Source organism: Sphingopyxis sp. MWB1 (genome assembly GCF_000763945.1).
In the GTDB taxonomy this organism is placed as follows: domain Bacteria; phylum Pseudomonadota; class Alphaproteobacteria; order Sphingomonadales; family Sphingomonadaceae; genus Sphingopyxis.
The window spans coordinates 735848-847958 of record NZ_JQFJ01000002.1; the positions used below are offsets into that span (position 1 = coordinate 735848).

Consider the following 112111-nt stretch of genomic DNA (forward strand, 5'->3'; position numbering starts at 1 on the left):
CCCTTCAACAAAAAGGCCACGGTCGGCTTCGATGCCGAAACCACGATCCGCCGCAGCGATTTTGGCATTTCCTATGGCATTCCCATGGTCAGCGACGAAGTAGAGCTGACCATTCACGCCGCCTTTGAGAAGGAATAGCTTCGGGCCGGAATAGCTGCTGGCCGAAGCACGGCCTCGACGAAAGGATTGCCATGCGCCGGACACCCCTCCTTCTCGCCTGCGCGCTCATTGCGCTTCCCGCCGCCGCACAACCCGGCGGGGAAACGGATGCCGTCAGCACCCCGCCGCAGATTGACTATGCCGGTTTTGCCGCGCTGACCCAGGCGGTGGCGCCCTATCGGGCCGAACGCCGCCTCCCCTTTGCGCGGTTCAGGCAAGAGGTCGCACGGCCCGGCGCGCTGCTGCTCGATGCACGGTCGCGCGATGCCTTTGCGGCAGGCCATATTGCGGGCGCGGTCAACTTGCCGCTCACCGATTTCACCGCCGCGCGCCTCGCCGCCTTGATCGGGCCGGACGTGAACCGCCCCATCTATATTTACTGCAACAATAATTTTGCCAACGATGCCGAGCCCGTGCCGATGAAACGCGCGCAATTGTCGCTCAACATTCAAACCTTCATCAATCTGGTTGGCTATGGCTATCCCAATGTCTGGGAATTGGGCGAGGAAATAGACTTTACCGACCCCGCGGTCGCCTGGGTCGCGCCGTAGATCCCCAGGGACCGCCCGCCAGCGCGCGGCGCTGCACCCAATTTGTCACATCTGTCTTGTAGAGGATTCGCGAGGGCGAGGCCCCGCCCTCTGCAGGAGCGCGCGAGATGAGCGAATTGCTGCGTGACATAATCGAAGTCAGTGCCTTTATCAGCGGCGACGAGGAAGAACCCTTGCTGATCGTCGAAGTGGAAGCGCTTTCCGCCAGCGCCGGCTGGGTCAATATCCGGCTCGACCCGCATATCTATATCACCCCGCCCGAAGATGGCGTGCAGGATTTCGATCTGGTCGGCGACCGGCCTGCCGGTAACGAGACAGCGACCACGCTGGGCGATACCGATCCCGCAGCCATCGAAGCCGAGTGGGAAGGCCCGCTCGACGATTGGGTCGTTGGCGTGCGCATTCATGCGGTCAACAATATGATCGAAGACGAGATTTTTGATAGCTGGATCGAGGATGAAGAGGATGTCGAAGCCGCCTGAACGGCCTTTCCCCCTTCAGTCTTCCAGTCGATTTGCCCACCCCTGAACTACGCCGGATCGTTTCCTCTGGAACCGGTCCGGCGACATTTTCCTCCCCTCCCCCTTGCCAAGCCCGGCATAATTGGTCATGGACGCGGGCAATGACTATGCGCGGCCTTCTTCTTCTGCGACTTACACGCCCTTGGGCGTGACTTTCGGCCTGCGCGCTCTGTCGCGGGCCACGCGCTCAAGGGCCTGATCGACACGATATCCCGCAAATTATTTTCCAGAAGAAGAATATCCATGCCCATGCTCCGCGACCCCTCGACCAAATATCGAGCTTTTCCGCAGGTGCCGCTCGACCGCCGCGAATGGCCCGCGCGTACCATCACCAAAGCCCCTATCTGGCTCTCGACCGATTTGCGTGATGGCAATCAGGCGCTGATCGACCCGATGGATGCGGAGAAGAAAACCCGCTTCTTCGACCTGCTCGTCAAATGCGGGCTGAAAGAGATTGAGGTCGGCTTCCCCGCATCGGGCGCGACCGATTTCGACTATATCCAGAATCTCGTGCGCTCGGGCCGCATCCCCGACGATGTCACCCCGCAAGTGCTCACCCAGGCGCGCGCCGACCTCATCCGCACCAGCTTCGACAGTCTCGAAGGCGCAAGGACCGCTATCGTCCACCTCTATAATGCGGTCAGCCCGGCGTGGCGGCGCATCGTCTTCAATATGGAGATGCCCGAGATCAAGCAGATTGCGATCGAAGGCGCAAAACAGCTGCGCGACAATGCCGCGCGCCTGCCCGGCACCGACTGGCGTTTTGAATATAGCCCCGAAACCTTCTCCACCGCCGAACTGGATTTCAGCATCGAATGCTGCGCGGCGGTGATGGATATTCTTCAGCCGACCGCCGACAAGCCGATCATCCTCAACCTGCCCGCAACGGTCGAGGCGGCGACGCCCAACATCTATGCCGACCAGATTGAATATTTCATCAAACATCTGCCGAACCGCGAAGCCGCCCTGATCAGCCTGCACACGCATAATGATCGCGGAACGGGCGTTGCCGCGGCGGAGCTTGGCCTGCTCGCGGGTGCCGACCGGGTTGAAGGCTGTTTGTTCGGCAATGGGGAGCGCACGGGCAACACCTGTCTCGTGACCATCGCGCTCAACATGTATACGCAGGGCGTCGATCCCGAACTGGATTTCTCCGATATCGACGAGGTGATCCGGACGGTCGAATATTGCAACAATATCCCCGTTCATCCGCGCCATCCCTATGGCGGCGAGCTGGTATACACCGCCTTTTCCGGCAGCCATCAGGACGCGATCAAAAAGGGCTTTGCTGCCCGCGAGCGCCAGAATGACGAAAAATGGGAAGTGCCCTATCTTCCCATCGACCCCGCCGATCTGGGGCGCAGCTATGAAGCGGTGATCCGCGTCAACAGCCAGTCGGGCAAGGGCGGCGTCGCCTGGGTCCTCGAACAGGACAAGGGGCTGAAGCTGCCCAAGAAGATGCAGGCGAGTTTCAGCCATGTCGTGCAGGCGGTTGCCGACAGTAGCAGCCGCGAGTTGGGCGCCGAGGATATCTGGCAAGCCTTTGAACGCAGCTATCTGGCCAGCGATGGCAAGCGTTTCCAGCTTGTCGAATGGTCCGAAACCCATGCGGGTAGCGACCGGATCTTTGCCGGCAAGCTGACCGTCGATGGCAGCGAACGCAGCGTCAGCGGGCGCGGAAACGGGCTGATGTCGAGCGTGATCGCCGCATTGGCCGAAAGCGGCGGGCCCGACATGGACATCGTCGATTATAGCGAACATGCCATCGGTCATGGCAGCGATGCGCAGGCCGCCGCCTATGTCGAATGCCGCACAGCAGACGGCAAAAGCCTCTTTGGCTGCGGGCTCGATACCGATGTAGCGACGGCCAGCGTGCGCGCCATTTTGTCGGCAGCGAACGGCGCCTGATTTTTTCGGACAAGCACCGGGCCGGTCCCTTGTTATCGATCATGGCCATCCTATTTGCAAATCATTCGCAAAAGGGAGCCAAGCCATGACCGAGACCGCCGCCACGCAAACCCATGACTGGAAAGGCGATGCGGGCGACCGCTGGGCCGCCAATCTCGCGCGGCTCGACCTGATGCTGGCGGATTTCGGAACGGCGGCGCTTGCGGCTGCGCGGCCTGTGCCCGGCGAAAAGGCGCTCGACATTGGCTGTGGATCGGGAACATCCACCTTTGCGCTCGCCGACGCCATCGGTCCGCAGGGACGGGTCGTGGGGGTCGATATTTCGCAGCAGTTGATCGACCTCGCCGCAGCCGAAGCCGCAAACGAGGCGGCGCCCGATCGCGCGCCCATCGACTTTCTCTGCGCCGATGCAGCGACGGCGGACATGAAAGGCGGGCCCTATGACCTGCTCTTTTCCCGCTTTGGCGTGATGTTCTTTGAAGAACCCGTCACCGCCTTTGCCCATATGCGCCGCGCGCTGGCGCAGGACGGGCGCATCGCCTTCGTCTGTTGGCGCAGTGCGGCAGAGAATGACTGGGTCCGCCTGCCGCTGGGCGCGATCAGCCATATTCTGCCCCAGCCCCCGGCCAACCCGACCGCGCCCGGCCCCTTTGCCTTTGGCGATGCCGAGTATCTGCGCGACATATTGACCCATGCGGGCTTTGAGCAGATTGGTATCGAACCGTTCGACACCCCCATCTCCTACGGGCAGGGCGCCACGCGCGAGGCCGCCGTCGATGACGCGCTCGATATGGCGATGGCGGTTGGCCCGCTGTCGCGCGCGCTTGCCGATCAGCCACCGGAGATTTGCAACAAGGCCGCCAAGGCCGTGCGGGCGGCCTTTGCCGAGCGTCCCGGCGATACATCGGTGCTGATCGATGGCGCGGCCTGGATCGTGACGGCGCAGCGCGGCGCATAGCCCATGCTTATAATGCGCGCATCAAATCGACTTGGGCGCGCGCTGTGCGGCGGACTATGATCGCCTTCTTCACACGCTGAAAAAGGATATCCGATGTCGACCCCGCCGCTTTCTCCCGCCCGCACTGCCGGATCGCTGGTTTTCACCTCGGGCCAGCTTGCGCGCGGCCCCGATGGCGCGCTGGTCGAGGGCGGGATCGAGGCCCAGGTCGAACAGACGCTCGCCAATCTGATCAAAATATTGGCGAGCGAGGGCTGCACGCCCGCCGACGTCGTCAAAGTGACCGCCTGGCTGACCGACGCGGCTTATGGCGCAGCTTTCAATGACGTCTATCGCCGTGTTTTCGATGCGCCCTTCCCCGCACGATCGACCGTCGTGTCCGATCTGCTGGCACCGGGTGCACTGGTCGAAGTTGAAGCGATTGCCCTTCGCCCCTGACGGCCTGGAGGCGCTGCTACCGGCGCCTCCACCGTCAGGAAAATAGTCATCAGCGATTGTTGCAATAGCAATAAATCCAGAAAGGTGACTTGAAAATAGGGATGTTATTACTCGCCTCGCCCGGATGGTGGCATAATTATATCCAAAATGGATTGATCATTCCATTTTCGACTTAAATATTGCCCGCATTGCCCGTTAAATGGCGCATGACCATGACTGCGACATCACGCCAAAAGCCGGTGGGGCGGCTCTTGGACTGGCTGGGGGGCCGTCGCTCTCGCTCCACTCCATCGGCGATGGAGGGGGGCATGCGGCGTCTGTCGCGGGAGGCGCGGCACGAACTGGCGCAGGCCATCACCTCCTTTCTGGTTGAGCAGGACCTCGACATTTCCGCCGCCAACCTCGCGCTGGCGCACGCGGTTTTCTCTGGCGCAAATCCGCGCTTGGCCCAGATGATCAGCAGCCGGCTTCACGCAGGCGAGCCCATCACCCAGCGCTGGCTCGACGAGCTCATCCACGAAGAGGCCCGACGCCAAGATCAACCTGATATTGAAAAGCTGATGGCGCGGCTCGAACGAAATCTCGATACGTTTCAGACACACACGCATGCTGCCCGACGCGTAACCACCGACTATGGCAGCGAATTGGAGCAGCATGTCTCTGACCTTGAGGAGGTTCAGCAGACGGGACGCATCGTGTCCAACCTCGCCGGACTTGCCCGCGCGATGCTTGAGCGGACGCGCAAAGCCGAAGAAGAAATGCGGAAGGCCGAGGAGGAAGCCAAGGCGCTCCGCCGCAGTCTGGCGCGCGCCAAGCGCGATGCGGAAATTGACCATCTGACAGGCCTGCCCAACCGGCGCGCCTTCGAAACCCTCCTCGAACGCCATTATGGCGAGGCTCGGGAAAGCAAGGAGCCGCTGACCGTCGCCTTTTGCGACATTGACGAGTTCAAGCGGGTCAATGACGTTCACGGCCATGCGGCGGGGGACCGGGTCATCAAGCTGATTGCCGATACGCTCGCCAAAATCTCGAACGACCATTGTCATGTCGCGCGCCATGGCGGCGAAGAATTTGTCATGCTGTTTCGCGGTCTGACGCCCGCCGATGCCGCAAAGCGGCTTGATGAAGCGCGTGAAGAATTGGCCAGCCGCCGCCTGATCAATCGCAAGACCGACGAACCTTTTGGCCAGATTACCTTTTCGGGCGGGGTCGCCGACGTGTTTGGCCATGAAGATGCACGCGCCGCGCTGAAAGCCGCCGACGGCGCGCTGTATCGCGCCAAGCAACAGGGGCGCAACCGCATCGAACTTGCCTAAGAGCTACCGTGGGGGGACGCTGTGGACGGTCGCTTGCTGGCCGTCCACAGTTGTTTCAGCCCTTGATCAATCGGCCTTACCGGCTCCAGCGCGCAAAAATCGCCGTAGGCAGGAGGAGGCCGCGCGCTTCCTCGCGCACCGCAAGCTCGCCGCATTCCACCTTGCCGGGAAGATCGGCAAAAAGCTGTGCAACCAGCTCGCCAATCGCCAGCGCCGACAAACGCACGGCATAAACGGTCAGGAACAGCGCCCGGCTGTCGGCGTCGAGCAATTGGCGGCAGTCGGCGAGCAGCGGCGCAAGCCCCTGCTCCAACTGCCAGCGTTCGTTATTGGGGCCGCGCCCGAATTTAGGCGGGTCGAGCAAAATCGCGTCATAACGGCGCCCGCGCCGCACTTCGCGCGCGGTGAACTTGCCCGCATCATCGACGATCCAGCGGATCGGCTTGTCGGCCATATCGGCCAGAGCCGCATTCTCGCGAGCCTGCGCCACCGACTTTTTCGAGGCATCGACATGGGTGACCGCCGCGCCCTGTGCGGCAAGCGCCTGGCTCCCCACCCCGGTATAGCCAAACAGGTTGAGGAACGCCGGGTCCGCCTTGTCCGCCACCTGTGCGCGCAGCCAGTCCCACACCGGCGCCATGTCGGGGAAAAAGCCCAGATGCCGAAAGGGGGTGCAACTGGCGGTAAAGGCAGTTTCGCGCCAGCCCAGCGGCCAGCCCTCAGACGGAACGGGACTTTCAAAATACCAGCGCCCGCCGCCATCCTCGTCCGAGGCGGGTAAAAATTCCCCATCGGCGGCGTCCCACTCGCTGGCCGGAAGGGCGGGTTCCCACATCGCCTGCGGTTCGGGGCGGATGAAACGATAGGGGCCATAGCGTTCGAGCTTGCGCCCGCCGCCACTGTCGATCAGGCCATAATCGTCCCAGCCCTCCCCCACCAGGGTGACGAGAGGCAGCAGATCAGCCATCGCGCGCCACCGCCAATATATGCGCCTTCACCGTTTCATAATCGCCGGGCAGTCGATCATAACGCTCCTCGCGCTCGAACAAATTGCCGAGCCGCGCGGGTAAGGATGGCCGCACGCCTGTTGCGCGCTCGACCGCCTCGCGAAACTTTGCCGGATGGGCGGTCGCCAAGGTGACAATGGGAATATGCGCATCCACATCAGCGGCCCGCGCCGCCGCCAGCCCGACCGCGCTATGCGGATCGATAATCTGGCCGCCATGTTCCTGCGCCCAGCGGAGCGCGAGCGCCATATCGTCGCCGTCGATGCTCGCGCTCGAAAAGAGCGCCCGCGCTCCGGTGAGCATATCTTCGGGGATGGTCATCGCGCGATTGGCGTCGAAATCCGCCATCATTGCACGGATAGCCGCGCCGTCGCGCCCCGACAGGTCGAAGAGCAAGCGCTCGAAATTGCTGCTGACCTGAATATCCATGCTCGGCGTCGCAGTGGGCGTGACCATCCCCGCGCTATAGTCGCCGTTCGACAGCGCACGATGAAGAATATCGTTGACGTTGGTGGCGACGATCAGCCGCGCGACCGGAAGCCCCATTTGCGCGGCGACATAGCCCGCGAACACATCGCCGAAATTGCCGGTGGGAACGCTGAAGGCCACTTCGCGGTCCGGCGCACCCAGCCGCACAGCGGCGTAGAAATAATAGACGATCTGCGCCATCAGCCGCGCCCAGTTGATACTGTTCACCGCCGACAGCGTGACCTGTCCGCGCGCTTCTTCATCGCCGAACAGCCGCTTCACCATCGCCTGCGCATCGTCGAAACTGCCGTCGATGGCGATATTGTGAACATTGGGGGCAAGCACCGTCGTCATCTGCCGCCGCTGGACATCGCTGACGCGCCCTTCGGGATGGAGCATGAAGATACGGATATGCTCGCGCCCCGCCACTGCCTCGATCGCCGCCGATCCGGTATCGCCCGAAGTGGCGCCGACGATAGTAATATCCTGATCGCCGCCGCTCAGGAACTTTTCGAACAATTGGCCGAGCAGTTGCAGCGCAACGTCCTTGAACGCCAGCGTGGGGCCGTGGAAGAGTTCGAGCAGCCAATGGCGATGGTCGAGCTGGACCATCGGCGTGATCGCATCATGGCTGAACCGGCCATAGGCGGCCTTGCACAGATCGCGCAGCTCGTCTTCGGACAGCACGCCCGCAACGAAAGGCGTCATGATCCGCACGGCGGTTTCGACATAATCGAGGCCTGCCAGCGCCCGGATTTCGTCCGCCGACAGCTTCGGCCATTGCGCGGGGACATAAAGGCCGCCGTCGCTGGCAAGCCCGGTAAGGGTGGCGGCACGAAAGTCGAGGGTCGGCGCAGAGCCGCGAGTGCTGATATAGTCCATGACCAAAAGCGCCTAGCGGCGGCAGGTCATGGCCGCAAGCGGCGGCGCACCGCCAGTGCATAGATTATCAGCGCCGCGGCGGCGAAAAGAAACCATTGCACGGCATAGGCCAGATGATTGTTGGGCACATCGGCCGCCGACGGCACCGCGCTGGGACGCAAGTTCGCGGTCGGCACATCGGCGACCAGCATCGCTCGCGCAGGCGTGGCCCGCCCGGTCAGCCGCTCGATCAAGCTCGCCTGTTCGGGACCGGGAACGATCGTTCCTTCGACAATCCCGCCAGTCCAGTCGGGCGGGGTGAAATCATCGGAACTGCCGACATCGACCAGCACCCCCGGTCCTTCGGCTCCCGTGCGGCAATCGGCGATCATGCGAATGCCCGCCCGCCCCTTGCGGTCGCTGCCGCTGCGCGGTTCCCACTCCACCGGCTCCAGACAGGAAACACTGCTCTTGCGATAGAACATGTCATCGGGCACCGGCGGCAACACCGGAAAGGTCACTTTCTCGGTCAGCGCGCTGTTGCGCTCATAAAGCGTGACCAGCGCCTCTTTTTCAGCCTTGCGCTGTAATTGCCACATGCCCAGCGCGACCATGATCGCCGCCGCCGTCACCACCAGCAACGTGGGAATCAACGGCCAGCGGATTTTGCGGTCAGCTGTCTTGGTCATTCTCGCTATCCTTCGGGTGGGTGCCTACCATGCTGGCAGCCCGCGCATAAACGCCTGCAGCGCGGGCCAAGCGCACGGCATAGATTATCGAGGCCATCGTCAAGGGAACCCACAGCAGAAGCTGGAACCAAAGCGGCGGTTGCCACAGGAGATCGAGCAGCAGCGCGATGACGATCAAAACGGCCGCGGCGAGGAGCGGCCCGAAAGCGGCCCGGCGATTTCCTGCTGACCCCCCTCCGAAATCAAGCCCGCATGTCGCACAATTTTGCGGCATTTGCGCCAAATCTTCAAACAGGCTGCGCGCCCCGCATCCCGGGCAAAGACCGAAAAGGGCAGCGCGCCATAATGGCGGCTGCCCCTTTTCGACAGGATCGGCCTTGGCCAAATCAGTGTGCGGCGACCGGTGCGCCCCAACCGCCCCATACATAGATGATGATGAAGAGGAACAGCCACACCACGTCGACAAAATGCCAATACCAGGCAGCGGCTTCGAAACCGAAATGCTGCTTGGGTGTGAAATGGCCCTTATAGGCGCGCACCAGACAGACGATCAGGAAGATGGTGCCGACCAGCACGTGGAAACCGTGAAAACCAGTCGCCATGTAAAAGGCCGAACTGTAATTGCTGCCACCAAAGCCCCAGGGTGCATGCATATATTCATAGGCCTGGATCATCGAGAAGATGACGCCGAGGATGATCGTCGCCCACAGACCTTTTTTCAGCCCGTCGCGGTCGCCATGGATCAGCGAATGATGCGCCCAAGTGATGGTGGTGCCCGAACAGAGCAGGATCAACGTGTTGAGCAGCGGCAGCGACCAGGCGTCGATAACTTCAATGCCCTTGGGCGGCCATTGGGCAATGGTTTCCGCGCCGTCCTGACCGAAAAGCGAGGTAATCGCACCATCGGCATATTCGATGGGAACGGGGAAGAGCGAAAAGTCGAACCACGCCCAGAACCAACCGACGAAGAACATGACTTCCGATGCGATGAACAGGATCATCCCGTAGCGCAGATGAAGCTGGACCACCGGCGTATGGTCGCCCGCATGCGCTTCGCGAATGACGTCGCCCCACCAGCTGAAGAAGGTGAGAATCACGCCCATGATGCCCAGGCCGAGCACCCAGACGCCCGCGCCGCCAAAATAATCGGCGTGCATCGCCATGACGGCGCCGAAAAACATCACCATCGCAGCGACCGAGCCGAACAGCGGCCAGACGCTGGGGTTTACGAGGTGATAATCGTGATTTTTGGCACCGGCCATATCGCTTTTCCCGTTTGTTGCCCCAGCGTTGCGATTCCCCATCACCCGCCGGTCTTTGATTAAGACTCTTTGTGTGCGGCCTTAGCTTGCCTTTTTGCCCTCGTCCACAGGGTAGAAGGTATAGCTGAGCGTGATTTCCTGGACATCGCGCGCATCGGGATCGTCCATGATCTTCGGATCGACGAAGAAGAGCACCGGCATGCGCATTTGCTGTCCCGGCTCCAGCCGCTGCTCGGTAAAGCAGAAGCATTGGATCTTGGTGAAATATTTACCCGCCTGCGTCGGCGTGACGTTGAAGGCCGCGGTGCCCGTGATCGGCTGCGACGAATTATTTTCGGCAATATAAATGGCCATGTCACGCGCGCCAATGCTCACCGTGTCGCGCGGATGCTCCGGGCGAAAGCTCCATGGCAGATCGGGTGAAACATTGGCGTCGAACCGCACCGAAATAGTGCGGCTGAGCACCGGCTCGCTTCCCTCTGCGGCTGCGGCGGCGTCATAGCGCTGGGTTGTGCCGCCAAATCCGGTGACGCGGCAGAAAAGATCATAAAGCGGCACCGCGGCAAAGCCGAGCCCAACCATCGCCGCTGCCAGCAGCGCCGCAAGGCTCGCCGTTTTCGCATTGGACGACAGGGCAATCTTCACTGGAAAATTTCCATCTTGGCTATCGTGATGAAGAAAAAGAGAATGGCAAGTCCGCCCAGCATCCACGCCATCATATTGGCGCGGCTGCGCTGGCGGCGGCGATATTCGGCCTCGTCAAAAGGCTCCTTGGGGGGCTGCTCTTGGGTCATAGGGTCCACATTTGATCGACGACGACGGCGCCGAAAAGGATGAAAAGATAGGCGATGGAAAAGGCGAACAGCCGCTTTTCCGGTTTCAGGGCATCGCCCTCACCTGCGCGGCGCAGTCCCACCTGCGCCGAAAAGATCACGAACAGCGCCGACAGGATGGTGGCGGTCCAGCCGTAAATGGCGCCCGTCACGCCGAGCGCCCAGGGGGCGACCGCCGCTGCCGCCATGATGATGGCATAGAGCAATATCTGTCGCCGCGTCGAACGCTCGCCCGCAACAACCGGCATCATCGGGATGCCAGCGGCGGCATAATCGGAGCGCACGAACAGCGCGAGCGCCCAGAAATGCGGCGGCGTCCACAGGAATATCAGGAGGAAGAGCAATACCGGCAGCAGCGCCAGCGATCCCGTCACCGCTACCCAGCCGATCAGCGGCGGGAAGGCTCCCGCTGCCCCCCCGATAACGATATTCTGCGGCGTCCGCGGCTTCAGCCACATGGTATAGATGAAGACGTAAAATAGGATGGAGACGGCCAGCAGCAGCGCGGCCTGCCAATTGGATGCGAAAAGCATCAAAAAAACCGAGAAAGCCGCCAGCCCTACGCCAAACTGCAATGCTGTCTGCGGGTCGAGCCTTCCTGCAGGAAGCGGGCGCCCGGCGGTGCGCTTCATTTTCGCGTCCAGCCCGGCCTCATACCATTGGTTGAGCGCCCCCGAGGCCCCCGCGCCCAGCGCAATCGCCAGAATCGAAGCGAAAGCGAGCACCGGATGCTTGGCGCCCGGGGCCGCGAGCAAGCCGCACAGCGCGGTGAAAACCACCAGCGACATGACACGCGGCTTGGTCAGCGCAAACAAATCGCGCCAATCCGCCGGCAGCCCCAATTCGGCAGCGGCGGCTGCCTGTGATCGAGCATGGCCGTTCGGCGTCATAATATTTGCAAACCTATCAAAACGAATGCGGTCAGGCCAGCGGTGAGAATCCCCGCTGCCTGACCCCCATCGCCGATCGGGCGGCTCACCCCGGCCCGGAACCCGCGAGCGAAAAGCGCCCACTTGTCCCGGAACCGGAGGTTATCCGTCCGCATGCTCACATCAGGCGATGCGCGGCAGTTCGTTGAACTGGTGGAAGGGCGGCGGGCTCGACAGCGTCCATTCGAGCGTTGTCGCACCTTCACCCCACGGATTGTCGGCGGCCTTCTTGCCCGCGAACAGCGACCAGCCGATGTTCAGGAAGAAGAAGAGCATCCCGACGCCCATGATGACATAGCCATAGGAGGAGATGAGATGCCAATAGGCATAGGCCTCCGTATAGTCGGGATAGCGACGCGGCATACCCTGCTGCCCCAGGAAATGCTGGGGGAAGAAGAGGATATTCACGCCGATGAAGAAGATCCAGAAGTGGAGCTGCCCCAGAAACTCGCTGTACATGCGGCCCGACATCTTCGGGAACCAGTAATAGAAACCGGCAAAAAGCGAGAAGACCGCGCCCAGCGACAACACATAGTGGAAGTGGGCGACCACATAATAAGTGTCGTGCAGATTGGTGTCGACGCCGCCGTTGGCCAGCACGACGCCGGTCACGCCGCCGACGGTAAACATGAAGATGAAGCCCAGCGACCAGACCATCGGGGTCTTGAAGCTCATCGAACCGCCCCACATCGTCGCGATCCAGCTGAAGATCTTGATGCCCGTCGGGACCGCAATAACCATCGTCGCGGCGGTGAAGTACATCTTCAGATTGACGCTCATGCCGACGGTGAACATGTGGTGCGCCCACACGATGAAGCCGACGACGCCGATCGCGACCATGGCATAGGCCATGCCGAGATAACCGAACACCGGCTTGCGGCTGAAGGTCGAGATGATCTGGCTGACGATGCCAAAGCCCGGCAGGATCATGATGTAGACTTCGGGGTGACCGAAGAACCAGAAGAGATGCTGATAAAGCACCGGATCGCCGCCGCCCGTCGCATCATAGAAAGTGGTGCCGAAGTTGCGGTCGGTGAGCAGCATGGTGATCGCCGCCGCCAGAACCGGCAGCGCAAGCAACAGCAGGAATGCGGTGACCAGCACCGACCAGACAAACAGCGGCATTTTGTGCAGGGTCATGCCCGGCGCGCGCATGTTGAAAATGGTGGTGATGAAGTTGATCGCACCGAGGATCGACGCCGCGCCCGCAAGATGGAGCGAGAAAATCGCGAGATCGACCGCCGGCCCCGCCGATCCGCTGGTCGACAAGGGGGCATAGACCGTCCAGCCGGTGCCCGCGCCCAATCCGCTGCCGCCCGGCACGAACATCGACGCAACCAGCAGCATGAATGCCACAGCCGTCAGCCAGAAGCTGACATTGTTCATGCGCGGGAAGGCCATGTCCGGCGCACCAATCATCAGCGGCACGAACCAGTTGCCGAAGCCGCCGATCATGGCGGGCATGACCATGAAGAAGACCATGATAAGCCCGTGGGCGGTAATCATGACGTTCCAGAAATGCTTGCCCTGCACATCGCCTGCAGCAGGGTCGAACCACTGCGCCCAGCCCGTCAGATACTGGATGCCCGGCTCGGCGAGTTCGAGGCGCATCATGCCCGAAATCACGCCGCCCACGATCCCCGCGATAATCGCGAAGATCAGATAGAGGGTGCCAATATCCTTATGGTTGGTCGACATGAACCAACGGACGAAAAAGCCCGGCGTATCATGGTCGTCATGCGCATGATCATGCCCGTGGGCGGTGGGTGCAGTCGCTGCAATATCGGTCATCTGTCGGACCCCTTATTAGCTTTTGACAGCCGGAGCAGCGGCAGGTGCCGCAGCGGGGGCTGTATCAATCGTCGTGGTGGCTGCCGGAGTCGCGGTGGCAGGCGCGGCAGATGCCGCCTCTTCGCCGCTGGGATTTCCACCCTTGGAACGGACCCAGGCCTCCCACTTGTCCTGCGGCAGAACTTCGACGGCAATCGGCATAAAGCCATGATCCACGCCGCAAAGCTCCGAACATTGGCCGTAATAAACACCGACTTTATTGGCCGTGAAGGTCGTTTCATTCGCCCGGCCAGGCACGGCGTCCATCTTGGTCCAGAAGGCAGGAACGGCAAAGCTGTGGATCACATCGGCGCCGGTGATGATCAGCTTCACCTGACGACCGACGGGCACGACCATGCGGTTATCGACGGCAAGCTGATAGGGCTCTCCTGCCGCCTTTGCCTCGGCTTCGGGCAGCATTTTCGACACATATTCGCCAATGCCCTGATCGGGATAGGCATAGCCCCAATACCATTGGTAGCCAGTGACCTTGATCGTCAGCGCGTCCGCTTTGGGCGGCTCATATTGCGCCGCGAGCAAACGGATCGACGGCACGGCGACCAGCGCCAGGATCAGCACGGGAATGCCCGTCCAGATGATTTCGATGAAAGTATTGTGCGCCGTTTTCGACGGCACCGGGTTCGCCTTGGCGCGATAGCGCACGATAACCCAAAGCAGCAAGCCGAGCACCAACAGCGAAGTCAGCGTAATGATCGGGAGCAAAATCGCATGATTAAACCAATAGGCCTGCTCACCGACCGGGGTCACCTGCGGCTGAAAATCCAGACCGGCGCTGACCGGCTGCCCCACGCCTTCAGCCGGCTTCAACGGCACATAGGCCGCATCACCCGCCGCAGCGGCACTTTCTTCCGCGACCGGCGCAACCTCTGCGTCCGGATTCGCCATTGTCGTCGCAACCGGTGTTTCCACCGGTGCCTGCGCTTGCGCCGCGCCCATGGCGCCGAGCGACAAAGCCGCTGCGATTACAAGGGTTTTCAAGCTCTTCATAAGAATCGTGCCGCCCGTTGCCTGTTGTTCTTTATGCGGTTCAGCCCACCCTTCCCCCAGACCCGGATCAAAGTCCGGACAGCCGGCGACAGGCTGAATCTCGCCGGGGCTATAGACCCGCTTGCCGCTTGCCTCAAGCATCTCTAACACTATTTTGTGGCGGGCAATCTCCGTCACCCCTTCCGGCTGCCTTGGCGCCGCAATTATATGGACAAGAAGAATTTTCCCCGATGACTGATGAAGAAATATTGGCCGAGTTTCGTGCCGCCGAAGCCTTGCTTCAGGGGCATTTCCTCCTCTCCTCCGGCCGTCACAGCGAATATTATCTACAATGTGCCCGCGTCCTGATGGACACGGAGCGGGCGGGACGGCTCGCGGTCGCGCTGGCCGCAAAACTGCCCCGTGACTTGCGCCAGGCGATTGATGTGGTGATTTCGCCAGCGATGGGCGGGGTGATCATCGGCCATGAAATGGGCCGCGCGCTGGGCAAACCCGCGATGTTCGTGGAGCGCCCCACGGGCACGTTCGAATTTCGCCGCGGCTTTGCGCTGGCAAAGGGCGCAAAGGTTCTGATGGTCGAAGATGTGGTCACCACCGGTCTTTCCTCGCGCGAAGCGATGGAAACGGTGCGCGCGGCGGGCGGGGAGATATTGGCCGAAGCGGCGCTGGTCGATCGTTCGGCGGGAACGGTCGATCTTGGCGTTCCCTTTTATCCGCTCGTCGCGATCAATTTCCCGACCTATGCGCCCGACGCCCTGCCCCCTGAACTTGCGGGAACCCCTGCAGTCAAGCCTGGCAGCCGGAGCATCGCAGCTTGACGGATCGCCTGCGCCTTGGGGTCAATATCGACCATGTCGCGACGATCCGCAACGCGCGCGGCGGCGATCACCCTGATCCCGTGCGCGCGGCAGAAATCGTCGCGGCGGTTGGCGGCGATGGCATTACCGCACATCTGCGCGAAGACCGCCGCCATATTCGTGACGACGATCTGGCCCGCATTCAGGCCGCAACCGACCTGCCGCTGAATCTGGAGATGGCGGCGACCGACGAAATGCTGGAAATCGCGCTGCGCCACAGCCCCCATGCCGCGTGTATCGTTCCCGAAAAGCGGGAGGAACGCACGACCGAGGGCGGGCTCGACGCCGCGGGGCAACATAACCATCTGGCGCCAATCGTATCGCGTCTGTCCGACGCGGGCATCCGCGTCAGCCTGTTTATCGAACCCGACGCACGCCAGATTGAGGCGGCGATGCAACTGAAGGCGCCGGTGGTCGAATTTCATACCGGCCGCTATGCCCATGCCACCGGCGAAGAACGCGCCGCCGAACTGCGGCGCATTGCCGATGCGGCAGCGCTGGCGTGGAAAAATGGCATAGAGCCGCATGCAGGACACGGCCTGACCTATGAAAATGTCGTGCCTGTGGCCGCCATTCCGCAACTCGCCGAGCTCAACATCGGCCATTATCTGATCGGCGAGGCGATCTTCACGGGGCTGGAAGATGCCGTGCGCCGGATGCGCATGCTGATGGACGAGGCGCGAGGGTGAATGTGATGCATCTTCGTCGCCCCCGCCCAGGCGGGGGCCGCTGGCAGCATTGCCCTGCATCCAAGGAGCAGGCCTCCCACGCCCCCCGCCTTCGCGGAGGTGACGGCCTGTTGGGGCTGTCATGATCATCGGTCTCGGCTCTGATCTCTGCAATATCGAGCGTATTCAGGCGTCTCTCGACCGTTTTGGCGAACGCTTCGAACAGCGCGTCTTTACCGATATCGAGCGTGCCAAGGCGGCGCGGCGGCCTTTCACCCGCGCGGGCACCTACGCCAAGCGCTTTGCCGCCAAGGAGGCTTTTTCCAAGGCCGTCGGCACGGGCTTCAAACGCGGGGTGTTCATGAAGGATATCGGCGTCGTCAACGCCCCTTCGGGCGCTCCGACGCTTGCGCTGACCGGGGGCGCGGCCGAACGGCTCGCCGCCATGATCCCGCCGGGGCATAGCGCGCATATTCACCTCACGCTGACCGACGATCATCCCTGGGCACAGGCTTTCGTCATCATCGAAGCGATCAAGGACCAATAATGAAAAGCGAAAAGCGCCGCGACGACGGCGGCTGGGGCAGGCTGATCCGCGACATCGTCGCGATCCTGCTGCTGGTGTTGTTCATCCACAGCTGTGTGGCCAAGCCCTTTTATATCCCGTCGGATTCGATGATGCCGACGCTGCGCAACGGCGACCGGCTGATCGTCAGCAAATATCCCTATGGCTGGTCCTATGCCTCGGTCAGCTTTCACCTCGCGCCGCGCATGGAAGGACGTCTGTTCGGAAAAATGCCGGAGCGCGGCGATATTGTGGTCCTCGAACATCCCGAAATGCGCGTCGATTATATCAAGCGGGTGATTGGCCTGCCCGGTGACCGCATCGAATTGCGCGGCGGAGAGCTCAGCATCAATGGCAAAGCCGTAAAGCGCGAGGTTCAGCCGATGCTGTCCATTCCTGTCGATCTCAATACGCCGGGGCCGCAAAGCAGTCTGCATCGCTTCATCACGCGCAGTGCCGATGGCAAACCGGTGCTCGAACTCCCCATCGTTCGCGAAACACTGCCCGGTGGGGCGAGTTTCGATACGATCGACATGGGGCGCGGCTTCCCCACCGATGATTATGGGCCGATCACCGTTCCAGAGGGCCATCTCTTCCTGATGGGCGATAACCGCGACGGCAGCGCCGATAGCCGCGCGCCGACAGCTGCCAAGGGATTGGGCGGCTCCGTCCCCTTTGATTCCATTGCGGGGCGGGCCGAGTTCATCAGCTTTTCGACCGATGGAACGGCAAAATGGTATAATCCGTTAAGCTGGTGGCAGGCGCTGCGTCCGAATCGCGCGGGCGTCAATTTGCGCCCCGATCAGGATGGCGCGGGCGAATAGGAGCCGGGGCATGAAAAAGGGCGAGGTACGGAGCGAAGCCCCCGGGCCCACGGAAATCCGCAGCCACCTTGTCCGCAACGAGGTGCTGAAGGCCGGCGTGTGGCTGGGTATGGCGCTTTTTATTGGCGCCTGCATCATCCTTATTCAGCCGATTTTGCTGATTTTCGCCGGGATTGTCGTGGCCTCGATGCTCGACGGGGGCGCCCGCCTGTTGGGCCGCGTCTTGCCTGTCGCCCGCGCGTGGCGGCTGCTGATCATCTGCATGTCGCTGGTCGCCTTTCTTGGCTGGGCCATCCTGTTCGCCGGGTCGCAGATCGCCGATCAGGCCGCCACCCTCCAGCAAGTGGTGATGACCCAGATCGAGCGGCTCGCCGCGTGGGCCGGGGATCATGGGCTGGGCAATGTCGAAATCGACGCCAAGACGGTTTCCGACAATATTGCCGGCACGGTGGGCCGCGTAACCGCGGCGGTGGGATCGCTCGTCGGGGCGCTGACCAGCCTCGTCATGATCGTCGTGCTCGGCATTTTCATCGCGATCGAGCCGCGCCTTTACGAACGCGGGGTCGCCTGGATGCTTCCCATGAAGATGCGCGACGATTTTTACATCACCACCGCGCGCATGGGCTTCACCCTGCGCCGGCTGATGGCGGGGCGTCTGCTGGGCATGGGGGTGGAAGGCATTGGCACCTGGCTGCTCTGCGCGCTTGCCGGGGTGCCGATGGCGGCGCTGATGGGCCTCCTGACCGGGCTTCTGGCCTTTATCCCCAATATAGGCGCCATCGTTTCGGGCATATTGCTCATTCTCGTCGGTTTTTCGGCAGGCCCCGACGTCGGCCTCTATGCCATCATGATTTATTTGTTCGTGCAGACGGTCGATGGCTATCTGATCGTGCCGATGGTCGCCAAGCAAACGGTCGATCTGGCCCCCGCGCTCGTGCTGGGGGCGCAAATATTGCTGGGGGCGCTGCTCGGCATATTGGGCCTCGCTCTCGCCGACCCCATTGTCGCGATGATCAAGGTCGCGCTGGAACGCGAGGCCGAGCGCAACGCCTGGGCCGCCCCCGGCGCCGGTGAAGCGGACAAGGAAAAGGCGACCGGATCGGCCTGACCCGGTCGCCCTCCTGTCACAAACCCCAAAGGATCAGGGCTGCGGCGCGCCTTCGCCCGAGGGAGCGCCGCCTTGTTGCATCATCTGTTGCTGCTGCATCATCTGCTGCATCGCGCGCACTTCGGCTTCACTACGGAAGTCGAGCAGTTCCACGTCGAAATGCAGGGTACTGTTGGCAGGTATCGGACCGGTCGCCTGATTGCCATAGCCAAGCTGCGGCGGAATGCTGATCTTGTATTTGCCGCCCTTTTGCATGCGGGTCAGTGCCTCCGAAAAGCCGGGAACAACCCCGGCGACGGGCATTGGCGCCTGCTCATTGGCGTCAAAAACGGTGCCATCATCAAGGCGGCCTTCATATTTGACGAGCACGACGTCGGCGACCGTGGGGCTGGGGCCACTGCCCTCCTTCACCACTTCAAAGCCGATGCGCGGGGTTACTTGATAGGCAAAGGCCGCCGCGGTTCCCAGCAGGGCCAGGATTCCGATCCACAGCAGCCACAGGCCGCCCTTGCTTACCGGACGCAATGGAACCGTCGTCACACTCATCTTGTCATCCTTCCGCTGCTCCTGGACGGAGCGAAAATCTCGGCGCCGCTATAGGCGGAGCAGCGCAACAGGGTCCAGAGGCAATTGCGCAGCGCCCCGGCCAGAAAAAACGGGCCAGCAAACCCCTCGCACCAACGAAAAAGGGCGCCGCATTGCTGCAGCGCCCCTTTACGATCAGGATCCCGAACGGGAAACGTCTTACTTGATGCCGTCGCGTTCCATCCGCTTGCGCTCCATCTTGCGGGCGCGGCGAACGGCGGCGGCGCGCTCACGCGCACGCTTTTCGCTGGGCTTCTCATAGTGACGGCGCAGCTTCATTTCGCGATACACACCCTCCCGCTGCAGCTTCTTCTTGAGCGCGCGAAGGGCCTGGTCGACATTATTGTCGCGAACGATAATCTGCATACGCCGTGTCGTCTCCTGTTCGTCAAACGGCCATTTGACCCCGGACCGTATCCGGTTCGCATGACTCGCCGATATTCGGGCAATAAAAAGAGCGCCGCGAACTCGCGACGTTCGAATGCCGTGCCAATAAAGAGATTCGCGCCAAAATGCAAGCGCCGCGCGGCAAACCCCGCCAAAAGGCGCCGCAAACGCCCCGCACAGGATTGTCGAGGCGCCCTCCCCTATGCCATAGGTAGCAGGAGAAAACCGAAAAAAGAGAGGATCAGGCGATGGCGACCCAGCTTAAGCACAACAGTAAATATAGCGAACCCGAATGGACGGCCCGCCAGGAACTCGCCGCCTGCTACCGGATTTTCGCGATGATGGGCTGGGACGAGATGATCTTCAACCACATCACGGTGAAGGTGCCCGATGAAGAGGGCAGCTATCTGATCAACCCCTATGGCATGCATTTCAGCGAAGTCTCGGCTTCCAGCCTGATCAAGATCGACATTGACGGCAACAAGGTCGACGCCGACAACCCCTGGCATGTGAACAAGGCCGGCTTTGTCCAGCACAGCCTGTTTCACCGCGCGCTCGACGATGCCCATGCGATCATCCACACCCATACAACAGCGACCATGGCGGTCTGTTCGGTCGAGGGCGGATTGCAGCCAACCAATTTTTATGCCTGCAACTATATTGGCCAGATCGCCTATCATGATTTTGAAGGCATTACCGTACGCGAGGAAGAGGGCGAGCGGCTGCTGCGGAATCTGGGCAACAAACGCATCCTAATGCTGAAAAATCACGGCCCCGTCGTGATGGGCCGCACGCTGCCCGAAGCCTTCATCAAATATTGGGCGCTGCAGCGCGCCTGCGAGATCCAGCTTGCGACCGCCAGCATGGGCAAAGCGGTGATGATCGGTGAGGATGTGGTGAAGGTCCATCAGCGCGACCTTCATATGGCGCAAATCCCCGGCGGTGCCGGCAAGGCTGAATTTGATGCCATGGTGCGCAAGATCGACAAGATCGATACGAGCTGGCGCGAATAGGCTGGCCGTTTCAGCCTTTGCCGCAGAGGCTCAGGCGCGAAGCCAAGCCAGCGCTAGCGCCGCACCATAGAGGCCAAGGCCAAAGATCATGTGCGAAATCAGGCTCGTCATCCGCGCCCGCGCGGGGTTGGGCGTTTTGGCAGCGGCTACCCCCGCCCCCATGGCAGGCTGAAGGATAAAAAAGGGCGCCAAGACCGTCGCAACCCCCACGGCCAGCGCGGGCAAGAGCGTGGGCTGCATCGCCCAGTCGCGCCCGGCCAAAATCAGCAGCAGGGCGGCGAAACCAATGCCAATGGCATAATGCGCCGCCCAGCCGAGAGCGCGCTCACCCCGACGCGGGGCAGCCGCGGCGATATTCTCATGACGCCATCGCCCCTCCGCCATATGCGCGATCCAGCGCCCCACCATGGCCCAATTGGGGCGCGTCAGGCCCAGCAGCCTCTCGGCGGCTATCGCCCACAGGTCGAGCAGCAGCGTTGCGCCCACCCCTATTCCCGCCGCATAGCCCAAAAATTCCATGTTCGCTCCCCTTTCTTACCGCGATATAACATATCATTTAGGCATTGCTTTCCGGCTATCAACCCCTTGGGCGCTTTGCCCATTTGTCATTGACAGCGAGGGGTTGAAGAGGCTTCACCCGCTGCATGACACGCTTTTCGGTCAATGATCGCCCTATCGAATATCGCATGGCCCCCGACACACCGCTGTTATGGGCGCTGCGCGATGCTTCGAACCTGACCGGAACCAAATATGGGTGCGGCACGGGCGAATGCGGCGCCTGTACCGTCGATATCGACGGTGAGCCTATCCGCAGTTGCCTTGTCACCATTGCCGAATGCGAAGGGCGTTTTGTCACCACGATCGAGGGGCTGTCGCGCGACCGCAGCCATCCGGTGCAGCAGGCATGGGTTGCCGAACAAGTGCCGCAGTGCGGCTTTTGCCAATCGGGCATGATCATGGCGGCGGCGGCACTGCTGCGCTCCAACCCCGACCCCAGCGATGCCGACATTGACGCCGCAATCACCAATATCTGCCGCTGCGGCACTTACCCCCGCATCCGTGATGCCATTCGCCTCGCCGCGCGGGTACTTCGCGGGGAAGAGCGCATCGCCGCGGCACCTCCGCCGGGCATTCGGCCCGCCGACGCCGCGCGCGAAGTTCCGGCATTGGCTCCCGCAGACCCGCCGGAAAGCTGAACGCCAGACAACCGACAGGTTCAGGCGCGACTCATCCCGCCCCATCTACAACCCGGCTCATCTGACCCGCAGTAGCTGTGGCGCGGCGGGGGCCAGTCGGAGATGACGAGCATGAAAAGATTATTCGGAGGGTTGCTGATCGCAGCCACAATGTGGACGCCCGTTGCGCCCGCCGCGGCGCAGGCCAATGGAGAGCGTTTCCAGATCGCCCAGCGCGGCGAGCGAAGCGAAAGGGGCCAGCGCGGCCGCGAAATGCGACGTCCGGAAATACGCCGCGATACCCGCACCCCGCGCTCCGACACGCCCCGCGCCGAACGACGGGACCGCAGTGAACGACGGGAACGGCAGCGCAGCGCCGAGCGTGATCGCGCACGCAACCAGCGCCCCGATCGCGCCCATGACCGCAATCGCGATGGCCGCGTTGATCGGCGCTGGGACCGCAATCGCGACAATCGGGTCGATCGACGCTGGGACCATAACCAGAATGGCCGCGTCGACCGCCGCTGGGACCGTAACCGTGACGGACAGCTCGACCGCCGCTGGGATCGCAATGGCGACAACCGGGTCGATCGTCGCCACTATGGCGAGGATCGGCGGGAATGGAATCGCGAATGGCGCAAGGACCGTCGCTATAACTGGCGCGATTACCGCTACCGGCATCGCAACTATTACCGGATGCCGCGCTATCATGCGCCCTATCGCCATCACCGCTATACCCGTTTCAGCATCGGGTTCAGCCTGGGCTCGCTTTTCTATGGCCAGCGTTACTGGGTCAACGATCCCTGGCGCTATCGCCTGCCGCCCGCTTACGGCAATTTCCGCTGGGTGCGCTATTATGACGATGCCTTGCTCGTCAATATTCGCTCCGGACGGGTGGTTGATGTGATCCATGATTTCTTCTGGTAATATTCCTTTCGGTTACCGGAATTGACACTGGGTCGGCGGCGACGCCGGCCCTTTTTTGTGGGCCATTTGCGCGGCGCCCCTAATCCGCTTGCGCTTCTCCCGCTCCCTTGGCACGGTGAGCCAATAACAGGGGAGAAATCATGCAAAAATCGGGTTTTCTGGCATTGGCTGCAGCGATGGTGGCGCTGGGCAGCGGCGCGGCCGCGGAGGCGAAGACCATGGTCATCTACGCCGGGCGCGTCATCACCGATCCGGCAAAACCCGCGCAGGGCCTGTCCACCATCGTCGTCACCGATGGCCGCATCACCGCCATTTCTCCCGGCCGCGCGCCGACGCCTGCCGATACAGAGGTCGTCGACCTTTCGGACAAGACCGTCCTGCCCGGCCTCATCGACCTGCATGTCCATCTGACCGGCGATCCCGGCGGCGATTATCGCAATGAAGCGGTGGAGCCCGATGAATGGGGCGTAGTGGTCGGCGTTAAAAATGCCGCGCTGACGCTGAAAGCGGGTTTTACGACGGTGCGCGAGGCAGGGTCGGGCCAGTACAGTGCCTTCTCGCTTCGCCGCGGCACCGCGCAAGGCTTCATCGAGGGGCCACGCATCATAGCGGCAGGCCCCGCCCTCTCCATCGTCGGCGGACATGGCGACATCACCGGATTTCGCGAGGATGTCCATGATGTGCTCGACGCGGGCTATACCTGCACCGGCGCGGTCGAATGCGCTGAAAAGGTCCGCAAGGCCTCGCGCGCGGGGGCCGATATCATCAAGATCACCGCAACCGGGGGCGTCTTGTCGCAGCAGGGGCGCGGGCTGGAGGGGCATTTCACCAGCCCCGAATTGCAGAGCATCGCCGACACGGCGCATTCGCTGGGGCTGAAGGTCATGGCCCATGCCCATGGCGCACGCGGGATCGAAGCGGCGGCGGCGGCAGGGATCGACACGATCGACCATGGCACCTTTGCCGACGACAACGCGCTCAAGGGGATGAAGGCCAAGGGCAGCTATCTTGTGCCCACGCTGATGGCCTTTGAGGGCATTCGCGAGCGGCTGGGCAAGGGCATTTATACGCCGACGGTCGAAAACAAGATCCGCATGACGCTGGGCGAGGTCGGCAAGGCAGTGACCCGTGCCAGGGAAATGGGCGTGCCTGTCGCGTTCGGCACCGATGCCGGGGTGTTCGAGCATGGGCGCAACGCCAGCGAATTTGCGCTTTTGGTCAAGGCGGGGCTTAGCCCGCGCGAGGCGCTGGCGAGCGCTACCACGGTGGCGGCCAAGGCCTTGTCGATGGAGGATGAGCTGGGCCGCATCGCGCCGGGGATGTCGGCCGACATGATCGCCGTTTCGGGTGATCCGCTATCCGATATAAGCGTTTTGGAGGCGGTGGACTGGGTGATGGTGCGGGGCCGGGTCGCGAAATAGCGCCTCTTCCCTCTTCCTTTTTGAGGTGCGGATGTTTGCGAAAGTACCGCGCAGCGTAAGGTGGGAAGGTACCGGAATTTAGATTTTTTGTTTTTTAGCAGCTAGTTACGGAAATTCTGGAGGTTTCCGCTTAGGGCTGATGTGCCCGAAGCCGGGGGGAGCGACCGAAAGGCGGGTCCCGGGTCAGGCCCGCGACGACGAGACCGGGTCAAGCCCGGGATGACGAGGCCACGGGGGACAGGATTGCCCCTAGGCAGCCCGGCCTACCCGGGAACGGGCGCCGCCGGCGCGGGTTCCGTGGCCCGATAGGCCGATTACGGCGTCGATATCAATCGCCTCGGCAAATTGAATGCCGACGCGATTATCGCTTGCCCAGCGCGCCTCGGCGTCGATCAGCATCCCCGGCGCAAATTCCAGCCGCAGCGGGGTGCCGACCGGTACGTTCCACAGTCCTTCGATCTGGGCGCCGCGCGAGGATATGTTGCGGACGATCGCTTCCTGCGCTCCGCCGCCCGGCTGATGAACCTTGATCGTGCGGAAGGTGGTGCGGCGCGGCTCCCGCGCGCTTTGATAGCCGCTCGCGCTGACCTGACCGTGGCGTTCGGCCAGCAAGGCCTCGATGGCGTCGAGCGTCATCGGCTTGCCGTAGATATAGCCCTGAACATGGCTGCATCCCAATTCGCGGATCAAGGCCAGATCATCGTGGGTTTCTACCCCCTCGGCCGTTGTTTCCATGTTGAGCGCGGTGGCGAGGCCGACGATGGAGGAAATGATCGCGGCGTTCATGCTGTCGCGGTCAGCGGCGCCGAGCACAAAGCTCTGGTCGATCTTGATCTTGTCGAAAGGCGCCTTTTTCAAATAGCCCAGCGCCGAATAGCCCGTGCCGAAATCGTCGAGCGCCAGCCGGACACCGGTGCGCTTCAGCTTTTGGAACATTTCCAGATTTTCGAGGCTTTCGTCGAGGAAAATCCCCTCGGTGATTTCCAGTTCCAGCTGTTCGGGACGAATGCCCGCCGAGGATACGGCGTTCATGATGATCGACGGCAGCTTTTCATTGGCAAATTGACGCGGCGAAACATTGACCGCGACACGATAATCGGGACCCAGCCGCGCGATGGTCGCGCAGGCGGTGCGGATGATCCATTCGCCGATGGGAACGATCAGATTGGATTCTTCGGCGATGGGGATGAATTTTGCCGGGCTGATCACCTCGCCATCGCCGCGATGCCAGCGGATCAAGGCTTCAAAGCCTGAAACCCGCTCGGTCCGCACATCGACAATGGGTTGATAGAGAAGCTGAAGTTCATCGCGCATCAGCGCCTCGCGCAGCGCATCTTCAATGGCTTTGCGCTCGCTCGCCTGATTATGCATCGCATCGGCATAGAAGCGATAGACGCCGCGCCCGGCATCCTTGGCGGCATAAAGCGCCAAATCGGCGTTGCGGATCAGCGCCGACGAAGAAACCCCTTCCCCTTCGGACACGGCGATACCGATGGATGAGCCGATCCGTATCTGTTCGCCCTCAATGGCGAACGGCTTGGCCAACGTGAGAATGATGGCGTTGGCCACCCCCGCCAGCTTTTCCGGCTGGATAATCTGGGGGAGGACAATCTGGAATTCGTCACCGCCGAGGCGCCCGACCTGCCCCTTGTCCCCGACAATCTGCGTCAGCCGCGCCGCGACCTGCTGCAACAGCTGGTCGCCCACGGGGTGCCCCATGGTGTCATTGACCGCCTTGAAACGATCAAGATCCATCAGCAGCAACGCGCAAGGTTGGGGCTGTCCCATATGATTTTTAAGCGACCGTTCGAGCAGGTCGTTGATATGCAGCCGGTTCGCTAGACCGGTCAGCGTGTCATAACGGGCAAGCTGGTTAATCTCCCGCTCTGACTTTTTCTGATCGGTGAGGTCGGTGCCGCTGCCGCGAAACCCCTGGAAATTTCCCAGCTCGTTGCTGATCGGCTGGCCGGAGATCGACCACCAGCGTTCCTCGCCCGGCGCCGCCGCCTGCACGGTCAATTCCTTGAACGGGGTGCGCGAGGACAGGCTGAAGCCCAGCGTGCGCTCCTCATTATCGTCCTTGCCGACGCGCTTGCGGATGATGTTGGTGAAGGGACGGCCCAATATTTCGTCGAGGGGCTTGCCCAGCCGCGCCGAAATGATCGGCGAAATATAGACGAGCTGGCCATAGCGGTCGGTTTCCCAGAACCAGCCGCGTCCCGCTTTTTCAAAGTCGCGCACGAGATTGAGCGCGCGTTCCTGTTGCGTGATCGCCAGGCGACTGGCGCGGGTCGCGCGCCGCTGGTGCCGCATATCCTCGCGCATCATCACGATCAGCAGGCCAAGGAAAACAAGACCGGCGAGCGCAAAGGGCCAAGAGGCGACCCCGACCGCCCCGCCGAGCGCGGTGGCGCCCGCAAAGCCGAAAAAGGCCGGACGGGCAATTGCCACCGCCGAGGCGGCAACAAGCAGGGTTCCCAGCTGAATCGCCGCAAAAGCGTCGAAAAACGGCCCCCCATCGGGCACGGCAATGGCAGCGCAGGTCGCCGCTGAATTCAGGAAGGTGCCGGCAATCACCAGCCCCATTGTCAGCATCGCCCCCTGGCGCAAGCGTTTGGGCGGCGCGGTCTTATGCTTTCGTCCAATCTGCCCGGCGACGGCGAGAATCAGGTCACAGCCGAGCCCGACCGCCATCACCAGCCATTCGGCCCAATGATCGAGAAACCCCGCGACCCCCGGCACAAAGGCAAAAATGCAGAAGGCCAGCGTGCGGGCGAGCAGCACATAATGCCAAAGCTGCGCGACGCGTAGCAAGCCCATCACCAGCGCGGGCGAATCGAACACGCCGTCGCCTTCCCGCACTTCGTCTATCGCAGGCCGTTTTATTTTACGCCGGGCACCCACTTGTTCACTCGTTCCTGACTTAAGCTTCCCTTTCACCTCTGTGGGAACAGGGTTTCGAAATCCTTACTTTTGTTCGTCCAAAGACCCGGAAAAGCCATCGGATTTGTCCCAAAATGGAAATGCTTTCGTTTCGCTTTGCAACTTGATATATTCTCTACCATGGCTGCTGTACGTTTACTCCCCCCGAACAAGTTTTTCAGCCGCGAAGAATGGGCCGAAATCACCCGCCTTTCGCGCTGGAGAGGGCCGTGGATGGTCGCCCATGCCTGGCTGGTGAGCATCGCGCTCGCGGGGCTGGCCGCCTGGACACAAAATCCCGTCGCATGGATCGTCGCCATCGCCTTTATCGGCGGGCGACAATTGGGGCTGGCAATCCTGATGCACGAGGCGGCGCATGGCGCGCTGCACCCCAATCGCAAGATCAATAATTCCCTCGGCCAATGGCTCGCGGGGGCCGCGGTGGGGTCCGACCTGATCGCCTATCGCACCTATCATCTGCAGCATCACAAATATACGCAGCAGGCCGAAGACCCCGACTTGTCGCTGTCCAAGCCCTTTCCGACGACCCGCGCCAGCCTGGGGCGCAAGATTGTCCGCGACCTGACGGGGCAGACATTTTTCAAGCAGCGGACGGCGCAATTCGCCTATGCTTGGACCGGGCTGCGCGCGCTGCTGCGCGGCGATGGCCCAGGGAAAGGCGAAGGCAAGCGGGGGGGCAGCACCCGCGCGGGGACGGTTTTCAACAAGCAATCGGACGATGGGGTGACTTCGCCGACGCAGGATGTGCCGGGCACCATCGCCGTGGCCAGGGCAACAGGGCGCTTCCTGCTGGTGCAGATGCTTCTGCTCGCTTTATCGCTTGCTTTTTATGGCTGGACGCCGTGGCTGTTGTGGATCGTAAGCCTGGCGACGACCTTCCAGCTCTACCTGCGGATCCGCAATATCGCCGAACATGCCTGCACGACCACCGGCAGCGAAGACCCCTTCACCCATGCGCGCACCACCTATGCCGGCTGGCTGGAACGGGCGACGGTCGCGCCCTATTGGGTCAATTATCATGCCGAGCATCATCTGTTCATGGGCGTGCCCTGTTACCGCCTGCCCCGGCTGCACGCCGCACTGAGGGATGCGGGCAAGCATGACGCCATGACGATCGCGCCGGGCTATCTGGCAGTGGTGCGACAGGTGACGGCGCAGGGGTGACGGGACTGACGGGGCCGGGATTATCTCCGGCCGTTCCATCTTGCGCCTATAGCAGAGGGGCTCCCGTTTTCGCGGGAACACAAGGGCTTATTACCTCTGCGATCGCTTATTGCGCGACGAAACGGGCAGCGGCCCGGTCCTTTTCGGTGGTGGCAGGATCGAAAATCATGCCGTTCATCGCAACATAGACGCCGGGCGGCAGGGTCTGCACCGCTGCGAGCGCGAAACCGACGTTGAATTCGGCATCGCTCGCGCGCACCGATGCAGGCTGCATCGCGCCGGTGAGCACGATGGTCTTGCCCGCAACCGCCTGAAGCACGCGGCCCGTCTGCACCATCGTGTCGGTGCCATGAGTGACGAGAATCTGCGCCGCATCGCTTGCCGCCACGGCGGCGCAGATCGCCTCGCGGTCGGTGTCGGTCAGCTCCAGACTGTCCTTGCGCATCAACTGGGTGACGCGGTGGGGGGCGTGGACATTATTTTCGCGCAGCATGTCGGGGATCGCCGCGGGGCCGATCTGAAATTCGGACAAGGCATCGAAATAGACTTTGTCGATGGTTCCGCCGGTGGTGAAAATCTCGATCATGTTATTCCCCAAGTCATTGCGAGGAGCGCAGCGACGAAGCAATCCCTCGATATCGCCCCGGTGCAGGGCCGATGGCTGGGGATTGCTTCACCCGGCTTTCGCCGGGTTCGCAATGACGTCTCCTATGCCAAGGCCTCTGCGATCAGGCGGCGCACATTGTCGATGCCGAACAGGGCGATGAAGCTGCCCATGCGCGGGCCCGCGCTCGATCCCAGCAGCGTTTCGTAAAGCGCACGGAACCAATCGCGCAGATTTTCAAAGCCATAGGCTTCATTCTTGCCAATTTCATAGACGATATTCTGCAGATCGTCGGCCGAGGCATCGGCGGGCATGTCGGCAAGCCGCGCATCAAGTTCGCGCAGCGCATCGGCCTCGCTGCCTTCGGGCTTGCGGCGCTTCAGCGTCGGCGCGACATAGTCGCGGTTATAGGCCATGGCATTGTCGATCAGCCCGTCGAGTTCGGGATAGCGCGCGGCATCGGCGCCCGCGACATATTGGCCGAGATAGCGCCAGATCTGCTCCTTTGACGCATCGGCGCCCATCACCCCGACAAGGTTGAGGAGCAGGCCGAAGGTGACCGGCAGAACGGTGTCTGGCACCGCCTGCCCGCGGGCGACATGGACATGATGCACGGGATTGCCGAGCTTCTTGTCAGGTGCCTGCGCCGGATATTGCCCACGCATCTGCAGATATTCGTCGACCGCCTTCGGGATCACGCCGATGTGCAGCTGCTTCGCCGCCTTGGGCTCGCGATAGGCATAAAAGGCAAGGCTTTCCTCGCTGCCATAGCTCAGCCATTGCTCGATCGACAGGCCATTGCCCTTTGACTTGGAGATTTTCTCTCCCTTTTCGTCGAGGAACATTTCATAGATCAGCCCCTCGGGCTTGCGGCCCCCGAGTGCCTTGGCGATCTTGCCCGACTGGACGCCGCTGTCGGTCAGATCCTTGCCATACATTTCATAATCGACGCCGAGCGCGACCCAGCGCATCGCCCAGTCGACCTTCCATTGCAGCTTGGCACCGCCGCCGAAGATGCAATGGGTGATCGTCTCGCCCTCATCCTCGAACGAGACAAGGCCCGCATCGGGGTCGACGACGGCAACTGGCACCTGCAGCACAACGCCCGATTTGGGGCTGACCGGCAGGATGGGCGAATAGGTCGCCGCGCGTTCGGCGCGCAGCGTCGGCAACATAATGTCGAGGATGTCCTGATTGTGACGCAGCACATTGGCAAGCGCCGCGTCAAAGGCGCCCGACTGATATTGCTCGGTCGAGCTCACAAATTCATAATCGAAGCCGAAGCGGTCGAGAAATTCGCGCAGCATCGCATTATTGTGATGCGCGAAGCTTTCATATTTGCCGAAGGGATCAGGAATGGCGGTCAGCGGCCGCCCCAGATGTTCGCGCAGCATGTCGCCATTGGGGACATTGTCGGGCACCTTGCGAAGCCCGTCCATATCGTCGCTGAACGCCACCAGCCGCGTCGCCGCCGGCGTGCCATGGGCATCGGCGGTCAGCGTTTCAAAGGCGCGACGCACCATCGTCGTGCGGAGCACTTCGTTGAAGGTGCCGATATGCGGCAGGCCCGAGGGACCATAGCCGGTTTCGAATAGCACTGGTGCCCCACCCGCTTTTCCGTCGGGATAGCGTTTTAGCAGCTTGCGCGCTTCCTCGAACGGCCAGGCCTTGGAAGTTTGCGCGGCGTCGCGCAGCGATGGGTGAAGATGCACGTCAGTCATGGCTGGCCCATAGCGGCAAGACGGGCGGAACCGAAAGCCGAATTTTTAGGAAAAAACCCGCTTTGTCCTTGCGAGAAACCCGGATGCCGTCCGGGGAGCGAGGCAATCTCCAGCCGTTCGCCGTACAGGGGAGGACGAAATATATGGCTGGAAACTGCTTCTCCCGGCTTTCGCCGGGCTCGCAATGACATTGAGCGAAGGAAGGCGTCAGGCGATCAGATCGAGCTGACGCGGGCCTTGCGCGCTGGTCTGCGCGACGAGCGCATACATGGCGCGGGCGGCGATTTGCGCGCCCGAGAGCGCTGCACCCGACAGGTCGGCATCGGCGGCAGCCGCCGGATCGCGGCTTTCCATCTCGCTGCGGACGAGCCGCGACAAATTGGTGTCGGACCGGGCCGACGCCTCGGCCGCGCGATTCCGCTCGGCGAGCGAGGGGCCTTGCGGCGCGGGCTTGCTCGCGGCGCTGCCGCTGGCGGAAGCACCCGAAGCCCCCGGCGAACCGGACGCGCCCGAAGCAGCCCCACTGCCCTGGCTGCCGCCCGCAGGCGCTGTGCCCCCGCTGTCTTCGGATGCGGGCGGCGTGGAACTGGCCGGAGGCGTGTTATTCTGCGGCGGGGTCTCGCCCGTCTGGCCCGTTCCACCCGCCTGATTGGAAGGCGGAGGCGGGCTGGGCTCGCCCGGCTGGGCCGGTTCGCTTGGGCGGGGGCGCGAGCCGCCGCCGGGGGATCCCAGGATGGGACCGATCAACAAGGACATGCTGTCTCCTTCATTCGCTAGCCTGAATGGCAGATGGCGTCCGTTTGGGGACGCGCGGTTAAGCCGGATACGAAGAGACAGGGTTACAAAGGCGTTAGCCCTGTTTCGGGACAGTTTTGAAAAGGCCATGGGGGAGCGCGCTCTCAGCCTTCGCCCAGGTACGCGGCGCGCCGCTTACCGGATATTTACCATATTGCCGCTAGAAAAAGGTCATGACTCACGCCCAGCCCGCCCGTCCGCGCCTGCACAAGCGCACGCCGATCGCCATCGAGGTCACCGTCAATGGCGTGCTGAACCATGTCGATGGGCGGATTACCGATTTGTCCGAGGGCGGCGCGCGGATCGACGGCGCGAGCCTGCCGGTGCGTTCGCGCTGCGCCATCCATTATGGCGGCGAAGTCGTCTATGCCACGGTCATCTGGTCGGAGCGCGACCGCATGGGCGTGCGCTTCCCCTTTGAACTGACCCATGGCCCCCTGTATCGCGCGCTCGAAACCGCCCGCGCCGCTGTGCCCACCGGCCCCGCGCAAGTCTTCGCGCAAAGCCGCACCTCCTTCTTTGGACGGCGCGGACTGAGCTAAGCCGCCGCCCAAGCGTCTCAATCCGCCTCCCGGCGGCTTGCCGCCCTGCTGCTATGCCCCTAGCCTGGAGCCATGGCTCCCCTCGCCCTTTCCCTGCCCGCGATTCATGCGAGCCATATCGGCATCTGGATCGCCGAACCCGCCCGCGATGACGCCCCCTCGACGGTGCGCCGGGTGGGACGCGGCGAAGCCATGGCGGCGGTCGCGGCGACGCCGCATATCCTGCTGGGCGCGCCGCTGACCGGCGACCGGCTGGGCTATCCCGAATTATCGGGGCTCGACCTGCTCGAACTTTTCGCCTTTCTCTATCCCGCGCGCTTCACCGTCCCCACCCCCGGCGGGCTGGCCGAGGCGCTGGGGCTGACCGCGCCGCAAGCCGAAGCCGATATCGCCGCCTTTCTGCCGCAGGCCGCCGCCGCAATGCTCGGCAGCCTGAGCGACCCCGCATGGCCCGAACGCGAGGGGGCGTGGGATGGTCTGCAAGCGCTCATCCGTCAACGCTGGGCGTGGGCGCCGCTGCTTCAGCCGCATCTGGCCAAGCCGCAGCGTCCCGAACGCTGGCTGTTCACGCGGCTTCCCGAATGGGAGGAACAGCCCCCGCGCGCGCAGCCGCGCACCACCCGTCTTTCTCCCGAAGCCGTGGCCGCCCGGCTCGACCGGCTGACCGGCGCAAGCGCCGAACGCCGGACAGGCCAGCGCGATTATGCGCTGGCGGTCGCCGATATTTTCGCGCCGCGCGAACGCAAACAGGCGCCGCAGATGCTGGTCGCCGAAGCGGGAACGGGGATTGGCAAGACGCTGGGCTATCTCGCCCCCGCCAAGCAATGGATCGAGGAGACGGCGGGCGGGGTCGCCATTTCCACCTATACCAAGGCGCTCCAACGCCAGCTCGCGCGCGAGACCGAGCGGCTTTACCCTGATCCCGCCACCCACCGCGAAAAGGTAGTGGTGCGAAAGGGGCGCGAAAATTACCTCTGCCTGCTCAATCTGGAGGATGCGCTGCAGGGCGGCTTTTCGGGCCGCGCGGCAATATTGGCACAGCTTGTCGCGCGCTGGGCCGCCTATACGCGCGATGGCGACATGGTGGGCGGCGACCTGCCCGGCTGGCTTCCCGCGCTGTTTCGCCGCAATGGCACCACCGCGCTGACCGACCGGCGCGGCGAATGTATTTATGCGGGCTGTCCGCATTTCCGCAAATGCTTCATCGAACGATCGGCGCGCGCGGCGGCGCAGGCCGATATTGTCATCGCCAACCATGCGCTGACGATGGTGCAGGCGGCGCGGCCCCGCGACGGCGCGGGCGCCGCATCGCGCCTGATCTTCGACGAAGGCCATCATCTGTGGGATGCCGCCGACAGCATGTTCGCCGTCGCGCTGACCGGGCAGGAAGCAATTGAAATCCGCCGCTGGGTCATGGGCCCCGAAGGCAAATCGCGCGGGCGGCGGCGCGGGCTGGCGGCGCGGCTGGCCGATGTGGCGAGCTATGACGAGGCGGGCGAAAAGGCGATTGACGCCGCCGTGAACGCCGCGGGGGAACTGCCCGGCGACGGCTGGCTTGCCCGGCTGGCGGAGAATGACCCATGGGGCGCGATCGAACGCCTGCTCGCCGCCGTGCGCACGACCGTCTATGCGCGCAGCGCCGAAACCAAGGGCGGCGATGCGGGCTATGGGCTGGAGACCGAACTCGCCGAACCCGATGCGCCGCTGGTCGCCGCCGCCGCTGACGCCAGCGATGCGGTCGAGGCGCTGCTGCGTCCGCTCATGGCGCTCGGCAAAAGGCTGGAGGCGCTGATCGAGGATGCGCCCGACTGGCTCGACGGGCAGGCGCGCGCGCGCATTGAGGGCGCGCGGCACAGCCTGGCCACGCGGATCGACACGCTCGCCGCCTGGGCGGCGCTGCTGGGCCGCGTCGGCGGCCCCGCCGATCCCGATTTCGTCGACTGGCTGGCGGTCGACCGCTATGACGGGCGCGAATATGATTGCGGGCTGCACCGCCACTGGCTCGACCCCGCGCGCCCCGTGGCGGCGCTCGTCTATGGCCCTGCTCATGGCGTGCTTGTCACATCGGCGACGCTGCGCGGCGCGGGGCATGGGGCCGATGGTTGGGACGATGCCGATATCCGCACCGGCGCGCGCCATGTCGCGGGGCCGGTCGGCCATTTCGCCGTCCCCAGCCCCTTTGACTATGGCGAACAGGCCGAAGTGCTGATCGCCACCGATTTGCCGCGCGGCGACCTCGCTGCACTGGCCGGCGCATACAGCCGCCTGATCGAGGCATCGGGCGGCGGCGCGCTGGGATTGTTCAGCGCGATCCGGCGGCTGCGGGTCGTTCACGCCCGCATCGCCGACCGGCTGGCGCGCGCGGGCCTGCCGCTCTTTGCCCAGCATGTCGATCCGCTCGACACCGGCACGCTGGTCGATATTTTCCGCGCCGACCCCCATGCCTCGCTGCTCGGCACCGATGCGCTGCGCGACGGGGTCGATGTGCCGGGCGAGTCGCTGCGGCTTGTGGTGATGGAGGGCGTGCCCTGGCCGCGCCCGACGATTCTTCATGCCGCGCGCCGGGCCGCACAGGGGGGCAGCGCCTATGACGATGCCGTCATCCGCGCGCGCATCGCGCAGGCGTTTGGGCGGCTGATCCGCCGCGCCGATGATTTCGGGCAGTTCGTCATGCTGTCGGCCAGCTTTCCCTCGCGCCTGCTCAGCGCCTTTCCCGAAGGCACGCCGATCCGCCGCCTGCCGCTCGACGAAGTGGTCAACCGCGTCGCCGCCGCCAATGTCGAAAGACGAAAAAGCGCCTATGCCGCCTTTCCACCCGCCTGACTTTGGGGCAAAAGGCGGCGGATTCGGGCGGGCAGACCAGTGCGGGAGCGATTTTGAAAAATTTGACCATCCTTCGCCACGCCAAATCGGGTTGGGATGCGCCGGTGGAGCGCGATTTTGACCGTCCGATCAATGCACGCGGCCGGCGCGGCGCCGAACTGGTTGGTCAATATGCGCGGCGCGAAGGCTTTGCCATCGACCGCATCATCGCCTCGCCCGCGGTGCGCGTGACGCAGACGCTCGATATTTTCCGGCCCGCCGCCGGGCTCGACGCGGTGGAGCCGCATTGGGAAAGGCGCATCTATCTCGCCTCCGCCGTCACCCTCCTCGACGTGATCCGCGAAGCGGGACGCGATGCCGATCATCTGATGATCGCGGGACATAATCCGGGGCTGGAGGATCTGATCCTGCTGCTCGTGCCCGAGCGCGAGGATGACGAGCTGCGCGCGGCGGTCGACGAAAAACTGCCCACCGCCGCCCTCGCCCGACTGGAAATCGACATTGACGACTGGCGCCAGCTTGACTGGAAAATGGCGCGCCTGACCGCCTTCATCCGCCCGCGCGACCTCGACCCCGCCTTGTCACCCGCCATCGACTAAGGCGTGCACGCGGGGCGGGGTATCGCCGCTGCGTTCGACCGTCTGGACGATCAGCGCGCACAGCTCCGCGCACGCCGCCGCTTCATCGAGATCGCCCGCCGCCGCCCCGCGCGACAGCGCCTCGGCCGCCCCCAGCATGGCGCGCAACGCTGCGGGTCGCAGGTCGTGCGGCTCTGCAAAGGGCGCCAGCAGGCGGCGACATTTCGCCATAAAGGCCTGTTCATGCTCACGGATCAGCGCGCTCATTTCGGGTGACCCCGCCAGCGCCGCCAGAATGCCCGGAATCTCCTGTCCCTGTCGCACGATGCATTCGACATAGGCATGAGCGATCACCGCCGCGCGCGTATCCAGCCGCGCCTCTGCCTCGCGGAGCGCGCTATCCATGGTTTCGGTCTGCCGCCGGTCGAAATCGCGAAACAGCGCCGCCAGCAACCCTTCGCGCGACCCGAAATGATCATAGACGACGGGCTTCGTCACCCCTGCCTGTTCGGCCAGCCGCCCCAATGTCAGTGCATCGGCCCCTTCGGCCCCCAATATTCGCCAACCCGTATCTATCAACTGTTCGAACCGCTGATCGCGCGACAGTCGCTTGCGGGGGGCGCCCGGGGTTCCGGCAGGGGGTGACGCGGACGCAAATGTCATGACGGTTGACAGGCCTTATATACCAATAGTAACTTACTAAAAGTATATAACGTCTCTCCCCTCCCCACAACCCAAGGAATCGTCATGCACAGCCTCATCGCCCTTTCCCATCCCAATCCCGCTTCTTTGACCCATGCGGTCGCCACCGCTCTGCGCGAAGCCATCCTTGCCGCCAGCCCCGGGAACAGCGTCGAAACCGCCGATTTGCATGCCGAAGGCTTTGATCCGCGATTTTCCCCGTCAGATGCGGCGCATTTCGCGGGCACGGCTCCCCTGCCCGCCAGCATCCGGGCCGAACAGGCGCGGATCGACCGGGCTGACGCGCTGATCCTGGTCTATCCTGTTTACTGGTGGACCATGCCCGCGCTGATGAAAGGCTGGATCGACCGGGTTTTCGCCAATGGCTGGGCCTATGTTGAAACAGCGGAGGGCAAGGTGGAAAAGCGGCTGCAACGCCTGTCGGTCCATCTGGTCGCCATTGGGGCGGCGGACCTTAATACCTATGCCAAATATGGCTATGACCGGGCGATGCAGACGCAGATTGAAACAGGGATTTTCGGCTATTGCGGTGCGAATATCGGTTCCTCGACGCTTCTGCCCCTGCTCGATACGCGGGAACCGGGTCAGCTTGTCGCCGCCGCGCGAGATCTCGGCACGCGCATCGGAACCCCGCACGCGGCGGCAGAGGCAAGCGCCGCCTGAGCCCAGCCGATACGACCTCTCTATCGTTCCAGCGCAGCCGCCAGCCGGTCGCGCAGTGCGACCAGCTTTTCCACTTTAATCGCTGCGGGCGGAGCGGAGGGCGCAGCGGCCGGCAAGGCCGATGGTGCTTCCTGCTCTGCTGTCGCGGCAGCGCCCTGGGCTTCTGCCTCAGCGAGCGCCTTGCGCGCGCCCTCGACTGTAAAGCCTTTTTCGTGGAGCAAATGGTGGATGCGCGTCGCCAGGGCGACATCGGCGGGGCGATAATAGCGGCGACGGCCCGATCGTTGCAGCGGCTTTAATTGCGCAAAGCGGGTTTCCCAATAGCGCAAAACATGGGTCGCGACGCCCAGGCGCGCGGCCAGTTCGCCGATGGAGAGCATTGCGCTGGCAGCCTTGCCCTCCGGGCCTTTATCGGGGCCGGATGCTGCAGACCTGCCGTCAGCCATGGCCCTGGCGCTTATTTGCCCGCGACACGGGCGCGCATCGCCTGGCTGGCGCGAAATGTCATCACGCGGCGCGGCAGAATCGGCACTTCAACGCCGGTTTTGGGATTGCGGCCGATGCGCTGCGCCTTGTCGCGCAGAACAAAAGTGCCAAAGCCAGAAATCTTCACATTCTGCCCGTTGGTCAGCGCATCGGACATATGTTCCAAAATCGATTCGACGATATTTGCCGATTCGTTGCGCGACAGGCCGATCCGTTCGTGAATACGGGTAGCGATATCGGCGCGGGTAAGCGTACCTGCTGTCATGATGTTCCTTCCCCCCTCCTGAAAGCGGATGAACCCAATAGCATCGGACGCACCAATGTCGCGAGTCCTTGGGAACATTGTAACAAAAGCGAATTAATCCGCCAAACTGAAATGGATGGAGCGGAAAGTTAAGACGGAAAGGCCGCAAAAGCGCGCCGGGTCACACGCGCAGGATTGCTGCGCCCCAGGTAAAACCCCCGCCCATCGCCTCCAGCACCACCAGATCCCCGCGTGTAATTCGTCCGTCGCGCACCGCCTGATCGAGCGCCAGCGGCACCGATGCCGCCGAGGTATTGGCATGCTGATCGACCGTCAGCACCACGCGCTCGGCAGGCAGGTTCAGCTTCTTTGCGGTAGCGTCGATAATGCGCTTGTTCGCCTGATGCGGGACGACCCAGTCGATATCCGATGGCGAAAGGCCGACATCGCCCAACACTTCCCCCAGAACCGACGCCAGATTGACAACCGCATGACGAAAGACTTCGCGGCCCTGCATTCGCACATGGCCCACCGTGCCGGTGGTGGAAGGACCGCCGTCGACATAAAGCTTTTCGGCATGCTTGCCCTCGGCATGAAGGCGGGTCGCCAAAATGCCGCGATCATCTGCCACCTCTTCGGCCGACAGGACAATCGCGCCCGCGCCGTCGCCGAAGAGAACGCAGGTGGTGCGATCTTCCCAGTCGAGAATGCGGCTGAAGGTTTCGGATCCGATCACCAGCGCATGTTTGGCGGCGCCCGTCCGCAGCATCGCGTCGGCGACCGAAACGGCATAAAGAAAGCCCGAACAGACCGCCGCCACGTCAAAGGCAATGCAATCGGGAGCATCGAGCAGCGCCTGCACCTTGGTCGCGCTGGCAGGAAAAGTATTGTCGGGCGTCGCGGTCGCGAGGATGATCAGCCCGATGTCAGACGGCTGAAGCCCCGCGGCTTTCAGCGCCTCGCGCGCAGCCGCCGCGCCCAATGTCGCGGTCGTTTCATCGGCTTCGGCAATATAGCGAAAGCGGATGCCTGTGCGTTCGACGATCCATTCGTCGCTGGTATCAACACGCTCGGCAAGTTCGGCGTTGGAAACGCGGGTGCGCGGCAGGGCGGACCCTGTGCCGGCCAAAATGGAACGCAGTGTCATGCCGCGCTACCGCGGCGGAAATTGGCAAGATCCTCAGTCACCTGACGGGTTATATCCTTTTCGACCAGTTCGGCGCAAAGATGAACCGCATTGGCGACCCCTTTGGCATCGGCGCTTCCGTGGCTTTTCAGCACCACCCCGTTCAAGCCCAGAAAAACCGCCCCATTGTGATTATTGGGGTCCAGATGATGGCGCAGCAGTTCGGTCGCGGGGCGCGAAATGAGAAAACCGATTTTCGATCGCACCGACGAAGTGAAGGCGCGGCGCAACAGGTCGGTCACGAAACGCGCCGTCCCTTCGATCGTCTTTAGGGCGATATTGCCCGAAAAGCCATCATGGACGACGACGTCAACATCGCCGCGCGATAATTTATCGCCTTCGATAAAGCCCGCAAATTCCATCGGAAGCCCTTGAGCCCCGCGCAGCAAGGCTGCCGCGTCGCGAATCTGATCGGTGCCCTTCATCTCTTCGGTGCCGATATTGAGCAGCGCGACGCGGGGGCGCTCCAGCCCCATGGCGGTGCGCGCATAGGCGGCGCCCATCACGGCAAATTGCGTCAGATTGGTGGCGTCGCACTCGGTATTGGCGCCAAGGTCGAGCATGACAACATCATTGTCGCCCAGCGACGGCAGCAGCGCAGCGAGCGCCGGGCGGTCGATGCCCGGCATGGTGCGCAGCGCAAGCTTTGCCATCGCCATCAGCGCGCCAGTATTACCAGCGGACACAGCCCCGCCCGCATCGCCGCGTTTTACCGCGTCGATGGCAAGGCCCATCGAACTGCCCCGTCCGCTGCGCAGCGCCTGGCTTGGCTTTTCTTCACCCGACACCACTTTATCGGTGTGAATAATGTCCGAAGCAGCGCGCAGATTGGGATGGTGGTCGAGCGCGGCTTTGATCCGCTCCTCGTCCCCGACCAGTAGAAAGCGCAGCTGGTCATGCCGGTGGCGCGCCATGGCAGCGCCCGCGCACATGACGCGGACGCCCACGTCACCGCCCATCGCATCGATCGCGATTCGCGGTGGCAAGCTCATGCTGTCGCCCTCCGGCTAGCTATTATGCGCCGACCGACACCACTTCACGGCCATTATAATGGCCGCAGGCGTTGCAGAGGTTGTGCGGACGCTTCAATTCGCCGCAATTGGGGCATTCCTGAAAGGCTTCAACCTTCAGGCTGTCGTGGCTGCGACGCATGCCGCGCTTGGAGGGCGAAGTTTTTCGCTTGGGGACGGCCATGATATTTCCTGCATTCTTAACTGTTTAACCGAATCGGCGAACCCGGACATGTCGCCCCCCGCTTACTGGGGAATGACTGGCCCGCCCGCCGCGCCAAAATCTTCTTTCTGCCCCGATAAAGACAGGAAGAATCTTAGCCGGAAGGTGCCTCAACGCCAGAAGGTGTCGGGTGCCGGATCGGGCGCGGCTATAGCGTTTTTGCCCGCAAAGGCAAGCCCTGACGGTCGCATGGACGCTTTAGGTCGCCGCGCGGCTCCCCGCCGCCCGCCTTCGGGCGCGGGACTTGCCCTATGCGGGCCATGCTGTCACACCCGCCGCCGGAAACTCGCCGCACGGGCGAGAAGATAGCGGGGAAACGCCATGTTTATTTTGCCTGTCAGCCTGACAATCGCGGCGGGGGCCGCGCTACTCAACCTCTGGCTGATGATGCGCGTGGGGCGCGTCCGGACACAGGAAAAAATCTCGGTCGGCGATGGCGGCAATGAACGATTGCAACGCCGGATGCGCGCGCACAGCAATTATATCGAGAATACGGCCTTTGTCCTGATTCTGCTCGCGCTGATCGAGCTCGCGATCGGCTCCTCGCTTTGGCTCTGGGCGGTCGGCGTGCTTTATCTGGTAGCGCGCATCCTCCACGCCTTTGGCATGGACGGCATGGGCTGGGCGCGCATGGCAGGCACGCTGGGTTCGATGCTGGTGCAACTTGGCCTTGCGATTATCGCGCTCGTTTCGGTTTATACGGCGACCGGAAAGCCGGTCATCACCGAAATTGGCGAGACCGAGGTTGTCCTGCCCCAATGATTTTTCTGCGAGCGGGCGCGGGCGCCTTCAGCCGTTCGCGCCCACCACCGCATCGCCGACAAAGGGATTGGTGCGCCGTTCCTGGGCAAAGCTGCTGTGCGGACCATGGCCGGGCAGGAAAATCGTCTCTTCGCCCAGCGGCCACAATTTCTGCGTGATCGAATCGAGCAATTGCTGATGATTGCCGCGCGGAAAATCGGTCCGACCGATCGACCCTTGAAACAGCACATCGCCGACGATCGCCAGCTTTGACGGGCCATGGTGAAAGACGACATGCCCCGGCGTGTGGCCGGGGCAATGGATGACGTCGAGCGTCAGATGGCCCACCGTCACCTGATCGCCATCGACCAGCCAGCGGTCGGGCTCGAAAATTTCGCCGACCATGCCGAACCGCGCGCCATCCTCGGCAAAACGCTCGATCCAGAAACGGTCATCCTCATGCGGCCCTTCGATGGGCACACCCAATTCCTTCGCCAGCATCCCCGCCTGGCCGCAATGGTCCATATGGCCATGGGTGACGAGGATCTTCTCCACCTCCACCCCCGTCTGTTTGACGGCATCCTTCAGCTTGTCGAGATCGCCGCCGGGGTCGACAAAGGCGGCCTTGTTGGTTTCGGTGCACCAGAGCAGGGTGCAATTCTGCTGAAAGGCGGTGACAGGAACGACGGCGGCCTTGAGCGGTGGAGTGGGAGCATTCATGCCCGACATGTGGAGAAAAGCCTGGGCAATGACAAGGGGCGGCACGCTTTGCACTGCCGCCATCCGGGCCTTGACCCGCCCGCCATCCGGAGCTGGGCCCGGTCGTCATCCCGGGCTTGACCCGGGACCCGCCTTCCTTCTTGCGTCGCCCCCATAACTCGCCGCACCGAAGGGGTTTCAACATGCGTGGCCCAAGGCCTGCGTGCCATAAGCAACTTCGCGCAGAGGCGCAGAGAACGCAGAGAGGATGAATTTCGCGCGGAGGCGCGGAGACGCGGAGAGACGGCTTTTATAAGAAACGCGGGCCTCCGGTGGTCCGGGACGTCTCACCATTCAGGCCCTTTTATTGTGCGGCTATGCCGCTCCTCTTCTTCACTCCGCGTCTCCGCGCCTCCGCGTGAGCCCCTGTAACACTCCTCGGGCTTGACCCGCCCGTCATCCCGGGCTTGACCCGGGACCCGCCTTCCTTCTTGATGCGGTGATGGAACGCGGCCCCTGCGTCTATATTCTCGCGCGATCTTCCCACGGCACCTTGTACACCGGGGTTACGTCGAACCTTGTTCAACGCGTCCACCAGCATCGCGAAGGGACGTTCGGCGGCTATACCAAGGATTATGGAATCAAGCGGCTGGTCTGGTTCGAATGCCATGAGACGATGGAAGCCGCCATCCTGCGCGAAAAGCGCATCAAGCGATGGCTACGCGCATGGAAATATGATCTGATCCACACGATGAATCCCATGTGGCGCGACCTGGCCGAAGATTTCGGCTTCGATCCGCTCCCGCTGGGAAGAGAAAAGGCGGGTCCCGGGTCAAGCCCGGGATGACGACGGGGTCAAGCCCGGGATGACGACCGGGTCAAGCCCGGGATGACCTCGGGAGAGGAGCGCAGCCCCCCTCACCGCAAGGTCATGGTATCGCCTTCGATGTTCACCGCGTCGAGCCGCGACAAAAAGCTTTGGCCGAGCAGCGAGACGCCCATGTCGGCGTCGATCACCGCGGCCTGCACCCGGCGCTTTTCGATGCCGTCGACCGCGACGCTGTCGAGCATGACGGGGCGCAGCGGGACGGTGCCGCCCGCGGTATTTGCGTGCCCGCCGATGCGCAGGCTCGCAACATCAATCCCCAGCGTTTCGGCATCGCGGCGGGTGAGTGCGATGATCGACGCGCCGCTGTCGACCATCATGCGGATGCGGCGTCCGTCGATGCTGGCGTCGGCATAGAAATGCGAATCCCTTGCCCGGCCCAGCCGGACTTCGCCGCCTGCGCTGCGCTGCGCGGTGCCGGAGGACCAGCCGCCCTTCGTCCGCGGCTGGGTCGTCCAATTGTCATGATTGCCCGAAACCGTGCCGCCGCTTTCGGTCTCGGCAAGCGTGGGCGTTCGGCTGGCGCATTTCGCCATGCCGACCGACAACGCCGCGATGAAAAAGGCCAGGCCAAAAAAACGTCCGATCATGGCCGGGCCTATGGCACAAAGACGTTGGGCTTTGGTTAAGCAGGGCCGATGCCCGGCCCGTCGATAAAGGCGCGCCAGCGCGGCATATCCTCGCGCAGCGAATAGGCGATGCGCGCGCAGGCATAGCCGCGCCCCGGCGCATTATCCGCCTGTGCCGCCACAGCGGGCCGCGCGTCGCCCCCGGCGGACCAGCAGATCAACGCTTCGGCCTCTGGCCCCGCCGCCAATTCGCTGCGTTCGGCTGGTGAATAGGCCGCGGGCGGTGCCCAGCCCAAAATATGCCGCCGGATGGGTGCATCGTCCGTCATCAAGGGGGCAAAGACGCCCTCCGGATCGTCAAGCAGGGCCGCGACCCGCAGCCGATCATTTTTACTCAGCCAGATCCCGCCCAAGAGGGGGCCCCAGCGCCGTTCGTCGCGCGAACGCAGCGCGGCGAGCAGATCATCGGCAGCGCGCTCAAAATAGGGACGCCAGCGCGAATCCACCGCCAGCGGCGCCAGCCGCGAAGGCGCGGTTTTTTCCTCTGCCACGGGTGCGGGCCAGGCAGCCGATGTGCCGGACGCTTCCGCCCCGGCCAGCGGGGGGAGCAACAGGGAGAGAGCAAGGGTGAAGGACATGCGCCGCAGCCTATCAGCCGTGCGGCCTGCTGTCATGCAGTGCGCGGAGCCTTTGGGGGCAGAACCCTTATCCCCCGGTCGCCGCCAACCCTTCGCGCAGCCAGCCGGGGGCGACCGCTGCATCAATGGCCTCGACGCGGCGATGCTCGACCGACCAGCCGAGATCGGGATAGGCGATCATCTGGCGCTTTTCATCGGCCTCGGCGATGGGGACGACGACCAGCCGCCGGTTGACCTTTTGCCGCCAGTTCATCCGCGCGGTATTTTCCTGCCCGACATAGCAGCCCTTGGCAAAGCTCACGCCGTTGAGCTCGGCGGCATTGCATTCAAGCCACAGCGTCGCGCCGTCGCCCAGTTCGGCGCGCCCTTCGGTGACGCCCAGCGACAGGCGATGCGCGCGCCAGTCGGCGTCGGCGCCCTCCCCCTCCTCTGGCGGCGCCAGCCAGCGCTGACCCAGATCGGAAAGCCGCGGGTCGGGGACACCCAGATCGCCCTCGCGCGCCCAATGCACCGCCAGCGCCTCTTCACGGGCGATGCTGATTGCGCGGCGCAGGCGATAGAGGGTGAGCCGCTTCGCCAGCGCGTCGGCGACTTCTGCCTCGCAGTCGATAAGGATATCTTCCTCATCACCCCAGATCATAAAATCGAACAACACCTTGCCCTGCGGGGTCAAAAGCGCCGCCCAGACGGGCAGATTGCCCGCGACATCATTGGTCACCAGCCCCTGCAGAAATCCCCGGACATCCTCCCCCGACAGACGAAGGAGCGCGCGATTGTGAAGGCTGGTATTGGTCATGACGATAATCTAGGGACGGCGCAGCCAAAACCCAAGCCCGCAATGACCGAGGTTCGCCATGACCGACCGCCTGACTATCCGCCGCCCCGACGACTGGCATGTCCATTTGCGCGACGGCGCCATGCTGAACCATGTCGCCCGCTATACGGCGCGGCAGTTCGCGCGCGCGATCGTCATGCCGAACCTGTCGCCCCCGGTCACGACGGTCGAACAAGGCAAGGCCTATCGCGAGCGGATTAATGCGGCGGTTCCGGCGGAGATGGATTTCACCCCGCTGATCGTCGCCTATCTGACCGACACGAGCGACGCCGCGGAAATGGCGCGCGGCCACGCGGAGGGGGTGTTCACCGCCGCCAAGCTTTATCCCGCCCATGCGACCACGGGCAGCGCGCATGGCGTCACCGACATCGCCAATATCCGCCCGGTTCTGGAGCGGATGCAGGACATCGGCATGCCGCTCCTGATCCATGGCGAGGTGACCGACCATGATGTGGATATTTTCGACCGCGAGGCGGTGTTTATCGAGCGCACGCTGGCGCCGCTGGTGCGCGACATGCCCGCGCTCAAGATCGTCTTTGAACATATCACCACGGCAGAGGCGGCGCAGTTTGTCGCCGACGCCCCCGCCAATGTCGCCGCGACGATCACGCCGCAGCATATGCACATCAACCGCAATGCCATGCTGGTGGGCGGCATTCGTCCCCATGCCTATTGCCTGCCCGTTGCGAAGCGCGAGCATCACCGGCTGGCGGTGCGCGCCGCCGCAACATCGGGTTCGCCCAAATTCTTCCTGGGCACCGACAGCGCGCCGCATGAGGTGCACACGAAGGAAAGCGCCTGCGGCTGCGCGGGAATTTTCAACGCGCCCTTCGCGCTTGAATCCTATCTCACCGCCTTTGACGAAGATGATGCGCTCGACTGGTTCGAGGCTTTTGCGAGCGAAAACGGCCCGCGCTTCTATGGCTTGCCCCTCAACGAAGGCACGGTGACGCTCGAACGCGCCGAAGTGACGGTGCCCGACCGCATCGGCGAGGTCGTGCCTTTTCATGCGGGCGAAACGCTGGGGTGGCGGCTGGTCTGATCCGCCGGCGCTCAGGCGATCTCGATCATCCGGCTCGCGCGCATCTTGCGCCACAGATCAAAGCTGAACACGGCGATGCTCGCCCAGATCAGCAGGAAGCAGATAAGCTGCGCGGGTTTGAGCGGTTCGCGGAACAGGAAAATGCCCACGAAAAACTGGATAGTGGGCGCCAGATACTGGATGAAGCCCAGCGCGGCATAGCTCATCCGCCGCGCGGCGGTGGCGAAGAGCAACAGCGGCACCGCGGTCACTACTCCAGCCGCTGCCAGCAACAGGCTGATCCCGGTGCTCGACCCGAAACCCGTGCCGCTGTCTGCGACCAGATAATAGGCGGCGGCGGCAAGCGAGATGGGCAGCAGCAAGGTTGTTTCGACCGCAAGCCCGGGAAGCGACCCCACCGGGGCAATCTTGCGCAGCAAACCATAGGTTCCGAAAGACAGAGCAAGAGTAACGCTGATCCAAAGGGTATTCAGCGCCCCTGCAAGGAGCATCGCCACGCCCAAGGCGGCCATAGCAACCGCCACACCCTGAAGGCGCGACAGTCGCTCGCCAAGAAATATCATGCCAAGCAGCACATTGATCAGAGGGTTCAGATAATAGCCGAGGCTGGCGGCAAGCACATGTTCGGTGAAAATCGCATAGATATAGACAAGCCAGTTGATCCCGATCAGCACCGCGCTGGCAAGCAGCAGGCGGAGCAAGCGCCAATCGCGAAAGGCAGCCATATATTCGCCGATCTGGCGGCGAAAGATCATGATGGCGAAGCAAAAGGGCAGCGACCAGATGATCCGCTGCGTCAACACCTCAACGGGTGGGACCGTTTCCAGCAACTTGAAGAAAATCGGGACGAAACCCCATATGCCATAGGCGGCAATCGCATAGGGCAGACCGCGCTGTTCGCTCCCTTGCGGAGACGGCGTTGGGGTCGTCATCGCCGAGGCCGTTCGATCAGATGATTCCGCCGCCCAGCATCAGGCGAATCACGCCAATGACCACGACAACGATGTTCAGATTGCGTCCGCTGGTGCTGCCCGACATTGCGCCGAGCGCCAGGCCGACCGCCGCAAAGGGAATGATGAGCCAATTGGCCCAGCCAAGCAGGGGGATGAATGCGACAACCGCCAGAATCAAAGCAATCGCACCGATGAGGAGAGAAGCGATATTGAGCATGGCGAATGTGTCGCATGAGCCAGCGACCGGGGCAAGACCAATTCGGTTCATCGACGGGCGCACTCGCTTCATCTTGTTGCCGCAGGTTCATGCAACATGCGGCACAAAACCCTCGTTCTTCACATCGAGCGTTCGCCCCGCCGGAGCCCGGATAGCGGCCCGAAAGGGAAAGAATGCCGGACCAGGAAAGGATCGAGTCATGAAAAAGATTACCAAGGGTTTGAGGGCCGCCGCAATGGCTACCGGCCTCACCCTCACCAGCCCCGTTCTGGCGGGCGTTCCGGGCGGCCTCGCGACTCCGTCCGCTGATATCGCGGCGGCGCCTATCGCGCTCGCTCAGGACAGTGGCTTTCACAAAAAGAATAAAAAGCACCGCCATTATGCTCGCGACCAGCGGATCAACCGCGACACGCGCATCTGGCGCGGCGATGACGGGCGTTATTATTGCAAGCGCGACAATGGTACGACCGGCCTGCTGATCGGCGGTGCGGTCGGTGGTCTGGCCGGCCATGAAATCGCCGGTGGCGGCGACAAGCTGCTTGGCACTATCATTGGTGCGGGTGCAGGCGCGCTGCTGGGTCGGGAAATCGATCGCGACAAATATCGCTGTCGCTAAATTTGCCAGGCCCCGGCAGAACACAGCATTCCGCCGGGGTCGGCCATATCGTCCTGGCGCATCCACCACCCCTCAATAATGCGCCGCGACGATGGGGGCGCCGACTTGGTCGGCGCCCCTTCTTTTCGAACGCAATCCGGTCCCTATCTGCGGCAGGCGCCCTTGCCCCTGCTCAAAACATGGCGCAAGGACAGAAAGAGAATATCTCCCCCGCCAAAAGGACTGCGCCATGCTCAACGGCCCCCTGCTCGTCACCCAGCGCCTGATCCTCCGCCCGCCCGCCCCCGAAGATTTTGACGCCTTCGCCGCCATGTGCACCGAAGAGGAGACAATGCGCTTTATCGGCGGCGCCTGTGCGCGTGCGGCCGCTTGGCGCCAATGGTGCCTTATTGCCGGCGCATGGCATATTCGCGGTTTCTCGATGTTTTCCGTGATTGAGCGGTCCACGGGCGAATGGATTGGCCGCGTCGGCCCCTGGGAACCCGAAGGCTGGCCCGCGCCCGAGGTCGGCTATGGCCTTTCGGCGCGCTTTGCGGGCAAAGGCTATGCCCTGGAAGCTGCGATCGCAGCTTGCGATTTTGCGGTCGAGTTTCTGAAATGGCCGCAACTGATGCACAGCATCGATGTCGACAATATTCGCTCGCAAGCGTTGGCAAAGCGGCTAGGCGCGACTAACAGCGGCCCGACCCGCCTGCCCGCCCCCTTCGAGGACGCGCGCGTCGACGCCTGGGTGCAAGGCGCCGAGGATTGGCGCATCAAACGCAACGAATTTCAGCCATGACCGCAGACCGCCATATCGACCCTGAGCGCACGCAGTTCGACGCCTTCAAGGCTCTGCCGCGCGACCGGGAAATCCATATGCTGAACCTTGTCCGCTTTCGGGGCGAGGCCGCCTATCCCACCGATCACCCTCTTGCGGCCAAAAGGCTGACGGGGGTCGAGGCCTATGCGCTTTACGGTGAGCATAGCGGCCCCGTTTTCCAGCGTGTCGGCGGCACCATTATCTGGCGCGGAAGGATGGAAACCATGGTCATCGGCCCTGATGCGGAGAATTGCGATACGCTGTTCATCGCCCGCTACCCCACCGCTTCGGCTTTTCTCGAAATGGTCACCGATCCCGTTTATCGGCAGGCCGTCGTGCATCGCCAAGCAGCGGTTGAAACCTCCCGCCTAATCCGCTGCGATGGCGAAGCGTCCCCTTCCGGCACAGTTTTTGGGTGAAGAAGGCTTGCCTCTTAACCCTGTTTGCTCACATCTTCTTAACCAAAGTCGGGCAGTTGCAAGGTAAATGTTAAGGGAGTGTTAGCGATGAAGTGGCGCGGAAAATGGCTGGTTGCCGGTTTGGTAATGGCCACGACGGGCCTCGGCGGATGCCGGGACCAGCCGGATAACAAAGCCGAACTGGCCCCGCTCGACGACGGCCTCGTCGAGGCCGACCCCGCTATCAAGGGCGCACTCGAAGACAAGATCATGGTCGATCCGGGCCTTGCCGACCCAGCGAACCGCAATGCGGTCACCCCCGGCCAGCGCCCCGCCGATGGCGCGGCTCCGGCGGTCGGCAGCGCTGCGGCCGCGCGCGCCGCCGAAGCTGCCGCAGCGCTGAAAGCCGGCAAGCTGCTCGCCGCGCCCAAGGCGCTGCCCTTTGAAGAAGGGTGCGAGGATTGCAAGGCGCAGAAACAGCCCGTCACCATCGGCGCGCTCGCCCGCGAACAGTCGAAAGGCACCTGCGACGCCAAGCTGACCTATAACAATGAATGGGCCGACCGCCTTCCGGCCGCGTTCAAAGTCTATCCGCGCGCGACGCTGCGCGAGGCAGCGGGGGTTGACGGTGGCAAGTGCAATTTGCGCGTGGTCAATTTCCAGACCGCCGCGCCCATCGCGTCGGTGTTCAACTATTATCACACCATGGCGGTGCAGGCCGGCTATTCGAGCGATCACCGCGTGCGCGGCGATGAACATGTGCTCGGGGGGACCAAGGGCGATCTCGCCTATGTCATCTTCGCCCGGCGCGACGCCAATATGACCGACGTCGATCTGGTTGCTTCGGGCGGGCGTTAACCCTTTCTCTCGCCCGAAAAGAAAAAGGCCCCCGCATTGCCGGGGCCTTTTTTGTCATTGCGCGCTCGGCGCAGGCCAAGGAAGCCATCCCTGTCCCGAAGCTCAAAGCGGCGGGCTGGGATTGCTTCGTCGCCGTGCTCCTCGCAATGACGGGGATTTGGCGTCTCAGACCTTGTCGCCCAGCGCGCCCTTGATCTTTCCGGCGAGATTCTGGCCTTCGCCGCGGCGTTCCTGCGCTTCGCCTTCGGCGCGGAGGCGGTTATTATCGGTCAGTTTGCCGGCGGCTTGCTTGGCGTTGCCGGCGGTTTCATTGGCGAGGCCCTTGGCCTTGTCGGTCAGTTCACCCATGGCATATCTCCTTGGTTGAGGGCGGGGCCGCTACCGCGACCCCATGACCGACCAACCGCCCGCCCCCGCCATTGTTCCGCTCCGCGCGCGCAAAGACGGTGAAGCGTTGATGGCCCGCAATCAGGCGGCCATCAAAATGCCGTGATAGCTTTGGTCCTCAAAGGCCTTCCCCGCGCCCATGGCGACACAGATCAGCGCCTCGTCGGCGACGCGCACGGGAAGCCCCGTTGCCTCCGAAATTGCCTGATCGAGATACCGAAGCAGCGCGCCGCCGCCGGTCAGCGTAATGCCTTCGTCGATGATGTCAGCGGACAATTCGGGAGCGGTGCGTTCCAGCGCATCGCGCACCGCGCCGATGATCTGTCCCACCGGCTCGGCCAGCGCCTCGGCCATTTCGGATTCGAAAATCTCGATCTCCGACGGCCGCCCGTTCACCAGGTCGCGCCCCTTGATCAGCATCGCCTGTCCGCGTCCTTCGGGCGCCACCGCACTGCCGATGGTCAGCTTGATGCGCTCGGCGGTCATTTCGCCGATCATCATATTATGCTTGCGGCGGACATGGGCAGCGATCATTTCGTCGAGCTTGTCGCCCCCCACCCGCGCGGATGCGCTATAGGCGATGCCGCCCAGCGACAATATCGCAACCTCGGTCGTGCCGCCGCCGATATCGACGACCATCGCGCCGCGCGGTTCGGTGACGGGCAGGCACGCGCCAATGGCCGCCGCCAGCGGCTCTTCGAGCAGGCGCACGCTCACCGCCCCGGCATTGGTCGCGGCATCGCGCAGCGCGCGGCGCTCGACCGGGGTGGAGCCTGACGGCACGCAGATGACGACATGGCTGCGGCGGCGCAGGCGGCTTGGCCCGCCCAGCGCCTTGTCGATGAAATGCTTGATCATCTGTTCGGCAATGTCGATGTCGGCGATGACCCCGTCGCGCAACGGACGGATCGCTTCGATATTGGCGGGGGTCTTCCCCATCATCGGCTTGGCTTCATTGCCGACCACCTTGACATGCCGCCTTCCGTCGCGCGTTTCGAGCGCGATCACCGACGGTTCGTTGAGCACAATGCCCCTGCCACGAACATAGATGACGGTGTTGACGGTGCCGAGGTCGATGGCGATATCTTGGCCGCTCGCCGCAAGCCAATGGAACAATTTCATAAAAAGCGGTGCCCTGCTGGTCCTGAACACAAGGGTCTGTCCGCCCCATGAGGGGCCATTCAAACCCCCGCGCGGGCCATGTGGACTGGGCTGGCTGCCGTCAATCGCCGCACCCGCTCAAGCGTGGGGTAAACGCGGTTAAAGGAAAAAGGGTAGAAAAAAAAGAGAGCCCTCGCGCCGCTCACTGATCGGACATAAAAAGCCGTCGGCCATTTTCGGACAGGATCTTCGCCCGCTCCTCGGCCGTCAGGCCCAGCTTGTCCAGCGCCTCGACCGTTTGCGCCAGGCTGAACTGCGGATAATCGGACCCCAGCAGCACATGGTCGATCCCGACATTGCGGATCGTCCAGACAAATTCCTCCGCGAGCGGGGAATCGGCGACAAGCGTGACGATGGCCGAAATGTCGAAATAGATATTATTGCCGAACAATCCTTCGGCGGTGCGCGCCATTTTTAATATGTTCCAGAAGCGGAAATTCGTTCCGCCCATATGGGCAAAGACAAATTTGGTCTGGGGCGCCTGCAGCGCGAGGTTGAATAATTTCTCGCTGTCGCCGCCGGGGACGATATGGGCATTGTCCATCACCACCACCAGCTTCAGCGCCCCGGCCTTTCGTACCAGCGCGAGCACGCGCGGGTCGGCGGGGTCAAATTTCTGGGTGTGCGGATGAATTTTCAGCACGCGGACGCCCAGCCCCGCCACCCGCTCCAGCTCCGCAAGGGCGGCATCGCCATCATAGGGGTGCACCGTCGCAATCGGAACGATAGCGGGATGGGCCCTGGCGAGCGCGATCAGCCCGTCATTGCCGCGCCGGATTGCTTCCGGGTCGCCCGCCAGCGCCTGATTGGGGCCGCCGAACCACATGGCGCCGAAGCCGCTGACCTCCTGTCCGTCGCGGGCAAGCTGCGCCTCATAGTCCGCAACCGATTCAGCGCCGTTCCACAGATGGACATGGCTGTCGAAAGATTGCTGCGCGAACGAAGCAACGGGAAAAAGCAGGAGCGCCGCGGCAACACCCCCATGAAAAGCGCGGCGCATGACTCAGATCAGCCCGGCGAGCGGGCTCGACGGGTCGGCATAGCGCCGCTGTCCCATGCGGCCCGCCAGATAGGCGTCGCGCCCGGCCTCGACCGCCGCCTTCATCGCGCGCGCCATGCGAATGGGATCCTTGGCTTCGGCAATGGCGGTGTTCATCAGCACGCCATCACAGCCCAATTCCATGGCGACCGCCGCATCGCTCGCCGTGCCGACGCCCGCATCGACGAGCACCGGCACCGAGGCACCCTCGACGATCAGGCGGATGGTCACGCGGTTCTGGATACCGAGGCCCGAGCCTATCGGCGCGCCCAAAGGCATGATCGCGACCGCGCCCGCATCCTCCAGCTGTTTCGCCGCAATCGGATCATCGACGCAATAGACCATCGGCAAAAAGCCTTCCTTGGCCAGCACCTCGGTCGCCTCCAGCGTTTCGCGCATATTGGGGTAAAGCGTCTTCGCCTCCCCCAGCACTTCCAGCTTCACAAGGTCCCAGCCCCCGGCCTCGCGCGCGAGGCGCAGCGTGCGGATCGCATCATCGGCGTTAAAGCAGCCCGCCGTATTGGGCAGATAGGTGATCTTTTTTGGGTCGATATAATCGGTCAGCATCGGCGCCGTCGGGTCCGACACATTGACGCGCCGCACCGCGACGGTGACGATTTCCGCCCCCGACGCCTCGACCGCGGCGGCATTTTGTTCAAAATCCTTGTATTTCCCCGTGCCCACGATCAGGCGCGAGGAAAAGCTCCGCCCGGCAACGCTCCATTGGTCGGTCAACAACCGCCTCCTACGAAATGAACGATTTCCAGCGCATCGCCCTCGGCAAGCGCCACATCGGCCAGCGTCGAGCGCGGTACAATCTCCCGATTGCGTTCAACCGCGACCTTTTTGACGTCCAGCCCCAGCGAGGCGACCAGATCGGCAACGCTGCCTTCGCGCACCTGCCGCGCTTCGCCATTGAGAATGATCGAAATCATCGGATCGCCTGCCTGTCCTCGCTCTGCTTTGCCTTTTGATGTTCAGCCCATATAGGGGAGAGGATCATCGTCGCAACCGAAAGGCCGCCTTTGTCGCGCTCTCCGACCGTCTTCATTCTCTCCGGCCCCAATTTGAACCTGCTCGGCACCCGCGAGCCGGACATTTACGGCCATGACACGCTCGACGATATTCACGCCCGCCTCGCCGCGCGCGCGGGCGAACTGGGGGTCGAGATCGACTGCCGCCAGTCGAATCATGAAGGCGCGCTGATCGACTGGCTGCACGAGGCGCATTTTGCGGGGGCAAAGGCCGTTCTGCTCAACGCCGGGGGCTATACGCATACGTCGATTGCGCTGCATGATGCGATCAAGTCGATCCGGGTTCCCGTCATCGAGGTTCATCTGTCGGACCCGATGAAACGCGAATCCTTTCGCCATATCAGCTATATAGGCATGGCGGCGACCGATCATTTCGCGGGGCATGGCGCGGAAAGCTATATGCTGGCGCTGGACGCCGCCGCGCGACTCTGACAATAGGGCGCCATCAAAACCGGGGTCAGACCGCCCACAGGCGGCGGCATAACAACAGGATAATATTCATGGGTGACCATAAAGAGCATGGCATCAACATCGATCCGGCCTTTGTCCGCGCGCTCGCGGAACTGCTGGACGACACGCAGCTTTCGGAAATCGAGGTCGAGGATGGCGAGCGCAAGATCCGCGTCGCGCGCACGCTGACCGCCGCCGCGCCCGTCGCCTTTGCTCCGCCTGCGGCGGCAGCAGCACCCGCCGCTCCTGCCGCGGCCGCGGCTGGCGGAACCGCTCCCACCGCGCCCGCCGCCGATGCCGGACTTGCCGATGCGATCAAATCGCCGATGGTCGGCACCGTCTATCTGGCGCCCGAACCCGGCGCGCCCAATTTCGTGACGCCCGGCAATGCGGTAAAGGAAGGCGAGACCATCCTGATCATCGAGGCGATGAAGGTGATGAACCCGATCACCGCACCCAAATCTGGCACGCTCAAGGCCATTCATGTCGAAAACAGCCAGCCGGTCGAATTTGACCAGCCGCTGTTCAGCATCGACTGAGGCCGCGCCCCTATGGCTATCGAAAAACTGCTGATCGCCAATCGCGGCGAGATTGCGCTGCGAATCCACCGCGCCGCCCATGAAATGGGTATCAAGACGGTCGCGGTCCATTCGACCGCCGATACCGAGGCGATGCACGTCCGCCTGGCCGATCAGGCCGTGTGCATCGGCCCGCCCGCAGCGAAGGACAGCTATCTCAACATCCCCGCGATCATCGCGGCGGCAGAGGTGACGGGCGCCGATGCCATTCACCCGGGCTATGGCTTCCTGTCCGAAAATGCGCGCTTTGCCGAGATTATCGAAGCGCATGACATGATCTTCGTCGGGCCCAAGCCTGAACATATCCGCACCATGGGCGACAAGGTGGAGGCCAAGCGCACCGCCGTCGAACTCGGCCTGCCGGTTGTCCCCGGCTCGCCCGGCGCCGTGACCTTCAGCGAAGAGACGAAAAAGCTGGCCGAGGAAATCGGTTATCCGGTGCTGGTCAAGGCGGCATCAGGCGGCGGCGGCCGGGGCATGAAAGTGGTGCCCGACGCCGACAGCCTCGAAAGCCTGATGAGCCAGGCATCGAGCGAGGCGGCGGCGGCCTTCGGCGACCCCACCGTTTACATGGAAAAATATCTCGGCAACCCGCGCCACATCGAATTTCAGGTGTTCGGCGACGGCAAGGGCAATGCCATTCACCTCGGCGAACGCGACTGCTCGCTCCAGCGCCGCCACCAGAAAGTGCTCGAAGAAGCACCCTCGCCCGTCATCTCGGCCGAAGAACGCGCGCGCATGGGGCAGGTGTGCGCCGATGCCATGGCGAAGATGGGCTATCGCGGGGCGGGCACCATCGAATTTCTGTGGGAAAATGGCGAATTTTTCTTCATCGAAATGAACACCCGCATCCAGGTCGAACATCCGGTGACCGAAATGATCACCGGCTTTGACCTGGTGCGCGAACAGATTCGCATTGCCGACGGGCGCGATTTGTCGGTGGCGCAGGAAGATATCGAGTTTCGCGGTCACTCGATCGAGTGCCGCATCAATGCCGAAGATCCGCGCAGCTTCATGCCCTCGCCCGGCAAGATCACCGCCTATCATCCGGCGGGCGGCATGCATGTGCGCGTCGATAGCGGCCTTTACGCCGGCTATTCGATCCCGCCCTATTATGACAGCATGATCGGCAAGCTGATCGTCTATGGCCGCACGCGCGAAAGCTGCATGATGCGGATGCGCCGGGCGCTTGAAGAAATGGTGATCAGCGGGATCAAGACCAATATTCCGCTGCATCAGGCGCTGCTGACCCAGCCCGATGTGCTCGACGGCAATTATACGATCAAATGGCTCGAGCAATGGCTCGCGGAGCAGGATGATTAAGCCACGGTTCAACCAGAATCGGCTTTAAGCGTCGGACAGCTCCCGCCTTTTAACGGGCGCTCCTTTTCAGGAAGGGGCGCCCGTTCTTCCCTGTCCTTGCAAACTGGGTTATGACCCGAATATGTCGACTTTACCCTTCCGCTTCGCGCCCGCCGCGCTGGTCCTTCCGCTCGCCGCGTTCAGCTTTTCCGCCACCGCGCAAACCAGCGACGTCAAGGAAGATTCGGTCATCATCCAGCCCGACAAGGTGACCGACGACGCGCCCGAAGTCGAAAGCGCCGCCGAAGCCCAGTTGCCGAGCTGGAGCGAGGAGAATGCAACCGTCCTTCTGCGCGCGATCGAGAATATCGGCGCCGAGGGATTGTTCGCAAAGGATTATAATCCCGACGGCCTCGCCGCCGCCATTTTGTCGGGCGACCAGCTTCGGCTCGACCGCACTGCAACCGACAGTTTCCTGCTTCTCGCCACCCATTTGCGCGACGGGCGCACGCCCAATGCCGCGCGCAAACAATGGTTCATGACCGACAAGGATGCCGAGCAGCTTCCGATACTCCCCCTGCTGCGCGCCGCGCTGACCGAGGGACGGGTCGCGGAAACGCTCGCCGCCTTCAATCCCGGGCATCCCGATTTCGCGGCGCTCAGGAAAGCGTTGAAAGCTGCCAAGACCCCCGCGGACGCCAACGCCATCCGCGTCAATATGGAGCGCTGGCGCTGGATGCCGCGCGAGCTTGGCGAGCGCTATGTCGTCAGCAATGTGCCCGAATATATGACCCGCGTGGTTCATGGCGGCACGGTTATCGCCAGCCACAAGGCGGTGGTGGGCAAGGCCTCGACCCCGACGCCGCAGCTCAACCCGATGGCGACGGGCATCATCGTCAATCCCAATTGGACGCTGCCGCGCAGCATCATCAACGAAGGCATTGGCCATACCATCGCGACCAACCCCGCCCGCGCCCGCGCACAGGGCTATACCTGGACGGGCAGCGGGAAAAATCTGTCGGTCGTTCAAAAGCCGGGGCCGAACAATGCGCTCGGGGTGATGAAGATGGAAATGCTCAACGAGCATGCCATCTACCTCCACGACACGCCGTCGAAAAATGCCTTCAACGCTGAGAAACGCGCTTTCAGCCATGGCTGCATCCGCACCGAACGCGCGCTGCATTTCTCCGGCCTGATGGCGGTGATGTTTGCAGGCAAAAGCCCCGAGGAATTTGGCGAAGCAATTGCCAGCGGCAAAACGACGCGCTTCGGCTTCGACAATCCCTTTCCCGTCTATGTCGCTTATTGGACCGCGGTTCCCGACGGCAAGGGCGGGGTAAAGAAATTCGGCGACCTTTATGGCCGCGACGCCCCCGTCGTCGCCAGCTTTGACAAGCCGGGCCGCCCCGCCGCGATCGTCATCGCCGATCAGGCGCCGCCTGTCGTGCCGACGACGTCCCCGGTCACCACGGCGGAAACCAGCGGGATTTACTAACGGGGTCCAAGGGGCGTGTTCAGGGCCCTTGCAACCATTATATCCCCGCGAAAGCGGGGTATCCCCCTCCGGCAGGTTCGCTGACCGAAGATGGATCCCGCCTTCGCGGGAGCACACTCCCAATACCCCTGTTTTGATTTCGGCAGTGCCTAATCCGCCGTCGTCGGAATAACCCCCGTCTCCGCCGCCGTCCGCACCCGATGCTCGCTGCCCGAGACCCATTGCGTCGGTGGGTCGGGCGTCAGCGGCACATGCGGCATCACGCTGATCTTGTCAGCGAACAGCAGCCGCCCCGGTCCCAATTGATAGAGGATGCGCGGCAGTAGTTCCTCACCAAAGACGAAACAGCCCTCGCTGCGCCCCAGCTTGCCTTGCGTCTCGATCAGCGAGGGTTCGGCATACCAGGCACCATGGACGACGATGGCGCGAATATCCGCGTTGCTGTTGTCGGCCTCCAGCCCCGCGAGCCGCATCGACGAACCATTGGCGCCCCAATAATAATCGCTGGTGCGATAGGCGCCGCGCGAGGTCGCAAGGCTTCCCACCTTGTTTGAAAAGCTTTTGAGCCAGCCATCATGCTGCGGGTCCGATCCCCGGCCATGGGTGACCGGGAACATGTCGATTGTCCCGGCGATCATGTCGACGAGCGCAAAGCGCGGGCGCGAGGAAGGCAGGCCGAAATCAACAATCCCTACCCGGTCGGTCAGGGGGATATGCCGCGATTGCAGCGCAAGCTGCTGCCGCGCGACGGCGAGATAATCGACCGCCGGGGCCGGGGACAAGCCGGGCACCATCGCCGCCGCCCGCCGCACGCCGAGCGGCAGCGCGCCCAAGGCGCCGGCGCTGGCGAGCGCCCCTAACAGCCGTCTGCGGTTTATTTCGTTCATCCTAACCCCATATCGCGCGGACCGGCGCCTTCAAAGCGGCGCTATCCGCAACCCTCCCACCTTCCTTAGCCGCGCTTTCGCCGCCAAAGACAAGCATGTTGGCGGACCGGCTGCGGGAAGATGTGGCATATTTGCCGTGAACAGCGGCTTACCGGGGACGCTGCCGCCGCCCCCGCTTGCCCATCCGCCGCGCGTTGGATAGGGATGCGCCATGAAAGCAACCATCTGGCACAATCCCGCCTGCGGCACCTCGCGCAAGACCCTCGCCATCCTTCAGGAAACGCCGGGGGTCGATGTCACCATCGTCGAATATCTCAAAAACCCTTATGCGCGGGCCAAGCTGGTCCAGCTTTTCCGCGATGCCGGGGTCACGGCCAGGGAGGCGCTGCGCCTGCGCGGCACCGACGCCGCCGAACAGGGGCTGCCCGATGCCAGCGAAGACGCGATCCTCGATGCGATGGCGGCCAACCCCGCCTATGTGAACCGCCCCTTTGTCGAAACCGACAAGGGCGTGCGTTTCTGCCGTCCGCAGGATGTGGTGCGCGAGATTCTGTAAGCCTGCGTCGAATCGCGCGCCGATTCAGCGCCGCCGGACGCCATAATCGATGCGGATGCGGACCCAGCTTCCCACCTGCACCCGCCCGCCGATGCGCGGCGGGCGCACCCGGAATTGCCACGCCGCCGCCAGCACCGCGCGCATGATCTGCGATCCGGCGGGATGCTCATCGAGCCCGACGCAGTCCTCGACCCGGTAATCGGGCACGGTGCGGCACGCGATCAGCGCCCAGCCCGGTCCGCTGGCGGTCGCCAGATAGCCGCGCAATTCGGCATCGCTCGGCTCGCGATACCAGGCGGCGGCATAAAGCGGCTCGCCATTGGGCGCCGTCCCCACCCGCTCGCTATCGCCCGAAGCGCTGCCGCCGCCCACATTGGCCGGGCCATAAGCCGCCCCTTCCGATATCCGCACCCCGATACGCGGCCTGGCGGGCGCTTCCGGTCCGGGCGCGGGAATCGCCGGAGCGGTGACGCTTGCGGGCGCGGGCAACAAAATGGGCGGCGCAGGCGCACGCGGCGGCCGGACCACGGCCTCCGCCTGCTGCGGCGATGGCGCGGCGGGCTCGGCATTTTCTGCCGCAGCGGATGGGGCGGGAGCGGGCGCCTCCGCGCTTGTCCCGTCCGCCTCCAGACTGACGACGCTGATATAATCATCCTTCACCCGAGGCCCAATCTGCGGCCCAAAGCCCAGCATCAGCAGCAAGAGCAGCAAGGCGACAACAAAGGCGAGCAGCATCGCCAGCACCCGCCGCCCAGCGCCGATGCTCAAAAGCTGGTCGCGGGACGCCATGCCGGACAGAAGGGAAGGGAAAGGAGAGGCCAGCGCAATAATCTTTAACAGCGGCGCTCGCCGCGCGAGCCGACGGAAGCAGGAAGACAAAGCGATAGGGGGAGGCCCCGGCTTTGACAAGCGATGCCGCCCGCCCCTAGCCCGCCGCGATCCGCCCGCCCGCAATGCGAAAGCGCGTCACGGTGCCCGGCATATCGGCGAACAGCGCGGCTTCGGTTCCGGTCAGCCACGCCTGCCCGCCCTGCGCGGCTATTCGTTCATAGAGCGCCGCACGGCGGGACGGGTCGAGATGCGCGGCGACCTCGTCGAGCAGGAGCACGGGCCGGCTCCCCCGCGCGCGCGCCACGCAGTCGCTGTGCGCGAGGATCAGCGATAGCAGCATCGCCTTTTGCTCGCCGGTCGAGCAGCGCGCCGCCGCGCGCCCGCTCAGCGCATGTTCGGCGAGCAGATCATCGCGGTGCGGCCCCGCCGTCGCGCGCCCAGCCGCCGCGTCGATCCGCCTCCGCTCGGCATAAAGGGCGCGCAAGGCTTCCGCCTCCCACGGCGTCGCCCGCACCGCTCCGTCGCTATCGACCAGCGCCAGCCGGGGCCGGGCAAAGGGGGCGTCGGGCTGCTCGGCCAGTTCAGCCGATAGCGCCGCCAGCGTTTTTTGCCGCGCCGCATCCATCGCCGCGCCATGCTCGGCCATTTGCGCCTCCAGGCTCGCGAGCCATTGCGGATCGGCGGCGGGAAGGTCGGCGAGCAGCTTGCCGCGCGCGCGCATCGCGGCTTCATAGCGATTGCCATGCTGGGCGTGGCGTGGGTCGAGCGCGAGCACCAGCCGGTCAAGAAAGCGCCGCCGATTGCCCGCCGTATCGACGAACAGGCGGTCCATCGCCGGGGTTAGCCACAGCACGGCGATCCATTCGCCCAGCGCGCTCGCCGCCGCGCCCGCGCTGTTGATCCGCACCAGCCGCCGCCCCGGCTGCGCCGCCTCAACCCCCGTGCCCAGCGCCACAGGCGGCAGGTCCGCCCCCGCCTCTACCTCGGCGAAAATCGCAAAGCCGCCGCCCGCGCCGTCGCGCACCATCTCGGACAGCGGCGCCCGGCGCAGCCCGCGTCCCGGCGCAAGCAGCGAAATCGCCTCCAAAATATTGGTCTTGCCCGCGCCATTGTCGCCATAGAGCGCCACCAGCCCCGGCGCGGCGATCAGCTCCGCCACGGCGTGATTGCGAAAATCGGTCAGTGAAAGGCGAAGCAGGCTCATGCCCGCCTGCCTCTAAACCTTTTTTTCGGCGGAGGGAAAGCGGCTTGCCATTCGGCACCGACCAGACATCGAAACAAAATTCATCTTGCGGTATTTCTCACCATTTATCGGCAATAATTCCATCTCGCATTCGCCCGCGGGAGGGAAATATGGCCGTTAACTGCGGATGAATGAAATTGGCACGCCTCCTGCAATGTATTGGGCGTCCGCCGGATAGTCCGGTCGGGAGGATCGAAAGGAACAAAATCATGGCCAACATCAACTTCACCGCCGTCAAAAGCTACGCCGTTGCCAGCTTCGCCTCGCTCTATTGCGCGGTCATGCTCTTCGCGCTCTCGGGCGCCAATGGTGCAGAGGTCGGCGCGCTCATCGTCTGAGCCGCTGCCTCTCTCTCCCCCCGAAAAAGTCGGCGCAGCCGACACCAGAAAGGAAAGACATGAAACAGGGTTTTCGCAAGAATCGGCAGCAGGGAATGATTTTTGGCGTCTGTGCAGGGCTGGCGGATCATTTCGGCTTTGATGTCTTGTGGACACGCATCGCCTTCGTCGCCCTCACGCTGCTGGGCTTCGGCCTGCCGCTGCTGCTGTATCTGACGGTGGCCATATTGGCGCCCTGAGCGCGCTCCGGGCGCTCACCCGCGCCCCATTTCCCAACAAAGGCCCGTGGGCAGCGCCCCGCGGGCCTTTTGTTATGCGGGGTTTCCCCATGCCACCTTCGTCATTGCGAGGAGCCCGTCCGCGTCTCCGCGCGAACCCGAACAACTCTGCGCTCTCTGCGCCTCTGCGCGCACCTTCTTTAAAGGAATGCCGGACGGCAACGTCCCCAGGCCGCCGCGCTCATTCTTTCTCGCCCAGTTCGACAAGCCCATGGCCAACGCTTACCCGCTCGTCGAACACGAAACAGGCGCCCTTCCAGCGGCTCTCGGCCTCGGGTACCTGTTCCAGATAGGCGAGGATGCCGCCCTTCAGATGCACGACATCCGCAACGCCCTCGTTTTTCAGAAAAGCCGTCGATTTTTCGCAGCGTATTCCGCCGGTGCAGAACATGGCGATGCGTTTTCCCGTAAATTCATCGGCATGGGCGCGCCACCAGTCGGGAAAGTCGCCAAAGCTCTTGGTGTGCGGATTCACCGCGCCGTCAAAGCTGCCATAGCCGACCTCGAAATCATTGCGCGTGTCGATCACCACCGTATCGGGATCGGCGATCACATTATTCCATTCGGCGGGCGCAACATAAGCGCCGACCTCGCGCGCCGGGTCCACCCCCGGCACTTTCATCGTGACGATTTCCTTCTTCAGCCGCACCTTCATCCGGCGAAAGGGCATGGCGGCGGCGGCGGAATATTTGACGTCCAGATCGATACAGCCGGGCAGCGCGCGTATATGCTCGATCACGGCGGCGATCCCGCCCGCGTCCCCCGCGATGGTGCCGTTCACCCCTTCGCGCGCGAGCAGGATCGTCCCCTTGATCCCTTTCGCCTCGCACAAGCTGAGCAAAGGCTCACGCAGCGCAGCGGGATCGTCAAAAGGCGCAAAGCGATAGAGGGCAGCGACGGTAAAGCTCATGACGGGGCCCATAGCGGCATGCGCGAGCAATGAGAAGATTCGCGCAGAGGCGCAGAGATGGCGGAGGCCCCTTAAACTGCCATTGTGAGGAACTCGGACCCGTCCGGGTGACGAAGCAATCCCCAGCTATCGGTGCATCCAAGACGCTGGCTGGAGATTGCCTCTCCCGGCTTCGCCGGGCTCGCAATGACAGCTGGTTGGTGGTGAGATTTCACGCGGAGACGGGGAGATATGGTGGCTCCGGGCCGACCGGCCCTAGCGAAACACATCCCCTCGCCCGGTCGCATATTGCGCCATCGCCATCGTCGTCCATTGCGCGTTGACGCGAATGCAGCTTGGAAAGACGCTCGCGTCGGTCACCATCACATTGGTCGTGCCATGCACCCGGCAGTCGGGATCGACGATGCCATAGCGGGGGTTTTCGTGCATGGCATTGCCGCCATGCGGGTGGCTGCTCGACAGGGTGACATCATCGGCCTCGCGGATCGCGCGCTCGAAAAACGTGTCCACATCCATGTCGGGGGTAACCACCTGTCCGCGCGCCAGCGCAGGGTAGCATTCCAGCGCCCCGGCAGCGAAATGCACCTTGGTCAGCGTCGCCATCGCGCGGCGCAGTACCGGCAGGTCGACAGGGTCGTCGAGCCGAAAACTCAGCTTGCCATCCTCAATCCGTCCGCGCCGGTCGGCGGGAAACAGAATGCCCGCCGAATGCACCCGCCCGTAATTTTTCATCCGCGCCGCATGGTCGGCGAACCATCCGGGCATCAGCGTCGCCATCGACATGGGCGGCTGGAAATGGCTTTCGAGCAGAAAGTCGCCGCAATCGACATAGCTGGTCATCTGATCCTCGTCCCAGGCGTTGCCGCCCGCCCCTTCGGGCATCAGCGCGACGACGGGGGAAGCGACATTCAGCGACACCTGATATCCCGTCCCCGCTATGCCGCTGCGCGCCAGCAGCTTGGACGAGGCGATGGTGCCCGCGGCGACCACCACGCCGATGCGCGCCCGCACATCGAGGCGCGCGCCGCCGGGCAGGCGCAGTCGCACCCCCTCCGCCTCGCGCCGGCCATCCAGCGCCTCTTGCCACAATATGCGCTCGGCCTTGGTTTCGGGGAGAATGCGCGCGCCATGCTCGCGGCAGGCGTCGGGCAAATAGCTTTGCGCGACCCCGACCCGGCGGCCATAGGCGCAGCCCGAATTGCAATATCCGCAATAGGCGCAGGCGGCCTCGGTGCCCGGCGGGCCGAAATTCTTGCTGAACCAGGCGGTCACCGCGCGCCGGTCGCGCGGCTCATCCGATGCGGCGGCATAGGCGGCCCAGCCTTTCATCAGATGCGGTCCATTATGCCGCCCGCTGCGCGGCTCGACCGGCGCAATCCCCAGCCGCGCCTGCACCGCATCATAGGCGGCATGAAAGGCCGCGGGATCGACCGGCGCGCCGATGCGCGCCCATTTGGCGAGCACATCGGGCGCATCGGGATGGGTGCGCCCCGGATCGTTGACACGCAGGCAAATGCCATTGTTGATCGTCGACGACCCGCCGACGCAGCGCCCCTGAAACACGACGAAATCGCGGTTGGTGGAGGTTTGCAGCGCGCCATGCTTGTAAAGCTGCGCGATCATGTCGAGCTCATGATGGGTGATCGCTTGCGACGGGTAAAAGGGACCCGCCTCGACGATCAGCACCTTATAGCCTTGCGCGGCGACATTATGCGCGGCAATCGCCCCGCCCGCGCCCGACCCGATGACGATGACATCATATTCGGATTTCAGCGATGCGGCGTCCAATATATGCGCTGGATCAATCTCGCGCCCCTCGACGAGCGTGATCGGCATCTCGCCGTCCCCGCGCGCCCGGTATTTGGGCAAGGCAAAGCCGATCTGGCGGTGCACCGGATTATCGGCATTTTCCGCCTCGCCGCCCGGCTGCCAATGGCCATAATAGCCGGCATAGATGACCCCGCGCAGCCGCCCCATATCCTGAAACAGGTCGATCTGGCTGTCGCGCAGCCGGTCCTCGATCCGCTCGACGCGGGTTTCAACGCTCGCCTCGCTGAACCAAGGGCCCAGCACCAATTCGGTCGCGGTCAGCGAAAATTGCATCTCATCCAGCTTGGTGCCGCCAATCTTGGCAAACAGGCTCTCGATATTTTCGACCACCTGATCGGGGGTGATCGCCATGTCGACGCCATGAAACAGCGCCTCGGTAAAAGCCTTCAGAAATTTAAGCTGGCCATAGTTGAATGGTGCCGCCATCGCGCGCCTGCCCCCCTGTTATCCCAAGCGCAGTTGCACAGGGATGCATCGGATAGGCAAGCTCGATTGTCGCCAGAAAGATTGGCATCAAATTGTTGCTTGCCTCCCCCGATCAAAGGCGGGAGGACACTCCCCAGCTATTGGAACCCTGATATCGCGCCTGCGCGCTAGAGCCAGCCGCGCTTGCGAAAATAGGCGAGCGGCAGCACCGCAGAAACGACCATCGCCCCCACGGCGAGCGGATAACCATAAGTCCAGCTCAGTTCGGGCATCACCTCGAAATTCATGCCGTAAATGGACGCCACTAGCGTCGGGGGCATGAAGGCAACGGCGGCGACGGTGAATAATTTGATGATCTGATTCTGCTGGAGGTTGATCAGCCCCAAGGTCGCGTCGAGCAGAAAGTTGATGTTGCTCGACAGAAAACCGGCCTGATCGGTCAGCGCGCGAACGTCGCGCTGGATCGTTTTCAGCCGCCCCACCGCCTCCCGCTTGACCCCGGCATTGCGCGCGCTGTGATAGGAAAGCATCCGTTCCAGCCCGACAAGCGATTCGCGCAGACGCATCAGCAAATCGCCGTCGCGCCCGATCTCGCTCAGCACCGCTTCCAGATCGCGCGAGGCCGCCGACACATCATCCCCGGCCGGGTTTTTCCGGGCGAAAACCTGCCGCGACAATATGTCGCAATGCCCCGCTGTGCGCTCCAGCGTATCGGCTACCCGGTCGACAATGGCTTCCAGCAGGTCGAACATCAGCGTTTCGGGGCCTGGGCGATCTTCATCGCGGGTCCGGCGCGCGATCACCTGGTCAAAGGAAATCGACTGGGCGTGGCGCACGGTCAGAAGATGCTGCGGCGTCAGCAAAAAGGTGACGGGGGCCAGGCGCGGCGCATCGCTGTTCAGCCCGACCACGATCGGCACGGTCATGACCCGCGCGCCATCTTCCTCATACAGGCGCGCCGACGGTTCGATTTCCTCCATTTCCTGCAAGGTCGGAATCGACAGGCCGAACAGCGTGGCGGCGCGCTCGGCATCGTCCGAATCGGGATGGACGATGTCGGCCCATAAAATATCACTCCCCGACGCAGGCTGGTCCAGCTGGGCGGCATCCACGCGGACAAGATGGCCATTCTGGCGAGCGAAGGCGGTCAGCATATTTTCCTCCTGACGGCAGGCACAGACCGACTTCGGCGCGGGGTCGGCAGATTGTTGGGACAGGCCGGGAAGCTACGCCAATGCCGGGGGCGCCGTCCCCACCGCTATGCGTGTTTCCGCGACGGCCCGCCGCTCCATTCAGCGGGCCGTATGCGCCGGCCCGAATCCGCTGTCAATTCGTGCCGCCGCCCTTCGTCGCCGCCTTCTTCTTCAGCCGATAGGCGTGAAGCAAGGGCTCGGTATAGCCCGAAGGCTGCGCCGTCCCTTCAAAGATCAGCGCCCGCGCCGCCTGATAAGCCACACCATCGGGCGTCAGCTTTTCATAGAGGGGATCGCCCCCATTTTGCGCATCGACCTTGGCCGCCATGCGCGCGAGCGCGGCATCGACCTGCTCGGCGGTGCACACGCCGTGGAGCAGCCAGTTGGCGAGCGCCTGGCTCGAAATACGCAAGGTCGCACGGTCTTCCATCAAGCCGACATCGTCAATGTCAGGAACCTTCGAACAGCCGACCCCCTGATCGATCCAGCGCACGACATAGCCCAAAATGCCCTGGCAATTATTGTCGAGTTCGCGGGCGATTTCCGCCTCGCTCCAGTTGCGTCCCGGCGCCACCGGAATCGCGAGCAGCCGGTCCAGCCCCGGCACCGCCTCGCCCGCAATCTCCTTTTGCCGCGCGAACACATCGACCTGATGATAGTGCAACGCGTGCAGCGTCGCGGCGGTGGGCGAGGGCACCCAGGCGGTGTTCGCACCCGATTTCGGATGGCCGATCTTCGCCTCCAGCATCGCCTTCATCATGTCGGGCATCGCCCACATGCCCTTGCCGATCTGCGCCTTGCCCGACAATCCGCAGGCGAGGCCGATGCGGACGTTGCGGTCCTCATAGGCGGCGATCCAGTCGCTCGCCTTCATCTCGCCCTTGGGGATCATCGGCCCCGCGCGCATCGACGTATGGATCTCGTCGCCAGTGCGGTCGAGGAAGCCGGTGTTGATAAAGACGATGCGGTCCTTCACCGCCTCGATGCACGCGGCCAGGTTCGCGCTGGTGCGCCGTTCCTCGTCCATCACCCCGACCTTGATCGTGTGACGGGAGAGGCCCAGCATATCCTCGACCGCGTCGAACAAGCGGTCGGTAAAGGCGCATTCTTCCGGCCCATGCTGCTTGGGCTTCACAATATAGATGCTGCCGGCGCGGCTGTTCGCCAGCACCCCCAGCCGCTTGATGTCATGCAGCGAACACAGGCTGGTAAACACCGCATCGCAAAGCCCTTCGGGTGCTTCCGATCCATCGGCGAGCCGCACCATCGGCGTCGTCATCAGATGGCCGACATTGCGAACGAACATCACGCTGCGCCCGTGCAGGGTAAAGGGCGCTCCATCGGGCGCGGTCCATTCGCGGTCCGCTGCCATGCGCCGTGTGACCGTCTGGCCACTCTTGTCGAAGCTTTCGACAAGATCGCCGCGCATCAGCCCCAGCCAGTTGGAATAGCCGAGCAGCTTGTCCTCGCCATCAACCGCGGCAACGCTGTCCTCCAGATCGATGATCGTCGTCAACGCGGCTTCCAGCACGACATCGGCGATGCCCGCCGGGTCGGTCTTGCCAATGGGGTGATCGCGGTCGATTACCAGTTCGATATGCAGGCCATTGTGGCGGAACAGCAGCCCACCCTCCCGGCGCCCGAAAAGCTGCGAAGGGTCGGCCAGCGCCAACTCCCCGCCCTGCCAGTCCGCCCATTTGCCCGCCGCCAGCGGCACCGCTTCGTCCAGAAACGCCTTGGCGCGCGCAATCACCGCCGCGCCGCGCTGCGCATCATAGCCGCCGGGCTTCGCCGGCGGCGCGTCGAGCGCATCGGTGCCGTAAAAAGCATCATACAGGCTGCCCCAGCGCGCATTGGCCGCATTGAGCGCAAAGCGCGCATTCAGCGCCGGCACCACCAGCTGCGGCCCCGCCATGGTCGCAATTTCGGGATCGACATTGTCGGTCCCCACCGTGAAGGGCGCAGGTTCGGGCACCAGATAGCCGATCTCGCGCAGAAATTGCTGATAGGCCTCGGCATCAATCGCCTGCCCGGCGCGCGCCTCATGCCAGGCGTCGATTTTCGCCTGCAGATCCGCCCGCTTCGCCAGCAAGGCCGCATTTTCGGGCGCGAAACGCCCCATCAGCGCGGCGAAATCGGCCCAGAAACGATCGGTATCGACCCCGGTGCCCGGAATCGCCTTTTCCTCGATAAAGGCGACAAGGCGCGAATCGATGGACAAGCCGTGGCGGTCGAGGAAGTCAGTCATGCAAATACCCTTTGGTCGGCGCATATCGCGCTATTGGACCCGGGGAGGAAAGGGCCACCTGCCTATGCCGCGTCTCCGCCCGCTTGGCAACCGCCCGGCACGCAAAAGGGACCTACCCCTGCCCCCTCCCCGCTCCCCGCTCGTGTCGAGCGAAGTCGAGACACCCCGCGCGCATAAGCCTCTGCCGTCCGCCAGCGCTATTCCATATATTTCTCACACAAAGACACAAAGGCACAAAGAGGCTCCACGCCGCGACGCGGCATTTTTCCTGCAAGGCATCGGCCTGCCCCATCGAAAAAGGAGGAAAGGGGCCTGACGGCCCGATCTGCTTCTTTGTGCCTTTGTGTCTTTGTGTGAGTCAAAAAGAGCGCCGATGAGGTCTTCTTTGGGGCCTCGTGCGAGGCAAAACGCTTATCCCCGTCATTGCGAGGAGCCCGGCAAAGCCGGGCGACGAAGCAATCCCCAGCGCCGATCTCGCAATGACCATCACAGACAGGAAAGGGACAGGCCGAGGCTAATGGCGCCAGTCGCGCGCCCTAGCTCGCCGCTGTCTTCACCGAAGGCCCACCGGGCAATTCGCCCAGCGCTAGGCTGACGCGGTTGCGCCCACCGCTTTTGGCGCGATAGAGCGCGGCATCGGTGCGCCGCCACAGCGTGAAGAAATCTTCACCCGGCGTCATTTGCGCCACGCCAAAAGAAGCAGAGACGGGCCGGTCGATCCCCATGTCGCTCAGGTCGGCCCCCACCAGCCGGCGCCGCGCCTCATCGGCATAAATTCGCGCATCGCCCAGATGGACATCGAGCAATAGCACCGCAAATTCCTCGCCGCCCGGCCGACTGACCAGCGCCTTTTCAGGCGCGGCATCGCGCAATATCTGCGCGAAATGGGCAATCACCGCATCGCCCGCCGGGTGGCCGAAACTATCGTTGATCGTCTTGAAATGATCGAGGTCGGCGGCGACCAGCACCACCGCGCGCCGCTTGGCATGGGCTTTGGCGACCGCTTCCTCGGCCCGGTCGTTGAACCCGCGCCGGTTAAGCAGGCCCGACAGCGGATCGGTTTCGGATCGCGTCATAATCTCCGCCGTGCGGTCGCGCATCATCACCAGCAGCATGACGAGCGCCTGCGCCACCAGCATGCCTGCGCCGATGCTCTGCGAAATGGCGGCATATTGCGTGGTCATATAGGCTTGCGCGCTGTCCGCCGTCCCGACCTGCCACGCGATGAAGGGGCGCGACACATGCAGCAGGGCGGAGACGGTGACGATCCCCGCCAGCAGATAATCCAGCCGCTGCAAATGCCGCACGCGCAATATCTGTATGACCAGCATCATATGCAGAGCGAAATAGGGCAGATGATAAAGCGCGACCCGCCAGGGCGAGGAATAGGCCAGAGTGAAAATCAGCGGCGTCGTCGCCAGTGCCCAGGCCCAGATCGCGCCCATCGCACGCCAGGGCGGCGCAAACTGGAAATGGCGCGCAACGCCGATCACGCACAGGCTGATCGCCATCATATAGGTCAGGAAAATCGCGGCGCCGACCGGCACCGGATCGGCCTGCATCGGCAGGATATATTCGAGCGCAATATCAAGGATGCCCAGCGAATAGCCGGCCGCGATCCAGCGCGCGCCCGTCGCCTTGGGATTGGACGCAGCGACCACGGCAAAGGCCACCGCGAAAATCCCCGCGATAAACATGTTGATGCCCAGGATGAAGGCTGCTGTCATCGACCCCACTTTTCTTTGCGCCCTTGTGCCATCCGAAAGCGAAAGTCGGGTTAACAGGGTGAAAAATACGGCGCGGTCAGCCTTTCAACCGCCGCAAGGCCTCCTCCTGCGCCGCGCCGCGAATTTCTGCCGCCAGCGCCGATTGCGGCAAGCTGCGCGCCAGAATCATCCCGCCGACGCATAAAAGAGCGAGCGACAGCGCCTCCCGCCGCGCGCCCTCCCCCCGGTCAGCAAGGCATTGTTCGAACAGGCCCACCATCGCATCGAGCAGCATCTGATAAGCTTCGCCGACCTCTGCATGGGCGCGCGCCACATCGGACGACAGCGCGATCATCGGACATTGACCATCAAGGTCGCCCAGATGACGGTCGGACAAATAGCTTTCGATCATTTGTACGGCGATCTGCGGTGCGGGGGTTTCGCCTTCCACTCCGGCTTCGGTCCGCCAGATCGCGCCGCGCCCCATCAGGAAACTGGCCACCGCCTCGGCATAAAGCTGCTCCTTGTTACGGAAATGATTGTAAAAACCGCCGCGCGTCAGCCCCGCCTCGGCCATGATCTGGTCGATCGTTACCCGGTCGAAGCCATGGCGGTTGAACAATATGCGCGCCGCCTAGACGATCCGCGCCCGCGTCGCGGCCTTATGCTCGGCTCCATAGGGCATTTCGCTTCTCCTCGCCGCCGTGGACGCCCCTTATGCCAGCGTCCAACATATGTTCTTTAACATATAAAAATGCCGCCTAGCGTCCGCTTCCGTCATCGCAGCAACGGAGGATTTATGCCGAAATTCGTCTTCGCTTATCATGGCGGACCGCAGGGCCTTTCGCCCGAAGAAGGCCGGGCGCATATGGAAAATTGGAAGGCATGGATGGCCAGCCTTGGCGGTGCGGTCATCGACCCCGGTCTGCCGCTCGGCAAATCCTGCACCGTCTCGGCGGCCGGGGTGAGCGCGGATGGCGGTGCCAATCCGCTGGCGGGCTTCACGGTCATCGAAGCCGCCGACCTGGACGCCGCCACCGCCATGGCGCAGCGTTCGCCGCATATCGCCATCGGCGGCACCATAGAGGTCGCGCCCGCGCTCGACATGCCGATGTAAAAGCGGCCTTCGCCTGTCACTCCCCTTTTGGAAAGGATCGCGCCATGACCGGATTGTCCGGAGCCTGCCTGTGCGGGCAGATTCGCTATTCGACCCCCGCCGTGCCGCTTGTCGTCGGCCATTGCCATTGCATCGACTGCCGCAAGAGCAGCGGCACCGGCCATTCCACCCATATCCTCATCCCCGAGGAAGGGTTTGAAATGACAGGCGAACCGCGCTTCTATGACCATCCCGCCGACAGCCGCCATATCGTCAGCCGTGGCTTTTGCGCCGATTGCGGGTCGCCCATTCTGTCGCGCAATTCGGCGATGCCCGCCCTGCTAGCGCTGCGCGCTTCCAGCCTCGACGATCCCGGCGCGGTCACCCCGCAGATGATCGTCTACGCCAGCCGCGCGCCCGCCTGGGACGCGATGGACCCCGCCCTCCCCTGTTTCGCCCATATGCCGGAGGAGAGCGCGGTGGCCGAGATGATCGGCGGCGCGGCACCGGACTGACGCTACGGCGCGGTCGCAAGGCGGAGGCGACAGGACGCAAGCAGGGGGTGCAAAAGCATCGCGCGGGTCGCTATAGCCTTGTCATGTTTTCGCTCACCCCCCAGGATAGCGCCGTTCTCGACCGCGCCGCCGCCGCGCCGATGCTTGCACAGGTTGAACAATGGGCCGCGATTAACAGCGGGACGACCAATTTGGCCGGGCTGAAAATCATGGCGGCGACGCTCGCCGATGCCTTTTCGGCGCTGCCCGGCGAAGTGCGGCTAGTCGCGCCAGATCCGGTGGAAAGTGTCGATGCGGCAGGACAGGTGCAGACCAGCCAGCGCGGCGAGCATCTGCATCTGTCGGTGCGCCCCGACGCGCCGGTGCAACTGCTCTTCACCGGCCATATGGACACGGTTTTTCCTGCCGATCACCCCTTTCAGACGCTGACATGGCGCGAGGAAGGCGTGCTGAACGGCCCCGGTACCGCCGACATGAAGGGCGGGCTGTCGGTGATCCTCGCTGCCCTGTCGGCGATCGAAACATCGCCGCTCGCCCCGCGCATCGGCTATGATGTGATGATCAACAGCGACGAGGAAACGGGAAGCCACGCCTCCGCCGCGCTGATCGCCGAACTTGCCAAGGGGAAAATGGCCGCGCTCACCTATGAACCCGCGCTTCCCGATGGAACATTGGCGGGCGCACGTCCGGGAAGCGGCAACTTCAGCATCACGATTCATGGCCTGTCCGCCCATGCCGGACGCAACCCGGAAGAGGGGCGCAACGCCCTTGTCGCCGCCGCCGATCTCGCGCTGCGCCTCAATGCCATGAAATCACTGGAATTAAAGGTTAATCCTGCAAAAATTGACGGCGGCGGGCCCAATAATGTCGTGCCCGACCAAGCCATTTTGCGCGTCAACATGCGCCCCTCCACGCCCGAGGCAATGGCGAGAGCCGAAGTGATGCTGCGTGACACTATTGCCAACATCCAGCGCGACCACGACGTCCACTGCCACCTCCACGGCGGCTTCAACCGCCCGCCCAAGCCGCTCGATGAAGCGGCTTCCCGCCTCTTCACGCTGGTACGCGACTGCGGAGCCGCGCTCGGCCTCCAGATCGGCTGGAATGCAACCGGCGGGGTGTGCGACGGCAATAATATCGCCGCCTGCGGCATTCCCGTCGTCGACACCATGGGCCCGCGCGGCGGCGCCATTCATTCACCGGACGAATTTCTGATCGTCGACAGCCTCGCCGAACGCGCGAAATTGTCGGCGCTCACTATCCTGCAACTAGCAGAACGGGGGACTGTGTGAATTATGTGATCCGGGCGGCCAAGCCAGGCGATCTGCAAAGCATTTACGAAATGGCGAAGCTGACGGGCGGCGGCTTCACCAACCTCCCCCCCGACAAAAAGGCGCTGCGGACCAAGCTCGAACGCGCCGAGGCCGGATTTGCGAGCGACAAGGAATATCCCTCTGACGAGCTTTATCTGCTCGTGCTCGAAGATCTCGACAGCGGCGAAGTGCGCGGCACCTGCCAGATTTTCGGGCAGATCGGCCAGCGCTGGCCCTTTTATTCCTATCGCATCAGCACCGAAAGCCAGCATAGCGAACAGCTTGGGCGGACCTTTCATGCCCAGACACTGATCCTCAGCAATGATCTCAACGGATCGAGCGAGGTCGGCGGTCTCTTTCTTCACCCCGCGGCGCGCGCGGGCGGGCTGGGCCTGCTGCTTGCCCGGTCGCGCTATCTGTTCATCGCGCGCCACCGCGCCCGTTTCGCCGACCGTCTGCTCGCCGAGCTGCGCGGGGTCATCGACGAAGCGGGCGGCTCGCCCTTCTGGGACGGGGTCGCGGGCAAATTTTTCGGGATGAGCTTTCAGGAAGCCGACCAGTTCAATGCCGTCCATGGCAATCAATTTATCGCCGACATGATGCCCAAACATCCCGTCTATATCGCGATGCTGCCCGAAAACGCGCGCAGCGTCATCGGCGTCCCCCACCCCAGCGGTCGCGCCGCGATGCGGATGCTCGAAAATGAAGGCTTTGCCTTTGAAAATTACATCGACATTTTCGACGGCGGCCCCACGATGACGGCGCGCACCGACCAGGTTGCGAGCGTGCGCGATGCACGCCATGTCGCGCTTGCGGGCACTGCCAAGGATGGCGAGGATGCGCTGGTCGCCACTGGGCGCCTCGCCGATTTCCGTTGCTGCTTTGGCAAAGTGAAGGGCGAGGCGACGCTCGATGCCGCCAGCGCCGAGATATTGGGGCTGAAAAAGGGTGATGAATTTAGCTGGATCGGGCGCTGACATGCAGACAGAGATTAATTTCGACGGGATCATCGGCCCGACCCATAATTATGCGGGACTCAGCCGGGGTAATATCGCCTCGGCCAGCAATGCAGGCGACGCCTCCGCCCCACGCGCCGCAGCGCTGCAAGGCATAGAGAAGATGCGCCACAATCTGGCGCTTGGTCTGCCGCAGGGGTTTTTCGTGCCGCTCGACCGCCCCGATGCCCGCTGGCTCGAAAGCCTCGGCACCTCGCTCAACGATGCCGAGCCGCATTTGCGCGCGCAGGCCTGGTCGGCTTCGTCCATGTGGGCGGCCAATGCCGCAACCGTGTCCCCCGCTGCCGATACCGCCGATGGGCTTTGCCATCTGACCGTCGCCAACCTCGTTACCATGCCGCACCGCAGCCATGAATGGCAGGGAACGCTGGCGCAGCTTCGCCTCGCCTTTTCCGGCCCGCAATTCGCCGTGCACGCTCCTGTCCCCGCGCCTTTTGGCGACGAGGGCGCGGCCAATCATATGCGCCTCTGTTCGCGCCATGATGAAGCGGGGGTCGAGATTTTCGTCTATGGCGTCGGCGGCGGCCGCTTCCCGGCGCGCCAGCATCTCGACGCCTCGAAGGCGATCGCCCGCCATCACCGGCTCGATCCCGCGCGCACGTTGTTCCTGCGTCAGTCCGACACTGCGATTCAGGGCGGTGCCTTTCACAATGACGTTGTTGCGGTCGCCAATGAACATGTGCTGTTCACTCATGAAACCGCTTTTTACGAGCGGGATGCCGCGCATGACGCGATCCGGCGAGCCTTTCCCGCGGTCGAAATCGTCGAAGTCCCCGAAAGCGCGGTCAGCCTTGCCGATGCGATCAAATCCTATCTCTTCAACGCCCAGCTTGTCAGCCTGCCCGATGACGGCGGCATGGGCCTGATCCTGCCGACCGAGGCGCGCGATACACCATCTGTCTGGAAGTGGCTGGAGGCGCATGTCGCGGGCAACGGCCCGATCCGGCAGCTCTTCCCCGTTGATGTGCGCCAGTCGATGGCCAATGGCGGCGGCCCCGCCTGTCTGCGATTGCGCGTCGTGGCCGATCCCGCCACCGTCGACCCGCGCTTTGTCGCCGATGAAGCCAAGCTCGACCGCATCGCCGATGTGGTGCGGCGCCATTGGCCCGAAAGCATAGCGCCCGACATGCTCGGCGATCCCGCGCTCACCGCCGACGTCCGTCGCGCCCGGATGGCACTATTAGAGGCGCTCGATCTCGGCGAATTGGGATAAGGAAAGGGACGGCCGGAGGCGGACTTCTCTGCCCTCGACCCCCAATGTTCAGTCCGTTAGTTCTGCTGGCTCATCGGCTCCGCATTGCCGACCGTTTTGGGCGGCACGGCCTCCGCTGCCACCACCCGCTTTTCGCTGTTCGTCGCAATCGCCTTTTCCAGCGCCGCGACCTGCGGGCATTGCCCTGAACAGACACGCTCGGCCTCAGCCAGCTTTTCGCGCGCCAGTTCGAGCGCGCCCTTCTCCGCAAGTGCTTCGCCCTGCCCGGTCAGCGCAACCAGATCATTGGGATCAAGCGCCAGCGCCTCACGATAAAGGCTGATCGCCTTGCCGGGCAGCCCTTGCGCGCGCGCAACCTGCGCCAGCGCGATAATCGCCGAGCGGTTGCGCGGATCGGCGACCAGCGCCGATTCATAATAATCTATCGCGCTGTTCAATTCGCCTGCCTGCTGCACTGCCTCTCCGGCATTTTGCAGCGCGACCGAGCGCGGCAAAATATCGTTATCGGCGCGCTGCGCCTCCGAACTGGTTGGCAGGCTGGCCAAAATCAGACCCGCGCCAAGGGCCAGGAAACTGACGCGCATCACATTCTCCCATCGGTTCATTGCCCCCCTGCCTAACATGGGGCAGCAAGCCGTGCGAGGAAAAAGCCGTCGCATCCGTCATGCGCGGGGGTTAGCAGAAAGCCCGCTCCGGCGGACCGCCCTATACCCGGCGGCAAGACATTGTCATCCACCGTCCAGCCCGGATGCCGATTGAGAAAATCATCCACCTGTGCCCGCCCCTCGCGCGCTATGACCGAGCAAACAGCATAAAGAAGTTTTCCGCCCGGCGCCACCATCTCCGCGCCGATATCCATCAGCCGTGCCTGATCGGCGACATGCTTGTCGAGCCGTGAAGGAGTGAGGCGCCAGCGCAGTTCGGGACTGCGCCGCCAGGTGCCGCTGCCCGAACAGGGCGCATCGACAAAGACCCGGGCGGCATGCCCGCGCCAGTCGGCCAGCATATCAGCTTCCTGCCCCGGATTGAGCAGCCGTGTCGTAATGGATGTCACCCCGGCCCGCTCGGCACGCGGCGCCAATTGCTGCAAACGCGCGCGATTGATGTCGCACGCCAATATCTCGCTCCGGTCGCCGGTAAGGGATGCCAGCGCAAGCGCCTTGCCGCCGCCCCCCGCACACAAATCGACGATACGCATAGCAGGCGCCGCGTCCAATGCCGCCGCTGCATATTGGCTGGCGGCATCCTGCACCTCAAACTGGCCATCCGCATAAGCCGGATGCTGCACCGCCGCGCTTTCAGGCGGCAGCCGCCACCCGTCCGCCACCCCGGCAATCGCTTCCCCATCCGGGAAATGTGCAGCCAGATCGGCTTGCTGCGCCTTGATGCAATTGGCGCGCAAGTCCACCGGCGCGCGCGCCAGCATCGCCCCGGCTTCCTCATCGCCGATTAGCGGATCAAACAAGGCCACCAGCGTGGGCGCCGCCAGCCCGCTTTCACCACGCGCTTCGCCTGCCTCAATCGGCGCGGGGCCATAGGGCGATCCATCGAAAAGTGCCGCTAGATCAGGCTGTTCATCGGCCAGCGTCAGCATCGCCGCGCGGCCCGAAGGCGGCGCCGAGCGCACGGTGCGGATCGCATCATAAACCAGCGCGCGTATTGCCCGCCGATCCTTCGACCCGGCATAGCGCCGCTGACGCATCGCTTCCGACAAGATCCGATCGGCCGACGACCCACCCTCGCGCGCGGCGGCGGCAATAGCGTCCAATATCTCGATGGCGGTTTGCACACGCGCGGCGGGGGTCATGTCACGCAGCTCCCTTCATCTGGCACAGCGGCGCCGAGGCCGTCATGCGCCGCGCACAATCAGCCCGCAGGATAATTGGGCGCCTCGCGCGTGATGGCCACATCATGGACATGGCTTTCGCGCAGGCCTGCATTGGTGATGCGAACAAATTTCGCGCGCTCACGCAAATCTTTCAGCGTGCGGCTGCCGGTGTATCCCATCGCCGCCTTCACGCCGCCGACCAGCTGATGGATCACATCCTTGGCCGGTCCCTTGAACGGAACCTGGCCTTCGATGCCTTCCGGCACCAGTTTCATCTGGTCCTTGATATCCTGCTGGAAATAGCGGTCCGCCGATCCGCGCGCCATGGCTCCGACACTCCCCATGCCGCGATAGCTTTTATAGGTGCGTCCCTGATAGAGGAAGGTTTCGCCGGGCGCTTCGGCCGTTCCGGCGAGCAGCGATCCCACCATGACGCACGACGCGCCCGCCGCCAGCGCCTTCGCCAGATCGCCCGACGTGCGCAGGCCGCCGTCTGCAATAATGGGAACATTGGCCTTCGCTGCAACCGCAACGCTGTCCAGGATTGCCGTCAATTGCGGCACACCAACTCCCGCGACGACGCGCGTGGTGCAGATCGACCCCGGACCGATACCGACCTTCACCCCGTCGGCGCCCGCGTCGATCAGTGCGCGCGTGGCATCGCCCGTCGCGACATTTCCGGCGAGCACCTGCACCTTGCTCGATAGTTTCTTGATCCGTTCGACCGTCTGGCCGACCATCTTGCTATGGCCATGCGCGGTATCGACGACGATCAGATCGCATTCTGCTTCCAGCAACGCCTCGGCGCGTTCCACCCCGGAATCGCCGGTATTGGTCGCCGCGGCAACGCGCAGCCGCCCGCTTTCGTCCTTGGTCGCTTCAGGGAAATTCACCGCCTTTTCCATGTCCTTGACGGTGATCAGGCCAACGCAGCGATACGCATCATCGACGACCAGCAGCTTTTCGATCCGCCGTTGGTGAAGCAGCTTGCGCGCCTCATCCTGCCCGACGCCGGGACGAACAGTGGCGAGATTTTCCGCCGTCATCAGTTCGCGCACCGGCTGGCCGGGATTGTCGGCAAAGCGCACATCGCGGTGCGTCACGATGCCCACCAGCTTGCCCGCTTTCTCCACCACAGGAATGCCCGAAATATTATGCTGCGCCATCAGGGCTGTGGCCTCGGACAACGGTGCATCGGGCGCGATGGTGATGGGGTTGACGATCATCCCGCTTTCAAAGCGCTTGACCTGCCGGACTGCTGCCGCCTGCTCGGCAACATCCAAATTGCGGTGCAGGACGCCCAATCCGCCAATCTGAGCCATCAAAATCGCCATATCGGCTTCGGTCACCGTATCCATCGCCGACGACAGGATCGGGATATTCAGTGCGATGTCGCGCGTCACCTGCGTCGTCAGCCGGGCTTCGGACGGCAGCATGTCCGACGGTCCCGGAACGAGCAAAACGTCGTCAAAGGTCAAACCGGTGATGATTTCCATAAGGCCACTTTCTGGTGCAGACGGTGCCTGCCCCGGCGTCAGAGGCGGCACACGCGAATCGCTTGGTGGCGGCCCATGTAACCAGTCGGGGGCAAGCGCGCCAGTGGGAGGCGCACGATTATTTCGTTCACTCTGTCATCGAACGGAAACCTTCACCGGTCGGCCCCTGTCAGGTGCAACCGCAAGCCGCGAAACTTGCCGCTCTTTCTGTGGGACGCTACCTCCTCCCAGGTGACCGGGTCTGCTCCTTCTTCGCAAAGCGCCTTTGCGCCTTTTCACTATCCGGCTTTTCGGGCCATCTGGACGGCAAATCTGGCATCGAACATGGGTTCGATGATCCAGTCCGTCGGCGCGGCCTGGCTAATGACCGAACTCACCCAGTCGCATCTTCTGATCGCTCTGGTGCAGGCGGGTGCGACCATCCCGATCATGCTGCTTGGCGTCTTTGCGGGCGCCATCGCGGATAATTTCGACCGCCGCCGGGTAATGTTGGCGGCGCAGACGGGCATGTTGCTCGTCTCTGCCGCGCTTACCATCACCACATGGATGGGCGCGATTACGCCGCTGCTGCTGCTTTTCTTCACCCTAGCCGTCGGCTGCGGCACCGCGCTCAACGGCCCGGCATGGCAGGCATCGGTGCGGCTGCAGGTCGGCCCGCGCGACTTGCCGCAGGCGATCGCGCTCAATACCATCGCCTTCAACCTTGCGCGCAGTGTCGGCCCCGCGCTGGGCGGTCTCCTGATATCGCTTTCCGGTCCCGAAACAGGCTTTGCCTTCAATGCGCTCAGCTATGTGGCGCTGATTATCGTGCTGGTGCGCTGGCGCCCCGAAACGAGGCCGCCGCAGCGCCGGCCAATGCTCGCTGCTATCGGCGCGGGCCTGCGCTTTTGCGCGCAGTCAGACCCGGTGCGCCGCGTGCTGCTGCGCGGCTTTGCCTTCGGCTTGGGCGCGGCAGGCTTTCAGGCGCTTCTCCCCTCGCTCATTCGCGACCGTTTTGGCGGCACGGAAATTGATTATGGGCTGTGCCTCGCCGCATTCGGGGCGGGGTCGATCTTCACTGCCCTGTGGATCGGAAAGGCGCGCCGCCGCTGGGGCAGCGACAAGGTGGTGACCGTCGCCGCGATGCTGTTCGCTGCCGTCATGCTCCCGGTCGCGGTTACACACTCTCTTCCGCCCTTGCTTGTGGCCGCCTTTATTGCGGGGGGCGCATGGGTCTCCACCCTCACCACGCTCAATGTCGCGATGCAATTGCGCTCGCCCGAAGACATATTGGGCCGGTGCCTTTCCATCTATCAAGCCGTCACCTTCGGCGCGATGGCGCTGGGGGCCTGGGTGTTGGGAATGATCGCCGACTATGCCGGTCTGCAGAACGCTCTTTTCTGTTCGGCCATATGGCTGCTGCTGACGGCTTTTCTGCTTCGTTATATCGCCCCCATGCCGCGCCGCGACGAAGGGCGCGTTACGCCATAAGGGCTTTGGCGCCCAACTCCTCGATTTCAAACTCGCTGTTCGACAGGTCCAGATCGCCGCTGCATTCGCTGCATGTCACCTGCATCCGCAGATCATGACCGCAGGGTCGATGCGTCAATATCAGTGGCGCGCCCCTATCATCGGCGAACCATCGGTCGCCCCATTGCAGCAAGGCCAGCAGAACAGGGTAAAGGTCGCGCCCCTTTTCCGTCAGCCGATATTCCACCCGGTCGGCGTGAGCAGAATAGCGGGACGTCCGCAAAATGCCCTGCTTCACCAGCCGCTCCAGACGGCCCGTCAATATGTTGGTCGCCATCAGCGTATCGCGCTGAATATCATCGAAACGGTTGATATGGGTAAACATGGCCCGCACCACCAAAGTGGCCCATCGGTCGCCGAATAATTCAATCATCGCGTCGACCAGTGGCCGCCCCCCGGGCCTGCGGGCTGTTACCACGCCGTTGAAGCGGCGCCTTTCATATGTCGGGACGATCCGCGCCAAACCCGGACCTTCGCGCCAGTCTACGTCGCGCGGGTCTATTTCACCGCGACAATGGGCACAAACAGGAACCGGCTCGGTCGCATGACCGCATGTGGCATGACGCAAGCGCACTTGGAAATCGCGGCTATCGGCTTCCCACCGGTGCTGCCAGCGAAGCATCGTCAAAGCGTTGGGGAATTGATCCCGCCCCTTTTGCGTCAACATATAGTGAAAGCCTCGCCCTGTCTTTTTGGGGCGTTTCATCAGGCAATCTTCATCGACCAGCTTTTTCAGTCGTCCGTTGACAACCGACCGAGCAAGGCCGGTGCGCGCGACGAAATCGTCAAATGCATGCACCCCCAGGAAACATTGTTCCATGATCAGCAGCACCGGGACGTCGCCGATCACATCGAGCGCACGCCAGATGGAGCAGGCCCTTATGGTGCGTTGCTGGTCCAAAGTGGGGATATCCTCCGCGATGCTTTCCCGACCCTAAACCAGCCGAAGGGAGGACAGCAAGGCCGCCCTCCCCCTACCCATCAAAATCGGCCAGTCAATTGCAATGCAATGGTCCGTGGACGATCAATAATGCCATTATAGGCATTGCCTGCCCCGCGCGTAATCGTTGTCGCAAGCGGCATCGAACTGCTTGTCTGAAGAATCCGCTGATTGGTGAGGTTACGACCGATCAATGCCACTTCCCAGCGATTGTCGCTATGCGCAAGCGCAAGGCGTGCGCCTATCTTCGCATAGGCATCCTGCTTGGTCCGCGGGTCCAGATTGACCGCCGCGATATAGGAGGAGGAGAAGTCCGCATTGAGATTGAAAGCGGCCTTAAGGTCGCCGCTTACGGGGGTGACATAATCGAGATTAAGGTTGCCTGACCATTCCGGGGTGAGGCCATTGCGCTTTCCGGTATAGTCGCAAAAGCCGTCGGGACCCGGCGTCTGCTGATAATAGCATTGCCCATCGGTAAAGTTGGTGAACTCGAAATCGAGATAGGCAATCGCTCCGCCCAGCGTCAGCCCTGGGGCAAGGGCGGCCCGGAAATCGGCCTCGACGCCCTGGGTACGCGCCGCCGCCGCATTGCGCACATTGAAGTTCAAGGTCCCATCAAAGATATTGACCTGAAGATCCTTATATTTGGTGCGATAAACCGACAGGTTGAAAGCAATATTGCGGCTTTTGAATTTCAGCCCAGCTTCGATGTTATCGGCGCTTTCATCGTCGAACTTGAACTCGCCCGGCTTTGCAACCGTCGTCGAATCCGGCAGCGAATTGGACCGAACGTCAAAGCCACCCGCCTTTGTCCCGCGCGCATAGGAGGCATAGAGCATCAGATCGTCGGTCGCGTCATACTGGACGTTCACCATCGGGTTGAAACTATCCTCGCTGAGTTTGCCCGCAATCTCATGCTCTTCAATATTGAGGGCGCGAAACACCGCCTCGACGACAGGGCGCGGCGCGGTGCTCAACGGACCTTGCACAATCGCCAACGCGCGGCGCCCGCTTTTCTTCTCATGGTTGAACCGCGCTCCCGCCGTCAGGCGGAGCCGATCGGTGAGCGAAAGTTCGCCTTGCGCAAAGGCGGAAATCAGATCCGATGTCTGGCTATAGTCCCGGTCATTGCGCGTGTCGCCCAAAGCGTTGAAGGGGGGCCCAAGCGCCAGGAAAGTCGGATTGAACAAGGTGAAATCCTGCACATCCAGCTTTGCATGCTGATAATAAACGCCCGCTATATAATCGAACGCCTCGCCCCCCGGCGAAGTGAGCCGCAGTTCTTGCGAAAATTGCCGGTAATCTTCGCGCAAATTTGTGCCGTCGAGAAAGCTGACACCCGAAAAATCGACATCGACCGTTTCCCGCGTTTTATAATCGAGTAACGCGGTGACGGAGGTGAGCGTGCGCTCTCCGATGTCCAGTTCGCTGTTCAGCGTAGCGCCGAATACCTTATTGCGGCTTTCATAACCATTATCCTCGCGCACATAATCAGCGTCGGTGCTGACAAAAAAGGGCCCCTGGAAAACATCCTTATAATTGCCCACGGCGCCAAACACGTCGCGCGGCTGTCCCTTGGTTTCGAAGTCGGCATATTCCAATTTGAGCTCTGCAGAGAATGGCCCGCCGCGATCAAACTCCAGTTTGCCGCGCGCATAATATTCCTCGACATTGGGCTCATTGCGATCGAGTTTCTGATTATAAAAATATCCGTCCATCGACCGGTGATAGCCGACCACGCGGGCTTCCAGGCCTTCGCTTAGCGGTCCGGACAAAACCCCTGTCAAAATCAACTCTTTATGATTGAATTCATATAGCCCGCTGATCGATCCTTCGACCTCATCCGTCGGGCTGCGAGTGGTGATGTTGACCGCACCCGCAATCGCGTTTTTCCCAAAGAGCGTTGGTTGCGGCCCGCGCAAAACCTCGACCCGTTCCATATCGATCAGCGGCAAGCGCGATAGCTGATCGCGGCCATAATAAACGCCATCGACAAACATCGCGACCGATTGCTCAAACCCCTTGTTATCCCCTGACGCAATGCCCCGAATCGCGATGCGGTTGGCGATGGCCGTCTGGGTAATCTTGAGATTGGGAACCGAGGAGCTGATCTGTTCCAAATTGGTCTGGCCGTAATTTTCGACCTGCTCTCCGCTGACAGCGGAGATGGAGATTGGCACGTCGGACAATCCTTCCGCTCTCTTTTGCGCGGTGACGATAATTTCCTGCAGCCCGCCTTGTTCCTGGGTGGATGGAGCAGCCTGTGCGATCGCAGTCGCTGGAGCGACAAGCGCCGAGGCAGATAGCAGCATGCCAAGATGAATTTTCATATTGCTCTCCCGATCAACATCATCTCGGCGACCACCGCCCGTGATGTTTTTCTTGCCTTGCGACTCATAAGAGCTTTAAGTATCACTATGCAAGTAAGATTTGGGAGAGTGATAATATGGTGCCAGAAAGCACCCTTCCGCCTGCGCTGACGCGCAATTTGCGGCTGCCGGCCATTGCCGCGCCAATGTTTCTTGTCTCGGGACCGGAGATGGTGATCGCTGCTTCCCGCGCAGGAATGATCGGCTCTTTTCCGGCGCCCAATGCGCGCACATCTGACGATCTGGAAAATTGGGTGAGCCAGATTGAAGCCGCGCTCTCGCAGGATACCGCCGCGGCGCCCTGGGCAGTCAATCTGGTCGTCCACCCCTCCAACAGCAGGCTTGCGGAGGATCTTGCCTGCGTGGTGCGCCACAAGGTGCCGCTGGTTATCACGGCGCTGGGGAGCCCGGCGGCTGTAGTGGATGAAATTCATTCCTATGGCGGCCTCGTCTTTGCCGATGTCAATTCGGTCGCCTTTGCGCGCAAGGCCGCGGCGGCGGGTGTCGATGGACTGGTACTCGTTGCGGCAGGCGCGGGCGGCCATACCGGAGCAACAGCGGGTTTCGCTTTTGTTGAGGAAGTGCGGCAATTCTGGGACGGGCCGCTCGTACTAGGCGGAGCCATCTCAACGGGCCATGGCGTACGCGCAGCCGAGATTTTGGGTGCCGATCTTGCTTATCTTGGTACCTCTTTGATCGCTTGCACTGAAAGCATGGCGGCGCCTGGTTATAAGGATTTGGTTGTTGCTGCCGGGGCGGAGGATATCGTCCCGTCGAAAGGCATTACCGGTGTCACCGCCAATTGGCTGAAATCCAGCCTGATCGCGGCGGGATATGATCCGGGTAATATGCCCGAGGACAAGCGTCCCAATTTCGCCGACGCGCAGGACGATGCCAAGGCATGGAAAAATGTCTGGTCCGCCGGACAAGGCGTCGGTGCGGTGCGCGGCGTCGAGCCGATTGCCGCGATCGTCGATCGTCTGGTTTCCCAATATGAAGCGGCTGTCGCGAGGCCGCGCTTTACCCCCGCCAAAGGAGTCATCGCATGACCGCCGAACTTGTCGAAACAATTCGCTCCACGATCCAGCCCAACGACCATCCCTATATGAAGGGGGCCTGGCGTCCGACCTTCAACGAATGGAATGCCCTGTTTGCGAATGGCGAAGCCGAAGTGATCGGCACGATACCGGACGATATCGACGGCGTATATGTCCGCACCGGCGAAAACCAAATTCACGAACCCATTGGCCGTTATCACCCGTTTGACGGCGACGGTTTTATTCACGCCATATCGTTCAAGAACGGCCGGGCCAGCTATCGCAGCCGCTTTGTGAGGACCAAGGGATTCGAGGCCGAGAAGGAAGCAGGCCGGTCCCTGTGGGCAGGTTTGATGGAACCGCCCCACAAGTCGACCCGCCACGGCTGGGGTGCGCAGGAGTGGCTGAAGGATTCAAGCTCGACCGATGTGACGATCCATGCGGGGCGCATCCTGTCGAGCTTTTACCAGTGCGGCGAGGCCTATCGGCTCGACCCCTTTACGCTCGAGCAATTTGGCACCGAAAGCTGGGTGCCGCTCGACGGCATTTCGGCACATTGCAAAGTCGATCCCGACACCGGCGAGCTGATGTTCTTCAACTATTCGAAGCACGCCCCCTTTATGCATTATGGCGTCGTCGGTGCCGACAACCGACTGAAACATTATATGCCGGTCCCCCTGCCCGGCCCGCGCCTGCCGCATGACATGGCGTTTACGAAAAATTTCGTGATCCTCAACGACATGCCGCTTTATTGGAATCCAGAGTTGCTCGAGCGCAATCTGCATGTCGTGCAATTCCATCCGGACCAGAAAACACGCTTTGCGATTATTCCGCGCATGGGCAAGCCGGAGGATATTCGCTGGTTCGAAGCCGAGCCCACTTATACGCTTCACTGGCTCAACGCATGGGAGGAGGATGATGAGATTATCCTCGACGGCTATTATCAGGAAGAGCCGATGCCCAAATCCTATCCCAATGCCCCCGAAGGGCTGGAACGGATGATGGCATATCTCGACCAGGGATTGCTCAAACCCCGGCTTCATCGCTGGCGCTTCAATCTGGAAACCGGCACGACGACCGAAGAGCGACTGGACGAGCGCGACCTCGAATTCGGGATGATCAATCATCAATATGCGGGCAAGCCGTATCGCTATGCTTATAGCGCAATCCCCGAGCCTGGCTGGTTCCTGTTCCGGGGGCTGGTGAAGCATGATCTCAAAAATGGCACGAGCCAATCCTATGAGTTCGGACCCGGCCGCTTTGGAAGCGAGGCCCCTTTTGCACCGCGCATCAATGCGAAAGACGAGGATGACGGCTATCTCGTCTCCTTCATCGCCGACCTTGAAAGCGACCAGTCCGAATGCGTGCTGATCGACGCCAAGGACATTGAGGCCGGCCCGGTATGCCGGATCATTCTGCCCGAGCGCATCTGTTCGGGCACCCATTCGGTCTGGGCCAATGGGGATGACATCGGCATGGGCCCCAACCCCATATTGGAGCGCTGAAATGATCGCGGCGGGAGAGGATAAGCGGCGGCGCTATCGGGAAAAAGGATGGTGGGGCGACAAAAGCTTCGCCGACCTGTTTGCCGCCAATGCGGCAGCGCATCCGGAAAGAATGGCGCTGGTCGACGCGCCCAACCGGGCGGAGTTCGCCTTTGGCGAACCGCGCAGGCTGACCTATGCACAGCTAGCACAGGAGGTGAACCGCATCGCTGGCGCCCTGTTTATGGCGGGAATCGGCAAGGATGATGTGCTGCTCGTCCAGCTGCCCAACATCAGCGAATTTGTCGCGCTCTATTTCGCGGCAGCGAAGATCGGCGCCATTGTCAGCCCGGTCGCGGTGCAATATCGCACACATGAGCTGACGACGATGATCGGCATCGTCCGGCCCAAGGCCTTTATCTGCAGCACCCGCCTGAAAGGCGCGGATCCGGTTGCTGTTGCATCGCCTTTGCTGGACGGTATTGCGCTGATGACCTTTGGCTCCGATGCGCCTGCCAATGCCGTGGATTTGTCCACCGCGAAAGGCGACGCCGATGCGCTCGCCGCGCATGTCGCCGCGAACCCGGTCGATGCCGATGATATTTTCACCATCTGCTGGACATCGGGGACAACAGGCGTGCCGAAGGGGGTGCCACGCAGCCATAATCATTGGGTGGCGGTCGCCGCCGCGGGCTATGAAGCGATGAAGATTGAACCGGGCGACGTCCTGCTCAATCCTTTTCCCCTGATCAATATGGCGAGCATCGGGGGCATCACCATGTGCTGGCTGACCTGCGCGGGGACGATGGTTCTGCACCATCCCTTCGATCCCGCCGTCTATCTGGGGCAGATCGCGACCGAGCGCCCCAGCCTGACGATTGCGCCGCCGGCGGTGCTCAACATGCTGCTCCAGAATGAAGCGCTCCTAGCGAGCGTTGACCTGTCGAGCCTGCGGGTCATTGCATCAGGATCGGCGCCGCTCGCGCCGGCGATGGTCCGGGGCTTTCAGGAAAGGCTGGGGATCATCATCGTCAACGTCTTCGGCTCCAACGAAGGGATGAGCTTTATCACCGGCGAAGGTGAAATGCCCGATCCGGATAAGCGCGCCAGCCTCTTTCCCCGGCGCGGACGCTATATTCCCCCTTATGCCACAGAACGCGCGGCCAATATCGAAAGCCGCCTTGTCCCGCCCGGTGGCGGCGACCCGATCGAGGTCGACGGCATAGCAGGCGAGCTTCAGATCCGGGGGCCGACGTTGTTCGAAGGCTATTATGAAGCCCCCGATCGCACGGCGGACTCCTTTACCGGGGATGGCTGGTTTCGGACCGGCGACCTGTTTGAAATCGCCGAAGGTGGAAATTTCTATCGCTTTGTCGGGCGATGCAAGGATCTGATCATTCGCGGCGGGGTCAATATCTCTCCCGAGGAAATTGACCAGTTGCTCGGCGGCCATTCCCTGCTTGCGGAAGCATGCAGTTTTTCACTGCCCGATCCGGTGATGGGCGAACGGGTTGGCTTGGCCTATGTCCCGCGGAACGGGGAGCAGGTCGCGCTGGAGGCCATTACCGAGTTTCTGCGCGAGAAGGATCTAGCCACGTTCAAACTGCCCGAACGGCTGGTGCGCTTTGACGCCCTGCCGCGCAACGTCACCGGCAAGGTGATGCGGACCGAAGTGCGCGAACAGGCGCTCGATATGCTGAAAACGGAGGCCTGACATGGCTGGAGAGGTGTTCATACTGGGCGGCGCCCAGACCGATTTCGCGCGCAATATCGACCGCGAGGGCGGCGGCATTTTCGACCTGTTCCGCGACGTCTGCGAAGAGGCTTTCGCGGCCACAGGCATTGAACCCAAAGAGGTCGAGACCGCGCATGTGGGCAATTTCGTCGGGGAGCTGTTCGCTGGGCAAGGCCAGCTTGGCGGCTTTTTTGGCCATGTTCACCCCGACCTTGCCGGTATTCCCGCCTCGCGGCACGAAGCGGCCTGCGCGTCGGGGAGCATCGCCGCGCTGGCGGCGGCGGCGGAGATTGAGGCGGGGCGCTACGGCCTGGCGCTGGTGCTGGGCGTCGAGCTGATGCGCAATGTGCCGGGACAGCAGGCTGCCGAGTATCTTGGCGCCGCCGCCTGGGCCGGGCGCGAAGCGCAGGGCGCACGCTATTTGTGGCCGCACATGTTCGCCCGGGTCGCCGAGGAATATGAGGAACGCTATGGCCTCGACCGCGCGCATTTGCGGGCGATTTCGGCCAATAATTTCGCCAATGCCAAGCGAAACCCGCTGTCGCAGACGCGGGGTTGGACCATCGGCGAGGAGCAGCTTGGCGAGGATGACGCGCATAATCCGCTGATCGAGGGGAGCCTGCGCAAATCGGATTGCGGGCAGGTGACCGACGGAGCGGCGGCGATCTTTCTGGCGTCAGCGGAAGTTGCCGAAAGTGTTGCGCAGCGTAGGGGTGTGCCGCTGGAGAGCATTCCGCGTATCAAGGGCTGGGGGCACCGCACGGCACCACTGCTTTATGATACGAAGATCGCCAGTAGCAAGGATCAACCCTTTGTTTTTCCAAATGTAAATCAGGCGATGATGGATGCGCTGCGCCGCGCCGAGATGGCCGACATCTATGGATGCGATGGGGTGGAGGTGCATGATTGCTTTTCGATCACCGAATATATGGCAATCGACCATTTCGGCATCACCAAAGCGGGTGAAAGCTGGCGCGCCATCGAGGATGGAACGATCGCATTGGCCGGCAAGTTGCCGGTCAATCCGTCGGGCGGCCTGATTGGCCTCGGCCATCCCGTTGGTGCCACCGGGGTACGGATGCTGCTCGACAGCTGGCGGCAAGTCACCGGAAATGCTGGCGATTATCAGGTCGAAGGCGCGCGTAACTTTGCCACTTTCAATGTCGGCGGGAGCGCAACCACCGCCGTCAGCTTTGTCGTCGGAGTCTGATTTTTGGCCCCCATCTATCTCTATGACGCGGTGCGGAGCCCGCGCGGCAAGGCGCGCGCCGATGGCGGGCTAGCCGCCCTGTCGCCGCAGCAACTGGTGCGCGAACAAGCCGACGCGCTGGCCGCGCGCTGCGGCGAAGCGGCGCGGACGCCCGATGCGCTGATCCTCGGCTGTGTGACCCAGACGGGGGCGCAGGGCGGGCATGTCGCGCTGCTGTCGAAGCTCCACGCCGAGTTGCCCGACAGCGTGGCCGCGCTGACGCTCAATAATTATTGCGCGTCGGGCCTGTCGGCGATTGGACAGGCGGTGGGCCGGGTCGCGAGCGGCGACGCCGCCGCTGTGCTCGCGGGCGGGGTCGAGATGATGAGCGCCGTCCCCTTCCTCAGCGACCGGGCGGGCTTTTACGATAATGACGAACTGCCCCCGGCGCGGCGCTTTGTGCCCCCGGTGCTCGCCGCCGACCGGCTCGCGCATCGCGAAGGAATCAGCCGCGCCGAACTGGACGCAGTCGCCCTTTCCTCCCAGCAAAAAGCCGCCGCGAGCGACGCTGATGCCGCGCTGCAATCGTCGCGTATCGCGGCTGGAGCGCTGCACGGTGAAGAATGTCTCCGGCCCCGGACCAGTGCCGAAAGCCTCGCCGCCATGCCCGCCGCCTTTGGCGAATTGCAGGCGCAATATGCCGCCGCGCTGGACGGCGAGGATTTTGTCCCGCTCCACAGCCTCGCCCATGCGCCGCCGATCTGCGACGGCGCGGGGCTGGCGCTGATCGGCGGAGAAGGGCTGGGCCCCGCCCCCCGCGCACGTATCCTGGCCTTTGCCGAAAGCGGCGGCGACCCTGCCGCGTCGCTGACCGCCGGATTTGCCGCGATGGACAAGGCGCTGGAGCGCGCCGGCCTGCGCTTGTCCGACATGGACGCGGTGGAATTTATGGAAGCATTCGCCGTGACCATCGCCAAATTCCTCCGCGACCGCGATGTCGATCCCACGCGGGTCAATATCAGCGGCGGCCATTTGGCCAAGGGGCACCCGATGGGCGCGAGCGGGGCGATCTTGACCTCCACCCTGCTAGATACGCTCGACGCGCGCGCGGGGGGTTATGGGCTGGTGGTGTTGACCGGCGCCATGGGGGTCGGCGCGGCGATGATTGTCGAGCGGCTGGGGTGACGATGCTTTGAGGGGCGATGGCTTCTTCCGGCTTTTCCGGGCTCGCAATGAGCAGGGGTGAGAGGGAGGCGGGGAGCGGACCACGTGCGGAGTGCCGCTTGGCCCGCAACGCGCCCTTTAGCGTATCTGACGCTTTTCCAGTTTGCGGGCGAGAGTGCGGCGGTGCATGCCCAGGCGGCGGGCGGTTTCGGAGATGTTGAAGTCGGTTTCTACCAAAGTCTGGTGGATATGTTCCCATTCGAGCGTCTTGATCGACGACTGGCGGCCGTCGAGAGGGGCGTCGGGATTGCCTTCATCGCGGTCGAAGGCGGCTTCGATATCGTCGGTGTTCGACGGTTTGGCGAGATAATAGGAGGCGCCAAGCTTGATCGCCTCTACCGCGGTCGCGATGCTGGCAAAGCCGGTGAGTACGACGATCCGCATTGCGGCGTCGGCGGCGCGCAGGCTTTGCACGCAGACAAGGCCCGATGCGCCGCCGAGCTTGAGATCGACGACGGCATAGCCGGGGTGGAAGCTGGCGAGAATTTCCTCCAGCTCCTCCGGACTGTGCGCGACGCGGGTATCATAGCCGCGCCGTTCGAACGAGCGTTTGAGCGTGCGGGCAAAAGCCTCATCATCTTCGACGATGACAAGCCGGCGGGGGTCGGACATCAGCCGTCTCCTTCTTGATGCGCAAGGGCCGAGAGCGGCAGGAAAACCCGTACCAGCGCGCCGCCGCTGTCGCGGTTGGCCACGCTCGCGCCGCCGCCAAGCTTGCGCAATACATTGACGAGAAGGAACAGGCCCAATCCCCCACCGGGGCGTCCCTTGGTCGAACGATAGGGTTGTCCGAAATGTTCGAGCATTTCCTCGCTGAAGCCGGGGCCGCGATCAGCCACCTCGATCACCGCCATGTCGCCGTCGCGCCGCGCAGTGAGCTGCACCCATTCGGGCGAGACCTCGGCGGCATTGTCCATGACATTGCCGATCACCTGACGCAGCGCAGGATCGGAGACGATAGGGACGTCCGGCCCCAGCAGGTCGTTGAAAATCACCGTGCCGGGCAGGCGGCCACTTTGGGCGATTTCGACGATTTCGGAGAGGAAGGCGCGCAGGCTGGTCTGCGCTGGCGCCTCGCCCCGCGCCTCGCCCGCCGACATGAGAATGCCGCTGACAATCGCCTTGCAGCGCTGAACCGCGACGTCCATGTCGGCAAGATCAGCCTGCATTTCGCGGTCGGCGGCGAGCGCGGGTGTGCTTTTCCAGTCACCGATGAGCACCGACAGGGTGGAAAGAGGCGTCCCCAGTTCATGGGCCGCGCCCGAGGCGAGCAGGCCCATGCGGACGATATGATCCTCCTCCGCCGCGCGTTGCCGGGCGGCGGCGAGCGCGGCGTCGCGTTCGCTGATATTGCGGTTGATCCGCGTCACAAAGGCGACGATCAACACCGCGATCAGCACGAAGCAGATGAGGCTGCCCAGGAGATAGAGGCGCATCGGATCATCGGCATAGGGCGGCGGCAGCGGCAGCGGCGTCGGCGCGATGCGCAGCACGGCAATGGCCACCAGCGTCGCCGCAACAATCGCCCAGGCGTTGCGCGGGGTGAGCAGGATGGCGCCGATGACCACCTGAAGCAGAAAGAGCGAGGCGAAGGGATTGCTGAGCCCGCCGCTGTGGTGAAGCTGCCACCCCAGCACAGCAACATCGAAGAGCAGCTGGGCGGTCAGTTCGACATTGGTGACGATGCGGTCACGGCGCAACAGCACCCGGCTGGCGAGATTGACGATGACGAGCACGCCAATCGCCGCGAGCAGCGGGATCAGCGGCAGGTGAATGTGCAGGATGAGGCTGGCGACCGCGATGGTCAGCAATTGCCCGCCCACCGCCAGCCAGCGAAGCTGGATGAGCAGGCGCATATTGCGCCGCCCGGCGTCAGCCTCTGGCAGCGGGATATGGGGGGCGGCAGCGCGGAGCATCAGTCGTCCCTTTTGCCCGCCTGCGCGCGCGAACGCCAGAGCCGCCATGCAAAATAGCCGCTGATGAGAGCAAGGCCGAACCAGGTGAGCGCATAGATCATATGATGATCGCGAAAGCGCACGACGGTCAGGCCGCCGACCGGATAGCCCCCCGCATTGGGCGCGGCATCAGCGTCGATGAAATAGGGGGCAGTGCGCCCCAGCCCCTTTGCCGCGGCGATGGCGGCGATATCGCGCGAATACCAGCGGCCTGCCGTGGGATCGTTGGCGCGCAGAAAGGCGCCGCCGGGCTCGCTGACGCGCAGGAGGCCGGTGACGCGCACCTCCCCCGCCGGATTGCCCGCGGCGCGGGTGGCAGGGTCGCGCTTTTCGGGCGGCACAAAGCCCCGGTTGACGATCAGCGTGAACTCGGGCGTTTCGAGCGGGGTCAGCACCCAGAAACCGCCGCCCCTTTCGGTCACCGCCTGGACCAGCACTTCCTTGTCATGATCGAAACTGCCCGTCGCCCGCACCGGGCGATAGGCGTCCTTTGCCGCGCTGACCCGGGGCCAAGCGTCCGGCCCCGGGGCAGCAACCGGCGCGGCGTGGATGCGCGCATTGACCGCCGCGATCAGCTCATGTTTCCAGGCGCGGCGTTCCAGCTGCCAGACGCCAAGCGCGATCAGGCAGGCGGTGACGACCAGCGCCGCCGCGGTCAACGCCGCGGCGCGCGCGCGTGTCACGGAATCTGGCTCATGTCGTGTGGCATGGGCATCATGTTGGTGTTCAGATGGTGCATTACCCATAGCGACCCTGCCAGCATGATCACCACAATGATGATCGTGAAGACCAGCGAGGTCAGCGACCAGCCACCCTCTGCCTTCGGCGTCATGTGGAGGAAATACACCATATGGACGATAATCTGAACTACCGCGAAGGCCATGATGATCGCCGCGGTCGCGCCAGCCTCCAGCGGGCGGGTCATCACCAGCCAGAAGGGAATGGCGGTGAGGATGACCGAAAGGACGAAACCGATGACATAATCGCGCATGGTGGCGTGCGGCATCTCGATTTCATGATGCCCGCCATGATGCGGATCGCCGTGATGATCGGGGCTCATTGCAGCACTCCCATCAGATAGACAAAGGTGAAGACGCCGATCCAAATGACGTCAAGGAAGTGCCAGAACATCGACAGGCACATGACGCGGCGCTTGTTCGCCGGGATCAGCCCGTGCTTGCCAAGCTGAACCGTCAGCGTGATCAGCCAGATGAGGCCAAAGGTGACGTGCAGCCCGTGGGTACCGACCAGCGTGAAGAAGGCCGACAGGAAAGCGCTGCGCTGCGGCGTCGCGCCGAGTTCGATCAGGTGATGAAACTCGTAAAGCTCGATGCCGAGGAAGGCCGCGCCGAACAGGCCGGTGACAATCAGCCACATCTGCGTTCCGCGCAGATTACCGCGCTGCATGGCGAGCAGCGCAAAACCATAGGTGATCGACGAGAAGAGCAGCATCGCGGTGTTGAGCGCGATGAGGTTCAGGTCGAACAGATCCTTGGGCGCGGGGCCGGCGGCATAATTGCCGCCCAGCACCGCATAGCAGGCAAAAAGGATCGCAAAGATGAGACAGTCGCTCATCAGATAGATCCAGAAGCCGAGCAGCGTGCTGTGCCCTTCGGGATGGCCGACTTCTTCCATGTCATAGAAGCGCAGAGCTTCTTCGTTCTGCGAAGCCGCGGAGGTTGCGGGAAGCGTGGTGCTGGTCATGGCGTCAGGCTCCGGCCGCCAGTTGGCGGGTTCGCGCATCCTCCACCTCGGCCACGGTAGCCGCCGGGATGTTGAAATCGCGCTTGTAGTTGAAGGTGTGATAGATGGCGCCGCCTATCAGCATCGCAAAGCTTGCGATCACCAGCCACCAGACGTGCCAGACGAGCGCAAAGCCAAGCACAAGGCTGATCCCCGACAGGATGATCCCCGCGCCCGTATTGCTGGGCATGTGGATGTCGCGGAAGCCCGAGACGGGACGCTGGATCCCGCGGCGCTTCATATCGTGCCACGCATCGAGATCATGAACCACGGGCGTAAAGGCGAAATTATAGTCAGGCGGCGGCGAGCTGGTCGCCCATTCGAGCGTCCGCCCTTCCCATGGATCACCGCTTTCGTCGACGAGCTCCTCGCGGCGCCAGATGCTGACCGCAAACTGGACGAACATGGCGGCAATTCCGGCGGCGATCACCACCGCGCCAATGCCCGCGATGATGAACCAGATTTGCAGGCCGGGATCATCGAACACGCGCATCCGGCGGGTCACGCCCATCAGGCCCAGCACATAGAGCGGCAGGAAGGCAAGCCAGAAGCCCACGACCCAGCACCAGAAGCTGATCTTGCCCCAGAACACGTCGAGCTTGAAGCCGAACGCCTTGGGCCACCAGTAATTGACCGCCGCAAAGGTGCCGAACACGACGCCGCCGATGATCACATTATGGAAATGCGCGATCAGGAAGAGCGAGTTGTGGAGGACGAAGTCCGCCGGCGGAACCGCGAGCAGCACGCCCGTCATGCCGCCGATCACAAAGGTCAGCATGAAGGCGATGGTCCACATCATCGGCAGATCGAACCGGATCCGGCCCCGATACATGGTGAAAAGCCAGTTGAAGAGCTTTGCCCCCGTGGGGATGGAGATCACCATCGTGGTGATGCCGAAGAAGCTGTTGACGCTGGCGCCCGACCCCATGGTGAAAAAGTGGTGGAGCCACACGACATAGCTGAGGATGGTGATACACACAGTCGCATAGACCATCGACGTATAGCCGAAGAGCCGCTTGCCCGAGAAGGTCGATGCGATTTCGGAGAAGACGCCAAACAGCGGGAGGATAAGAATATAAACCTCCGGATGGCCCCAGATCCAGATGAGGTTGATATACATCATCGACGATCCGCCAAGATCGTTGGTGAAGAAATTGGTCCCGACATAGCGATCAAGACCAAGCAGCGCGAGAACCGCGGTCAGCACCGGGAAGGACGCAACGATGAGGATATTGGCGCACAGCGCGGTCCAGGTGAAGACGGGCATCTTCATCAGGCCCATGCCCGGCGCGCGCAGTTTCAGGATGGTCACAATCAGGTTGATGCCTGACAAGGTGGTCCCCACGCCCGCGATCTGAAGCGCCCAGATATAATAATCGACCCCGACATTGGGGCTGTAGGCGATTCCCGACAAGGGCGGGTAGGCGAGCCAGCCGGTCTGGGCAAATTCACCGACGAACAGCGACACCATGACGAGCATGGCGCCCGCCGTCGTCATCCAGAAGCTGAAATTGTTGAGGAAAGGGAAGCTGACGTCGCGCGCGCCGATCTGGAGCGGAACGATATAGTTCATCAACCCCGTGATGAAGGGCATCGCCACAAAGAAGATCATGATCACGCCATGGGCGGTAAAAATCTGATCATAATGGTGCGAGTTCAAATAGCCTTCAGACCCGCCGAACGCCATGCCCTGCTGAAGGCGCATCATGATCGCATCGGCAAAGCCGCGCAGGAACATGATGAAGCCCAGGATCATGTACATGATCCCGATCCGCTTGTGATCGACCGTGGTGAACCATTCTTTCCAGAGATAGCCCCACAGGCGATATTTGGTGATCAAACCAAGCACCGCAATGCCGCCGATCACCACCGCAATGAAGGTGAAGATCAGGATCGGTTCGTGCAGCGGGATGGCATCGAACGACAGACGGCCCAAAATGGGGTCGGTTTCGGGAACGGGATGGGGGGTCATAACAGTCTCGATTCAGTCGCGATCAGATCAGGACATCCGGATCAGGACATCGGGCGGGAAGAGGAAGAAAGCGAAGCCGTCTGGCGCGGCGCGCTGGCCGGGGAAGCGCCGGGCTTTTCAAGCCCCTCTCCCTTCAGCGGCGCAAGATTGACGGGAGCGCCATCCGGGCGGGCGCCCGACGGGACGGGCGCACTGCACAGCGCGGCGACATAGCGCGCGCTCCAGCGAGCAAGGTCGGTGGTGCCGCTGGTCGTCCCGCGCGCGCCATCCTTGTCATAGGTCAGCGCACGGACATTGCCGATGCCCGCTATGCCGGCGCCGCCGGCGGCGTCGATCGACATCATGTCGTGCATGCACATTTTTCCGGGCTCCACACACATGTTGACGATGGCATCGAACAACTGCGGTTCGACCGAGGCATAGCGGCGCACCGGTTCCTTTTCGCTCGGCTTTTCAAGCTGGAGATAGGCAAGACGGTTGAGTTCGCCCTGGTCCTTGGACGCCTTGGTGCGGGCCACCCATTGATCAAAGGCGGCAGGCGACAGGCTCTTTGCCGCAAAACGCATGTTCGAAAAGCCCGCGCCCGAATAATTGGCCGAAAAACCAACATAATCGCCGGTTTCGTTGAAAACGCCGTGAAGCTTGGTTTCCATGCCGGGCATCGCATAAATCTGCCCCGCCAGCGCCGGGATATAAAAGCTGTTCATCACCGACGAAGAGGAAATACGAAAGCGCAGCGGACGATCGACCGGCGCGGCGAATTCATTCACCGTCGCTATCCCCTGTTCGGGGTAGATGAAGAGCCATTTCCAGTCGAGCGCGACGACCTGCACCTCCAGCGGCTGAACCTCCGCCGCTACCGCCTGTCCCGGCGCGGTGCGCGCGAGGGGGCGATAAGGGTCGAGCAAGTGAGTGGCGACCCAGGTGATGGCCCCCAGGCAGATGATGATGAGCAACGGCGCCGCCCATATGACGAGTTCGAGCTGGGTCGAATGGTCCCAGTCGGGCTTGTAGGTCGCTTCCTTGTTCTGCGCGCGATAGCGCCACGCGAAAAAGACGGTCAGCGCCATGACCGGCAAGATGATGACAAGCATCAGCAGCGTCGAAACGATGATCAGATCGCCCTGCTGCTGGGCGACATCGCCCGCCGGATCGAGAACAACCAAGCCGCAGCTCGATAAAAGAGGCAGCAGCAACAGCGGCGCAAACCGCCGGACTCGGGCGGGCAAAGAGGGGGAGTGCGTCATCATGGGGTGCGCCTAGGCGGGCTTTGCTGCACCGCACATAGGACATTTTGTCCAATCCCGCGCCGCGCCGATATAAGACAGGGGGCTTTCATAAGCGGGGCATTTGCCCTCACATGAAGGAAATTTGCGCCTTTCGCTTGCCCGCGACAGGCGCCTGACGCAGGATTTGCACGATCATGGCAGCCGATACCGCGCCCACCACCCAGGCCGAACGCGACGCGCGCGCGCTTCACGATGATGGCCACGCCATTGCCCCGTCGGAAATCGCAATCGGGGTAATTATTGGCCGGACGTCGGAATTTTTCGACTTTTTCGTCTATTCGATCGCGTCGGTGCTGGTTTTCCCCAAGCTGGTCTTTCCCTTCATGGACCCGCTGCAGGGAACGCTCTGGTCCTTTGCCATTTTCGCCCTCGCCTTTGTAGCGCGCCCCGTTGGAACCGTGATTTTCACCGCCATCGACCGCGCTTATGGCCGCGGCGCAAAGCTGACCATCGCGCTGTTCCTGCTTGGCGGATCAACCGCCGCCATCGCCTTTTTGCCGGGATATGAATCGATCGGCATCGCTGCTGCACTGCTGCTCGCGCTGTTCCGTATGGGTCAGGGCGTGGCGCTCGGCGGATCGTGGGACGGCCTCGCTTCGCTGCTGGCGATGAACGCCCCCGAAGGCAAGCGCGGCTGGTATGCGATGGTGCCCCAGCTTGGCGCGCCGCTGGGCCTGATCGTCGCCAGCTTGCTCTTCATGTTCCTGATCACCGCCCTTCCGGCCGAGGATTTCCTTGCTTGGGGTTGGCGCTATCCCTTCTTCGTTGCCTTTGCGATCAACGTGGTGGCGCTGTTCGCGCGGCTGCGGATCGTCGTGACCCCCGAATATGCGACGCTGTTCGAAAATCGCGATCTGCAACCCGCGCCGCTGACCGATACGCTGCGTTCCGAATGGAAGGTTATCGCGGCGGGCGCCTTTGCGCCGCTCGCCAGCTTTGCGCTCTTCCACATGGTCACCGTCTATCCGCTGTCCTGGGTGTTTCTCTTTACCGAGGAAAGCCCGTCGCGCTTCCTCGCCATTCAAGCGGTGGCCGCCGTCGTCGGCGTGTTCTCGATCATCGGGTCGGGCTATCTCGCCGACCGGGTGGGGCGCCGCACCGTGCTCGGCGTCACCGCAGCCGCCATTGCTGCCTTCAGCGGCTTTGCACCCCAGCTTCTGGGGGCTGGCGAAGCGGGCGAAGCGGCTTTCATGATCCTGGGCTTTGCGCTGCTCGGCCTGTGCTTTGGTCAGTCATCGGGGGCGCTCTCGAACAATTTCCAGCCGCGTCACCGCTATACGGGATCGGCCTTTACCTCGGACCTAGCCTGGCTGTTCGGCGCAGGCTTTGCGCCGCTGGTCGCGCTGTGGCTGTCGAGCGAATTCGGCCTGATCGCGGCGGGTGCCTACTTGCTGTCGGGCGCCATCGGCACGCTGGTGGCATTGTGGATGAACCGCGAACTGGCCCGCACCATCGGCTGACAGAAAACAAGACAGAACGACAAGGGGCGGAAGCGAGCCACGGTGCGCTTCCGCCCCTTTTTTTTTCAGCCTGACCTTAGCCGCCGCGCTCTTCCTTCCGTTCCCCGCTAGCGGACCCGCCATAGCGAGCATAGAGCGTCGGCAGCACGAAGAGGGTGAGCAGGGTCGCGGAGATCAGCCCGCCGATCACCACCGTTGCCAGCGGCTTTTGCACCTCCGCTCCCGCGCCGCTGGCCAGCGCCATCGGCACAAAGCCGAGAGAAGCGACAAGTGCGGTCATTACCACCGGACGCAGCCGGGTGAGCGCCCCCTCCCGCGCCGCCTGTGCCCGCGCCACGCCCTCTGCCATCAGATGCTGAATGGAGGTGACCATCACCAGACCGTTAAGTACCGCAATGCCCGACAGCGCAATGAAGCCGACCGCCGCCGATATGGAAAAGGGCATGCCGCGCAACAACAGCGACACGGCCCCGCCGACCAGCGCCAGCGGCACGCCGGTAAAAACAATGGCGGCATCCCGCACGCTGCCCAAAGCGCCATAGAGAAGCAGCAGGATCAGCGCGAAACAGGCCGGTACGACCAGCGCCAGCCGCGCACGCGCCGAGGCGAGATTTTCAAACTGCCCACCCCATTCGAGATATTGACCGGGGGGCAGGCGCAGTTGCTGCGCTATCTGCCCCCGGGCATCGGCAACGACCCCGGCGATATCGCGGCCGCGCACATTGGCCTGAACCACGACACGCCGCTTGCCATTTTCGCGGCTGATCTGGTTGGGACCCTCGGTGACGACGAGATCGGCGACACTGTCTAGGGGGACAAAAGCGCCGGAAGCCAACGGGACCGGAAGCTGGCCGAGTGCAGCAAGGTCGGCGCGGAGATCGTCGGTCAGGCGGATGGTGACCGCAAAGCGCCGGTCCCCTTCAAATATCTCGCCCGCATCGCGCCCGCCGACTGCCGCCGCGACCGTTTCCTGCAGCGTTGCTGCCGATACGCCGAGCCGCGCCATAGCATCGCGGCGGGGGCGTATGTCGAGCATCGGCAGGCCTTCGGTCTGCTCGACGCGGACATCGACCGCGCCCCTTGTCGCGCGCAATATATCGGCGACCTTGTTGGCCGTGGCGGCCATGGCATCCGCATCATCGCCGAATATCTTGACGGCAATGTCGCCGCGCACCCCTGCGATCAATTCGTTGAAGCGCATCTGGATCGGCTGGCTGATCTCCACCGTCTGGCCAGGGAGCAGATCGAGCCGGTTTTCTACCTTCCGCGTCAGGTCCGCCTTGGACAGGCGGGGGTTCGGCCACTCGCGCCGGTCCTTCATGATGATGAAGGTGTCTGAGATATTGGGGGGCATGGGATCGGAGGCGAGTTCGGCGGTGCCGGTCTTTGAAAAGACAAATTCTACCTCGTCGAGCTTCGACAGCGTGCGTTCGACGCGAAGCTGCATCGCCTGGCTCTGTTCGACCGAAGTACCCGGCACGCGGACAAGCTGCGCCGTCAGGTCGCCTTCATCCAGCTGGGGCAGAAATTCCTGGCCCAGCGCGGCATAGGCCCCCGCCGCCATCAGCAGCGCGGCCACCCCCGCTGCCATGGTGACGCGCGGACGCGCCATCGCCTGATCAAGCCGAGGAGCATAATGATGGCCAAGCCAAACCATGATGCGCCCCTCCTTCTCCTCCACCGGTTTCGAGAGCCAGATGGCGAGCATGGCGGGCACGAAGGTCAGCGACAGGATGAAGGCAGCGGCCAACGCGATGATGACGGTGAGCGCCATGGGGGTGAAGGTCTTTCCTTCCACCCCGCTGAGCATCAGCAGCGGCACATAGACGAGGATGATGATCGCCTGACCATAGACCGAGGGGCGGATCATCTCCCGCGCCGCCGCAGCAACCGTCGCCAGCCGTTCTTCCCGGTGAAGCGGACGGCCCAGTTCATGCTGGCGCAGCCCGATGCGGCGCAGCGCATTTTCGACGATGATCACCGCGCCATCGACAATCAGGCCGAAATCGAGCGCACCAAGACTCATCAAATTGGCCGACACCCCGCCTTTCAGCATGCCGAAGCTGGTGAGCAGCATCGTGATGGGGATGACGAGCGCGGCAATCAGCGCCGCCCGGAAATTGCCGAGCAGCAGGAACAGGATGACGATGACGAGCAAGGCCCCCTCGGTCAGATTTTTCGCCACCGTGCGGATCGTCGCATTGACGAGACCCGTGCGGTCGAGAACCGGCTGGATCACAATGTCGGCCGGGAGCGATGCGTTGATCTCCTCCAGCCGCGCGGCGACGCGCTGCGCGACCTCCCGACTGTTCTCCCCGATCCGCATGACCGCCGTGCCGACAACAACCTCGCGGCCATTTTCCGACGCAGAGCCAGTGCGAATGGCCTGACCGGTGCGGACGCGCGCCACCTGATCGAGCGTGATCGGCACTCCGCCGCGCGTCGCGATGACCGTTGCGGCCAAGTCCTCCGCCCCGCCTATACGCGCATCGGAGCGCACCGAAAGCCCCTCGCCATTGCGATTGACGATCCCGGCGCCGATGGCGCGGTTGTTCGCCTCCAGCGCCCCGGCAAGATCGGCAAGGCTGAGTCCCAGCGCGGCGAGGCGCTGGACATCAGGCACCACCTGATATTGTTTGACATAGCCGCCGATGGTGTCGACGCCTGCGAGGCCGGGAACCGTCTTGAGCAGCGGCGCGACGATCCAGTCCTGCACGCTGCGCAAATAAGTGGCCTGATCGGCCTCGGTCACGAGCCGCTCGCCCTCTGGCGTGATATAGCTGCCGTCGGGCTGCATGCCCGGCTCGCCAGGACGGTGGGCCTCGTCGCCGCGATGGGCCAGATGGACGGTCCACATATAGACCTCCCCCAGCCCCGTGGCGATCGGCCCCATTTCGGGACTGGTGCCCGGAGGCAGGCGCTCTTCCACTGCGCGGAGACGTTCGGCGACCTGCTGGCGCGCGAAATATATATCGGTGGCGTCGGTGAACACCGCCGTCACCTGCGCAAAGCCATTACGGCTGAGCGAACGCGTGCTTTCGAGTCCCGGCACCCCTGCAAGCGCGGTTTCGATGGGAAAGGCGACCTGTCGTTCCACCTGTTCGGGCGACAAGGCGGGTGCACGGACATTTATCTGCACCTGATTGTTGGTGATGTCGGGGACCGCGTCGATAGGCAGGCGGCTGAGCGCCCAGCCGCCGATGATCGCAGCGATAAGGGTGGCGAGCAGCACGAACCAGCGCCGCGCGACGGCGAAATTGACGATGGCGGATATCATGTCAGTGCCCCCCATGTCCGGCTTCGCCCTTGCGGAGTTCGGCCTTGAGAACGAAACTGCCTTTGGTCGCTATCTCTTCACCGGTCGACAGGCCTTCGACGACGGCGCTGCCACCGCCGCGCGAGACCAGTCGAACGGGAAGCGCGCGAAACCCCTGGGGGATTCGCGCGAAGACCATCGTGCGCCCCTCAATCTGTTGCAGTGCGCTTTCATCAATCCGCACGGTGCCGCCCGCAGGGCCGATAGGTAAAGCCGCGCTGATATTCTCTCCGGGGCGCCAGAGGCCGCTGCGGTTGTCGAGTATGGCGACGGCGGACACAAGCCGCGTGCTCTCATCGAGCACCGGCGACAGGAAGCTGAGGTTGGTCCTGGCACGGCGGTTCCCTGCCGATATCTCGAGCGGCATGCCGATGCTGACTTTTCCGGCATCCTGGGTTGTCAACGACAGGCGGACGGCGACGCGCGACAAATTGGCCACACGGAAAAGCTCCGCATCGGCGGCGACGGTCTGGCCAAGCACCGCACTGCGCGAGACGATCTGTCCGCTGATCGGTGCAACAATGGCAATGCGGTTCAGCGCACCGCCCCCCGCACCTGCCGCCGCAAGCTGCTGCCGCGCGAGCCGAAGCGCGATATTCGCCTCCGTCATCGCGTTGCGCGCGGCGAGCAAATCACGTTCGGGAGAGACTTTGAGGCGAAGCAGGCGCTCTTCACGCGCGAGTTCGGAGCGCGCCAGAGTGGCTCTGGCCTCTGCCGCTTCCACTTCCGCGCGAAGGGCGGCTGCCTCGCGGCTTTCGATAAGCGCGAGGGTTGCGCCGCGTCGTACAGTTTGCCCCAGATTATAATGGAGCGCGACGACACGCCCCCCGATGGCGGCCGAGACTGCCTGCAGCGCCTGCGGGTCGCCCTCTATGGTGGCCGGAAGCGTCAGCTCGCCTGCTCCCCCGGCGGTGGGCCGTGTGACCTCTATGCCCGCCGTCGCGATTTGCGCGGGCGTGAGAGCGACCACCCCTTGATTTTCCGCCGCAGCTTTCTTCTCTTTTTCTTTCGGAGGTAGCGGCTTGGTATCGGCGCTGCATCCCCAAAGGGCGAGCGACAGGCTGAGCGGGAGCATCACCCGCAAAGGATTTTTCTTCATGGCATTTTATCTCCGGCGCCGGGAAGGCGCGTGGCCAGCCGCACAAGACGGGCAGCGGCGGTGTGAAAATCGAGCGCGGCGCCGACGGCATCCGCGCGGGTCTGAAGCAGGCTGCGCTCGGCATCGAGCAGAACCATCTGGTCGAACTTGCCCTCGGCATAACCGATGCGGGCGATGCGAGCCGCTTCCTGCGCGGCGGCGAGCGCGGGAGTGGCGGCTTCCAGCGCCGCTGCCGCGCGGTCGCGGTCGGCCATCGCCGCCGCCAACGCCTGCTCCGCCTCCAGCCGCGCGGCGCGGTAGAGCGCCTCGGCTCGGTTGCGCCGCGCACGCGCCTCCGACACCGCCGTCCGTCCGCCGTTGAACAGCGGCAGCGGGACCGAGAGACCAAAGATCATCGCCTGATCGCCCGTGGCCTGCATGCGCCGCCGCCCCGCGCTGAGCGTCAGGTCGGGGATGCGCTGGCTTTGCGCGAGGCGCACGCCCGCTTCGGCCAAATCCCTGTCCGTGGCGGCAGCGGCCAGCGCCAACGTGGCACCAGCGTCGATATCGGGCGGAAGCGCCGGGCCTATCCCCCCTTGCAGCGCGCGATCGAACCAGCGCCAGTCGAGCGGTTGGCCTGCGACATCACCGATATATTGAGCGAGTGCGGTTCGCGCCGCCTGCACATTGCGCCGGGCAATGGCGGCCTCCCCCCGCGCGCGCTGTTGTTCGAGCGCGGCGCGCTGTTCGTCAATCGGCGAATTGGCGCCAACCATGACGCGATCGCGCGCAATGCGGAGATTTTCAGCCGTGATCGCCAGCTGATCCTCCGCAATGGCCGCGCGCCGTTCAGCGGCAATGGCCCCGGCATAGGCCAGGGAAATGGCAAGACGCAGGTCGGCGCGCGCAATCGCGCGATCGACCTTTGCGCGGCGCATCTCTGCCGCTGCGCCTGCCATGCGAGCCCCGCGCTTGCCGCCCAGTTCGAGCGGCAGGGTAAGCGCGATGGCTGTCTCGCTTTCGTCAAAACCCCGATAGGGTCCCGTGCCAAGCGCATTTTCGGCTTCGATGGAGAGTGAGGGATTGGGCCGGAGCGCCGCAACCTCGCTCGCGATTTCAGCCGCCTCCACCTCCGCCCGGGCCGCATCGGCCAAGGGAGACAGGGCTTCGGCGCGCGCGAGCGCCTCTTCGAGCGTCAACACCGCCTCTCCCGAGACCGGCGCGCCCGGTTGCGCCTGCGCCGCCACGACGCAAAGCGGTGCGGCCAGAAAGGCCGCATAATATACTTTCATGAGTCATCATCCTGAACAAGCCAAGGCGAACCGCGCGCGGGTCAGCGGCGGCGCGAAAGCAGGTCAGGCGATGGGAGGACGCAAATTGGGATCGATCAGCGACTGCGGAGAGAAAATATCCGAATGGACGAACGGCGCACCCGCCCTCGCCCCCAAGTCATCGGAGTGCTGATTGCCGAACAGATCGCCCTGATGGTGACCGTGACACCCGCCATGAGCATGAACCCCATGCTGTTCCTGATCGGGCGCGGGATCGCTGTCGCCATGGACCGCCAGATCGGCCGAAACGCTCTCGAGGCAAAGTTCCGCCGTCTCGCCAGCATGCGCAAGCGTTCCCACCGCGATGGTAAAGAGAGCAAGCATCCCGACAAGAGCACGCCACAGCGAAGTCATGCGTACGCTATAACGAAAGCGCGACGCGCTGTCACTTACCCACATGATCATGGCCACCCGCGCCGACGAAAAGCAGGTATCGGGAGGCGAGCCCGGCGCGATGAAGCCAGGCTTCTCCCCTGAACAGAATATTCTTGCGAACGATTCTGAATATTCGCTTTACCTCAATCTAGGTTCAGCTTTTATGAGGGCGCTTCCTGATTCCAATGGGGAGCCCATCCTTGCATATGACCTTGAAAGAGGCCGCGCCAAAGCGTGCCCTGACATGGCGGCAGGCCGTAATGGCGCTGGCGCTGATCGCCTTTCTCTTCCTCTCTCTGTTTGTCTGGCGCGGGTGGCGCAATGCTGCCCCGGCGGAGGCTGCACAGCCCCCAACCGCGGTGGCGGCCATGGTTGTACAGCCGCGCGCCATTCCCGCCGCACTGGAGGCGGTCGGGTCGCTCCGCGCGGTGCAGGAGGTGATGCTGGCCCCCGAAGTGGCCGGGCGCGTCACCGCCATCCGCTTTCGCCCCGGCGCGCATGTGCGGGCGGGCACTCCGCTTGTCCAGCTTTACGACGGCCCCGAACGTGCTGACCGCGCCGCCGCGCTGGCGCGGGTCGAACTCGCGCGGCTCGACCTTGCGCGCACCCGCGAACTGGTGCCGACCGGGGCCGAATCGCAGGCGCTGCTCGACCAGCGCCGCGCCGAATATGCGCAGGCGATGGCCGCCGTGCGGCAGATTGACGCACGCATCGCGCAAAAGCGGGTCGCAGCGCCCTTTTCGGGGCAGATCGGCGTTCGCAAGATCAACAAGGGGCAATATCTGAACCCCGGCGACCCAGTGGCGTCGCTGACCGCGCTCGACCGCCTCTATGCCGATTTCACCGTGCCGCAGCAGCAACTGGCGCAGTTGAAGATCGGCGGAACGGTACGGCTGACATCGGACGCCTGGCCGGAGCACGAATTTACCGCCCGCGTCAGCACGATCGAACCACGCATCGGCGAGGACAGCCGCAATGTGCTGGTGCAAGCGATATTGCCCAACCCCGGCCATCGGCTGCGCCCCGGCATGCATGTCAGCGTAGCGCTGGAACTGCCGCCGGAGAAAAATGCGCTGCTGGTGCCCATGACCGCCGTTCAGACATCGGCGTCCGGCGACAGCGTGACCGTCATTCGCGGACCCAGGGCGCAGCGCGAAGGCAAGGCCGAGATGGTCCCCGTCACCACCGGGCGCCGGATCGGCGATCATGTCGTGATCACCAAGGGGCTGAAAGGCGGCGATGTCGTCGTCACCGAAGGCCAGATCCGCGTTCAGCCGGGTGCGCCCGTACGGGTGACCCGCACGCCCCCCGCTCCCACCGCCGCCAAGGCCGCGGCTGCGAAGGAATAACCGCCCCATGCATTTTACCGATCTGTTTATCCGGCGGCCGATATTGGCCGTCGTCGTCAGCCTGCTGATCCTGCTGGTCGGGGGGGCCTCGGTCTTTCTGCTGCAGGTGCGCGAATATCCCAATATGGAAAGCGCGACGATCGTCGTCAGCACATCCTATCCCGGCGCGACGCAGGATGTGATGCAAGGTTTTGTCACCACCCCCATCGCCCAGGCCATCGCCACCGCCAATGGCATTGAGTATCTGACCTCCACATCCTCGCAGGGGCGCAGCGAGATCAAGGCGAAGCTGGTGCTGAACGCCGATGCCGACCGGTCGATGACCGAGATATTGGCCAAGGTCCAGCAGGTGCAATATCGCCTGCCCACCGGCGCCAATGACCCGGTGATCAACAAGATCACCGACGGCGCATCGGCGGTGCAATATATCGCTTTTCGCAGCAAAAGCCTGTCGATCCCGCAGATCACCGATTTCGCCACGCGCGTCGCGCAGCCGTTGATCACGGCGGTTCCCGGCGTGGCGTCGGCCGACATCAGCGGCGGGCAGACGCTGGCGATGCGCGTGTGGCTCGATCCCGACAAGCTGGCGGCACGCGGGCTTTCGGCGGGCGAAGTCGCGGCGGCGCTGCGCGCCAATAATGTGCAGGCCGCGCCGGGGCAGCTGAAAGGCGCATCGACCGCGATCAACATCACGGCGGCGACCGACCTCAGCAACCTTGATGATTTTCGCGCCATGGTCGTGAAGAGCGGCACCGACGGTCCGGTGCGGCTGCGCGATATTGCGACGCTGGAGATTGGCGGGCAAAATTATGACAGCAGCGCCACCAGCATGGGCGGCCCCGCCGTGTTCATCGCCATTTCGCCGACGCCCGATGGCAATCCGCTGGAAATCGTCCGCAATGTGAAGGCCTTGCTGCCCGACATTCAGCGCGTTGCCCCGGCGGGACTGACGGTGGTGAGCCAGTTTGACGTCGCCCATTTCGTCAATGCTTCCATTGATGAAGTCAGCCGCACGCTTCTCGAAGCCGTGCTGATCGTCGTTCTGGTCATTTTCCTGTTCCTGGGGTCGCTGCGCGCGGTGATCATTCCGGTGGTGACCATCCCCCTGTCGCTGGTGGGCACGGCGGCGTTGATGCTGGCCTTTGGCTTTTCGTTCAACCTGCTGACCCTGCTCGCCATGGTGCTCGCCATCGGGCTGGTGGTCGATGACGCGATTGTCGTCGTTGAAAATATCCATCGCCATATCGAAGAAGGCCTGTCGCCGGTGCGCGCCGCGCTGATCGGCGCGCGCGAGATCGTCGGGCCAGTGATTGCCATGACGATCACCCTTGCCGCCGTTTACACCCCCATCGGCCTGATGGGCGGGCTGACCGGGGCGCTGTTTCGCGAGTTCGCCTTCACTCTCGCCGGGGCGGTGATCGTATCGGGGGTCGTCGCACTGACCCTGTCACCGATGATGAGCAGCTTTCTGCTCAAGGATAATATGCATGCGGGCAAGCTGTCACGGCGTATCGAAGCCGTGATGGAGCGGACGACGAGTGGCTATGAAAGGCTGCTCGGCAAAACGCTCGCCGCGCGGGGCGCGGTGCTGATGGTTGGGGCCGGGGTCTTGCTGGGCATTGCCCTGCTCTTTTCCGGGGCGCGGCGCGAACTCGCCCCGCCGGAGGATATGGGCTATATCTTCGTCCAGACCAAGGCGCCCCAATATGCGAATGCGGATTATAGCGCGCGCTTTACCGAAGAAGTCGAGCGGATATTCGCGGCGATTCCCGAATATGCGGCCAGTTGGTTCGACGTGGGCATGGGCGGCGCCAATAATGGCTTTGGCGGCATCGAACTTTCCGAATGGGCCGAGCGCGAGCGCAGCGCCGACGAGATTCAGGCCGAAATCAATGCCAAGGGCGCCGCGATCACCGGTGTTTACGCCACCGCCTTTCAGCCTGCGCCGCTGCCTGCGGGAAGCGGGGGATTGCCGGTGCAGATGGTCATTCGTTCATCCGATGACTTTGGGACCATTCACCAGACGCTGGAAAAGGTGAAAGGTGCAGCATGGGGAAGCGGCCTGTTCGTCTTTGTCGATGGCGACCTTGCCTTTGACAGCCCGGAGGCCCGCGTTACCGTTGATCGTGAAAAGGCCGGTCAGATCGGTGTGTCCATGGATGCGATCGCCGGCACTCTCGCTACCTTGGTCGGTGAAAATTACGTCAACCGGTTCAACTGGTATGACCGATCCTATGATGTCATCGCACAGGTTCCACAAAAGGAACGGCTGACCCCCCAAAATCTGGGCGAATATCATGTAAAGACCGCGTCTGGGGCGCTGGTGCCGCTGGCGACGGTGGCGCGCGTCGATATGCGCCCGCAGGCCAATCTCCTGCCCCAGTTCAACCAGATGAACGCCGCGACCCTGTCGGCGGTGCTCGCGCCCGGGGTGACGATGGGCGAAGCAGTTGCTTTTCTGGAAAGCCAGCCGCTGCCGCCCGGCATGACGATCGACTGGTTGTCGGACAGCCGTCAATATGTGCAGGAAGGCGACCGGCTGACCATTTCCTTTGGCTTTGCGCTGATCGTCATCTTTCTGGTGCTGGCCGCGCAATTTGAAAGCTTTCGCGATCCGCTGGTGATCCTCGTCACCGTTCCGCTCGCCATCTGCGGCGCGCTGGTGCCACTCTATCTCGGCTATGCGACGCTCAACATCTACACGCAGATCGGGCTGGTGACGCTGATCGGGCTGATTTCCAAACATGGCATTTTGATGGTGTCCTTTGCCAATGAAATGCAGCAGCGCGAAGGATTAAGCCGCATTGCGGCAATCCAGCGCGCCGCCGCCGTGCGGATGCGGCCCGTGCTGATGACGACGGCGGCGATGGTCGCGGGGTTGGTTCCGCTGCTCTTTGCAAGCGGCGCCGGCGCGGCGAGCCGTTTCGCCATCGGCATTGTCGTCGTCACGGGAATGCTGGTGGGCACCTTGTTCACCCTGTTCGTGCTGCCCACCATCTACAGCTTTGTCGCCCGCGATCACCGCGCGGCGGCGGAAAGCGACCGGGCGCAGCAAATCGCCAGTTCGGAGATGGTCCATGCGTAAATTTGCTTCTCTTTCCCTCCCCTTATTGTTGCTCGGCGCCTGTGCAGCGGGGCCGGACTATCATCCGCCTGTCCCGCCCTCCGCCGTTGCCGCCGGGGCTTTTACCGCCGCGTCGGACGCGGTCAGCGCCGATCAGCCGCGCGGCGACTGGTGGCGGCTATATGACGATCCCGCGCTCGACCGCATTGTTACCCGCGCGCTGGCCGCCAACAGCGACCTGCGCGTTGCGGCGGCCAATCTGGCGCGCGCCGAAGCCGTGCTGCGTGAAAGCGGCGCGGCGCGGCTCCCCGCAACAAATATCAGCGGGGGTGCGGCCTATGGCGATGGCGGCGGTGGTCAGGCCGGAAGCGTCGGCGGCGACAACAGCCAATGGTCCTTTGCAGGAAGTGCGGGCCTCTCGTGGGAAGTCGATCTGGCGGGTCGTATCCGCCGCGCCCTCGAAGCCGCCGCTGCCGACCGCGATGCCGTGGCCGCGGCGCGCAATCATGTCGCCGCCACCGTCGCCGCCGAGACGACACGTGCCTATATCGACGCCTGTTCGCTGGCGGAGGCGGCCGCGGTGGCGCGGGCGTCGGTGGCGATTGCCGCCCGCGGACACGATATTGTGGCGGCGCAGGCCCGCTTCGGGAGCGCCGCCCGCTTCGACGTCGAGCGCGCCGCCACCGCGCTCGCCCATGCCCGCGCGCAAGTGCCGCCGATCGACGGTGCGCGCCAGGTCGCCTTGTTCGAACTGGCCGCGCTGATGGGACTTCCCCCGGCGCAAGTGCCGCAGGAAGCGGCGCAATGTGTCCGCACACCCGGCCTGCTTGCGGCCATTCCGGTGGGAAATGGGGCAGGCCTGATCGCGCGGCGGCCCGATATCCGCGAGGCCGAACGCCAGCTTGCCGCCGCAACCGCGCGGATCGGGGTGGCGACCGCCGACCTGTATCCGCGCATCAGCCTGGGCGCGTCCGGCCAATATTTGCGTAGCGACGATGTACGGGGTGGCGATTCCTTTGGCTTTTCATTGGGACCGCTTTTGTCGTGGAGCTTTCCCAACCAAAGGGCCGCGCGGGCGCGGATCGCGCAGGCCGAAGCCGGAAGCCAGGCGGCGCTGGCTATATTCGACGGCGCCGTGCTGACCGCGCTGAAAGAAGCAGAGCAGGCGCTGGCGGCGCTGACTGCAGAGACGGGGCAACAGGCGGCACTGGCCGAAGCGGTGCGCCGGGCCGAGGCGGCACACGATCTCGCCGATCAGCGCTATCGCGCGGGCGCGTCTTCCTATCTCGAATTTCTCGATGCCCAGCGGGCCCTTGTCGAGGCCCGGCACCGGTTGGCGCTTGCCAATCAGGCGCTGGGGTCGGCGCGGGTCGATCTGTTCAAGGCATTGGGCGGCGGCTGGCAGGCGCTGCCAGCCACCACCTCCGCCGCTTCTACAGGCTCTACTGCTTCCTCCGATTCCGCGCCTGGGGCTAGCTGACAGAGATCAGCAACCCCAGGACGCGGCGACGAGCCGCCCGCGCCCCCTCTCCCCCGGCGGGCGGCTCGTCAGTCGCGCATGGCCTTTATTTCGTCGTCGCGGCCCGTCATTTCCCAGCGAATGAGCGAAATGGGAATCGACCCGGCGGCGCGGAAACGGTCGTGGAAGCGCTTGATGTCAAACGCCTCCCCTTCCTGCATCGCGACGTCGGCGAGCAATTTTTCCAGTTCGACCTTGCCCAGATAATAGCCGATGCCATAGCCCGGCTGGCGCAGGTAAAGCTCGATATCGAACTGGGCGACGGCATCGCCCGGCTTCATCCATTTGGGGGTCCGCGCGATCAGCGAAGCATTGGCCTCCGCCCAGGTCCATTCATTCGCCTGCATTTTAATCTCTGGCAAAACGCGCGCGGCGCGCTTGGCGCCCAATATATAGTCGATCTCGCGCGTTTTGGGGCGGTCGTCGAGAAAGCCTGCCTGCAGGATCATTTCCTCAAGGTAAAAGGCCCAGCCTTCATTGCGGACGCCGTTGACGAAGAAGAGGCGCGGCTGCCCCCGGATCGGGCGGGTATCGCGCGCGGCCTGAAGCGCGTCAAAGGCGTGGCCGGGCAGATTATGCGCGCGCAAGGGCCGGCCATCGCGAAACTCGGCCTGAAAGAAGAAATGGAGATCGAGCGGCGGATCGAACAGGCCGGGTTTGGAAGGGTCCTTTTCAAAGGGGAATTGATAAGGCCCCTCCTCCGGATCGTGCCGGACATAATCGGGGATGGTCACCCAATCGCCTTCGCGCAGGAAACGGAGCAGATCCTCATCCTCGCCCCTGCGCTTGGCATCAAATTCTTCGCGGGTCGCGACCGGATCGGGCATGGGAATGTCGCGGTTCCTATGCTCTTCGATCTTGAGGAAAGCGATCTGCCGCTGATATTCGCGCTCGCCGATCAGCGCCACTTCCTCCGGCGTATAAGGAAGGAGGAGGACGTTCTTCAGATACCAGGCATAATTGTCACGCCCGACGCCGCCATGCGCGGGAAGACCAGCCTCTATGCTTTCGAGCCAGCGCTTGAAATCGGCGGCGGCCGCCTGTGCGCGGCGGGCGGGCGCGGCCAGTTCGGGCTGCACTTTTTGGGCGCGGGCGGCGAGTTCGCCAAAGACATTCACCTCCACCTGTTTCTGGGTGATGGCCAGCCGGGCAAGATCGCCGCGCGCATCGGTGAGCTGGCTTCGCGCCTGGCGCAGCGCCTGTGGCACCGCATCAAGTTGGGCACGAAATGCGGCCAGCTTGTCAGCGGGAAGCGGCAGGTCGGGAATGGCGAAAGCGCCATGCATTTTCGGCCCGAAACCAAGGTTCGTCACGCTGTAGAAGGCGGGATCGCGCTTCCACGGCTGGGTGACGCGGTGCTGAAATTCAAGGCCGCGCATTTCAGCAAGGACAAGGGCGTAATCGACCCGCTGGTCGATGGGCCACTGGCTGTCGTCGATGGCGCGAAGGCGCGCCTGAAACTGCTTTAGTCCTTCATAATGGCGCACCATGGCGACGGGCGAATAATCGGGCACCCCCTGCTTCATCGGCGGGGGAACGAAGGCGCGAAACTCGCGGTAGAGGCCGACGAGCGCGTCATAGTCCGACGCAGCGCTGGCGGCTTCCTTCGCCAGCGCGGACGATGGTAACGCCAGCGCCGGGAGCGCTGCACCCAGCAGTGCAGCCGCGAGATAGCGGTATCTCTTCTTCATCATTGTCATTCCCCTCCCGGCCCCGCGCCTTTTAGCGGGCGTTGAAAAAGCGGCTGAGCCTCTCCATCGCTTCGGCCACCCTTGCTTCGGATTCCGATCCGAAACACACACGTAAATGCCCCTCGCCCGCCGGGCCATAGAAGCTGCCCGCTTCGACGACCACATGCGCTTCATGCAAAATGGCGGTCGCCAGTTCCTGCGAGCTGCGCCCGGTGCCGCTGATGTCGGGAAAGGCATAGATGGTGCCTTCGGGCTCGGCGCAGGTGACGCCGGGCATCTGGTTCAGCGCCTGGACGACGATATCGCGCTTGCGCCGGTCGGCCTCGACCATCGCCAGCATGGCATCCTGAGGCCCCTCGACCGCGGCGCGCGCGCCTTCCTGCACGAAGACATTGACGTGCGTCACCTCGGTCATCGCCATGCGCAGAATCGCGGGCATCAGCGCGGCGTCGGCGGTGAGATAACCGATACGCCAGCCGTCCATCGAATAGGCCTTGGTAAAGGCAAAGCAGGTGATGGTGCGTTCGCGCATCCCCGGCAGGCTGCCGATGCTGATATGCTCTGCGCCGCCATAGGTGATATATTCATAGACCTCGTCGGACAGGACGAGCAGATCATGTTCGATGGCAAGGTCGGCGACATGCTGCAATTCTTCGCGGCTGTAAACACGGCCCGTGGGATTCGCCGGGTTGACGAGCACGATCATCCGGGTGCGGCCTGTAATCTTTGCCGCGATCGCTTCTTTTGAAATGGCGAAATCATTGGCCTTGTCGAGCTGGGCGATCACCACCTTACCCCCCGCCACTTCGGTCTTGCCGATATGCTGGGGATAATAGGGATCGAGCAGGATCACCTCATCGCCGGGATCAATCGCCGCCATGAAAGCCGCATAGGAGGCATGGGTCAG

At 63.2% G+C, this 112111-nt stretch carries 111 protein-coding genes (2 of these 111 cut by a window edge); 50 read left to right on the forward strand and 61 right to left on the reverse strand.

The genetic code is table 11. From position 1 onward, the window contains the following. The 7 genes from JV18_RS0104380 to JV18_RS0104410 all read left to right on the forward strand — a co-directional run. A protein-coding gene (locus JV18_RS0104380; protein ID WP_033073557.1) for a YceI family protein crosses the window boundary here: on the forward strand, positions 1 to 138 show its 3' portion. Its footprint begins 510 nt before the window's first position; the window shows 138 of its 648 coding nt (coding positions 511–648); its start codon lies beyond the left edge, outside the window; its stop codon occupies positions 136 to 138. Positions 139 to 191: 53 nt separating this feature from the next. Next, a complete protein-coding gene (locus JV18_RS14600) occupies positions 192 to 710 on the forward strand; it encodes a rhodanese-like domain-containing protein (protein WP_052071732.1) in 519 nt (172 codons plus the stop codon). Between the two features lie 107 nt (positions 711 to 817). Further along, positions 818 to 1192: a hypothetical protein gene (locus JV18_RS0104390; protein WP_033073558.1), complete on the forward strand. Its 375-nt coding sequence runs from the start codon at positions 818 to 820 to the stop codon at positions 1190 to 1192. Positions 1193 to 1474: 282 nt separating this feature from the next. Next, positions 1475 to 3139: a 2-isopropylmalate synthase gene (gene leuA / locus JV18_RS0104395; RefSeq protein WP_081944677.1), complete on the forward strand. Its 1665-nt coding sequence runs from the start codon at positions 1475 to 1477 to the stop codon at positions 3137 to 3139. Positions 3140 to 3224: 85 nt separating this feature from the next. Further along, entirely contained in the window at positions 3225 to 4097 is an 873-nt protein-coding gene (locus JV18_RS0104400; protein ID WP_033073560.1) for a class I SAM-dependent methyltransferase, read from the forward strand. Positions 4098 to 4190: 93 nt separating this feature from the next. Then, positions 4191 to 4535, forward strand: a complete 345-nt coding sequence (locus JV18_RS0104405) for a RidA family protein (RefSeq protein WP_033073561.1) — start codon at positions 4191 to 4193, stop codon at positions 4533 to 4535. Between the two features lie 308 nt (positions 4536 to 4843). Then, on the forward strand, positions 4844 to 5851 hold the full coding sequence (locus tag JV18_RS0104410) for a GGDEF domain-containing protein (RefSeq protein WP_235302860.1): 1008 nt from the start codon (positions 4844 to 4846) through the stop codon (positions 5849 to 5851). Positions 5852 to 5927: 76 nt separating this feature from the next. Here JV18_RS0104410 and JV18_RS0104415 read toward each other — a convergent pair whose 3' ends face one another. The 10 genes from JV18_RS0104415 to coxB all read right to left on the reverse strand — a co-directional run bounded on the left by JV18_RS0104415 (position 5928) and on the right by coxB (position 14738). Continuing rightward, a complete protein-coding gene (locus tag JV18_RS0104415) occupies positions 5928 to 6806 on the reverse strand; it encodes a class I SAM-dependent methyltransferase (RefSeq protein WP_033074943.1) in 879 nt (292 codons plus the stop codon). 4 nt (positions 6807 to 6810) lie between these two features. Then, on the reverse strand, positions 6811 to 8208 hold the full coding sequence (thrC, locus tag JV18_RS0104420) for a threonine synthase (protein ID WP_033073563.1): 1398 nt from the start codon (positions 8206 to 8208) through the stop codon (positions 6811 to 6813). A gap of 26 nt (positions 8209 to 8234) precedes the next feature. Then, entirely contained in the window at positions 8235 to 8876 is a 642-nt protein-coding gene (locus JV18_RS0104425) for an SURF1 family protein (protein ID WP_033073564.1), read from the reverse strand. Continuing rightward, the gene (locus tag JV18_RS0104430) at positions 8860 to 9303 is read right to left on the reverse strand and encodes a DUF983 domain-containing protein (RefSeq protein ID WP_081944678.1); all 444 of its coding nucleotides are present in this window, start codon (positions 9301 to 9303) and stop codon (positions 8860 to 8862) included. Before JV18_RS0104430 ends, JV18_RS0104425 begins: the two co-directional genes overlap by 17 nt. Next, entirely contained in the window at positions 9263 to 10138 is an 876-nt protein-coding gene (locus JV18_RS0104435; RefSeq protein ID WP_033073566.1) for a cytochrome c oxidase subunit 3, read from the reverse strand. Before JV18_RS0104435 ends, JV18_RS0104430 begins: the two co-directional genes overlap by 41 nt. 81 nt (positions 10139 to 10219) lie before the next feature. Then, positions 10220 to 10777: a cytochrome c oxidase assembly protein gene (locus JV18_RS0104440; protein ID WP_052072062.1), complete on the reverse strand. Its 558-nt coding sequence runs from the start codon at positions 10775 to 10777 to the stop codon at positions 10220 to 10222. 2 nt (positions 10778 to 10779) lie between these two features. Continuing rightward, positions 10780 to 10932, reverse strand: a complete 153-nt coding sequence (locus tag JV18_RS15475) for a hypothetical protein (RefSeq protein WP_200879068.1) — start codon at positions 10930 to 10932, stop codon at positions 10780 to 10782. Then, positions 10929 to 11861, reverse strand: a complete 933-nt coding sequence (locus JV18_RS0104445; protein ID WP_033073567.1) for a heme o synthase — start codon at positions 11859 to 11861, stop codon at positions 10929 to 10931. Before JV18_RS0104445 ends, JV18_RS15475 begins: the two co-directional genes overlap by 4 nt. A 162-nt stretch (positions 11862 to 12023) precedes the next feature. After that, positions 12024 to 13691, reverse strand: a complete 1668-nt coding sequence (ctaD, locus tag JV18_RS0104450; protein WP_033073568.1) for a cytochrome c oxidase subunit I — start codon at positions 13689 to 13691, stop codon at positions 12024 to 12026. A 15-nt stretch (positions 13692 to 13706) separates the two neighbouring features. After that, positions 13707 to 14738 (reverse strand): cytochrome c oxidase subunit II, encoded by a 1032-nt coding sequence (coxB, locus tag JV18_RS0104455; protein WP_033074945.1) that lies wholly within the window; start codon positions 14736 to 14738, stop codon positions 13707 to 13709. Positions 14739 to 14968: 230 nt separating this feature from the next. On the opposite strand from coxB, the gene pyrE reads away from it, so the two are divergent. The 5 genes from pyrE to JV18_RS0104480 all read left to right on the forward strand — a co-directional run bounded on the left by pyrE (position 14969) and on the right by JV18_RS0104480 (position 18760). Beyond that, positions 14969 to 15556 (forward strand): orotate phosphoribosyltransferase, encoded by a 588-nt coding sequence (pyrE, locus tag JV18_RS0104460; RefSeq protein ID WP_033073569.1) that lies wholly within the window; start codon positions 14969 to 14971, stop codon positions 15554 to 15556. Next, positions 15553 to 16284, forward strand: a complete 732-nt coding sequence (locus JV18_RS0104465) for a pyridoxine 5'-phosphate synthase (protein ID WP_033073570.1) — start codon at positions 15553 to 15555, stop codon at positions 16282 to 16284. Before pyrE ends, JV18_RS0104465 begins: the two co-directional genes overlap by 4 nt. Before the next feature lie 121 nt (positions 16285 to 16405). After that, entirely contained in the window at positions 16406 to 16810 is a 405-nt protein-coding gene (acpS, locus tag JV18_RS0104470; RefSeq protein ID WP_033073571.1) for a holo-ACP synthase, read from the forward strand. Next, complete coding sequence (gene lepB / locus JV18_RS0104475) at positions 16810 to 17652, forward strand: signal peptidase I (protein WP_033073572.1); 843 nt, start codon at positions 16810 to 16812, stop codon at positions 17650 to 17652. The genes acpS and lepB overlap by 1 nt, the downstream gene beginning before the upstream one ends. Before the next feature lie 10 nt (positions 17653 to 17662). Next, a complete protein-coding gene (locus JV18_RS0104480; RefSeq protein WP_033073573.1) occupies positions 17663 to 18760 on the forward strand; it encodes an AI-2E family transporter in 1098 nt (365 codons plus the stop codon). Between the two features lie 33 nt (positions 18761 to 18793). On the opposite strand, the gene JV18_RS0104485 is transcribed toward JV18_RS0104480, so the two are convergent. Beyond that, positions 18794 to 19306, reverse strand: a complete 513-nt coding sequence (locus JV18_RS0104485) for an FKBP-type peptidyl-prolyl cis-trans isomerase (RefSeq protein ID WP_033073574.1) — start codon at positions 19304 to 19306, stop codon at positions 18794 to 18796. A 198-nt stretch (positions 19307 to 19504) separates the two neighbouring features. Next, positions 19505 to 19711 (reverse strand): 30S ribosomal protein S21, encoded by a 207-nt coding sequence (gene rpsU / locus JV18_RS0104490; RefSeq protein ID WP_003047635.1) that lies wholly within the window; start codon positions 19709 to 19711, stop codon positions 19505 to 19507. 269 nt (positions 19712 to 19980) lie between these two features. On the opposite strand from rpsU, the gene JV18_RS0104495 reads away from it, so the two are divergent. Further along, positions 19981 to 20745, forward strand: coding sequence for a class II aldolase/adducin family protein (locus JV18_RS0104495; protein ID WP_033073575.1), 765 nt, complete (start codon positions 19981 to 19983; stop codon positions 20743 to 20745). Positions 20746 to 20775: 30 nt separating this feature from the next. Here JV18_RS0104495 and JV18_RS0104500 read toward each other — a convergent pair whose 3' ends face one another. Further along, on the reverse strand, positions 20776 to 21264 hold the full coding sequence (locus tag JV18_RS0104500; protein ID WP_033073576.1) for a DUF2938 domain-containing protein: 489 nt from the start codon (positions 21262 to 21264) through the stop codon (positions 20776 to 20778). A gap of 125 nt (positions 21265 to 21389) precedes the next feature. Between JV18_RS0104500 and JV18_RS0104505 the strand changes: the two genes are divergently transcribed. From JV18_RS0104505 to JV18_RS0104515, 3 genes are all read left to right on the forward strand, one after another. Further along, positions 21390 to 21941, forward strand: coding sequence for a (2Fe-2S)-binding protein (locus tag JV18_RS0104505; RefSeq protein ID WP_033073577.1), 552 nt, complete (start codon positions 21390 to 21392; stop codon positions 21939 to 21941). Positions 21942 to 22052: 111 nt separating this feature from the next. After that, entirely contained in the window at positions 22053 to 22847 is a 795-nt protein-coding gene (locus JV18_RS0104510; protein WP_081944817.1) for an RcnB family protein, read from the forward strand. A gap of 140 nt (positions 22848 to 22987) precedes the next feature. Further along, a complete protein-coding gene (locus JV18_RS0104515) occupies positions 22988 to 24268 on the forward strand; it encodes a metal-dependent hydrolase family protein (RefSeq protein WP_033073579.1) in 1281 nt (426 codons plus the stop codon). 249 nt (positions 24269 to 24517) lie between these two features. On the opposite strand, the gene JV18_RS0104520 is transcribed toward JV18_RS0104515, so the two are convergent. Continuing rightward, entirely contained in the window at positions 24518 to 27112 is a 2595-nt protein-coding gene (locus tag JV18_RS0104520; protein ID WP_235302867.1) for a putative bifunctional diguanylate cyclase/phosphodiesterase, read from the reverse strand. Positions 27113 to 27331: 219 nt separating this feature from the next. On the opposite strand from JV18_RS0104520, the gene JV18_RS0104525 reads away from it, so the two are divergent. Next, positions 27332 to 28375, forward strand: a complete 1044-nt coding sequence (locus JV18_RS0104525; RefSeq protein WP_033073580.1) for a fatty acid desaturase family protein — start codon at positions 27332 to 27334, stop codon at positions 28373 to 28375. 106 nt (positions 28376 to 28481) lie between these two features. On the opposite strand, the gene JV18_RS0104530 is transcribed toward JV18_RS0104525, so the two are convergent. The 3 genes from JV18_RS0104530 to JV18_RS0104540 form a co-directional block, all read right to left on the reverse strand. Further along, complete coding sequence (locus tag JV18_RS0104530) at positions 28482 to 28961, reverse strand: asparaginase domain-containing protein (protein WP_033073581.1); 480 nt, start codon at positions 28959 to 28961, stop codon at positions 28482 to 28484. A gap of 122 nt (positions 28962 to 29083) precedes the next feature. Beyond that, complete coding sequence (locus JV18_RS0104535) at positions 29084 to 30700, reverse strand: lysine--tRNA ligase (RefSeq protein WP_033073582.1); 1617 nt, start codon at positions 30698 to 30700, stop codon at positions 29084 to 29086. A gap of 207 nt (positions 30701 to 30907) precedes the next feature. Further along, entirely contained in the window at positions 30908 to 31456 is a 549-nt protein-coding gene (locus JV18_RS0104540; protein ID WP_033073583.1) for a hypothetical protein, read from the reverse strand. Positions 31457 to 31668: 212 nt separating this feature from the next. Here JV18_RS0104540 and JV18_RS0104545 point away from each other — a divergent pair, with 212 nt between their 5' ends. The 3 genes from JV18_RS0104545 (at position 31669) to JV18_RS0104555 (ending at position 35459) form a co-directional block, all read left to right on the forward strand. Then, positions 31669 to 32037 (forward strand): PilZ domain-containing protein, encoded by a 369-nt coding sequence (locus tag JV18_RS0104545; protein WP_033073584.1) that lies wholly within the window; start codon positions 31669 to 31671, stop codon positions 32035 to 32037. Between the two features lie 72 nt (positions 32038 to 32109). Then, the gene (locus JV18_RS0104550) at positions 32110 to 34860 is read left to right on the forward strand and encodes an ATP-dependent DNA helicase (RefSeq protein ID WP_033073585.1); all 2751 of its coding nucleotides are present in this window, start codon (positions 32110 to 32112) and stop codon (positions 34858 to 34860) included. A 53-nt stretch (positions 34861 to 34913) separates the two neighbouring features. Beyond that, positions 34914 to 35459, forward strand: coding sequence for a SixA phosphatase family protein (locus tag JV18_RS0104555; RefSeq protein WP_033074947.1), 546 nt, complete (start codon positions 34914 to 34916; stop codon positions 35457 to 35459). Here the strand turns inward: JV18_RS0104555 and JV18_RS0104560 are convergent. Continuing rightward, complete coding sequence (locus JV18_RS0104560) at positions 35442 to 36101, reverse strand: TetR/AcrR family transcriptional regulator (protein ID WP_052071735.1); 660 nt, start codon at positions 36099 to 36101, stop codon at positions 35442 to 35444. The two genes, JV18_RS0104555 and JV18_RS0104560, sit on opposite strands and share 18 nt — an antisense overlap. A gap of 84 nt (positions 36102 to 36185) precedes the next feature. On the opposite strand from JV18_RS0104560, the gene JV18_RS0104565 reads away from it, so the two are divergent. Next, positions 36186 to 36803 (forward strand): NAD(P)H-dependent oxidoreductase, encoded by a 618-nt coding sequence (locus JV18_RS0104565; protein ID WP_033073586.1) that lies wholly within the window; start codon positions 36186 to 36188, stop codon positions 36801 to 36803. A gap of 20 nt (positions 36804 to 36823) precedes the next feature. Here JV18_RS0104565 and JV18_RS0104570 read toward each other — a convergent pair whose 3' ends face one another. The 5 genes from JV18_RS0104570 to rpmF form a co-directional block, all read right to left on the reverse strand. Beyond that, positions 36824 to 37183: a MerR family transcriptional regulator gene (locus JV18_RS0104570; RefSeq protein ID WP_033073587.1), complete on the reverse strand. Its 360-nt coding sequence runs from the start codon at positions 37181 to 37183 to the stop codon at positions 36824 to 36826. Positions 37184 to 37260: 77 nt separating this feature from the next. Beyond that, positions 37261 to 37554, reverse strand: a complete 294-nt coding sequence (locus JV18_RS0104575; protein ID WP_033073588.1) for an integration host factor subunit alpha — start codon at positions 37552 to 37554, stop codon at positions 37261 to 37263. A gap of 160 nt (positions 37555 to 37714) precedes the next feature. Continuing rightward, positions 37715 to 38680, reverse strand: a complete 966-nt coding sequence (locus JV18_RS0104580; protein WP_033073589.1) for a beta-ketoacyl-ACP synthase III — start codon at positions 38678 to 38680, stop codon at positions 37715 to 37717. Then, on the reverse strand, positions 38677 to 39711 hold the full coding sequence (gene plsX, locus JV18_RS0104585) for a phosphate acyltransferase PlsX (RefSeq protein ID WP_033073590.1): 1035 nt from the start codon (positions 39709 to 39711) through the stop codon (positions 38677 to 38679). Before plsX ends, JV18_RS0104580 begins: the two co-directional genes overlap by 4 nt. Before the next feature lie 22 nt (positions 39712 to 39733). Next, entirely contained in the window at positions 39734 to 39913 is a 180-nt protein-coding gene (gene rpmF, locus JV18_RS0104590) for a 50S ribosomal protein L32 (RefSeq protein WP_011541714.1), read from the reverse strand. Between the two features lie 360 nt (positions 39914 to 40273). Here rpmF and JV18_RS0104595 point away from each other — a divergent pair, with 360 nt between their 5' ends. Then, the gene (locus tag JV18_RS0104595) at positions 40274 to 40714 is read left to right on the forward strand and encodes an MAPEG family protein (protein ID WP_033073591.1); all 441 of its coding nucleotides are present in this window, start codon (positions 40274 to 40276) and stop codon (positions 40712 to 40714) included. Between the two features lie 27 nt (positions 40715 to 40741). Here the strand turns inward: JV18_RS0104595 and JV18_RS0104600 are convergent, their stop codons facing one another. Next, positions 40742 to 41413 carry an MBL fold metallo-hydrolase gene (locus JV18_RS0104600; protein ID WP_033074949.1) on the reverse strand — a complete coding sequence of 224 codons (672 nt, stop codon included), beginning with the start codon at positions 41411 to 41413 and terminating at the stop codon, positions 40742 to 40744. 481 nt (positions 41414 to 41894) lie between these two features. On the opposite strand from JV18_RS0104600, the gene JV18_RS0104605 reads away from it, so the two are divergent. Continuing rightward, positions 41895 to 42239, forward strand: coding sequence for a GIY-YIG nuclease family protein (locus JV18_RS0104605; RefSeq protein ID WP_033073592.1), 345 nt, complete (start codon positions 41895 to 41897; stop codon positions 42237 to 42239). Positions 42240 to 42310: 71 nt separating this feature from the next. Here JV18_RS0104605 and JV18_RS0104610 read toward each other — a convergent pair whose 3' ends face one another. The 3 genes from JV18_RS0104610 to ygfZ form a co-directional block, all read right to left on the reverse strand. Next, positions 42311 to 42868 carry a retropepsin-like aspartic protease family protein gene (locus JV18_RS0104610; RefSeq protein ID WP_033073593.1) on the reverse strand — a complete coding sequence of 186 codons (558 nt, stop codon included), beginning with the start codon at positions 42866 to 42868 and terminating at the stop codon, positions 42311 to 42313. 35 nt (positions 42869 to 42903) lie between these two features. After that, on the reverse strand, positions 42904 to 43485 hold the full coding sequence (locus JV18_RS0104615; RefSeq protein ID WP_033073594.1) for a hypothetical protein: 582 nt from the start codon (positions 43483 to 43485) through the stop codon (positions 42904 to 42906). 67 nt (positions 43486 to 43552) lie between these two features. Next, on the reverse strand, positions 43553 to 44281 hold the full coding sequence (gene ygfZ, locus JV18_RS0104620; protein ID WP_033073595.1) for a CAF17-like 4Fe-4S cluster assembly/insertion protein YgfZ: 729 nt from the start codon (positions 44279 to 44281) through the stop codon (positions 43553 to 43555). A gap of 58 nt (positions 44282 to 44339) precedes the next feature. On the opposite strand from ygfZ, the gene pyrC reads away from it, so the two are divergent. Beyond that, the gene (gene pyrC, locus JV18_RS0104625) at positions 44340 to 45362 is read left to right on the forward strand and encodes a dihydroorotase (RefSeq protein ID WP_033073596.1); all 1023 of its coding nucleotides are present in this window, start codon (positions 44340 to 44342) and stop codon (positions 45360 to 45362) included. Positions 45363 to 45373: 11 nt separating this feature from the next. On the opposite strand, the gene rarD is transcribed toward pyrC, so the two are convergent. Then, positions 45374 to 46294 carry an EamA family transporter RarD gene (rarD, locus tag JV18_RS0104630; RefSeq protein ID WP_033073597.1) on the reverse strand — a complete coding sequence of 307 codons (921 nt, stop codon included), beginning with the start codon at positions 46292 to 46294 and terminating at the stop codon, positions 45374 to 45376. A gap of 16 nt (positions 46295 to 46310) precedes the next feature. Further along, positions 46311 to 46532 (reverse strand): hypothetical protein, encoded by a 222-nt coding sequence (locus tag JV18_RS0104635; RefSeq protein WP_033073598.1) that lies wholly within the window; start codon positions 46530 to 46532, stop codon positions 46311 to 46313. Between the two features lie 199 nt (positions 46533 to 46731). On the opposite strand from JV18_RS0104635, the gene JV18_RS0104640 reads away from it, so the two are divergent. The 4 genes from JV18_RS0104640 to JV18_RS0104655 all read left to right on the forward strand — a co-directional run bounded on the left by JV18_RS0104640 (position 46732) and on the right by JV18_RS0104655 (position 49206). Continuing rightward, the gene (locus tag JV18_RS0104640; protein WP_033073599.1) at positions 46732 to 47148 is read left to right on the forward strand and encodes a glycine zipper 2TM domain-containing protein; all 417 of its coding nucleotides are present in this window, start codon (positions 46732 to 46734) and stop codon (positions 47146 to 47148) included. A 229-nt stretch (positions 47149 to 47377) separates the two neighbouring features. Further along, positions 47378 to 47929 (forward strand): GNAT family N-acetyltransferase, encoded by a 552-nt coding sequence (locus tag JV18_RS0104645; RefSeq protein ID WP_033073600.1) that lies wholly within the window; start codon positions 47378 to 47380, stop codon positions 47927 to 47929. Next, positions 47926 to 48369 (forward strand): DUF1330 domain-containing protein, encoded by a 444-nt coding sequence (locus tag JV18_RS0104650; RefSeq protein WP_033073601.1) that lies wholly within the window; start codon positions 47926 to 47928, stop codon positions 48367 to 48369. The genes JV18_RS0104645 and JV18_RS0104650 overlap by 4 nt, the downstream gene beginning before the upstream one ends. An 87-nt stretch (positions 48370 to 48456) precedes the next feature. Beyond that, positions 48457 to 49206 carry a hypothetical protein gene (locus JV18_RS0104655; protein ID WP_052071737.1) on the forward strand — a complete coding sequence of 250 codons (750 nt, stop codon included), beginning with the start codon at positions 48457 to 48459 and terminating at the stop codon, positions 49204 to 49206. A gap of 165 nt (positions 49207 to 49371) precedes the next feature. Here the strand turns inward: JV18_RS0104655 and JV18_RS0104660 are convergent, their stop codons facing one another. From JV18_RS0104660 to thiS, 5 genes are all read right to left on the reverse strand, one after another. Next, positions 49372 to 49554, reverse strand: a complete 183-nt coding sequence (locus JV18_RS0104660) for a CsbD family protein (RefSeq protein ID WP_033073602.1) — start codon at positions 49552 to 49554, stop codon at positions 49372 to 49374. 120 nt (positions 49555 to 49674) lie between these two features. Then, positions 49675 to 50715, reverse strand: a complete 1041-nt coding sequence (locus JV18_RS0104665) for a rod shape-determining protein (RefSeq protein ID WP_033073603.1) — start codon at positions 50713 to 50715, stop codon at positions 49675 to 49677. Between the two features lie 181 nt (positions 50716 to 50896). Further along, a complete protein-coding gene (locus JV18_RS0104670) occupies positions 50897 to 51754 on the reverse strand; it encodes an amidohydrolase family protein (RefSeq protein ID WP_081944679.1) in 858 nt (285 codons plus the stop codon). Positions 51755 to 51757: 3 nt separating this feature from the next. Next, on the reverse strand, positions 51758 to 52528 hold the full coding sequence (locus tag JV18_RS0104675) for a bifunctional sulfur carrier protein/thiazole synthase protein (protein ID WP_052071738.1): 771 nt from the start codon (positions 52526 to 52528) through the stop codon (positions 51758 to 51760). Further along, entirely contained in the window at positions 52525 to 52728 is a 204-nt protein-coding gene (gene thiS / locus JV18_RS0104680) for a sulfur carrier protein ThiS (RefSeq protein ID WP_033073605.1), read from the reverse strand. Before thiS ends, JV18_RS0104675 begins: the two co-directional genes overlap by 4 nt. Before the next feature lie 90 nt (positions 52729 to 52818). On the opposite strand from thiS, the gene JV18_RS0104685 reads away from it, so the two are divergent. The 4 genes from JV18_RS0104685 to JV18_RS0104700 all read left to right on the forward strand — a co-directional run bounded on the left by JV18_RS0104685 (position 52819) and on the right by JV18_RS0104700 (position 56652). Next, entirely contained in the window at positions 52819 to 53259 is a 441-nt protein-coding gene (locus JV18_RS0104685) for a type II 3-dehydroquinate dehydratase (protein WP_033073606.1), read from the forward strand. 68 nt (positions 53260 to 53327) lie between these two features. Then, the gene (gene accB / locus JV18_RS0104690; protein WP_033073607.1) at positions 53328 to 53816 is read left to right on the forward strand and encodes an acetyl-CoA carboxylase biotin carboxyl carrier protein; all 489 of its coding nucleotides are present in this window, start codon (positions 53328 to 53330) and stop codon (positions 53814 to 53816) included. A gap of 12 nt (positions 53817 to 53828) precedes the next feature. Further along, positions 53829 to 55178, forward strand: coding sequence for an acetyl-CoA carboxylase biotin carboxylase subunit (accC, locus tag JV18_RS0104695; RefSeq protein WP_033073608.1), 1350 nt, complete (start codon positions 53829 to 53831; stop codon positions 55176 to 55178). Positions 55179 to 55299: 121 nt separating this feature from the next. Then, entirely contained in the window at positions 55300 to 56652 is a 1353-nt protein-coding gene (locus JV18_RS0104700; protein ID WP_235302876.1) for a L,D-transpeptidase family protein, read from the forward strand. A 149-nt stretch (positions 56653 to 56801) separates the two neighbouring features. Here the strand turns inward: JV18_RS0104700 and JV18_RS0104705 are convergent, their stop codons facing one another. Next, positions 56802 to 57539, reverse strand: coding sequence for a murein L,D-transpeptidase catalytic domain family protein (locus tag JV18_RS0104705; protein WP_033073609.1), 738 nt, complete (start codon positions 57537 to 57539; stop codon positions 56802 to 56804). A gap of 211 nt (positions 57540 to 57750) precedes the next feature. Here JV18_RS0104705 and arsC point away from each other — a divergent pair, with 211 nt between their 5' ends. After that, the gene (gene arsC, locus JV18_RS0104710; RefSeq protein WP_033073610.1) at positions 57751 to 58095 is read left to right on the forward strand and encodes an arsenate reductase (glutaredoxin); all 345 of its coding nucleotides are present in this window, start codon (positions 57751 to 57753) and stop codon (positions 58093 to 58095) included. 24 nt (positions 58096 to 58119) lie between these two features. Here arsC and JV18_RS0104715 read toward each other — a convergent pair whose 3' ends face one another. After that, positions 58120 to 58884 (reverse strand): hypothetical protein, encoded by a 765-nt coding sequence (locus JV18_RS0104715; protein WP_052071739.1) that lies wholly within the window; start codon positions 58882 to 58884, stop codon positions 58120 to 58122. Positions 58885 to 59020: 136 nt separating this feature from the next. Continuing rightward, positions 59021 to 60130 carry a DNA replication/repair protein RecF gene (gene recF / locus JV18_RS0104720; RefSeq protein ID WP_033073611.1) on the reverse strand — a complete coding sequence of 370 codons (1110 nt, stop codon included), beginning with the start codon at positions 60128 to 60130 and terminating at the stop codon, positions 59021 to 59023. A gap of 248 nt (positions 60131 to 60378) precedes the next feature. On the opposite strand from recF, the gene JV18_RS15705 reads away from it, so the two are divergent. Together JV18_RS15705 and JV18_RS0104725 are read left to right on the forward strand one after the other, a co-directional pair. Then, positions 60379 to 60507, forward strand: a complete 129-nt coding sequence (locus tag JV18_RS15705) for a hypothetical protein (RefSeq protein WP_268746261.1) — start codon at positions 60379 to 60381, stop codon at positions 60505 to 60507. A gap of 59 nt (positions 60508 to 60566) precedes the next feature. Beyond that, the gene (locus tag JV18_RS0104725; protein ID WP_033073612.1) at positions 60567 to 60746 is read left to right on the forward strand and encodes a PspC domain-containing protein; all 180 of its coding nucleotides are present in this window, start codon (positions 60567 to 60569) and stop codon (positions 60744 to 60746) included. A 220-nt stretch (positions 60747 to 60966) separates the two neighbouring features. Here the strand turns inward: JV18_RS0104725 and trhO are convergent, their stop codons facing one another. The 6 genes from trhO to JV18_RS14480 form a co-directional block, all read right to left on the reverse strand. Then, a complete protein-coding gene (gene trhO / locus JV18_RS0104730; protein ID WP_081944818.1) occupies positions 60967 to 61695 on the reverse strand; it encodes an oxygen-dependent tRNA uridine(34) hydroxylase TrhO in 729 nt (242 codons plus the stop codon). A 255-nt stretch (positions 61696 to 61950) separates the two neighbouring features. Continuing rightward, the gene (locus JV18_RS0104735; protein ID WP_033073613.1) at positions 61951 to 63951 is read right to left on the reverse strand and encodes an FAD-dependent oxidoreductase; all 2001 of its coding nucleotides are present in this window, start codon (positions 63949 to 63951) and stop codon (positions 61951 to 61953) included. Between the two features lie 167 nt (positions 63952 to 64118). Continuing rightward, positions 64119 to 65105, reverse strand: coding sequence for a magnesium transporter CorA family protein (locus JV18_RS0104740; RefSeq protein ID WP_033073614.1), 987 nt, complete (start codon positions 65103 to 65105; stop codon positions 64119 to 64121). Between the two features lie 172 nt (positions 65106 to 65277). After that, positions 65278 to 67392: a malate synthase G gene (locus JV18_RS0104745; RefSeq protein ID WP_033073615.1), complete on the reverse strand. Its 2115-nt coding sequence runs from the start codon at positions 67390 to 67392 to the stop codon at positions 65278 to 65280. A 536-nt stretch (positions 67393 to 67928) separates the two neighbouring features. Continuing rightward, a complete protein-coding gene (locus tag JV18_RS0104750) occupies positions 67929 to 69119 on the reverse strand; it encodes a GGDEF domain-containing protein (protein ID WP_033073616.1) in 1191 nt (396 codons plus the stop codon). A gap of 76 nt (positions 69120 to 69195) precedes the next feature. Beyond that, a complete protein-coding gene (locus JV18_RS14480; protein WP_200879069.1) occupies positions 69196 to 69720 on the reverse strand; it encodes a TetR/AcrR family transcriptional regulator in 525 nt (174 codons plus the stop codon). Between the two features lie 177 nt (positions 69721 to 69897). Between JV18_RS14480 and JV18_RS0104760 the strand changes: the two genes are divergently transcribed. The 5 genes from JV18_RS0104760 to JV18_RS0104780 all read left to right on the forward strand — a co-directional run bounded on the left by JV18_RS0104760 (position 69898) and on the right by JV18_RS0104780 (position 74251). Then, the gene (locus tag JV18_RS0104760; protein ID WP_033073617.1) at positions 69898 to 70215 is read left to right on the forward strand and encodes a YciI family protein; all 318 of its coding nucleotides are present in this window, start codon (positions 69898 to 69900) and stop codon (positions 70213 to 70215) included. Between the two features lie 44 nt (positions 70216 to 70259). Next, the gene (locus JV18_RS0104765; RefSeq protein WP_033073618.1) at positions 70260 to 70709 is read left to right on the forward strand and encodes a GFA family protein; all 450 of its coding nucleotides are present in this window, start codon (positions 70260 to 70262) and stop codon (positions 70707 to 70709) included. A gap of 83 nt (positions 70710 to 70792) precedes the next feature. Beyond that, positions 70793 to 72001, forward strand: a complete 1209-nt coding sequence (locus tag JV18_RS0104770) for a hydrolase (protein ID WP_033073619.1) — start codon at positions 70793 to 70795, stop codon at positions 71999 to 72001. After that, positions 71998 to 72999 carry an arginine N-succinyltransferase gene (locus JV18_RS0104775; protein WP_033073620.1) on the forward strand — a complete coding sequence of 334 codons (1002 nt, stop codon included), beginning with the start codon at positions 71998 to 72000 and terminating at the stop codon, positions 72997 to 72999. Before JV18_RS0104770 ends, JV18_RS0104775 begins: the two co-directional genes overlap by 4 nt. A 1-nt stretch (position 73000) precedes the next feature. Next, on the forward strand, positions 73001 to 74251 hold the full coding sequence (locus JV18_RS0104780; protein ID WP_033073621.1) for an N-succinylarginine dihydrolase: 1251 nt from the start codon (positions 73001 to 73003) through the stop codon (positions 74249 to 74251). A gap of 56 nt (positions 74252 to 74307) precedes the next feature. Here JV18_RS0104780 and JV18_RS0104785 read toward each other — a convergent pair whose 3' ends face one another. The 3 genes from JV18_RS0104785 to guaB are packed head-to-tail and all read right to left on the reverse strand — an operon-like array spanning position 74308 to position 77575. Next, the gene (locus tag JV18_RS0104785) at positions 74308 to 74835 is read right to left on the reverse strand and encodes a tetratricopeptide repeat protein (RefSeq protein WP_033073622.1); all 528 of its coding nucleotides are present in this window, start codon (positions 74833 to 74835) and stop codon (positions 74308 to 74310) included. Positions 74836 to 74867: 32 nt separating this feature from the next. After that, positions 74868 to 76058 (reverse strand): RsmB/NOP family class I SAM-dependent RNA methyltransferase, encoded by a 1191-nt coding sequence (locus JV18_RS0104790; protein ID WP_033073623.1) that lies wholly within the window; start codon positions 76056 to 76058, stop codon positions 74868 to 74870. Positions 76059 to 76117: 59 nt separating this feature from the next. Next, positions 76118 to 77575, reverse strand: coding sequence for an IMP dehydrogenase (gene guaB, locus JV18_RS0104795; protein ID WP_033073624.1), 1458 nt, complete (start codon positions 77573 to 77575; stop codon positions 76118 to 76120). 231 nt (positions 77576 to 77806) lie between these two features. Here guaB and JV18_RS0104800 point away from each other — a divergent pair, with 231 nt between their 5' ends. Further along, positions 77807 to 79045: an MFS transporter gene (locus tag JV18_RS0104800; RefSeq protein ID WP_033074955.1), complete on the forward strand. Its 1239-nt coding sequence runs from the start codon at positions 77807 to 77809 to the stop codon at positions 79043 to 79045. On the opposite strand, the gene JV18_RS0104805 is transcribed toward JV18_RS0104800, so the two are convergent. Then, the gene (locus JV18_RS0104805; RefSeq protein ID WP_052071740.1) at positions 79035 to 79985 is read right to left on the reverse strand and encodes a winged helix-turn-helix transcriptional regulator; all 951 of its coding nucleotides are present in this window, start codon (positions 79983 to 79985) and stop codon (positions 79035 to 79037) included. The genes JV18_RS0104800 and JV18_RS0104805 overlap by 11 nt on opposite strands. A gap of 80 nt (positions 79986 to 80065) precedes the next feature. Beyond that, a complete protein-coding gene (locus tag JV18_RS0104810) occupies positions 80066 to 82354 on the reverse strand; it encodes a TonB-dependent receptor (protein ID WP_235302878.1) in 2289 nt (762 codons plus the stop codon). Positions 82355 to 82470: 116 nt separating this feature from the next. On the opposite strand from JV18_RS0104810, the gene JV18_RS0104815 reads away from it, so the two are divergent. From JV18_RS0104815 to JV18_RS0104835, 5 genes are read left to right on the forward strand one after another with little or no spacing between them, the layout of a single operon-like run. Then, complete coding sequence (locus JV18_RS0104815; RefSeq protein ID WP_033073626.1) at positions 82471 to 83442, forward strand: NAD(P)H-dependent flavin oxidoreductase; 972 nt, start codon at positions 82471 to 82473, stop codon at positions 83440 to 83442. Continuing rightward, entirely contained in the window at positions 83439 to 84935 is a 1497-nt protein-coding gene (locus tag JV18_RS0104820) for a carotenoid oxygenase family protein (protein WP_033073627.1), read from the forward strand. The genes JV18_RS0104815 and JV18_RS0104820 overlap by 4 nt, the downstream gene beginning before the upstream one ends. Position 84936: 1 nt before the next feature. Then, positions 84937 to 86628 carry a class I adenylate-forming enzyme family protein gene (locus JV18_RS0104825; protein ID WP_033073628.1) on the forward strand — a complete coding sequence of 564 codons (1692 nt, stop codon included), beginning with the start codon at positions 84937 to 84939 and terminating at the stop codon, positions 86626 to 86628. 1 nt (position 86629) lies between these two features. Next, positions 86630 to 87859 carry an acetyl-CoA acetyltransferase gene (locus JV18_RS0104830; protein WP_033073629.1) on the forward strand — a complete coding sequence of 410 codons (1230 nt, stop codon included), beginning with the start codon at positions 86630 to 86632 and terminating at the stop codon, positions 87857 to 87859. 3 nt (positions 87860 to 87862) lie between these two features. Continuing rightward, positions 87863 to 89023, forward strand: a complete 1161-nt coding sequence (locus JV18_RS0104835; protein ID WP_033073630.1) for an acetyl-CoA C-acyltransferase — start codon at positions 87863 to 87865, stop codon at positions 89021 to 89023. Positions 89024 to 89140: 117 nt separating this feature from the next. Here JV18_RS0104835 and JV18_RS0104840 read toward each other — a convergent pair whose 3' ends face one another. Genes JV18_RS0104840 through cyoA form a run of 7 tightly spaced genes read right to left on the reverse strand, consistent with a single transcriptional unit; the run spans position 89141 to position 95982 of the window. Further along, complete coding sequence (locus JV18_RS0104840; RefSeq protein WP_033073631.1) at positions 89141 to 89674, reverse strand: response regulator transcription factor; 534 nt, start codon at positions 89672 to 89674, stop codon at positions 89141 to 89143. Continuing rightward, positions 89674 to 90978, reverse strand: coding sequence for an ATP-binding protein (locus JV18_RS0104845; protein WP_033074957.1), 1305 nt, complete (start codon positions 90976 to 90978; stop codon positions 89674 to 89676). The genes JV18_RS0104840 and JV18_RS0104845 overlap by 1 nt, the downstream gene beginning before the upstream one ends. Further along, a complete protein-coding gene (locus JV18_RS0104850; RefSeq protein ID WP_033073632.1) occupies positions 90978 to 91700 on the reverse strand; it encodes an SURF1 family protein in 723 nt (240 codons plus the stop codon). The genes JV18_RS0104845 and JV18_RS0104850 overlap by 1 nt, the downstream gene beginning before the upstream one ends. Then, positions 91697 to 92077: a cytochrome o ubiquinol oxidase subunit IV gene (cyoD, locus tag JV18_RS0104855; protein WP_033073633.1), complete on the reverse strand. Its 381-nt coding sequence runs from the start codon at positions 92075 to 92077 to the stop codon at positions 91697 to 91699. The genes JV18_RS0104850 and cyoD overlap by 4 nt, the downstream gene beginning before the upstream one ends. After that, entirely contained in the window at positions 92074 to 92721 is a 648-nt protein-coding gene (gene cyoC / locus JV18_RS0104860; RefSeq protein WP_033074958.1) for a cytochrome o ubiquinol oxidase subunit III, read from the reverse strand. Before cyoC ends, cyoD begins: the two co-directional genes overlap by 4 nt. 4 nt (positions 92722 to 92725) lie before the next feature. After that, the gene (gene cyoB / locus JV18_RS0104865; RefSeq protein WP_033073634.1) at positions 92726 to 94732 is read right to left on the reverse strand and encodes a cytochrome o ubiquinol oxidase subunit I; all 2007 of its coding nucleotides are present in this window, start codon (positions 94730 to 94732) and stop codon (positions 92726 to 92728) included. 41 nt (positions 94733 to 94773) lie between these two features. After that, complete coding sequence (gene cyoA, locus JV18_RS0104870) at positions 94774 to 95982, reverse strand: ubiquinol oxidase subunit II (protein ID WP_443027763.1); 1209 nt, start codon at positions 95980 to 95982, stop codon at positions 94774 to 94776. 173 nt (positions 95983 to 96155) lie between these two features. Here cyoA and JV18_RS0104875 point away from each other — a divergent pair, with 173 nt between their 5' ends. Then, on the forward strand, positions 96156 to 97481 hold the full coding sequence (locus JV18_RS0104875) for an MFS transporter (RefSeq protein WP_033073635.1): 1326 nt from the start codon (positions 96156 to 96158) through the stop codon (positions 97479 to 97481). Between the two features lie 76 nt (positions 97482 to 97557). Here the strand turns inward: JV18_RS0104875 and JV18_RS0104880 are convergent, their stop codons facing one another. The 4 genes from JV18_RS0104880 to JV18_RS14605 form a co-directional block, all read right to left on the reverse strand. After that, entirely contained in the window at positions 97558 to 100758 is a 3201-nt protein-coding gene (locus tag JV18_RS0104880; RefSeq protein ID WP_033073636.1) for an efflux RND transporter permease subunit, read from the reverse strand. A 1-nt stretch (position 100759) separates the two neighbouring features. After that, a complete protein-coding gene (locus JV18_RS0104885; protein ID WP_033073637.1) occupies positions 100760 to 101896 on the reverse strand; it encodes an efflux RND transporter periplasmic adaptor subunit in 1137 nt (378 codons plus the stop codon). Next, positions 101893 to 103167: a TolC family protein gene (locus JV18_RS0104890; protein ID WP_033073638.1), complete on the reverse strand. Its 1275-nt coding sequence runs from the start codon at positions 103165 to 103167 to the stop codon at positions 101893 to 101895. Before JV18_RS0104890 ends, JV18_RS0104885 begins: the two co-directional genes overlap by 4 nt. Before the next feature lie 63 nt (positions 103168 to 103230). After that, on the reverse strand, positions 103231 to 103560 hold the full coding sequence (locus JV18_RS14605) for a hypothetical protein (protein ID WP_144243864.1): 330 nt from the start codon (positions 103558 to 103560) through the stop codon (positions 103231 to 103233). A gap of 227 nt (positions 103561 to 103787) precedes the next feature. Here JV18_RS14605 and JV18_RS0104900 point away from each other — a divergent pair, with 227 nt between their 5' ends. Genes JV18_RS0104900 through JV18_RS0104910 form a run of 3 tightly spaced genes read left to right on the forward strand, consistent with a single transcriptional unit; the run spans position 103788 to position 109474 of the window. Continuing rightward, positions 103788 to 104930, forward strand: coding sequence for an efflux RND transporter periplasmic adaptor subunit (locus JV18_RS0104900; protein WP_052071742.1), 1143 nt, complete (start codon positions 103788 to 103790; stop codon positions 104928 to 104930). Between the two features lie 7 nt (positions 104931 to 104937). Then, positions 104938 to 108015, forward strand: a complete 3078-nt coding sequence (locus JV18_RS0104905; protein WP_033073640.1) for an efflux RND transporter permease subunit — start codon at positions 104938 to 104940, stop codon at positions 108013 to 108015. After that, complete coding sequence (locus JV18_RS0104910; protein WP_033073641.1) at positions 108008 to 109474, forward strand: efflux transporter outer membrane subunit; 1467 nt, start codon at positions 108008 to 108010, stop codon at positions 109472 to 109474. Before JV18_RS0104905 ends, JV18_RS0104910 begins: the two co-directional genes overlap by 8 nt. A gap of 68 nt (positions 109475 to 109542) precedes the next feature. On the opposite strand, the gene JV18_RS0104915 is transcribed toward JV18_RS0104910, so the two are convergent. Together JV18_RS0104915 and JV18_RS0104920 are read right to left on the reverse strand one after the other, a co-directional pair. Further along, positions 109543 to 111207, reverse strand: coding sequence for a DUF885 family protein (locus JV18_RS0104915; RefSeq protein ID WP_033073642.1), 1665 nt, complete (start codon positions 111205 to 111207; stop codon positions 109543 to 109545). A gap of 28 nt (positions 111208 to 111235) precedes the next feature. Continuing rightward, positions 111236 to 112111, reverse strand: the 3' portion of a protein-coding gene (locus JV18_RS0104920) for a pyridoxal phosphate-dependent aminotransferase (protein ID WP_033073643.1). The gene runs 294 nt beyond the window's last position; only the last 876 of its 1170 coding nucleotides appear in the window; its start codon lies beyond the right edge, outside the window — the gene reads right to left on this strand; it ends in the stop codon at positions 111236 to 111238.

Excerpts from the sequence above, each read along its gene's own strand:
- JV18_RS0104605 (WP_033073592.1), top strand. The coding sequence starts at position 41,895 with ATGGAACGCGGCCCCTGCGTCTATATTCTCGCGCGATCTTCCCACGGC.
- JV18_RS0104595 (WP_033073591.1), top strand. The coding sequence starts at position 40,274 with ATGTTTATTTTGCCTGTCAGCCTGACAATCGCGGCGGGGGCCGCGCTA.
- JV18_RS0104445 (WP_033073567.1), bottom strand. The coding sequence starts at position 11,861 with ATGACGCCGAACGGCCATGCTCGATCACAGGCAGCCGCCGCTGCCGAA.
- JV18_RS0104725 (WP_033073612.1), top strand. The coding sequence starts at position 60,567 with ATGAAACAGGGTTTTCGCAAGAATCGGCAGCAGGGAATGATTTTTGGC.
- JV18_RS0104715 (WP_052071739.1), bottom strand. The coding sequence starts at position 58,884 with ATGGCGTCCCGCGACCAGCTTTTGAGCATCGGCGCTGGGCGGCGGGTG.
- JV18_RS0104750 (WP_033073616.1), bottom strand. The coding sequence starts at position 69,119 with ATGACAGCAGCCTTCATCCTGGGCATCAACATGTTTATCGCGGGGATT.
- JV18_RS0104545 (WP_033073584.1), top strand. The coding sequence starts at position 31,669 with ATGACTCACGCCCAGCCCGCCCGTCCGCGCCTGCACAAGCGCACGCCG.
- JV18_RS0104670 (WP_081944679.1), bottom strand. The coding sequence starts at position 51,754 with ATGCGCCGCGCTTTTCATGGGGGTGTTGCCGCGGCGCTCCTGCTTTTT.
- JV18_RS0104890 (WP_033073638.1), bottom strand. The coding sequence starts at position 103,167 with ATGAAAGTATATTATGCGGCCTTTCTGGCCGCACCGCTTTGCGTCGTG.
- JV18_RS0104785 (WP_033073622.1), bottom strand. The coding sequence starts at position 74,835 with ATGCGCGTCAGTTTCCTGGCCCTTGGCGCGGGTCTGATTTTGGCCAGC.
- JV18_RS0104390 (WP_033073558.1), top strand. The coding sequence starts at position 818 with ATGAGCGAATTGCTGCGTGACATAATCGAAGTCAGTGCCTTTATCAGC.
- JV18_RS0104485 (WP_033073574.1), bottom strand. The coding sequence starts at position 19,306 with ATGAGTGTGACGACGGTTCCATTGCGTCCGGTAAGCAAGGGCGGCCTG.
- JV18_RS0104840 (WP_033073631.1), bottom strand. The coding sequence starts at position 89,674 with ATGTCCGACCCCCGCCGGCTTGTCATCGTCGAAGATGATGAGGCTTTT.
- JV18_RS0104505 (WP_033073577.1), top strand. The coding sequence starts at position 21,390 with ATGACACGCTTTTCGGTCAATGATCGCCCTATCGAATATCGCATGGCC.
- JV18_RS15475 (WP_200879068.1), bottom strand. The coding sequence starts at position 10,932 with ATGACCCAAGAGCAGCCCCCCAAGGAGCCTTTTGACGAGGCCGAATAT.
- JV18_RS0104880 (WP_033073636.1), bottom strand. The coding sequence starts at position 100,758 with ATGATATCCGCCATCGTCAATTTCGCCGTCGCGCGGCGCTGGTTCGTG.
- JV18_RS0104660 (WP_033073602.1), bottom strand. The coding sequence starts at position 49,554 with ATGGGTGAACTGACCGACAAGGCCAAGGGCCTCGCCAATGAAACCGCC.
- JV18_RS0104510 (WP_081944817.1), top strand. The coding sequence starts at position 22,053 with ATGAAAAGATTATTCGGAGGGTTGCTGATCGCAGCCACAATGTGGACG.
- coxB (WP_033074945.1), bottom strand. The coding sequence starts at position 14,738 with ATGAAGAGCTTGAAAACCCTTGTAATCGCAGCGGCTTTGTCGCTCGGC.
- lepB (WP_033073572.1), top strand. The coding sequence starts at position 16,810 with ATGAAAAGCGAAAAGCGCCGCGACGACGGCGGCTGGGGCAGGCTGATC.
- JV18_RS0104815 (WP_033073626.1), top strand. The coding sequence starts at position 82,471 with ATGGTGCCAGAAAGCACCCTTCCGCCTGCGCTGACGCGCAATTTGCGG.
- JV18_RS0104425 (WP_033073564.1), bottom strand. The coding sequence starts at position 8,876 with ATGACCAAGACAGCTGACCGCAAAATCCGCTGGCCGTTGATTCCCACG.
- JV18_RS15705 (WP_268746261.1), top strand. The coding sequence starts at position 60,379 with ATGGCCAACATCAACTTCACCGCCGTCAAAAGCTACGCCGTTGCCAGC.
- JV18_RS0104635 (WP_033073598.1), bottom strand. The coding sequence starts at position 46,532 with ATGCTCAATATCGCTTCTCTCCTCATCGGTGCGATTGCTTTGATTCTG.
- JV18_RS0104875 (WP_033073635.1), top strand. The coding sequence starts at position 96,156 with ATGGCAGCCGATACCGCGCCCACCACCCAGGCCGAACGCGACGCGCGC.
- cyoB (WP_033073634.1), bottom strand. The coding sequence starts at position 94,732 with ATGACCCCCCATCCCGTTCCCGAAACCGACCCCATTTTGGGCCGTCTG.
- trhO (WP_081944818.1), bottom strand. The coding sequence starts at position 61,695 with ATGAGCTTTACCGTCGCTGCCCTCTATCGCTTTGCGCCTTTTGACGAT.
- JV18_RS0104535 (WP_033073582.1), bottom strand. The coding sequence starts at position 30,700 with ATGACTGACGTGCATCTTCACCCATCGCTGCGCGACGCCGCGCAAACT.
- accB (WP_033073607.1), top strand. The coding sequence starts at position 53,328 with ATGGGTGACCATAAAGAGCATGGCATCAACATCGATCCGGCCTTTGTC.
- JV18_RS0104915 (WP_033073642.1), bottom strand. The coding sequence starts at position 111,207 with ATGATGAAGAAGAGATACCGCTATCTCGCGGCTGCACTGCTGGGTGCA.
- cyoD (WP_033073633.1), bottom strand. The coding sequence starts at position 92,077 with ATGAGCCCCGATCATCACGGCGATCCGCATCATGGCGGGCATCATGAA.
- JV18_RS0104780 (WP_033073621.1), top strand. The coding sequence starts at position 73,001 with ATGCAGACAGAGATTAATTTCGACGGGATCATCGGCCCGACCCATAAT.
- JV18_RS0104745 (WP_033073615.1), bottom strand. The coding sequence starts at position 67,392 with ATGACTGACTTCCTCGACCGCCACGGCTTGTCCATCGATTCGCGCCTT.
- JV18_RS0104400 (WP_033073560.1), top strand. The coding sequence starts at position 3,225 with ATGACCGAGACCGCCGCCACGCAAACCCATGACTGGAAAGGCGATGCG.
- JV18_RS0104830 (WP_033073629.1), top strand. The coding sequence starts at position 86,630 with ATGGCTGGAGAGGTGTTCATACTGGGCGGCGCCCAGACCGATTTCGCG.
- JV18_RS0104550 (WP_033073585.1), top strand. The coding sequence starts at position 32,110 with ATGGCTCCCCTCGCCCTTTCCCTGCCCGCGATTCATGCGAGCCATATC.
- JV18_RS0104765 (WP_033073618.1), top strand. The coding sequence starts at position 70,260 with ATGACCGGATTGTCCGGAGCCTGCCTGTGCGGGCAGATTCGCTATTCG.
- JV18_RS0104600 (WP_033074949.1), bottom strand. The coding sequence starts at position 41,413 with ATGAATGCTCCCACTCCACCGCTCAAGGCCGCCGTCGTTCCTGTCACC.
- JV18_RS0104655 (WP_052071737.1), top strand. The coding sequence starts at position 48,457 with ATGAAGTGGCGCGGAAAATGGCTGGTTGCCGGTTTGGTAATGGCCACG.
- JV18_RS0104525 (WP_033073580.1), top strand. The coding sequence starts at position 27,332 with ATGGCTGCTGTACGTTTACTCCCCCCGAACAAGTTTTTCAGCCGCGAA.
- JV18_RS14600 (WP_052071732.1), top strand. The coding sequence starts at position 192 with ATGCGCCGGACACCCCTCCTTCTCGCCTGCGCGCTCATTGCGCTTCCC.
- JV18_RS0104640 (WP_033073599.1), top strand. The coding sequence starts at position 46,732 with ATGAAAAAGATTACCAAGGGTTTGAGGGCCGCCGCAATGGCTACCGGC.
- guaB (WP_033073624.1), bottom strand. The coding sequence starts at position 77,575 with ATGGAAATCATCACCGGTTTGACCTTTGACGACGTTTTGCTCGTTCCG.
- JV18_RS0104700 (WP_235302876.1), top strand. The coding sequence starts at position 55,300 with ATGTCGACTTTACCCTTCCGCTTCGCGCCCGCCGCGCTGGTCCTTCCG.
- accC (WP_033073608.1), top strand. The coding sequence starts at position 53,829 with ATGGCTATCGAAAAACTGCTGATCGCCAATCGCGGCGAGATTGCGCTG.
- JV18_RS0104515 (WP_033073579.1), top strand. The coding sequence starts at position 22,988 with ATGCAAAAATCGGGTTTTCTGGCATTGGCTGCAGCGATGGTGGCGCTG.
- JV18_RS0104575 (WP_033073588.1), bottom strand. The coding sequence starts at position 37,554 with ATGACAGCAGGTACGCTTACCCGCGCCGATATCGCTACCCGTATTCAC.
- JV18_RS0104735 (WP_033073613.1), bottom strand. The coding sequence starts at position 63,951 with ATGGCGGCACCATTCAACTATGGCCAGCTTAAATTTCTGAAGGCTTTT.
- JV18_RS0104560 (WP_052071735.1), bottom strand. The coding sequence starts at position 36,101 with ATGACATTTGCGTCCGCGTCACCCCCTGCCGGAACCCCGGGCGCCCCC.
- JV18_RS0104825 (WP_033073628.1), top strand. The coding sequence starts at position 84,937 with ATGATCGCGGCGGGAGAGGATAAGCGGCGGCGCTATCGGGAAAAAGGA.
- JV18_RS0104480 (WP_033073573.1), top strand. The coding sequence starts at position 17,663 with ATGAAAAAGGGCGAGGTACGGAGCGAAGCCCCCGGGCCCACGGAAATC.
- JV18_RS0104650 (WP_033073601.1), top strand. The coding sequence starts at position 47,926 with ATGACCGCAGACCGCCATATCGACCCTGAGCGCACGCAGTTCGACGCC.
- leuA (WP_081944677.1), top strand. The coding sequence starts at position 1,475 with ATGCCCATGCTCCGCGACCCCTCGACCAAATATCGAGCTTTTCCGCAG.
- JV18_RS0104610 (WP_033073593.1), bottom strand. The coding sequence starts at position 42,868 with ATGATCGGACGTTTTTTTGGCCTGGCCTTTTTCATCGCGGCGTTGTCG.
- JV18_RS0104790 (WP_033073623.1), bottom strand. The coding sequence starts at position 76,058 with ATGACCCCCGCCGCGCGTGTGCAAACCGCCATCGAGATATTGGACGCT.
- JV18_RS0104900 (WP_052071742.1), top strand. The coding sequence starts at position 103,788 with ATGACCTTGAAAGAGGCCGCGCCAAAGCGTGCCCTGACATGGCGGCAG.
- JV18_RS0104540 (WP_033073583.1), bottom strand. The coding sequence starts at position 31,456 with ATGTCCTTGTTGATCGGTCCCATCCTGGGATCCCCCGGCGGCGGCTCG.
- JV18_RS0104430 (WP_081944678.1), bottom strand. The coding sequence starts at position 9,303 with ATGTATGGGGCGGTTGGGGCGCACCGGTCGCCGCACACTGATTTGGCC.
- rpmF (WP_011541714.1), bottom strand. The coding sequence starts at position 39,913 with ATGGCCGTCCCCAAGCGAAAAACTTCGCCCTCCAAGCGCGGCATGCGT.
- ygfZ (WP_033073595.1), bottom strand. The coding sequence starts at position 44,281 with ATGACCAATACCAGCCTTCACAATCGCGCGCTCCTTCGTCTGTCGGGG.
- JV18_RS0104810 (WP_235302878.1), bottom strand. The coding sequence starts at position 82,354 with ATGAAAATTCATCTTGGCATGCTGCTATCTGCCTCGGCGCTTGTCGCT.
- acpS (WP_033073571.1), top strand. The coding sequence starts at position 16,406 with ATGATCATCGGTCTCGGCTCTGATCTCTGCAATATCGAGCGTATTCAG.
- JV18_RS0104740 (WP_033073614.1), bottom strand. The coding sequence starts at position 65,105 with ATGCTGACCGCCTTCGCTCGCCAGAATGGCCATCTTGTCCGCGTGGAT.
- JV18_RS0104570 (WP_033073587.1), bottom strand. The coding sequence starts at position 37,183 with ATGCTCTCCATCGGCGAACTGGCCGCGCGCCTGGGCGTCGCGACCCAT.
- JV18_RS0104705 (WP_033073609.1), bottom strand. The coding sequence starts at position 57,539 with ATGAACGAAATAAACCGCAGACGGCTGTTAGGGGCGCTCGCCAGCGCC.
- JV18_RS0104885 (WP_033073637.1), bottom strand. The coding sequence starts at position 101,896 with ATGAAGAAAAATCCTTTGCGGGTGATGCTCCCGCTCAGCCTGTCGCTC.
- JV18_RS0104910 (WP_033073641.1), top strand. The coding sequence starts at position 108,008 with ATGCGTAAATTTGCTTCTCTTTCCCTCCCCTTATTGTTGCTCGGCGCC.
- thrC (WP_033073563.1), bottom strand. The coding sequence starts at position 8,208 with ATGGACTATATCAGCACTCGCGGCTCTGCGCCGACCCTCGACTTTCGT.
- JV18_RS0104580 (WP_033073589.1), bottom strand. The coding sequence starts at position 38,680 with ATGACACTGCGTTCCATTTTGGCCGGCACAGGGTCCGCCCTGCCGCGC.
- rarD (WP_033073597.1), bottom strand. The coding sequence starts at position 46,294 with ATGACGACCCCAACGCCGTCTCCGCAAGGGAGCGAACAGCGCGGTCTG.
- cyoC (WP_033074958.1), bottom strand. The coding sequence starts at position 92,721 with ATGACCAGCACCACGCTTCCCGCAACCTCCGCGGCTTCGCAGAACGAA.
- cyoA (WP_443027763.1), bottom strand. The coding sequence starts at position 95,982 with ATGATGACGCACTCCCCCTCTTTGCCCGCCCGAGTCCGGCGGTTTGCG.
- JV18_RS0104760 (WP_033073617.1), top strand. The coding sequence starts at position 69,898 with ATGCCGAAATTCGTCTTCGCTTATCATGGCGGACCGCAGGGCCTTTCG.
- ctaD (WP_033073568.1), bottom strand. The coding sequence starts at position 13,691 with ATGACCGATATTGCAGCGACTGCACCCACCGCCCACGGGCATGATCAT.
- JV18_RS0104500 (WP_033073576.1), bottom strand. The coding sequence starts at position 21,264 with ATGGAATTTTTGGGCTATGCGGCGGGAATAGGGGTGGGCGCAACGCTG.
- JV18_RS0104405 (WP_033073561.1), top strand. The coding sequence starts at position 4,191 with ATGTCGACCCCGCCGCTTTCTCCCGCCCGCACTGCCGGATCGCTGGTT.
- JV18_RS0104495 (WP_033073575.1), top strand. The coding sequence starts at position 19,981 with ATGGCGACCCAGCTTAAGCACAACAGTAAATATAGCGAACCCGAATGG.
- JV18_RS0104665 (WP_033073603.1), bottom strand. The coding sequence starts at position 50,715 with ATGAAATTGTTCCATTGGCTTGCGGCGAGCGGCCAAGATATCGCCATC.
- JV18_RS0104565 (WP_033073586.1), top strand. The coding sequence starts at position 36,186 with ATGCACAGCCTCATCGCCCTTTCCCATCCCAATCCCGCTTCTTTGACC.
- recF (WP_033073611.1), bottom strand. The coding sequence starts at position 60,130 with ATGAGCCTGCTTCGCCTTTCACTGACCGATTTTCGCAATCACGCCGTG.
- JV18_RS0104905 (WP_033073640.1), top strand. The coding sequence starts at position 104,938 with ATGCATTTTACCGATCTGTTTATCCGGCGGCCGATATTGGCCGTCGTC.
- JV18_RS0104530 (WP_033073581.1), bottom strand. The coding sequence starts at position 28,961 with ATGATCGAGATTTTCACCACCGGCGGAACCATCGACAAAGTCTATTTC.
- JV18_RS0104820 (WP_033073627.1), top strand. The coding sequence starts at position 83,439 with ATGACCGCCGAACTTGTCGAAACAATTCGCTCCACGATCCAGCCCAAC.
- JV18_RS0104645 (WP_033073600.1), top strand. The coding sequence starts at position 47,378 with ATGCTCAACGGCCCCCTGCTCGTCACCCAGCGCCTGATCCTCCGCCCG.
- JV18_RS0104435 (WP_033073566.1), bottom strand. The coding sequence starts at position 10,138 with ATGGCCGGTGCCAAAAATCACGATTATCACCTCGTAAACCCCAGCGTC.
- JV18_RS0104845 (WP_033074957.1), bottom strand. The coding sequence starts at position 90,978 with ATGCTCCGCGCTGCCGCCCCCCATATCCCGCTGCCAGAGGCTGACGCC.
- pyrE (WP_033073569.1), top strand. The coding sequence starts at position 14,969 with ATGACTGATGAAGAAATATTGGCCGAGTTTCGTGCCGCCGAAGCCTTG.
- JV18_RS0104770 (WP_033073619.1), top strand. The coding sequence starts at position 70,793 with ATGTTTTCGCTCACCCCCCAGGATAGCGCCGTTCTCGACCGCGCCGCC.
- JV18_RS14605 (WP_144243864.1), bottom strand. The coding sequence starts at position 103,560 with ATGACTTCGCTGTGGCGTGCTCTTGTCGGGATGCTTGCTCTCTTTACC.
- arsC (WP_033073610.1), top strand. The coding sequence starts at position 57,751 with ATGAAAGCAACCATCTGGCACAATCCCGCCTGCGGCACCTCGCGCAAG.
- pyrC (WP_033073596.1), top strand. The coding sequence starts at position 44,340 with ATGACCGACCGCCTGACTATCCGCCGCCCCGACGACTGGCATGTCCAT.
- JV18_RS0104615 (WP_033073594.1), bottom strand. The coding sequence starts at position 43,485 with ATGTCCTTCACCCTTGCTCTCTCCCTGTTGCTCCCCCCGCTGGCCGGG.
- thiS (WP_033073605.1), bottom strand. The coding sequence starts at position 52,728 with ATGATTTCGATCATTCTCAATGGCGAAGCGCGGCAGGTGCGCGAAGGC.
- plsX (WP_033073590.1), bottom strand. The coding sequence starts at position 39,711 with ATGAGCTTGCCACCGCGAATCGCGATCGATGCGATGGGCGGTGACGTG.
- JV18_RS0104410 (WP_235302860.1), top strand. The coding sequence starts at position 4,844 with ATGCGGCGTCTGTCGCGGGAGGCGCGGCACGAACTGGCGCAGGCCATC.
- rpsU (WP_003047635.1), bottom strand. The coding sequence starts at position 19,711 with ATGCAGATTATCGTTCGCGACAATAATGTCGACCAGGCCCTTCGCGCG.